Source organism: Bifidobacterium myosotis, assembly GCF_002259745.1.
GTDB classification, from domain to species: Bacteria; Actinomycetota; Actinomycetes; order Actinomycetales; family Bifidobacteriaceae; genus Bifidobacterium; species Bifidobacterium myosotis.
The window spans coordinates 115,344-224,777 of record NZ_MWWW01000005.1 but is presented as its reverse complement, the minus strand read 5'-3'; the positions used below and the strand labels follow the sequence as shown (position 1 = coordinate 224,777).

The window sequence follows — 109,434 nt, the reverse complement described above, 5'->3', positions numbered from 1 at the left end:
CAGGCCAGCGCCCTGTTCGACCCGCAGGTCGTCGGCGACCCTCTTGCACACGGGGCCCACGCTCTTCCAGTCGACGCGAGTCAGGGCCGACACGGCGCTTCTGGGCGCGTGCACGCTCAGCCACGCGACCTGCTGCTCGAAGTCATACGTGTACGCGCTCTTGCGTCTCGCCCACGGCACCATCGCGACCGTCACGCCATGCCCGGCGCAGGTCACGCGCCGAGGCGCGTACTCCAGGAAAAGCCTCGCGCAGCCGATGTCGAGATGCCGCCATCGTCGCGTGGGCAGACGGTCATACGGCCGGCCATGCCCGCCGCATTCAGCGCACCGGCCCATGACACTCGCATACGGGCGGACCGGGACGACGACGATCTCACGGCCGGCGTGATCCCGTTCGACGCGGGGCGTGCCGATCACGACGTTGGCGGGCAGATGCAGCATGCGCTTGAGCGCGCCGGCTGATATGGTGGGCATAGGCGTTCCCCTGTTCTTCGGTTCCATTTCTTGGCGGAAACAAACCTAACAGGCGAACGCCCCTTCCATACCCGCACACGAAAAAGCCCCGGCCACGACGCCAAGGCTCAACACCCCACCACACAAACTGGCGAAGGCTCATTTTTTGGCTCCCCCTGTTATGGGAACTGGCCCTCGAAGCGGGTCTGAGGGGTAGTGAATTAATAAACGAATTTCTGACGCAGGATACTAGTGATCCATCTCGTAATTATCTGAGCGGTGTTGTCTCCATCTGACAAGGGGTCAACAGGCTGCGCGAGAGCGGCGTCCATACTTGCAGGACGAGCTGGCTCGCGAAACGGGGCTGAGGGGGTAGTCAATTCGTTAACGAATTGACTACCCGGGACGCTAGACGTATGACTGTCGGATTTCGTACATATCGTGTATTTCATCCCATGGCTGTCGGATTCCAACGCATGGCTGTCGGAGCACGACGCTTGGCTGTCGGATTTCGTACACCACACGTACGAGATCCGACACCGAACCGTCGAGATACGACAGTCGACCGTCGAGATCCGACACCGAACCGTCGGGACAGTCAATCGTTGAGATTCGACAGTCATGCCGACCAATGACATGTCGGCGGCACAAGCGGATAAGGTTCGTTCCCCACATACGTGGGGTTGGTTCTTCCAGACATGTCAGCAACACACGCGTATAAGAACACGCATCCCCCAGCGTACGTTTTTCGGGGAATCATCCCATTCACCCCGAAAAACGTACGGTTAGCCGATGTCAGTGTACATATTTCGGGGGGACGCGACTCGTAACTGGGCTATAGGAACTTTCGTGGTTGAGCCGTTATTCCCTGGAACTGCTTGTGAGTATGATTGGCTCTGTTAAACCAGAATTGACATGGGTTAATCAACGAAAGTTCTGAAGGGGTTGATTCCCCTGAATGGGTTGATTCCCTAGAGAAATCAACCCACCAATTTGCCTCTTATGTCAAAGCTGGTTTAACAGAGCCATATGATTTGGTGGATGGATGGTACGCCCAAACTAACCACCGACACGCGACCGACACGCGAGGATACGACCCACGTTTTGACCCTTTACCCCTTACTCGATGGTTTTGCTAGTGAATGTGCTGGGTATATGCAGACTTTATTTCCGGAATCAAGAAACCCCGCAAGCCTGTGTTTGCAAGGCTTGCGGGGTTCCGCGCGGTGGCTCCGAACGGCGTCGATCCGTTGACCTAGCGATTTTCAGTCGCTCGCTCTACCAACTGAGCTACAGAGCCATTGAACAGATGATAGTCAGAAGACAATCAACCATTCGAGCGACCCCGGCCGGACTTGAACCGGTGACCTCCGCCGTGACAGGGCGGCGCTCTAACCAACTGAGCTACGGGGCCTCGTGTCTCACTTGCGTGAAGCAACAGATGTATATATTACTGAAATCCAGCAATCGCGCAAATCTCGGCGTGTTCCCTGTAATTTCAACGTTTTTGCCGTGGTGTATAGCATTGTGGACTGATATCGCATTGCAATCTCCGGGGCGGAGACTTGCTATGGTGGGCTGCAGTATGAGTTCGTTGATTCGACCGTTTCGGCCGTTGTGTCCAGACGTCCCCGAGCGGCCTGAGCTATGAGAGGTGTTCATTACAGTATGACTGACCTTGCATCCAATGTCGCCGTTGAATCCGACGACTTCGCGACGCATTCCGCCGAGGTGGCGGGCGCCGGGACTGTGGAGATCGTTGACGAGGCTGCGAATGCCGTCCCGGAGATGAAGCATCCGCTGCACAAGGTGCTGTCGTTCGTTCGCCGATCCGGACGTCTGGATGACCGGCTGCAGCGCGCGTGGGAACGGTACGCCGATACGTATCTGTTGGATATCGCGGCGGGTAATGGATTGTTGGATGTGCGTGAGGGTGTCAGGTTCGACCGTCCGTTCGTCGAGATGAACTGGGGCAATGGCAATCCTCTGATTGTGGAGATTGGTACGGGTCAGGGCGAGAATGTGGTGGCGGCTGCGGCCGCGCGTCCGGATATGAATTTCCTCGCCCTTGAGGTGTATGACCCGGGTGTGGCCCACACCATGTTGCTTGCCGGGAAGCATGGGCTGACGAATCTGCGTGTGGCGCAGGTGAATGCGCCGGAGCTGTTCAAGGTGGCCGATGCCGGTGTCGCGGCGGAGGTGTGGACCTTCTTCCCTGATCCGTGGCCGAAGAAGAAGCATCACAAGCGTCGTATCGTGCAACCGGGTCTTGCGGCCGATCTGCATCGCGCGCTCGCCGATGGCGGGGTATGGCGCATTGCCACTGATATCGAGGATTATGCGTTGCATGTGCATGAGGTGATGGACGGGCTTGAAGGCTGGAAGAATCTCGGTGCTCTGACGGTCAGTCTGCCGCTGGAGCATGTGGGCAAAGGCAATGCCGATCTTGCCGCGGGGATGCCGCATGCCGATTTCATGGAGTCGGAGCGTTTTGGCGGTCGCGTGCTTACCAATTTCGAGAAGAAGGGGCTCGCTGCAGGCCGAGTGATTCACGATTTCACGTATCAGGTGGTTGACTGATAACTGTGGGTTGATAGCTGTGGCCTATTGGTGATTGGGGCCGCTGGCGGGGGTTTGGTGGCCGGTCGATGACATCGGTCGGCGGAAGTTCGTTCGTCTCCTATTCGTTGTTCTTTGCGGAGGCTCTCCTTGAAATGGGGTGTCTCCGGATTGGGCGCTGGAGTGGTAGTGGGGGCGATAGGGTTTCCGGAGCTGGGCGCTCGGCGTTGTCGGTGCGGAAGGTCGTCGACGATGTGCGGCCCTGTCGCAATGAAACGACACCTGATATGGGATACGTTATGAGATACGTAATCCTTGCCCGGAGGACGATTCCTGTGGTCTTGCCGACCATGTAACTGATAGGTGGTTGAGGTTTGTCTCCATTCGACACGCCGATTTGCCGTTGATTTGCATCACGGCGTGTGCTTCATTATAGTTACACGAGTTGTCTGCCCCCATCGTCTAACGGTTAGGACACCAGACTTTCAATCTGACAACGAGAGTTCGACTCTCTCTGGGGGTACTCACCGGCTCCGGGTTCCACGAGGTATCGTGGCCCGGAGCCTTTTGTTTCCAACGGTTTCAGGCCGCCAGCTTGGCCTTCAGTTGCTCGCACAGGAAACCCGGCGGTGGCCACTGCCACCAAAGATGCACCTCCGTTACTGCTCATTCCGCGCATCATCTGCTCGTACATCGACGCATCCAGCAGGGAGAGCGGGGAGACGTTGAGGAATTCCGCCACTGCGGCGATGTCCTGGATGGTCCAGGAAGTCTTGCCGGTCATCTTCGCGGACACGGCGCCCCTCTTCAGCCCCAGTGCCGCGCAAAGTGACTGCTGGGTCATCCCGCGGCCGGTCAGCTGCATGTTGACGTTCCAGATGAATACCCTCTGCAGGTAGTCGCCGAGTCCATTGGATTCGGGCGATGGTTCGATTTTTGCCATATCAAGTCCTTTCAGATTGGAGTTGTCCAATATCGATGGACATAATCCTACAACAATGATTTGCCGCTGTGCAAGTTTCTTGCTATATTGTCTATTGTGAATGGACTGACGTCAAAAATAATGGATTCTCCGATGCGTCGCTATATGACGGCGGCGGGTCTGAGCTGCCGAGACCTCGCGAGGGAGATGGGTACGTCCAAATCCTCGGTCGCGGGAAAGGTCAACGGCTCGATACCGTGGCAGCAGTCCGACCTGATCTGGCTGGCCATTCACCGAAACCTGTCCCCTGGGTATGTGCTCGGCATCGACGCCTATCTCACGGATGGCGGGTGGAAACCCGAAACGAGAATCCCCGAACCGGCTGGAACCCGGCGCGGGGATTGAACGGCAACAACCATGGAGCCGCGGGCGCGCATATCCGCCAAGATCAGACGCCCGTCGTTCCGATTCCCCGAAGGAGGGTCATCGCCATGACCGATTCTACCAATACCGCCGGCATTCGCCCGGCATCCGTCTTCGAGCCTAATCGCCAGCGCGACGCCGCGCGGCGGACGACGCGGGCCGGCGGCAAAGTCGATCTGCGCATCGCGAAGGCGCATGTGCTGTCCATGCTCGCCCACCCGTCCCGGGGCTCGCGCCGCTGAGGCGCGCGTCCGCGGACCGTTTCCCCGATACCGGCCGAACCATGTGGTGGCTGGTCGTTGCCGCCGTGTGCGTGTCCGGCGGCGTTCTCTCGTATGCGTTGTGCCGCGCCGCCCGTCTGGGCGACGACATCGGCGCGAGGCTGCGCGAACGCCGCGAAGCGGACCCGGAGCATGACGGTGGGAAGGTCGAACGATGAGCAGCAGAGCCGAGAACTGGGCATGGGAGCGCGACGACGTCAAGGGCATCACCAAGTTCGTGCTGGTGTATCTGGCCCGCCGCGCCTACTACGACGATGGCGCCGCCGCGTGGCCGAGCGTGGAGACCATCGCGTTCAACTGCGGGTGCTGTGAGCGCACCGTGATCCGTTCGTTGCAGGAGCTGGAGCGCAAGGGCTACATCAGGCCCGGCGACCAGGAGATGTCGGCGCGCAACCCGCGCACGCGCAAGCCGATCGCCAAGGGACACCGCTCGCGCGTGTGGGACGTCGTCATGGACGGCGACCACGCCGCCGAGAACATCGAGGAGAAGCCCAGGAACCTGGACGCGCTGGCGGAAGGCGACGGCAAATCGAATCCAGACAAGGACAATTTGTCACCCGACGGATTGTCACCCGAACCGAAGGGCGTGGAGCCGAGGACAAATTGTCCCGGAATCTTGGACAGAAAGTCACCCAATAGACAAGTGATAAACAATTCTCCCCTCATCCCCTTCGGGGATGCTCCCCTCAACGCCGAACAAGCCTCCACGAAGACCGAACCCGTTCCGGCGACCGATTGGGGCAAGGCCCTGCCTCCCAGGGGCTGCAGGAACCCGCTATGGGTGCCCGAACCCGGCAAGCTGCCCGAGCCGGTCGCGGAACGCGCGGGCCAGGAGGTGCGCGTGCTCGACGGCATCCGCCGGCGCATGCTCGCCGTGGACCAGAGGTTCGACGTTCCGGCGACCATGGCCGACCGCAAAGCCGTCCACTCGCTGCTGATCGATCGTCCGTACGGCGAGATCGTCTCGACGATGGACTGGGCGTACCGCAACCGCTACTGGCTTCCTCGGCTCACCAGCGGCGCCAGGTTCGCCGCGAACTACGTGCAGCTGCGACTGGAAATGCTCACCCATCCCGATCCGACGGGCAAGCGGGCGCCAGACGCCCCGCTGCCGGTCGTCAAGGACCCCAACCGGGCGATACCGGTCAGCTCGTCGTCCGCAAGCCGCGTGCCGATCTACGGGGCGGCGCTGCTGCGCACCTCGCTGTGCCAGGAACACATCGAAGGCGCCATCTCGCAGGAGGCGTGCCCGGTATGCGCGTACGACAAACGCAACCACGCCACCCACGACGTCGCCGGGCACCGCAAGGCGAAAGCCGTTGTGCCGGAGGAGGCGGTGCGGCCATGAGCGGGGACGGGCAGCGTCTTGAGGCGTGGAAGAAGGCCGGCGAATGCCGCGACTTCCCGCAACCATGGTCCGACTACCTGTGGTCGCTGGAGTTCGAGCACCGTCCCGGCGACGCGAAGGCGTTCCACTCGGTCGCCAAGGCCGTGTGCGAACGATGCCCGGTACGCGCCGAATGCCTGGCCTACGCGGCCAGCGGCGGACTCGAATGGGGCGTGTACGGCGGCAAGGTGTGCACCGACCGGCGCAGGATCGCGCGCATGGCCGAAGCCGACGGCGTCCCCTGCCGGGACCGCGGCCTGCCGTGGCCGCAACGCTGGCGGCTGCTCACGGACTGGATACGCGCCCACCGGAACGTGTTCGACGAAGCCACCGACGAGGCCAGCGCCGAACGCCAGCAACGACGCCTGCGCGCACGGGGTAGGACGGCCGATCGCCCCGCCCCGCATGAGCCGTCAGGCAATCAAACGTTCAAACAAGCAGGAATCCAAGCAATCAGACAAGCAGACAATCAGGCGGCCGACTGATCAGGTTCGCGTGATCGCTGGCAGTCGCAAAGGAGAAGAACGAATGCGCATCGCCATAGCCAACGCCAAGGGCGGGGTCGCGAAGACCACGTCCAGCATCTACATCGCCTCGGTCATCGTTTCCAGGGGCGGCAGTGCCGTCGTGTACGACGCGGACCCGCAGTCCAGCGCGAGCCTGTGGGCCGCCGCCGCTGAACAGACCGCGGACCCGCTGACGTTCGACGTGCTTCCGGCCAACCAGGCCACGCTCCGTCAGCTCGCCTCGGGAGCGGACCCGGACGAATGGGCGATCATCGACGCTCCGCCGCAGGGGCCGACCCTGGACATGGCCATCAAGGCCGCCGATTTCGTGATCGTGCCGGCGTCGGACTCGCCCATGGACCTCCAGCAGGCATGGAGCACCCTGGACATGGCCAGGATGAGCACGCCAGCCGCGCTGCTGCTGGTCAAGGCCGAACGCAACACGAAGGCGTTCCGCGACACCATGGACGCGCTCAACGCCATGGACACTCCCCGGTTCGACACGATCGTGCCGAAGGCTCAGTCCTACAAGCGGTCGCTCGGCACCAACCCGCACCAGCTGGGCGAATACCGGGACCTCGTCACCGAACTCCAGCAGATCGCCGGAAAGCAGGAGTGAGACCATGCAGGGCAACTACCAGCCACTGGCACGGCCGGTGCCGTTCGACGACGTGCTGCGTCAGCAGAACAAGACCTCCAAGGCCACGGGCGAACCGCTGGTCATGCTCTCATTGCGCATACCCGTGTCGCTCAAGACCCGGCTCAAGACCGCGGCCGCCGCGCACGGACTGCCCATGCAGCAGCTCCTGCGCGACGCCATCGAACGCGAGCTCGACCGGCTCGACGGCGACGATGAGCCGTAACCCGTCAGACAATCCAGCAAGCAAACAAGCCAACAACCAAACATTCAGGCAGTCAAACATGCGGACGCGATCCGGCAAGCCGGCGCGTCTGCGGAAAGGAGACACTATGGATTATTCGATGGAGGTCTCCGTGCTCGGCGACCGGATCAGCATCGGAGAGGAGTCTCACGTCATCACCCTCGGCGTGAACACGGGATTCCCCGCGGGCTCCACGGCGGGACTGGCGTACACGCTCTCGCCGTTGCAGGCCCGCGTGTTCGGCGCGCAGATGCGCGCGGCCGCGGACGCCGCGGAGGGGCATCCGGGCGTGCCGTCCGACGAGGAGGTGAACGCGGCGGCGAAGGTGTTCTGCGGCGGCGTGTGGAACGGGTTCGACCCCGCCAGCATGATGCCGACCGAACAGTTCGACCGGTTCTGGGGCGACGGCGAGGGCCACCAGCTCTACCTGGCGATCGCGCGCCACGCGCTCATCGCCGCACGCATGTCCATCCTCGCCGGGCAAAACGAAAGCTGACAAGCAGACAAGCCCGCATGCAGGCAATCAAACAATCAAACTTGACTGCATGCAGTCAATCGGACATGCAAGCAATCAAGCAAGCCAACAATCGGGAAAGCAAACAATCCAACAATCAGGAACGGAGCAGAACCATGAACGACAGCCATAACGAAGACGAAGAAATCTTCGACGGCACGAGCGAGGATTCCGCGCTCGAAGACCAGATGAGCGCGCATATCGCTGCCATCGCCGCCAGCGGCGTCGCCGCCGAAGCCGAAGCCCTGGCCAACCGACAGGCCGACATGGCAGCCAAGGAACGCCGCGAAACCAAGCTCGCCATCCTTGCGTCCATTGCCATCATTGGAGCCTTCGTCGTTTATGCCATCACCCGTATCGGCCGCAGCTAGAACGAGTGCGTCATCGCATATCATGGACAAATTCCATGCTGTGCGATGACGGCCAGACATAGGTCCGCAATCACGATTCATATCCGCAAACCAGAGAGTTTTAGGGCCGCCGAATGCGTTCCTAAAGCTCTTTCTGGCGGCTGATGACCTATTGTAGTTCGCCTGCTAGGTATGGTTCCACGAATGCGAGGTTGCTGCCACGTTCGAGCGAGTGGAAGTCCTGCATGGCGTATTGCCAGGATTCCTCCCAAGTGGCCGGGTTGCCATGTATGCGTCGCAGGGATTGAAGGGTCGTCGAGAACAGGTTCGGGTTCTGCGTGAAGCGGTCGGCCAGTTTGATGGCGCCGCTCTGCTTGTGCTGCGCGTCCAGGTTGTCGGTCCTGCCGCGGAACGCGTGTTCGAGGTTGCGGCTGACATAGAACAGACGGTATGGAATCAAGACGGTGCGACAGCCCTGCTTCTTCCTGAATCCGTCGAGTTTGAGCAGGGAGTCCACGCCGTTTCGCTTGGTCGTCCGGTCTGCGATCAGAGCGTCGCGGTTCGTGGTGATGATGTCGGTCGTCGAATACAGGGTTCCTTCCGCTGACGGGTCCTCCCGCACTTGGTCGTCGGGGGTGAACGCCCCGTCGAGGTCGCAGATCTGGATGACATGGCCGAGCTGGCCCCATGTGCGATCATGGTCCTTGAGATAATACTCGACGAGTTCGCGCACCGTTTGTGAGGGTTTGTCCGCGGGATAGAACCCGTTGCGCCGGTGGAATTCCTCACGGTGATTCGGCGCGGTCAGCACGTCGCAATGGAATTCCTGACCTTGGAACAGGCGGTTCTCGATCAACGCCGAGAACGCCGGCACGAGCAGGCTGGCGTCGCTTGCGCCCTCCACGACCAGCAGGACGATCTTGCGTTTAGCCACGGTCCGCCTCCGTTCCGGCGGCGTTGAGCGCGGCCAGATCGTCGTCGATATCGTCGTCCTCGTCGGGGTGGCCGGCGGCGTAGAGGCTGTTGCCGAACATGCGCGGGATGGGCGAATCGTAGATGTCGGGACCGCTCCATCCGAGTTCGCTGGCCGTCAGGTACCGTTTGCGCTGGTTGTTCGTGGAGGACTTGCGCGGGATGGTCGCGAACCGATTCTTGGGATCGGTCACCGTCGTGCGGATGCAGCTGTTCGGCAGCACCTCCAATGCCCGCAGGTTATGGGCGGTGAACACCAGTTGCCCCGCGCACCCGTCCGCCAGCTGGCCCAGCATGTCGCCGAGCAGCAGCTCGAACACGCCGGAGTCGAACTCGTCCACGGCGACCAGTGCGTTCTCGTCGTTGTACGCGTGCTTGAGATAGCCGAGCAGCGCGGTGATGCGTATGATGCCCTCGCTCTCGCAGCGGAAGGGCACCGTGACGTCGCCGCGGCGGGAGAACAGCTCCGCGGTGACCCGGTCCTCGCCGTCCTTGCCGGAAGGCGCGGTGCCGGTCTTCAGCAGGACGTGCAGGCCGGGCACGATGGTGGGCAGGATGCGGTCGAAGGACTCCACGGTCTGCCCGAGTCGCTTCGCCTGGCCGGGGGTCAATGGATTGGGCTGCAGCAGGTCGAACGCGAACTCCGTGTTGCGACCTTCCGGGTTCTCCTCCATGATCGGGATGATCGCGAACGCGGCGTAGGAGCCGCGACGGGTGGTGGACACGAAGATGTCGTTGGTCGCGTAGCCGCACAGGGCCTCGCGCAGGCGAACGAACTCGCCGAAGCGTTCGTTGATGTACGTCAACGATCTGGCGGACACGCCGTTCGCCTCCCGCACGCGGGCCACAGCCCAGTCGATCAGGAACTCGGCGTCCGGCCGGTCGTCGAGCGTGGCGCACCGAGAGAACAGGAACGAACGCCCCTCCATGTACGCGCGGTCCGCGGTGCGCGAGATCACGGTCTTCACCGAAGCGACCGCCTCGATGGAACGCCACACGTAGACCGGGGTCGACACGAACCCGTCCGCCTCGGAATCCTCCATACGATGTCCCAACACCTCACGGCCCAAGCGCGAGGGATCGTCGCCGATACGCACCGATTCGGCGACGACGCGCGCCCGCGTCGAATCCGGGTTCGCCTTGCGCATGGACACCCTGTACTCAAGATAGTTCGGCTTCTGCTTATCGCCGACGAGGAATGTCGCCGTCACGGTCGCCGAACCGGCGCTGGCGCTGACGACATCACCGGCGGTATCCGGCAGCATATTCCCGGACAACAGCGCGCGCAGTATCCCGATGGCGTCGATGACGGTGGTCTTGCCGGACCCGTTCTGCCCGTAAATACCCGTGACGCTGCCACCGGTGGGCAGATCATCGAAATCCAGGACGCCATGCGATATGTTCCTCATGTCGTCCAGAACAAGTCTTTTCAAACGAATCATCGCATTGCCATTCTCTAAAACTCACAATAATCAATTTTTAATTGAAATACATGACTATTATACAGTGTAACCTGTGTGCATACCGCCGCGTTTCGCAATCAGATCATAACCTGAGCGACACAACAGCCCAGATCCACGATGAGGTGGTTCGACCGGGACAACGTCTGTCCGCCGCAAGACCACCTGGAGCGGGGTGATGCTGATGGTGCGTTCGGGGTCCGGCGGCCGGCCGTCGGGCTTGCGGGCGTGCTTTTCTTCCAGGGACCCGGGAGGAGGCGGGTTCTGGAGTCCCCGTCTCCTCCCTTTCCCGGAGAGGGGCTTGTGATCGCATGTGGGAAAGGATTTCGTATGAGGTTCGGGAAGAAAGGCACCGGCGCGGTGGCGTCGATCACTGCCGCCGCGGCGTTGCTGGCCTGTCTGGTTCCGGTCGCGTTGGCCGATAACGGTGGCGGTGGTTCCGGCGAGGATGGCGGCGGTTCGGGCGGTGGTCCGACGCAGACGGCCGATGTGCATTGGATCTACAAGGATTCGTGGCCGGCCACGCTGGATGGCATGAAGACGGCGTTGAGTGACGCGAAGGTGCGTCTGTCGTCCGATCTGGCGAACGGGCAGAACCAGTTCGTGAACATGAACAAGACTTTGAGCGACGCAATCGATGAGTGCCAACGCTCCTATACGGGTGAGGGGAACGCGGACTGCCGTCTGGTGGCGGTGGGCTACGTGCGCTTGGCGGATGGTTCGTTCAACGGCAGCTACGTGAGCTCGAACGCGAAGAACCGTTGGGAGGCGCAGTGGAAGGCCGAGGCGAAGGGCGACTACACGTATCAGGGCCAGAAGTACTCGACCTCGACCACATGGAAGGACAAGCTCGGCACGCGCAGCGTTGACTCGCTGGCACAGGAGTCGATCAACTCCAACCCGAACGCCTCGTTCCGCGTGATCGTGCTGGCGCAGAACCAGCCACCGGTCGATTACAAGCTGAACGTGACCACCAGCCACAAGCAGAAGACCGACATGCAGGTCGGCTCCACCGACCCGATCGGCGACGTCATCCACGCAGACAACGGCGGTTCCGCGATCAAGGAGACGTTGAACGGCACCGCGATCATCCATTACGAGAACGGCCCCTACATGCCCGCGAAGAGCGTGAGCAAGCCGATCAGCTTCTCCAGCAATGGAGACACCCAGCTCGACAATCTCGCCTCGCCGAAGGATTTCGGCATGAAATACTGGGCCGAGGGCTCGTACTGGATCGACATCCAGGTGCCCAAGCAGGGCCGCATGCAGGCGGCCGTGGACACCGCGGACCGCGATCCGGCCGAATCCTGGAAGGTGAGCCCGATGCCGCCCGAGCCCCCGGTCAAGAAGATCGAGGACGGCGTGAGCGCCGACCGGATGACGAACCGCACCACCATCACGTACGGCACCGGCCGCGGCGGCTACGAGATGCGTTTCCGCGACGTGATCGAACCCAACGGCGTCGAATACTCCGTAGACAACTACAGGCTCATCGACAGGACCGACGGCAACCGCGACGTTTCCGGCGAGTTCGAGATCAACTGGGACAAGGCGTCGAACACGGTGTCGGCCGCTCGTTCGGCGGACAACGGCGAGATGCCCATGGACCATGTCTACGAATTCAGCTTCGACGTGACCGTGTCGAAGCCCTCCGACTTCCAGCAGGTCAGGGACCATGCGTGGGGCCAGTGGAACCACGAGCCCGAGGCCGACGCCGGAACGAAACAGTTCGATACGTGGCGGCCGAATCCCGACAAGAGCTGGATCCGCCTGAACGCGAAGGGCCAGTGGGAGGCGGTCATCGACCCGAAGGAGACCAACCAGACCGGCGCCGACGATATGACGCTTCTGGACGGGGACCGGGTCGCCTCGGTGGTCAACGGCACCATCGCCAAGAACCTCATCCAAGCCCCGGAGGCTCTGACGCTCACGGACGACTGGTCGGCCGCCGACTACCTGTTCGACGCCGACGACAAGTCGAAGATCAAGGTGTACGAGGCCGATGCCGGCACCGATCGCGAGTCCAGCGTCACCGACATCGCCAACCACGGCAGGGACGTCACCGACCAGTGGGCGATCACGATGGAAGGCACCACGGTGACCGCCACCGCAGGCCAGGCCTACCGCGAGGGATTGAAGGGGCTGAAGACCGCGAAGCAGGTCACGCTGCTCATTCCCGGCAAGGCGTCCTATGCCAACGGCAAGGGCGCGGGCCAGGTGCGCGACGACTTCGGCAAGCAGTCGAGCGACGAACTGTCGTTCTGCACCACGCCGGATGGCAAGGCGCTGACGAACAAGGGATCCCAGACCGTCAACACGCACACCATCCCCACGAACGAACCGAAGATCTGCGGCTACATACCGCCCGTCGTCAAGGACGTGGTCGGCGAATCCTCGCAGGGAGGCGACCAGGCGTCCGTGGACGGCAGGGTCGTCTACCCGGGCCAGCGCGTGGAATACCGTCTGGAGACGCAGCCCCACCTGCCCGGCAATCTCGCGTACTCCGTCAGCGAGGTGGCGGTCACCGACACCTACGACGAGCATCTTGAAGTGGACAAGCAGACCCTGGAGGTCACCGACCTGTCCACCGGCAGGTTCATCCCGAAAACCGAGTACGAGACCCAGTGGAACGACTCGCAGCACGCGGTGCGCCTCGTGTTCTCCGACGGGTATGTGAAGACCAACTGGCGCAACGGCGCGAACCCGCGCATCATCGTCCGCTTCGAGGGCACGGTCGCCAAGGACGCGCCCACGGACACCAAAATCGGCAACCAGTGGGCATTGACACTGAACAACATGGTCACCCCGAGCAACAGGGTGTGGAACGAGCCTCCCGACTTCACGCCGGTGAAGAAGGACACCCAGGCCGACCCGTCCATCAGCATCGACGGCAAGACCGCCCTGCTGGGCGACCGGATCTACTACCGCGTGATTATCGACGCCAAGCAAACCAACCAGGCCTACAAGGTCTGGAGACTCGGCATGACCGACGACTGGGACGACGAATACCTCTCCCTTGACGCCAAGCGCATCGAGGTCACCGACACCGCGACCGGCAAGGACGTGACCGCGAAGTTCAACATCGCGGCGATCGACGGCGTCGCCTACGTGTACGCCAAGACCGCGGACACGAAGGTGCCGGCCACCGGCGAGACCATCAAGGGCGACCCCCAGCCCAAGAACCTCAAGGAATACGCCGAAAAGAAGGACCACGACCCGTTGAAGGAGCCAGCCATCGACCAGTCGATGCTGGGCACGAGCTACGAGGTGATCCTGCCGATGACCGTCATCAAGGTCACCGACGGACATATCGTGAAGAACAAGGCCACGCAGGTCGTCAACGACACCCGCAAGGACACCAACGAGGTCGCCAACCCCCTCAAACCCGTCAACCCGTCCAAGGACGTGGTCGTGAAGGTGGACGGCGAATCCATCGACAAGCGGAGCGTGTACCTCAACAGCCTGTTCCTCTACCGTCTCGACAGCTCCGTGCTGCCCGCGCACCGCGCCTACCAGAAGGTCACCGACTGGAGCATCACCGACCCGCTCGACACCGAGCACGACCAGTACACCGGCCAATGGGCCGTGTACGCCATGCGCGACCTGACCGAACAGGGCAAGGTGATCGCCCATAAAGGCATGAAGATCGCCGGCAGCAGCTTCGACGCCGGCGCATACGGCGGCGAACTGTTCACCCTCGCGCAGGACGACAAGGGCGTGGTCACCGTTACTGCGACCCAGCGCATGCTCGACCTCATCAGCGGCAACGACGAAAGCGAGCAGGCATGGACCGCGTTCATCCAGTGCAAGCGCGTCAAGACCGGCGAACACATCGCCAACCGGTTCGACGAAACCCTCAACGGCACCAAACGGCCTTCCAACCAGGTCGAGACGCACACGCCCGACATGACCCCGAGCCTGAAGATCGAGAAATGGGACGAGGCCTCCGGCTGGCCGGCCGGCGACCGCGACCAGGTCAAGGACGCGCTGGCCATGCAGGGCGACACGCGCATCGTGTTCACCATCACCAACACCAGCACCGCCGACCCCGACACCAAGCAGGGCGCATGGTACCGAACCAAGGACCTGAACCTCAAGGACCAACTGGTCGCCGGCGACGGCCGGGTGACCGACCTCGAATACCCCGCCGATTGGGACAGCCGCATCCTCAAGCCCGGCGAAAGCGTCGAGGTCAAGGGCGTCCTCAAGGGCGTGACCGACCATCACACCGACCGCGCCACGGTCACCGGCACGCCTCTGATCGAATGCGTCGTCTCCGACCCGGATCCGTTCGACGGCAAGGACGAGACGTCCGCACCCGATGACGCGGTCACGATCGACGGCAGGCTCGTCTGCCCCGACACCGAAGTGGTCAGCAACACCGACGACTGGAACGGCTACCGGACCGGGCTCGCCCACACCGGCGCCGCCATCCAGGGCGTGATCGCCGCGGCGATCACCCTGCTCGCCGTCGGCGTGGGACTGGTCGCCGCCCGCAGGTTCAGGCGCGGGAACAACGCCGCCGGCCGTCACTCCGGCACGATGCAACCCGTCGATGCCGAGGACGCTGACGCGGATGCCGTCGAAACCGTGGATTCGGTTCCCGGCGGGCAATCCGTGGTCTGACCGAAGCGGCAGGGACCGCTTTCTGCCGCGATGATTCTTCCGGCCGGACGACAATCCGGCCGGAACCCCGCCGGTTCTCTTCCTTCTTCTCTCCCCGGCGGGCATGGCAACGGCCCGGCGCCAACGGTTCAAACCGTTAGCGCCGGGCCGTTCCCTTGCTGCCCTGATTGCTTACTGCTTGTCGGTTTCCTCGGAGGCGAGTCGTTCTTCGAGCTGTTCGACGATGTGGTCGTGCATGTTCTCGTCGATCTTGACGGTCAGGAGGAAGACGACGAGGCTGGCGACGATGCCGGCGAGCGGCAGGTAGTAGGCGCAGGTCTTGAACGTGCGGATGTTCGCGGCGGTCATGTCGGCGGCGGTGGCGTTGCCGACCATGCCGGCGGCGACGGCCACGAAGCCCACGATGCCGTTGGACAGCGCGCCGGCGATCTTGTCGAGCATCGGGCGCACGGAGAGGGTGACGGCCTCGTTGCGCTTGCCGGTCTTGAGCTGTCCGTATTCGATGGAGTCGGTCATGCTCAGGATGGCGGTCATCTGGATGGTCTGCGCGGGCAGGTAGAAGAGGACGAGCGCGACGATGACGACGGGCAGGTTCATGGGCGCGATGATGAACAGCGTGTAGCCGGCGATCATGAACGCCATGCCGGCGGTGTACAGCCAGCGGCGCGGGATGCGGCGGTTGAGCACCGGGTAGAGGGGCGTGGTGACCAGTCCGGTGATGACCGGGATGACGCCGGCGATGGAGAAGCTGTCCGGCGCGCCGAGCACGTATTTGAACTGGTAGAAGAGCACGCCGGTGGTGGCGACGTTGGCCACGGAGTACAGCAGGTAGCTCAGGGCGACCCACAGGAGCTGGTCGTTCTGGGCGATGGCCTTGAACGCCTCGATGGGGTTGCCGTTGGCCTCGGCCTTGGCGCGCAGCTCGCCCTGGTTCTCGCGGGTGCCGAACGCGACGCTCCACGCGGTCAACAGGCCGAGCACGGCGATGATGATGGCGAACGCGGCCCAGCCGGTGCGGCCCTGCTCCCATTGGCCGGTGAACTTCCAGGTGAACCAGCTGACGACGGGCACGACGATGACGGTGACGCCGTTGTAGCCGATGGATCCGGTGAACGCGCCGAGCGCGGTGTACGTGCTGCGTTCGTGCGAGTCGGAGGAGATCGCGGGGATCATGCCCCAGTAGGAGATGTCGCGCAGCGAGTAGATCACGTCCAGCAGGATGAACACGATGACGAACAGGACCATGAACACGCCGGTGTTCACGTCCACGAGGCCGAACAGGCCGGTGAACACCATGATCAGCAGGATGCCGGGCACGAGGCCGCCGATGAACTGCCAGGGGCGGAACCGGCCCCAGCGGGTGTTCGTGTTGTCCACGAGGTTGCCGAGCAGCGGGTCGAGGAAGATCTCCGCGATGCGGATGACCACCACGAGTCCGGTGATCACCGCAATGAGGCGCGCGGCCAGCGTCTTGTCCACGTCGATGAACAGCGCGGTGGTCACGAACGTGATGAAGAACGTGCTCATCGTGTTGTAGAACGCGGCCTGTCCCAGATTGCCGAACGCGTATGCGATCTTCTGGCCCATGTTCCTCGCGGGCGCTGCCTGCGGTTGTCCGGGCGTCGCCGTGCGCTGTGTGGTGGATCCGCTCATGGTGTGGTGGCCTCCTTGCGACCTGTAAAGAATCCGTGCGCGGGAACAGCTCCGATCCCGCAAGACGCGAGTATAGAACTTTCTCAAAAAAGTAAAAAACTTTACCGCGTGTCGCAAGCAACGCCAACGAATCGCATTCGACGATTCGACGCGACGCACGGGCGAAAAGACACCGTAGCAGCCGAATTATCATTGCAATCAATGGATTTGCACAGGTTCTCGCAGTCACCATCGAGGCATGCGCAAGAAGTTGCGTAAATTAGTAAATATCTTTATCATCGTTGTGCAAGGAGTCACATTCGAGGGCTCCCGCACTGCGGCGGCAACGACGCGACGCAATCCGATGCGAAAGCGAGGACATCATGAACACAACCGACGATCAGCGGAAGAACGGCGATCCGATCGTCTCCCCGTCCATGCCGACGACGGCATGGCTCGCCGACCCGCGCGTGTACGCGGTCCACCGGCTCGACGCCCATTCCGACCATGCGTGCTGGTCGTACGCCCCCTCCGGCGGCGAGGGCACGGATCTCACGCAGAGCCTTGACGGCGAATGGCGGGTCCGCGTCGAGACGGCGCCGGCGAACAGCTTCCCCGACGGGACGAGCGACGGGCCGGATTGGATCAGCGACGTGTCGCCGCTGTTCGCCGCGCCGGGCTTCGACGACTCGTCGTTCCCCCGCGTGCGGGTGCCCTCGCATCTGGAGACCGCGGGGCTTCTTGACCCGCAGTATGTGAACGTGCAGTACCCGTGGGACGGCCACGAGGACCCGAAGGCCCCGGCCATCCCCGAGCATGGTCATGTGGCGGTCTACCGACGCAAGTTCGCCGCGGAGGGCGCGGTCGCCCAGGCCATCCGCGAGGGCCGCACGGTGACGCTCACCTTCCAGGGCGCGGCCACCGCCATCTACGTGTGGCTCAACGGCGCGTTCGTCGGCTACGCCGAGGACTCCTTCACGCCCAGCGAGTTCGACGTGACGGACGTCGTCAGGAAGGACGGCAACGTGCTGGCGGTCGCCTGCTACGAGTATTCGAGCGCGAGCTGGCTGGAGGACCAGGACTTCTGGCGGTTGCACGGCCTGTTCCGCTCCGTCGAGCTCAACGCGAGACCCGCCGCCCACGTCTCCGACATCCACGCCGAAGCCGATTGGGAGCCTGCCACGTCGATCGGATCGCTCTCGCTGGACGTGCTGATCGACGGCGCCACGAACGCCGCGACGGCCGACCTCGCGTTGCGAGACAAGAACGGCACCATCGTCTGGCGCACCGCCACGGAAGCGGCCGGAACGCTGCACGCCGAAGCCGAGATCGACGACGCCGCCCCCTGGAGCGCCGAACGCCCGGACCTGTACGAATTGTCCGTCACCCTGCTCGACGCGGACGGCACGGTTCTGGAGACCGCGCGCACCCGCATCGGCTTCCGGCATGTGGCCATCGAGGACGGCGTCCTCAAGCTCAACGGCAAGCGCCTCGTGTTCCGCGGCGTGGACCGCCACGAGTTCGACTGCCGGCGCGGCCGCGCCGTCACCGAAGAGGACATGCTGTGGGACATCCGCTTCATGAAGCGCCACAACATCAACGCGGTGCGCACCTCGCACTACCCGAACCAGTCACGCTGGTACGAGCTGTGCGACGAATACGGCATCTATCTGATCGACGAGACCAACCTGGAGACCCACGGCAGCTGGAACAGCCCCGGCGACATCCCCGTGGGCACCTCCGTCCCCGGTGACGACGAGGCCTGGCTGGGCGCATGCATCGACCGGCTGGACAGCATGATCATGCGTGACCGCAACCATCCCAGCGTACTCGTCTGGTCGCTGGGCAACGAATCCTACGCGGGCGAAGTCCTCAAGGCCATGAGCATGCACGCGCATCGGCTCGACCCGGGCCGTCCCGTCCACTACGAAGGCGTCAACTGGAACCACGCCTACGATGGGATCAGCGATTTCGAAAGCCGTATGTACGCCAAGCCGGACGAGATCCGCGACTGGCTCGAACACGGCGACGAGCGTGGCGCGGCGAACAAGCCGTTCGTCAGCTGCGAGTACATGCACGCCATGGGCAACTCGTGCGGCGGCCTGAGCGAGTTCATCGACCTCGAACAGTACGAGCGCTACTCCGGCGGGTTCATCTGGGACTACATCGACCAGGGGCTCGTCCAGCGCCTGCCCGACGGGAGCGAACGACTCAGCGTCGGCGGAGAATGGGGCGACCGGCCGACCGACTACGAATTCGTGGGCAACGGCATCGTGTTCGCCGACCGCACGCCCAGCCCCAAGGCGCAGGAGGTCAAGCAGCTGTATTCGCCGATCAAGCTCACCCCCGACGGACACGGCGTGACCATCGAGAACCGCAACCTGTTCATCGGCACCGACGATTACGTGTTCGCCGCACGGCTCCTCGAAGACGGGCGCGAGATCTGGCACGCCGACTACCGGTTCGACGTGGCCGCCGGAGACACCCAACGCCATGACATCGCCTTCCCCGACATCGACACGGACGGGAATACGCGCGAGGTCACCTACGAGGTCGATCTCCTGCTCGCCGAAGCCACTGCATGGGCGCCGGCCGGCTACGAGCTCGCGTTCGGCCAGCTTACCGGCACTCTCAACCCCGAACGGGACATCACCGAGACCGATTATGACGACGACGGCCGCGCGACGGTCACGCTCGGCCGGTGGAACGCGGGCATCCGCCGCGACGACGAGGAAATCCTCCTGTCGCGCACCCAGGGAGGCATCGTCTCCTGGACGCGGGACGGACGGGAAATGGTCATCCGTCGCCCTGAACTCGTCACCTTCCGCCCTCTGACCGACAACGACCGCGGTAACCGTTCCGGATTCGACCGTGCAGCATGGTTCGCGGCCGGCCGCTACGCCATCGTGACCGATACGAGCATCACGCAATCCGACGACGGAGGACTCACGGCCGAATACCGGTACGAGCTCGCCGACCCGGGCCACACGCCCGTGACGGTCGCCTACCGCATCACGTCCGACATGCGCATGCGATTGACCGTCGAATACCCCGGCGGTGTCACCAACGCCGCCAGCCTGCCCGCGTTCGGTGTCGAATGGGAACTGCCCGGCGAATACACGCAGCTGCGCTACTACGGACCCGGCCCCGAGGAAACCTACCGCGACCGCAAGCAGGGCGGCAAGCTCGGCATCTGGGACACCACCTCAGAGGCGAGCATGGCGCCGTATCTCATGGTGCAGGAAACCGGAAGCCACGAGGACGTCCGCTGGCTCGAAGCCACCGACATCCAAGGCCACGGATTGCGCGTCAGCCAGCGCGGCGACCGTCACTTCACGGCCAGCCTGCTGCCATGGAACACCTACATGATCGAAGCCGCGCGCCGCCATGAGGACCTGCCCGCCCCGCGCCACAACTACCTGCGTCTGCTCGCGGCGCAGATGGGCGTCGGCGGAGACGACTCCTGGGGAGCCCCCGTCCACACGGCCTACCAGCTGCCCGCAGGCAGGCCGCTCACCCTCGACGTGAACCTCGAACTCATCTGACCGGCAACGGGCGGCGGCATGCACCACCATGCCGCCGCCCGTGCATATTCCCCAAAACACACCCACAGAAAAGAGACAATCAATCATGGCTGAAGTGATCATCGTCAAGAACGAGGAGGAGGCCGGCGAGATCTACGGCCGTTGCGTGGCGGACCTCATCAAGGCCAAGCCGGACGCGGTGCTGGGACTCGCCACGGGCTCCAGCCCGCTGGCCGCCTACCAGGCCCTCGCCAAGATCGTGCATGAGGAGCACATCGACGTCTCCAAGGTGCGCGGCTTCGCGCTCGACGAGTACCTGGGCTTGCCGCTCGACCACCCGCAGTCCTACCACTCCACCATCCACCGCACGGTCGTCGAGCCCCTGGGCCTCGACCCGGCCAAGGTCCACGTGCCCGGCGACGTGCTGAACGGCGCCCCGCTCGAAGACGGCGACAAGATCGCCGCCGCCGGCCCGGCCTACGACGCGGCCATCGAGGCCGCGGGCGGCATCGACGTGCAGATCCTCGGCATCGGCACCGACGGCCACATCGGTTTCAACGAGCCCGGCTCCTCGCTCGCCTCCGGCACGCGCGTGAAGACCCTGGCCGAGCAGACGCGCATCGACAACGCCCGCTTCTTCGACGACGACATCAACCAGGTACCGACCCACTGCATCACGCAGGGCATCGGCACGGTCCTGAAGGCCCGTCACCTCGTGCTGCTTGCGTTCGGCTCGGGCAAGGCCGAGGCCATCGAGGAGACCGTCGAGGGTGGCGTGAGCGCGTTCTGCCCGGCCTCCGCGCTGCAGCTGCACCCGCACGCCACGATCATCGTGGATGAGGAGGCCGCCAGCCGCCTGCGTCACAAGGACTACTACCGCTACGCCTTCGCCCACAAGCCGGCCTGGCAGGGCATCTGACGGCAATCGAACGGTTCGGGCTCCTTCTTTCTCCGCAAAGAAGGAGCCCGAACGCATATAGGAAGGAAATCATGACACAGGACAGAAGTGAGATCGTCGCGCACGTGACGGCGGCGTTGGAGGGCGAGGCCCGTCCGGTCGCGATCCGCGGGGCTCGCAAGGTGGACGCCCGCGGCGAGCAAAGCGGATATTGGGTGGTCTCGGACGCGCGCGGCGTGATCGTGGCCACCGGTTTCGCGGCGGCGGACGGCAGCGGCGAGGAGGCGTTCGAGCACGCCTGCCGCACGGTCGGCATCGACCCGGCCGCTCCATCGGGTTCGGACGGTGCGGTTATTGATGCGGACGGCCGCATCCTCACGCCCGGCTACGTGGACATCCACGCCCATGGCGCCTGGGAGAAGAGCTTCGACGACGGCCCGAACGGCATCGACGTGGCCCGCGCTGGCCACGCGGTGCACGGCACCACCCGCCAGGTCCTCTCGCTCATCACCAACCCGATGGACGTGATCTGCCGCAACATCCGCACCGTGCGCGAGAAGATGGCCACCCGCCCCGACATCCTCGGCTGCCACCTCGAAGGCCCGTTCCTCGCCCTGAAGCGCAAGGGCGCGCACGACCCGAACTGCCTCAAGGACCCGGTGCCCGAACTCGTGGACCGCATGCTCGACGCCTCGGGCGCCGACCCCGCGGCCGGCAAGCTCGGCTGCATCCGTCAGATCACCATCGCCCCCGAACTGGAGCACGGCATCGGCGCCATCCGCCAGTTCGCTGCCGCCGGCGTGGTGCCCGCGGTCGGACACTGCGACGCCGACTACGCCACCGCCCAGGCCGGCTTCGACGCGGGCGCCGGCATCATGACCCACATGTTCAACGCGATGAACGGCCTGCACCACCGCGAACCCGGCCCCATCCCGGCCGCGGTCGAGGACCCGCGCGTCACCATCGAGCTCATCAACGACGGCTTCCACGTCCAGAACCCGATGGTCAAGCTCGGCTTCGGACTGGCGCCCCACCGCATCGCGTTCGTCACCGACGCGATGGCCGCCACCGACTGCCCCGACGGCGCGTACAAGCTCGGCGAGCTGGACGTGAACGTTGTCGACGGGCATGCGCGCCTCGTGTCCAACGGCGCCATCGCCGGCTCCACGCTCACCCTGGAGGTCGCGGTCCAGCGCGCGGTCAACGAACTCGGCTTCAGTCCCGTCGCCGCCGTCGAGGCCGCCACCCTCACCCCGGCCCGCGCCTTCGGATTCGACAAGGCCAACCCAGTTACCGGAGCCCCGCTCGGCCTCATCGCCCCCGGATACGCCGCCGACCTCAACCTCCTCGACCCCGCCGACTGGACCGCCCGGCACGTCTGGTGCGCCGGCCGCCAGGTGAAGTAAATTCCTTCCAGCAAAATCGACGCCGGTGCCGCCCGTCTTCGAGACGACGTCTTACGCCTGAGGAACGAAGCTTGCGCGCGGCACCAGCTCGGTCGTCAGCAGGATGTGACGACGCACCCGCCGCTCATGCTTCAACCCATCAATCAAGGTGGAGAACGCCATACGGGCCAACTCCCTTTGATCGATCGCATACGAACTCAGCGACGGCGACGTGTACCGGGCGATTGACTGGTTGTTCACACTCACCACGGCCAACTCGTCGGGAACTGCCACGCGCAGTGCGTTCAACGCCTGCAACGCCCCCACCGCGAGCACGTCGGCAGCCACGATCAGACCATCGGGCATGCTGCCGGCCTCACGATGATCGGCCACCAGTTGCTCCGCGAGACGATAACCGTTCTCCACGGTGAACGTGCCGGACGAATACACTAATCCGTCCGTTTCCAATCCCAAGTGCGCAGCCCACTGGCGGAACGACAGTTCGCGGATATCCTCGGGATAGTCATGCGTGCCCATGATGCTGCCCACGCCACCGAGAAACGCGATGCGTCTGCGGCCCGCCGCGATCATCGCGTCCAAGGCATCCAGCATCGTCTGCGACAGATCGGGCCGTACGGAGTCGAACAGGTGCGGTGCCGGATTCGTGTCGATGCACACGCCATGTGGGAGTGCCGCATGCAGGGCGCGCAGGTCTGTTTCGGGAAACACCGTGGCGCCCACGGTGATGAACCCATCGAACTCCGCTGCGCGTTCCGTCAGCTCGTGTATGGACCGGATGAACGTGGGCTGGTCCAATTCCATCGACCCCGCACACTCCGCAAGGACCTTCCGCAGATCGGAGAAGTATGCGTCCTGCAGCTCCTCCCCGGACGGAGGGGCGTCCAGCACAGCGATCGCGGGACGGAACACGTTGCGGTATCCCAGCTCCTCGCATACGCGCAGCACGCGCCGTCGCGTCTCCTCCTTGATGGAGAACGATGGGTCGTTCAGCAAGCGCGACACCGTGCTCTGCGACACTCCGGCCCGTTCCGCGACCTCCTTGAGCGTGGCCATGACATCCTCCCCGCAAACTTTAGTAAAGAGTTTTACTACAGCATAACCCGGGAAGGCATGGTTAGCGGCATTGGCGGCGTGGAAGTTTACCCATGACTGGTAGACTGCACATGTCCCGACAAAGGGGCAATGCATAGGATGGCGGGTATATCTCAGCTGACATGCCCGCCATTCTGAAGATTCTTCCGCTGCGGATTCCTTTTCTGACTTTTTCAGATCTGCAAATATGTAACGGCAAGTACAGATGCTTCAGTGCTGCTGCACATATGCCGATGACGGCTCGACCAACTTCGCACTCCGGTCTGATTCCGCTGAGTGTGGCGCTATGAATCGAAGAGGCGAGTTTTTGCTTGTTCCTTCCCTTTTCACTGCCCAGACTGGGAAACAGTCTTCCTATACCTATGCGGGGCAACGAGGTTCCTCTGTCCGCCGCTATCCTGCTGGTTTTCCCTGACGATGAGGTCAACGGAGGCCGTTGCCTATCGGGCTCCTTGATCGTCGTCAGAGGAGGCCGTCGTGGATTTGTTGAATCAGGTGCTTCAGTTGTTCGTCAGGTTCGCCACTATCGGTGGTGGCTTGTGGCTGGTGTGGGGCGCCGTTACCTTCGGTGGCGGTCTGAAGGATCATAACGGGCCGCAGACGCAATCGGGACTGTGGCAGATCGTGGGTGGAGGCATGATCATCGCGGCTGCGCAGATTTTCAACGCGGTGGCTCTGGGCTGAGCTGATTCGGGGCCTGCCGTGGAGGACTTCATCGTAGCCATGCTCAACATGATCGGCGGCGGAGGCGCCGGTTCGATCACAGCCGGGCTGTTATCTCAGGCGCCGGAGACGTGGAATCCCGCTCTTTACCAGTTGGCGGTGAACGTGCATGGAGTCGCCGTCAAGCCTCTGACATCGGTGGTGCTCGCGGTCATGTTCACGTTGGAGCTGGCGCGTAACTCGACGCGCATCGAGTCGGACCGTGATCTAGGTGTGAAGATCGTTGCCGGCACCATGTTCAAGATCGCGTTGGTGTTCATCGCCGTGCAGAACGCCAGTCTATTCATTCGGATGTTCAATCAGGTCACGCAGTTCCTCATGCAGGGAGTGTCTTCTCAGATGTCGTATGAGGCGACGGGCGACGGCGGTCAGCTGGGCGATCTGATGCGTGACCAGATTCGCGATGCCGGGGTGATGGGGCAGGCGGCGTTGTTCTTTCTGCTGGTGATCCCGTGGCTGTTGTCCCAGTTGGCGTCGGTGGTGTTCACGGTGGTGCTGTATGTGCGGTTCATCGAATTGTATGCGTTGACGGCGTTCCAGTCGTTGCCATTCGCGTTTCTGGTGCATGAGGACACCAAGCCGATCGGCGTGGGTTTCTTCAAGTCGTATGCGCGCACGTCGGTGAATGCGGTGTGCGTGTTCATCTGTCTGGTGTTCTATCAGCGGGTCGTGGTCGATGCCGTGAAGATCCCGGATTCCGCGGACAAGGGCATGGTGGCGTGGGTGACGGGCAACTTCGGCAATCTCATGATGGCGGGCATCCTGCTGTTCTTCGTGATCGCGGTGAGTCAGCGTGTCAGCCGGGCCATAGCCGGCGGCGAGTAGCCGCCTACCACAACCGGGGCCAATCAGGGAAAGGATTCTTTCATGTTGCAGATGCGCGTATATAAGGAGATCGCCAATGTCGAGGCGAAGGTGATGTGGGGGCTGAGCTGGCGCCAACTGGCGGCCGCCGCATGCATGCTCGTCCTGGGCGGAGGTGAGGCGGCGTTGTTCTGGTCGTTGGGCTTGTCCGATCTGGGGTCGTATCTGCTGTTTGCGGTTTGCCTGCCGTTCGCGCTGTGGGGTTGGTGGCGTCCGAAAGGGCTGAAGCCTGAACGGTATCTGGGATACATGCTGCGCCAGCGTTTCGGTCCGAAGGTCTACCTGCTCGAACCCTATGTTCCCGCGAGGTTTCCCGGCAAACCGTCGTTGAAAGAGAAGGCCCGTAGACGAATCAGGGGAAGGCAGGTACGTCGTCATGTCTGACATCAGTGGCAGCAAGGCGGTCAAAGGCAACGGTAAGCGACATGGAAAGGTCGGGAACAGGCGGTCCGGGAATCGTCGCATGCCTCGTTCGTCGAAGGAGTTGCTTGGCTATGATTCGATGCTGTCCAATGGCATCGTGTTCCTTGGCGGCGACCGGTGGAGCGTGTCGCTGCGGATCAGCGACATCAATTATCAGGTCGCGACCCAGGATCAGCAGCTGGATGTCGTGGACCGGTGGGGTCGTTTCCTGAATTCGATCGGCGAGAACATGGGAGTCCAGATCACGGTCGCCACGCGCATGCTGGATCCCGAGGAGGTGACGCGCAGTATCGCCATGTCGCTTCGGAGCGATGCGTTGGATGGATTGCGCGGGGACTTCAACCGCAATGTGCGTCGGCGTCTCGCCGGGCGTTCGCAGGGCGCGGTGACGGACAAGTATCTGACGTTGACGTTGCGTGAGCGGGACGGGGAACGGGCGGTCACGCTGCTGAACCGTGCCGCGTTGCGTGCCACGGCGCAACTGCGGTCGGTGGGCGGCTGCGTCGGCGTCCGCTTGAACCGGCAGTCGCGTCTGGCGGTATTGCACGGGATGCTGCGGCACGGTGTCCGGTTCTCGTTCACCGAGGATGGCTTCCTGAAATCGCATGGCATGTCCACGAAGGATTATGTGGCCCCGTTCGCCGTGGATGTGTCGGATCGCCGTCGGCTCCGGTTGAGCTCGGGCACTGCGGAGGTGTGGCATCAGTGTCTGTTGGTGCGTGACTTCCCGGATTATCTGAGCGATCAACTAGTGTCGTCCATCACGGACATCAAGGCGGATATCACGGTCGGCATCCATCTGTCCCCGCGGGGCAAGGCCGAGGGGTTGAAGCTCGTGAACCGGACGATCGCCGAAATGGATATGCAGGCCATCGACGAGCGGCGCAAGAACCGCAAACAGCATCTGCCCGAGGACATGCTGCCTCATGATCTTCAGGAATCCATGACTCAGGCGGGTGAGCTGCGTGATGATCTGGAGCATAACGGCGACCGTCTGGTGGATTCCCTCATGATCGTGGACGTGTCGGCGGGCAGTCGCGAGCAACTGGACCAGACGGTTCGTGACGTGACGGCCGCAATCGATGGGCAGTCGTGTGTGGCCGAGACCTTGGCCTACATGCAGGTGGAGGGGCTGAACGCCGTACTGCCGTTGGGGAATCCCCTGCCGCCGATGCGTCGCACGCTGACCACGTCGAGCGCGGCGATTCTGGTGCCGTTCACGTCGCAGGAGCTGTTCGAGCCGGGCGGGGTGTTCCATGGGGCGAACGCCCGCACCGGCAATCCCGTGGTCATCGACCGTACGAAAGGCATGAACGGCAACGGATTCGTTCTGGGTACGACCGGGTCGGGCAAGAGCCAGGCGGCGAAGAACGAGATCACCCAGATCTATCTGACCCGTCCGGACGATGATCTGATCGTCATCGACCCGGAACGTGAGTTCACGCCGTTGTGCACCGGTCTTGGCGGCGAGCGAGTCGAGATCGGGGAATCGTCGCGCGCGCATATCAACGCTTTGGATATCGAGTATGAGGATGATTCCGAGGGTGATCCGATACGGTCGAAATGTGCGAGCGTGCTGAACATGCTCGGCGTGCTGATCGGCGGACAGGACGGCATCGACCGCATGCAGCGCAGTCTGATCGACCGTACGGTCATCGGCATGTATCGCGAGGTGCGGGAGCATCCAGAACTGGGCATGCCAACGCTCGTCACCCTGCATGACCGTCTCACGGCTTTGAATGAGCCAGGTGCCCATGATGCCGCGCGAGCATTGGAGATCTACGCGACCGGCAGTCTGAACGCCTTCGCCCATGCCACTGATGTGAATACGTCCAGCCGGTTCCTGGTCTATGACGTTTCCGGTCTGGGAGCGGAGTTGCGCACATTCGGTATGCTCGTCGTCCTGGATCAGATATGGAACCGGGTCGTCAGGAATCGCCGTCTCGGCCGGCGCACCTGGCTGTGGGTGGACGAGTTCCATCTGCTGTTCTCGAACCGGTATGCGGCCGAATACTTCCTGCGCCTGTACAAGCGCGCCCGTAAATGGGGTTTGTGCCCCACCGGCATCACGCAGAACATCGAGGAGCTGCTGGCCAACCAGGATGCGCGTCTGATGCTCGCGAACAGCGACTTCCTGTTGCTGCTGAACCAGACCGCCACGGATGCCGACGCCTTGTGCGAGCTGCTGAAGCTGTCCGATGAACAGCGGGCGTTCTTCACCGGGGTGCAGCCCGGTCAGGGCATGGCTAAGAGCGGCACTGCGTTCATACCGTTCGATGGGCGTATCGATGCCGATAGTCTGCTTTATCGGTTGTATACCACGAAATTCGAGGATCGGAAACCCGAATGAGACCCGTCACCTCCGACTCATTCCACGCCACACGCAATCTCGTTCGACCGAACGGCACGATTCATGGCTTGAAAGTCCGTCATGTCAGCGGACTCTCCCATGGGCCCGTGCTGGCCGGGCTAAAACAGCCACAAACTATCATCAGGAACAGTGAATCCGAAGCATCGCACCCGATCGGCACAACAACCGTCAGCGCTTTGAACCGTGGTGTGAAAGCGACACGATCCGTGCTTGAATCGCAATCGACACAGACGGAGACCAGCGAGGACGACAACCCATTATCACCAATGGCCCCCGTAAGCCGGATATGCGACGGCGTGACCGGTATTATTCGCACAAGACATGCGGCAAGAGGTTCGACGGCACGTGCCGCGGCAGGAAGAACGGCTTCGGCTCGTGTCAGACGTGCGAGGCGCTCCGGCAAGACCGTACGATCGGGCGTCCAAGGGGCCAAATCCGCTGCCAGAGCCTCGACGCAGATTGCGAGACAAGTCACGCAGACGGTTTCTCGGGCCGTAACGGCGGTGAAAGCCGGGATCGCAGCATCGGCATCAGCTGCGGTCGGTGTCCCGTTTCTGCTGGGCGCGGTGGCGGTGCTGATGGTCTTCAGTCTGCTGTTGTGGTTCATCCCCACCGTTGCCGTTGGAGATGACGGCGGTTGTGAAGCCAGTGTGATCGAGGTCCCGGACGAGGCGAAACCATGGGTGAGCGAGGCGGCTCGATCGAGCGGATTGAGCGCGGATTTCATCGCGGCGATCATGAAGCAGGAATCCGGTTTCCGACCGGATGCATATGCCGACGACAGCAACGGAGGAACCTGGGGATTGCTGCAGATGAACAGGAGCGTATGGCGCGGCGTGCACCCCGAAGGCGCCGACCAGACACCACCTGAAGGCATCACCGAGCCCATGGTCCACGCCCATTACGGCGGCATGTATCTGAAAAACCGCTTGGAAGGCGTCAAACAACTCAAGGCCAAGCACCCGGGCATGCCGTTCGCCGAGCTTGACGACCTGACGGCTTTGGTCATCGCCCATAACGCGGGCGAAGGCAACCTCATGAGGTACCCGGATATTCCCAACATCACCAAACGGTATCTCGACAACGTGAAGCCGGCGATTGATGCGGGAGGCGGCTGTTCGGCCACGGCAGGACGAACCATCGGCAAGCTCACGCCACCGTTGGTCATGCAGTCTGGCACTCTGAACGTGGATGTGGCGGCGACCGGCACGCCCGTGGGCAAGATCACCACCTATGAAACCGGCCAATGCACATGGTGGGCGGCCGCCCGCCGATTGCAGATCGGCAAACCTGTGGACGGTTACATGGGCGACGGCTGGATGTGGGCGTCAAGCGCCAGAAAATTCGGATACCCGACGGGCGGCGGCATACAGCTCGGCGACGTGGCGAGCTTCGCCAAAGGCTATCTCGGCGCAAGCGCCGATTACGGACACGTCGCCATCGTCGAGGAAATCAAGGACGACGGCAGCATCGTCGTCAGCGAATCCGGCGGCGGCCTTCCATACGCATGGCTCAGGACCCTTACCAAGGAGCAGGCCAACAATCCCAGCATCACTTACATCCACTAATCCCGAGGGAAGGAAGGAAGCATGCGCCGCATCAATCCCAAGCTTGACCCTTGCGAGCTTTCCGATCTTATGAGCGATTCCGCCAACTGGGATCTCCTCATGCAAATCCGCAATCATCCCAGTACATGGCCGGAACTCGACCAGTGGGCTGCGCATGCCATTGCAGACCCTGAAACCGCTGGGGCTCCACCGGAACCGTTGACAGACGGAAAACCCAAGCACCGGCTGCTTCCCATCACACCCATCATCGATGATGAGCTGCCTCGCGATGCACGGAACAACAGCACTCCCGTATCCAAGCTTGACAAACAGAAGGGAACGACGATAGACACACCAATGGGGGTAGGGGAACATGCCAAGGATGATGTGTCCTTGGCAGAAGATTCATCGGCTGACAGCACGGATGAGGTGGCCGTCCATCGGCATATCCCTTTTACCCACATCGCCGGCATCATGCTCGTTCTGGTCATCGCAGCAGGATCAGCCGCAGGCCTTGTCATGGCGAAGAAGAACTACGACCATCAGGCGGCGCTCACGTCATGCAATCACGCAATCAAGCAATCTGACATAGTGCGGATTGAATGGAACAAGGCATTGAAACAGGCGGAACCATATGCGAAGTTCCAGGATAAAGACGTGCGGGATCCCAAGTCTTTGGAACTGCTTGGCAAAATCATGCAATATCAACCATCGATCTCAACAGAAAAATGCAATCCGAGTCTGACGGCCGACCGTCTCGATCGCACTCGTGCAGAAATAGGGAGAGCGAATAACCAGCTCAGAACCCAGATCAGGAACCTGCATGACACAGTTGACACGGTCAAGGCATCACAGGAACAACAACAGATCGACAACGCACAGAACGCACTGAGCCAAACCATTGAAGACGCCGATAGGTTCTACAAAGAATCCGCGAACAAGGTCAGAGACGACAACACCCGCGCACGACTCAATGAGCAGATCACCCATGCACGACTCATGATGCGCGACCATCAGGATCTTGATGTCTATAACAGAACCATCCAGGACCTCAACGAAGTCATGCAAATCGTCCGGGATTCCATGACGGCTGTAGTAGAGAACGAGGAAATATCCGAGGCGGGCCGTTCGGATGGTTCCACGCATCCAGGATCGGATTCCCAATCATCGAACCGACAACCCGCACCATCAGCGGAAGGTTTATCCCAGCCAGTCACGCGAGGCAATCCCACTTGGGACGTACCTGGGCAATCGGCAACCCCCTCATTCCCCGACCGGCTGGGATAGTACTGCTCATCCGAGTTTGCCGTCGGTCATGGTGTAGAGGTGGTCGGCGATTTGGTTGAGTTCATCGCTGTGGTGGGAGGCGATGATGGCGGTCCGTCCCATGTCGCGCTGACGTTTCATCTCATTGAGGAAGATATCCACGGAGTGTTCGTCAAGGCCGTTGGTGGGCTCGTCGAGCAGGATGAGATGCTGATGCTCCATGAGGGCCTGGACGATGGCGAGCTTCTGGCGCATGCCCAGGGAGAACGACTTGACCTTCTCGTGCCTGTGGTCGTTCAGTCCGAACAACGTCAGCAGCCGTGTGGTCTCCCGCTCGTCGTAGGTATGGTTGATGCCGGCGAGATAGCGCAGGTTGGCGTCTGCGGTTTCGGAGGGCATGAATCCGGGGTTCTCGATAATCACACCGACCATGTCGGGGAGCTTGCGGTTGAATTCGACCGTTTTGCCGTTGATGGTCACGGTCCCGCGGTCGGGACGGATGAATCCGCATACGGCCCGCAACAGCATGGTCTTGCCGGAGCCGTTGGCGCCGACCACGCCGTATATCCGTCCCCGTTCGAAGTCGGCGTTCACGTCTTTGAGGACGGTCCTGCCCTTGAGCGTCTTGGTGAGGTTCCTGACCTGCACGTACATGATGTTCCCCTTTCGCTGGTAACAAAGTGGTTGGTTTTCCGATTGGCGACGTCATCCCGACCTCTTCAGAGAATCTGCATCCGATTGAACGCGATCAGGTTCGCCGCGGCGCATATGAGGATCGTCAGGATGGCCGCGGGCATCCAGTTCGGTACGTGAAGCGGACCGACGGCGAGCAGCCACTGCTGCGGTTCCGAGAACGACATGAGCAGTCCCAGCAGTACGACCACGACGAAGTAGCCAGCGATGCGCGACCCCGACAAGTAGCCAAGGTTCGCGGTCAGCATCGCAGCCAGCAGCACGCACGCCGCGCACACGGCCGAACCTGCGAACGCGACCGGGTCTTCGTCCGGGAACATGATCCGCTGGGCCACGGCTTGGATCAGGGTGTAGACGACGCAGTACACGGTGATCATGAGCAGGTAGGCGAGGAACCGTCCCGGTCCCCGGCCGCGTCTGACGTACACCATGCACTCGGGCACGGCGAGCCATTCCGAGAACTGCTCCAACGGGATCGCCATACCGAACAAAGCGTACACCAGTGCATACATGTTGTACGCCAGCCCCGGAGTGAACGGCGAATCCGACGAGCGGAACATGCCGATGAACACGCCCGGATCCATACCGCTGATCAGGAACCGGTACACGACCACCGCGTAGATGACGAGCAGCATCGCGCGCAACCCGTTGCGCCGATGTAGCGACTGCAGGAACCGGGCCATCTGCCACTTCATCCGACCACTATCGTTCATGTCACGCCTCCAACCTGTCCATGTGTCCAAAGGCGACGACGTTCGCGACGACGAGCAGCAGACACCAGCCGACGAACGGCGCCACCTGCCCGACGAGCACATCCGACCAATAAGGACTGATCGGATACCAGAAGTAGTACACGTACCGGGTCACCTCGCCCGTCAACGGCAGCAGCATCCAATTCGCCAACAGCAGGATGGCAATCAGCACCGGCAGCGTCCGCGAGAACGGCAGCCCGCAGTTCGCCAGCAGCAGCACCAGCAGCGACACGGCCACGCACATCATCACCGTCTGCACCGTCAGCATCGCCGTCAGCGACAGCGAGCCCGGCTCGAACGGCCGGCCGAGCAGGACGAACTCGGTCAGTGCGAACACCACACCCGAGCACGCCCCTGTCAACAGGCCCATCAGAGTCAGCCACGCGAGGTTGTGCCGCAACTCGTTCCTCGGATCGCGGCGCACCCGTTCGAACGCGCCATACCTCGCACTGCCCGCGCCCACCGCGATCAGACACGGCGGCAACGAGCACAAAGTGGCGCCCACACGCATGAACCCGATGTAATCGTCGTGCAGGGATGGGGCCAAGCCCCCGTATAGCAGACTCACGGCGCATACGGCGCCGATCAGGGACACCAGCCCCACTGCGATACGCATCACCCGTGGCGCGGTCCGGAACGGATGGAACAGATCAGAGCACATCGCGGGCCTCCTTCACCCGCGCGAGCACCAGCGAGCAGACCGTCATCCCGACCGTCATCAGGAGCATCCCCAAGTAATTGCGCCACGCGGTGCCAGGCGCATCCCAATGCGAGAAATTCAGGAAGATGATCTGGCTCCACTCGTCGGGAACCAGGCCACCGGTCAGCGCGGGCAGCATCCACCACACCAGACTCGCCACGAACGGGACCAGCAGCTCCACATGCCTGCGACGGATGAACAGGGACGAGCCCAACGCCAACAGGGCGAACGCACCCGACAAGACAAACACCAACAACAGGATCACCGCAATCAGCAACGGCTGACTCATCCTGTACAACGGATACGCCCACGACGACGAATCAATCAGTACATATTTAGGCAGCATCATGCCATTCTCATCCGCCGATGTACCTTCGATGAACGACAACTGTGGTGTCCGAACAGCCGAAACCAACAGGTTGACGATCAACGGCAACACCCCACCCAAGCCACCCAGCACAAAACCGGACAGCATGCTTGTATGCAAAAGCGCGGAACGTCCCTCGCGCGGAAGCATGTTCAGCAGGCGACCGCTACGCTCCTCCACCGCCCACACGCTCCCACCCATCAGGGCCGCGAAGAACGGCAGCAAATACAGATACAATGTGGATGCCGAACCATACTGGTTGAATAGCATCACATCCTTCAGGAGCGATGGCGCACTTTCCCTGATTCGATACCCCGCGTGGTACGTGGTCCAATACTGCACCGCCATCAGCATTACAGACATAGCCACGACAACCAGCAAACGAACACTGCACACGTTTCGCGCCAACTGCCGACGGAATACAAATCTATTCATGCTTTACTCCCTACTCCCATATCGTTCTAATGACGATGTGGGTGACGCCGAATATGTGGCACCACCCACATCGTTATTAGTCGTTATCAGTTAGAGTCCGGACTCCAGACACCATACGCAGACGTTGCAGAGATGTAGTTCTCTACATTCTGCATACGCAACTGAATTTGCTTGGGGCCGTTCTTGAAAGCGTTATTTGATACAAGAGCACTCTTATTGCTGCGCAGGAATTCAACGCTGGATGACACGTCATCATTGCTGTATCCAAGGGCCCATACCCTAATGGTACGATTCCCAGATACATTATCAGCTCGCACGAAGGAAGCTGAGCTATTCTGCTTCTGCCGGTTAGGGGTATCGAAGGTAGACCAGTTCTTGGCATATCCGCTCCAGCTGCTGCTGCTCACGTTGCCGGCGATTGCCGGTGTTGCGAAGCAGGCCATAGCCAGCATCGGTATGAAAACGCCAAGAAGCTTGCGCTTGACGGTGTTCATGATGACTCTTTCTCTTTTAAGGGTGTACGTCCGACGAGGCTTCACCAGACGCTGAGGATTCATCAACGTCTTTGTGATGAACCTCACATTTATACTGGCACTTTATTCAAAACGCTGCCTGTGAAAAGAGGGGTTTGTCATCTATAGATGACAAACCTTATTGCTAAGGAACGGCGGTATGCCTCTGAGTAGGTAGATGCACTGGTTGGCAGGTATGCGTCCGAGTTCGTCCGGGGTGAGGAGTTTTCGGGCGTTCTTACGGGTGCTGCGCGTCCAGCTGCCGTTGAGGCCTTTGGTTTCGCTGGTTTCGATGACGTCGATGGTCTGGTCTCCGAGTCGGTCGCTGATGTATTTGGTGGTGCTGGGTTCGTTGCCGCCGAGGAAGAGCTGGCTGTCGCAGTTGCCGGCAATGGTTTCCCAGTCATCCCGATAGAGGCTCTTGCCTTGGCTGACGGTCTGGAGGATGATGCTGCAGCTGATGCGTCGGCTTCGTATGGTGGCGATGAGCCTTACGAAGTTGGGGATTTTGCCGATGTTGGCGAATTCGTCGAGCATGCAGTGCACGTCGCGGTCGAGCACGCCGTCGGGTTTGGCGTCGGCTTTGCGCACGAGTGTTTCGAAGAGGCATTGGTAGAAGACGCTGGCGATGAAGGAGAACGTGGCGTTGGTGTCGGGCAGTTCGAGGTAGATGATGCGTTTGCCTTGGTCGAGGGTTTCGAGCCGGATGTCGTCGCCGTCGAGGATCCGGCGTACCTCGCGCACTTGGAGAGGTGAAAGGTGGACGCCGGTGGTGATGATGATGCTTTTCTTGGTTTCGCCGGCGCCTTTGAGGAACGTGTTGTATTGGGCGCATGCGAACGCGAGCCCGTCGAGCATGCTCCGGGTCTCCTCATCGTAGTCGTCGGGGTGTTCGCGCATGCGGTGGATTTCGGTTTGGGCTTCGGCAAAGAGCGCATCGATGATGTATTCCTTGTCTTCGTCCTGTTCGCTGGCTCCCATTCGGTCGAGTGTGTCGGTGACTTGGTTGAGGGTGGGGTTGTTTTCGGTGTAGTAGGTCCATGCGATGAGGGCGCATAGGAGTGCTTTTTCGGCGTCCTGCCAGAAGCTGTCTCCGGTTTTGCGGTCTCCGTTGGCGTTGGTGACGAGGTTGTCGGTCAGACGCAGGATCGCGGATTGGGGTTCTTCGGGGTCGATGTAGCGCATGGGGTTGAACCGGTCGGACCGGTCGAGGTGGATGAGGTCGAGCGTGTTGACTTGGTATCCGCGATCGCGCATGGCGTGTTCCGTGTCACGTTTGAGTTCGCCTTTGGGGTCGGTGACGGCCCAGTTCATGTCCACGGACAATAGGTTGGGTTTGACGTAGTAGCGGGTTTTGCCGGAGCCTGATGAGCCGAGCAGGAGCGCGTTGAGGTTGCGCAGGGTGCGTCGCGTGTCTATGGAGAGCCGTTCGGTCGCGGTGAATCGAATGTTGCGGGATTCCACGGGGTCGATGAACGGTTTGATGTCCTTCGGAGTGCCCCAGTGGGCGGAACCGTGTTCCTCGCCGCTGCGCAGGTTCAGGCGCGCCGTGTACTTGTATGCCCAAATCAGCAGGCCGACTCCCATTGCGGCGAGTCCGCACAGCAAATCGGTATGGTTCGTGGATAGGTGGAATGGATGGTACAGGTCGAGCCAGAATCTGTTCATCAGGTCGATCACGCTCGTGCCTTCATCCAGGTCGGTGCGTATCTGGTAGCCGATCTTGTCGCCCAGCCAGAACAGTGTGAGCAGTCCCATGGCCGCGGGCAGTATGGCCTGTAGGCGTTTCATTGGTTTCCCTTGTCTCCTCCCACGCTGACGCGGTGCTGCGTCATGGTTCTTCGTATGTCATCTCCAACGAATGCTTCGGCCGCTTGCGAAATCCGACTGTTGATGCGGTGTTCGGCGCGGACGCGGATGTTCGTGAGCGTCTGTTCCCTAGTCCATGGCGGATCGTCGGCCGCGGGCTGCATGACGGCGGTGTCCGCTTGCAAAGGCTTATCGCGTCCGAGTGCCGGCTGTCTGTTTCCCGCGTCGGCGGCGCTGGTGATGCGCGTGAGACCTTGGCGGTTCTCGATGGTGTCGCCTCCGTCGCACATCGCGGCAAGGATGCGTCCCACGGGTGTTTCCGCATCGTAGATGGCCGAGTTCCCGCGTGTGATTGGAGTGCCAACGGTTTCCTCGCCTGCATCGATGATCGTGATTGTTCGCGCCGTGTTCACGGGAGTGTGTCCTTGACGCTGGTGTGCAGGGCCATCTCGTCGGCCAGGATGTACACTTCGTCGGCGTTTTCCTCTTCGTGGATGATGCCGTGGACGATGAGTCGTCGTCCCTGCAGTGCGCTCTGTTCGCGCAGGTATGTCGCATGGTCTCCGGCCGCGTGCACGCGGATGATGAGCGGCGTGTCCATGGTGCCGGCGTTCACGGTCAGGGTTGCCGTCGTCCTGCCGTCGCCGTCGGTGTGGAATCTGGCGTCATCGGTGAGGATGCCGCGCGCATAGGCCTGCGGATGTCGGGCGTCGATCATCGGCTCGGCCTGCGTTTTCTGATGGGTTTGTCGATGTTCGGGGCTTTGCCTTGGACGGCGTTGATGGCGTCTCGACCGATGGCGCGGGCGTCGCGGCCGCCTCCGGTGAGCGCGTCGGATTCGGCGCGGGCCTTGGACACCCGAACGTGTTTGGAGGCGAGCGTGTCGAGGGCCTGTTCCCGTGCGGCCATGACCCGGATGCTCCACGGGTCCCGGTAGTCGTCGATCGGCTGGCTGATGCGGGTGCGGTCGGGCAGTTCGTTGCGTCGGGTCTTGCGGTCCACCGGGTAGGAGCGGCATGCGGGGTTCGCGGATTGGATGTAGTGGATTGCGGTGGCGAGGTCGGCGATGCGTTCCTCCGCCGTTTTGTCCATGTCGATGAGCACGCGGCCTTGCACGTGTTGTTCGTCGCATACGGTGCGCGTCCATGTTTCGTAGTCGCGCACGTCAATGGTGTCCCGTTGTTCGCTGTCGTGCTGGTATCGCGTGGCGTCGAACCGGTAGGTGATGTCGTGCGGGTGCACGTCGGCCGACCATTCGGGCAACGGTTCGATGGGGATCTCGCGCAGGGTGACGAGCCGGTACGGTGGTTCGATGTCCCCGTAGGAGCCTTGGGGCTGGAGGATGCCGAAGCCTTCCATGCGCAGCTCGTAGCCGAGGCGTTTGAGTTCGTCCTGCAGTTGCCGGTAGGCGGTGTCCATGGTGGTCATGCTGGTCTCCTCGGCGGCTTATCGGTTGCGGGTCTTCGTCCGGTCCGGTGTGGACGGATGGGCTGTGGGGTCGTCGGCGCGCTGGCTGGCCCGTTGGCGTATGCCGTCGAGCACCGTGTCCCTGCCTTTCGACGTGTTCGGCTCTTCCTCTTTCGCCGATTTGGGGTTGAAGGAGGTGATGGGTGCGGGCAGCGCGTATCCCTGGTCGATCGGGGTGATGCCGTCGGCGGGGTCGAGTTCGCCGGCGGGCTTGGCGCCCATGGTTTCGGCGAGTATCGAGGCGGCGTCGCCGCGCCCGGTCCGGTCGGCGATGATGCGTTGGAGGGTGTCCTCCAATCCGGCGCTGATGTCGGTGGAATCGGCGGGCATGATGCACTGGTAGACGGGTGCTCCCCAGTTCGTCGCCGTGCCGGCGAGCGTGTATTCCATGATGCGTTCGCTGGGTTCGAGCAGTGATTCGAGCCGGAACGGTTCCCGTGCCGGCATCTGGTCGGGATTGGCGTGTTCTGCTGCGTGTTCGGCGACGAGTCGGGCGAACGTGGCCGAGCCTGAGGGCATGTCGCCGTCCAGCTGGTCGGCCACCGGTTTGACGAGGCCTTGGACCTGTCGGCGCAGGGTGTCGCCATCGGTGTCGTTGGCCTGCATGATGCGTTCGGTGATGCGCTCCGTGCCGTCCGATCGCATCACGTTGTCGTGCGTGTCTCCCCAGCGCTCGATCATCCGCATTGCGTCGGGGGTCGACTGCGTCGTGGCGTCGAGGCCGGGCTCGTCGTCGGTGTAGGCGTCGATGATCTGCTTGAGTTCCGTGCCGGAATACCGTTTGGTGTCGGGGATGGTGGCGTCGATCAGGAACCCGTGGTCGGCGAGGGTGACGTTGTCGTTGATGGCGGCGTCGCGCCCGTATTTCGCCACGTCGAAGTACATGCCGTATGGTCCGTCAAGGAGTTTCGCGAGTTCCGTGCTTTGGTTGACGCAATGCCAGCCGTACATCTCGTCCAGGTCGGGCGTGTTCTCCTGCGTGATGCCTTGCGGCGGGTCGTAGGTCATGTATTCGATGTCCTCGGATTGGACGAGCAGGTTCGCCAGTCCGATCGGGTCGTGCACGCCGTTCATATCGGCCGCCAGCCGTACCGCCTCCAATGCTTCGGGCTGGTCTTGCGTGAAGATCCGGGCGGCTTGCGCGAGCGTGTTCAGGGAGTGGAGGTCTTCGTATTCGCCGGGCCGGTAGTCGAGTGCGGCGAGCAGGCCCGTGTATTCGTGGTCGAAGATGCCGTATTCCTCATAGGTGACGCCTCCTTGGCGTCCGATCTCATAGGCTTGCTGCGCGTCGAGCGTCAGTCCGACCTGTTCGGTGAGGAACCGGTTGATCCGCTGCTCGTCCGTGGGCAGGCGCAGCCATCCGCCGATGAGCGTGCCCTCGTTGTATCGTCCGAGGTTGCCCACCCATACGTTGATTGTCAGATCGTCTTCGGCCATCATCGGCTCCTTGTCTGTGATATCTGTGATTGCGTCTGCGTTCTTGTCGGCGTGGTGGACGGCGTTTGCGTGCGGCGTTCGGCTCTATCCCTGATGGCGTCGAGCGTCCGGCTCTTGCCGATGGTCCGGGATTGCGAGGCCGTCTGTTCGGGGGTCTCCGGCCCGGAGGCTTCCACGGGTGTTTCCTCGCCGGTCCGGGTGCCGGGGGTGGCGGTGACCGGTTTGTTTTCGGCGCGTTGCCTCGCGTAGGCCAAGCGTTGCGCTTTGACCGCCCGGCATAGCTGCCATGCGTCGTCGATGCGCATGGTCTCGCGCTGTTCGCCTTTGCCCCGCCAAAGTTCCACTGGTTCTCCGGGTTTGAAGCTGACGGTCACGTCGCGTCCGTTCAGTTTGGCGTCCCGTGCATGGTCGGTCAGGAAGCGGTCGAGCTGCCATCCGGTCAGGTCCACGCCGCGGATGCTGGTGCCCTGCGGTATCGCCACGCGCATCTTGTCGAACATGCGCCCGTCCTTGGAGGTCATCCGGTACAGGTGCACGTAGCTGTTGGGGAAGTTCACGCGCGGCCATATCTCCCTTGCGTTTTCCCCGACTGCGGGTTTCGCCGGCGTATCTCCGCCGGGCCGGCCGACAGATGTTGCGTTCCGCCGCGGCTCCGGGGCCGGCGCCTGCGCGTTCATGGAGTGATCGGGCTGCCATTGCGCCGGCGTCTGCATGACGTCGGGAGTGTTCCATGATCGTGCGGCCTGTGTTCGGATGCGTTGGCCGATCTCGTCGGAGGCCTGGGCGAGATCCGTTCCGGGGAAGCTGATTGCGGCGTCGGGCCATGCCTGGTTGTGGCGTCGGATTGCGTCGTCGATGACAATGCGGGAGACTTGACCCAGCCGATTGTCCTGCGGCATGCCGGCGGCCGCGTATTGCTCGCCGCGCCGTGCGATGTCCACCAAGGCTTGCCGGTCGTTGTCGATGAGGTTGTCCATGAGCCAACGCGCGTTGGCTGAAAGCTCGGGCATGGCGATGTTCCTTTCCGGTCATGGTCGTCGCGCATCCGTTCACCGGGTACGGACGCGTTGCTTCGAGGGTGTGGCGCGGCGTTGGCCTTCGATGCGTTTGCCGGCCCGCAGATGGATGTCGTTCAGGGTCTGCTGTTTGGTTTTGGGGCGGCGCACGCCGCCGTCCGGGGCGGGGATGTCCATGCGGTTCCAGTCCAGGCCCCGTGAGCGTGCGGTCAGGGTTTCGATAGTGTCGGCGATCCGTCTGGCCTGGCCGGCCGGATAGGTGAAGCGCACCGTGTCGTCGGCGACCCGTTGCGTGTGGTGGGGTATGTGGAGCCGGTCGAGCTGGTCGGTGATGATCGCGGCGTCGCGGTCCCAGGGCACCGTGCGGAAGTCGAAACGGCCGTTCGATGGTGATTCGGCGTCGAAGGCGAGGCGCAGCGCGTCGTCGGATGGTTCGAGGAACGGGTTCGACTCCTCCCGGTCCGGCGTCGTCTCCGTGGGCGGCCGCACTGGGTCGGTGTCGCCGGGTTCGTGGATCGTGGCGGTCTCCTGCCGGGCGAGCTCTCGGTTGAGACGTTCGACGATGCGTGAGACGACGTGGTTGACCTCGTCGGCGTCCCTGCCTTGGAAGTGGAGGAAGGTGCGGCCGGTGTCGCGGTCGTGTTCGATATGGAAGGTGATGCCGGCCTTTTTCAGGTCGTGTTCGAGCTGTCGGGCGTATCGTCCGGTGACTTCCTGCACGTTGATCGGCTCGCCGGTGCGGTGCAGGGTTTTGCTGTCCACCTTGCCGGTGGTCCTGATACGCCGCAGCGTCTCGCCGGTGGCGTGCACGCCGATGCCGAGCAGGTGCAGCGCCTTGTCGAGCCCGTATTTGGTCACGTCGATGATGACGCGCGTGCCTTGCTCGCTGACGCGCATCATGAGTTCCTGTGCCTGGTCCTCGGCCGCCATGGGGTTCTCCCGTCATCCGTCGTGGTTCGTTGCGTTCCAGCTTCCGCCGGCTCACCGGTTCCTGCGGCGGACACGATGCCCGTCATCGCGGCGCTGTGTGCGCCGTGTGTTGTCGGAGCGTTCGCTTGTCGGCGTGGTGCGTGCGATGAGTCGTCGCAGGGCGAGGGCGTCGGATGCCAGATCGCGGGTCTCCCGTTCCTCGATGGCGAGCTGCGCCTCCAATCCCGCGACGTCGGCTCCCCGATCGTGGTTGTCGGCGATGAGCGCGATCAGGGCGCGCATGTGCTTCGCGTTGAGTTCGACGGAGTCGGTGAGTCGGCCGAGCGTCGCCAGTCGGCCGTCGCCTTCGTCGATGACCTGGGCGAGTACCTTGAGTTCGCGCAGGCTGTCGGCGAGTCGGTCGCAGGCGATTGCCTGACGCAGCGCGCGTCCGTTCACGCCGGTCAGGTCCCGGCCGTCGAACCGTTGACGGCAGTAGTCCTCCAGTCGCAGCGTGGGCCGTGCGAACCATGCGTACAGGCCCTCGCAGTCCGTCGATCGCACATAGCCGCCGTTCCCGTCGGTGAGCACTTGTCTGACGTCGTCGGACAGGTAGGCGTGCCAGATCCTTCCGTCACGCACGAGCCGGTCGCACGGTATGGACAGGCGCAGGCGTCCGTGCGTGCCGGGCACTCGAACGGTCACCGCCGTATCCGTCCGACGGGCGATCATGGCCTCGTGGAAGGTGATCTCGCTGAGTGTGCGCCGGTGGATCTTGCCCATGATGGCGAGCATGTTGTATGCCACGCCCAGTCGCCGGTCTCGGATTCCGCGTGTCTGCCCGCGTGGCGTGTAGGTGATGCGTCCGCCGCGCACGGTCGCGTTGACGCCGAGCGTCGCGAGTTCGCGGCGGAAGCCCGCGAAGTCATGGGCGTTCATGCAGGCCGTGTCGATGCTGGTGCGCAACCGGTCCTTGAGGTTGCCGCCTCTGGCGCTCAGATGGAGTTCCCCGATCGACGGGGCCACGCGCCCGGACTGTTCCGGCATGAGGGTGTGCAGGCCGTATTCGCGGCATAGCCGGTCGCTGATCTTCCGCCATTCGCCCAGGGTTCCTTTCCTCAGACGCAGGGCCTTGCCTGTGATCCGGTCTGCCGGGCAGATGAGGATGTGGTTGTGCATGTGGGATCTGTCGGTGTGGGTGGCAATCACGTAGTCGTGCGTGCCTCCGGTGATCTCCCGGACGAACCGTTCCCCGATCAGATGCGCCAATCGGGGCGTGACCTGGTCGGTGGGATCGAACGATTGGATCACGTGCAGCGCCAACACGGCCCCCTGCCGGCGTGAGCCGCCTTTCGTGGCGTCCAACGCACATTCGAAGCCTCGGGCGATGGACTCGGCGTCCGTGATGTCATCGCCGACGGTGGTCGAGGCCCACCGGTAGCCGTCGGTCTTGGCCGGGTTCGTCACGTAGGTGATGCTGCGGGCAAGCGTGCTTTTGATCTTGCCGATCTTGACTACAGCCATTCGGGCACCCCTTTGGGGTCAACGTCGGTCTCCACCCGGATGCGCAGGCCCGCGACCAGCCGTTCCGCCTGGCGCAGCTCGTCGAACACGCGCGAGAGCATGGCCAGGTCCGTCTCCCGCGTGGTGTTCGCGTGACGGGCGATCTGGTTGACGTTGTTGCCGATCCTCGCCAGTTGGGCGCTCACGTCATGCAGGTTCGCGGGCACGGTGATGTTGACGCGGTGGGCGCATCTGATCCTGTTGCGGGCGAACGCCATCCATCCCACGGGCCTGAGCCCGGCCTGGATGCGCTGACGGTTCTCCACTTTGAGCGAGTCCGCCACCCACCGCCATTCCTCCTCGCTGAACGTGACCGCCTTGCGGATCGTCCTGGAACGGTTGCCTTTCCAACCCATCGGCGCCTCCTCATATCGGGTTCCACGGGTGTCCCGCGATCGGCCCCGAGCCTCGCGGGGCCGCGCCGGTGTACGTACACCGGCGATGCTTGCTACACACCAACCGCCCCTCCGGGGAGGGGATGGTTGCGCACCGGTCAGTTTCGCCTTGGCGCCACGCCATGCGCGGCGGACTTCAGGTCACGTTTCGCATGCCGACGCCGGTTCCGTTTCGTGTCCGCCGGCATCATTGCCGGCGTCGTTCTACGATGCGGGGCAGTGAAGAACAATCACCGTGAGGAGACCGTCATGGCGAAGCCGAGGGAACGCAACCGGGCGATGCGCGCCATCGCCGACAACGCATTGGATGCCGAGTTGGAGGCGCTTCGGCGCAAACGCGGCGAACTGTCGCGTTTGGGTATCCTGCTGGACGATATGCGCTGGGCCGCGGAACGATTCCGTGACGCCGCCCAATCGTTCTGCGACGACCATCACATGCCTCGTGCCCAGCTCGTGCGCACGCTCAGGATGGAGCCAAGGGAGACGGGCATGGCGTTCCATGCCGTCACGCCCGACTACGGGCAGGCCAATCCCGCCGATAGTCACGGCGAAATCCATGATGGCGAGGATTTGTCCCTCGAATCCGACGGCCGACCGGCATCCGCCGTCGATACGCCGGAGATTGCCCTGACGGAAGACAACGCCGCAACGGCGAATGCGGCCGATGCCGGTGATGCCGGAGAATCCGGTTCGATTGGATTGGACCCGGAGGGATTGCGATTCGGTTTCCCGCGTCCTGGCGGCTACGCTGGATGACATTGGCTACATACGGGAGGTGGCGGCGATGCCGATGCTGCTGGTGATGCTTGGCCTGTCGCTGGCGACGGGCGTGATACGCATGCTGATGCGTGGCGTGGCCTCGTGCCTTGCCCTGTTCGCGCACCCGTTGCGGCTCGTGGTGTTCCTCGTGAACTCCGTGTTCACGGCGTTCGCCATGCTGTCGGGATTGCTCATGCTGGCGTTCCTGCTCATGCATTTCCTCGCCGGCTCGGACGCTCCGGCATTGGACGGCTCGTTCGCGTTGATCGTCGCCACGTTTCTCACGGCCGTGCTTGCGAGCATGCTCATGGATTGGTGCGACGCGCGGCTCCGACGACGCTCCTCCCGCCACGGCTGAACGTCACCCGCCGCCGCTTGGCTCCGGAAGGCGCGGGCGCGCATGCGCCGTCACGTTTCGCCATTCGCGCCCGGACGGGGGCGGAACCCGTATTCCGGTTCCGCCCCGTCCGTCGCTTATTCGGCGTCGTCCGGCTCGCCGGATGCGTCGTCGGCTTGCGACGCCCCATCGTCGTCCGGTTCGCTGTCCTGCCCTATGCCGGTATCCTCGCCATTGTCGTCGTCATCGATTGGTACGAGGGAGCCGTTGAGGGCTTCGGCTTCCGTGTCCGAGGTGCGGTAGCCGAGTGTTTCCAACGCCTCGTACAACGGTGCGGCGTGTTCCGCGATGGTCGCCGCGTCACGCCACGTTTCCCAGCTGACGCGCTCTTCGGCCAAGGCGTAGAGCAGTCCGAACGCGGCCCGTTGCGGGTCGCCGGCAATCATCGCGGTGACGGACTCGCGTAACGGGTCTTCGGCCTCGTCCTCCGGCTTTGCATCATCGGCGTCGTCGCCCGCCGTGCCGATGCCGGTGATTTGCTCCCAGACGTCCTCGGCATGACTGTTCCATTGGTCGAATCCCTCGGTGAGCGTATCGAGCGCGAATCTCGCGGACAGCAGGGCGACGGCTTTGCCGATGCCCTTCGGCTGGGATTTCAGTTCCATGAGATGCGTCACGAACGCGATGCGCAAATCACGGCTTGCCCGCGCGAACTCCTTGGCCGGTGCCGTCTCGCGTTCCTCGCGTTCCCGTTCCTCGCGCCAACGCGCCTCACGCGCCTCGCGGGCCGCGGTCTCGGCCTCCTCGTCCACGGTTTCGTACAGGGCGATGCCGCGCGCCCATGACGCGCCTTCGGCCCGCACTCCAACGACGGGCGTGGCTCCGTCATGGGAGTCGCGCCATGCGTCGATGGCCTTGGCGATGTCGCCCGTGGTCAGCATCGTGGTGCGACGCAATCCCTTTGGCGAGTCATACCAGTTGTCCGTGTTCGGCTGTTCGTCGGCCGCGTCGATGCCCATGCGTTCCAATTCGGCTCGCGCCGTGTCGAGCCATTCGCGCCATGTTCGCTCCTGCCGGGCGTGCTTGACGGCCATGTTCCAGTTCTTGCCGCCTGCCGCCTCGGCGAGCCGTTCCTGAAGGTCTGGATGCCGGTCGAAGTCGGCGATGGTCTCCCAGTCGTCGATGCTCAGCTGGGCCGTTCCGGCCTTGCTTCGCGCGTTCTCGCCGATGGCGGCTATCTTCAGGCGTCGGCGCACCAATGACGTGGAACGGCCGGTGCGTTGCGCTGCCTCGTCCACGCCCACGCCCAAATCGAGAAGCCCCTGATAGCCGTCGGCCTCCTCGATGACGGTCAGGTCGGCGCGCTGGCTGTTCTCCACGAGCATGAGCTCGCGTTGCTCCCGTTCCGACAAATCGGCCACCACGGCGGGTACCCGGCTCAATCCGGCGAGTTTGGCGGCGGCGAGGCGGCGATGCCCGATGACGAGCAGGTAGCGTCCCTGCGGCGTGGGAGTGACGAGCAGGTTTTGCCGGATGCCCTGCGCGCGTATCGAATCCGCGAGTTCCGACACATCGCCCACGTCGCGGCGCGGGTTCGCGGGGTTCGGATCGATAAGTCCCACGTCCAGCATGACGATGTTCGATTCCTCCATGCCTTCGTCGGCCGATACGGGACGTTCGATGATTGCGGTTTCCATGATTGTCTCCTTGAAAAAACAGATGATTGGGGATTGGCTGGGGCTTCCGGAATCGGAAGCCCCAGCCAGATGAATCCACGGCCGACGCTCAGTGGCGGCGGCGTTCCGTCCACGCGGGGCGGATGCCGTGTTCGCTGGCCGCGAGCACGAGGGATGCCAACGAGCAGTCGTCGTCCAAGGCCAAGGCCTTGAGCGCGCGCACCGCGGCGGCGGTCGAACGGTCGGCCATCCACAGCAGGTACGCGCACGACGCCATCGGCTGTGCCTTGTATCCGTCCGGGGCGTCGGCCGTCACCGATTCCAGCAACGCCGTCGCGCGTTCCCCGCGTCTCGTGTCCGGCTGGTAGGCGGCGTCCTTGAACGCCCGTGACAGTTCGCGCATGACCACGGCCGCCGACTCCATCGAATGCGGCTGGGCGTACAGCATGTGCAGTTCGCCGCCGCCCATCTCGCGCAAAGATGCGAGTATCAGCGCGTCCCGCATGCTCAGGCACTCGGTCATCAGCACCGCCAGCGTGACGCGCTCCTCATGGGAGAAGCCTCCCTCGTCGCGCGACAGCAGGCCGTTCCACCTGTCCATCAGGGGTGCGAACCACTTGTCGGCCGCTTCCGCCGGCCCAAGTTCACGCCGGTCCTGAAGGAACCCGTCGCGTACGCGCTTCGCCAGTCCGGTTCCCGTCGTGCGGGTGTCCACCATGTCGTTCATGTCCATCGGTCCTTTCCGTGTGGTTTCCATTTCGGACACCACCCGCCTGCCATGCGCGCAGGCGGAGAGACCGGAGGCGTGGACCGCGACGATCCGGGCAGTAGCGAAGACGGCATGCTGGTCCGCCGTCGCAGCGCAGGCACGGGAGCGGCGCGGGACACGGCGCAGGGAACGCAGACGGAGCGCATGGCATGCTGGTGGTGGCCGCAAACCCCTCGTCAGATTCCGCGCGGCCCACCGCCGCGAGCATGCGAGCGGCCAGACAGCACGGTCATGCGCGCAGCGCATGGACCGGGGCCGCGTTCCCGCGCCGATTGCGGAGAGTATGTCGAACAGCCCCGCCTGGAGCATTCTCTCCGCAAGCGGAGAGGGAAGTCCGCGATAAGTTACTGTCATCCGTAGATGTCAAACAGGAGCCCAGTCATGGACATGCGAGCCTCAAATCGTAGATAATGGGAAAGCTGTATTCTCGGACAACGAAGAAGGCGTAAGGTGCAGGTTGCGAGGAACCATCTCATTATGGGCTCACGCCGGGGTAAGTCATCAGATGGGAGACAAACGTTAGCCGTCACCCCGCGGGATCGATTGATCCTATGGCTTCGTCAGCTCAAAGGGGAACGCCTGCTTCGTTTCACGACGACTCTGATCTGCATCGTTGGCACGATGGGCGTGCTGATCCGCGATTATGTGAAAGAGCGGATGGCAATCGGCACAGGATATTCGTTTATCCGGTTCCTCAACGAGGGAGCGGGAATATGGTACTTCCTTATACTGCTAGTTTTGGGAGCCATAAACGTGACGTTAAGGTCCAGAAGCCCCGTGGCGTTGCTGGCCTTGGAATTCATTGAGCTCTCTCTGGGCGTCCTGTTCGGCGTTGGTCTGCACTCATACACGCAGGTCGCGCTTATCTTGGTGCTTTATCTGTGCATTCGGCTTCCTTTGTATGTTCAGGCCATGTGCGATCTGGCCATGATCTGCATGATCGCAATGCAATACATCTATCCCTCCTATCTGCAGCCTCAATATTTGGCGTTACTGTACTCCGTCGCTTTGGCCGGCATCGCATCCTCACTGTTGTCCATAGCGTGGGAACGGCGAACGTCGAATAGGCTGCTGTCCGAGGCACGGCGAAAGACCGCAATGCTGGCGGAGGAAAAGAATCGTACGGAACGGCGCCTTCGCATGGCCAACGAGCTGCATGACAGTGTCGGTCATGGATTGACCTCGATTATCGCGTTATCGCAGGGAGGTGAGGACTGCATAAGGAATGGCGGCTATTCCGCTTCGCAACTGGCTGATGTCTTAGCAGAGATCACATCGATTGCGAAGGACAGTCTGACCGATACGCGCCGTATACTAAAGGTCTTCAATGAAGAGGAATCGCAGCCGTCTTTGGAACAGGTCGGTCTTGACCCAGTGAATCAGGATGACATCCTGCGTTTACGGGATTGGGACGATATCAGACCCGTACTGGAACACATACGCTCAACCGGAATCATCGTCGTGTTCACCGAAACGGGAAGACGCGTCGAGGACCCCCGCCGTTCGGATTTATGCTTCGCCGTCACTCGCGAGGCACTGACCAATGCCCTTCGGCACGGCGCGGGACTGACCCGCATTGCCGTCTCCTGGAATCATTACCGTGATGGCGGAACAGCAATCACGATCCGCAACGATGGACACGTCTCCGGACACGACACCACCGGCGAGGCATCCGGTCAAAGCAGGAAGCCGACAGGTGGAACCGGACTGCAACGGCTCTCCCAACGCCTTGCGAAAATGGGCGGCACCCTGTCCTATGGGCCATACGGCAATGGCTGGGCGGTCAAGGCACTAATCCCCTGAAAGAAACGGAAGAACCATGAAGGATGCAAGAGACGACATCATCAAGGTCATGCTGGTCGATGACATGCGAGGGGCGCGCACCGGCTTCATGATGATGCTGAACAACGATCCGAACATCATCGTCAGCTCCCAGGCCGTGGACGGCGCCCAAGCAATCGAGTTCCTACGGCAATCACCGCAGCAACTGCCTGACGTGATTCTGATGGACGTGCGCATGCCCGTCATGGACGGCATAGAGGCGACGGGCATCATCAAGGAGCAATTCCCCCAAATCCAGATACTGATCCTGACCACATACGATGAGGACGATTACGCCTTCGACGGATTGGCGCGAGGGGCATCCGGATTCCTGCTCAAGGATGCGACCCCCAAACAGCTACGTGACGCCGTACACGCCGTGCATAACGGAGATGCGGTATTGACACCGAGAATCACCGGTGAAGTACTCAATCGCGGGGTTCGGCCCATATCGGACAACACCCGCATCAAGCTGCTACGAAGCCTATTCGACGGACTTTCCAAGCGGGAACATGAAGTCGCGGAACTCGTGGCGGCAGGCTTGTCCAATCAGGAAATCGCGGAGCGCCTATTCATCGAAACGACATCGGTACGACGCACGGTAAGCCGCATATTGGCCAGAATGCACATGCGGGACCGAGTCCAAATCGCCATAGCTTGGTATCAATCGGGGCTGGACCAAATAACAGGCAGCAAACCAGCATAAAAATCACGATATTCATCTCAACGATTGTGGTGTTTGTCATCTTCAGATGACAAACACCACAATCCTTTTATTGGAGAATAGAGCAAACTGGTTAACTGTCTATGTCCGTCGCTCAAGCGAACGGAACAAACCTAGCATATATCACGTCACTTTTGCCATCCCCTAAGATAGGTCAGTATCCAAAAACCGTTAGGGGGGGGGGACTTCGATTATTGCGGCTCGGGTCAATCGAAGAAAGGAAAACGATGTGCCAGCTGCCCGATTCGGCTTCACCCATCATTGCGTTTGAGAACGTCTCATTCAATCATGCCGGTCGCGAATTGCATGGGATCACATTTGCCGCCTATGCAGGTCGAGTCACCGTTCTGATGGGGCCACATGACGCCGGCAAAACAACTGTTCTCCGGATGCTGTTGGGACTGGATATCCCGGATTCCGGATGCATATACACCTGTGGCAAACCCTGTGGCACATCCCGTATACCCAAAAACGTTGTGAATGCAATGCCCGAAGCCATTTCACTATCCCCGTATTACTCGGTCGGAACCTATCTTCGTTGGAAGGCGTTCTGGGCCGGAACGTCTGATTCGCTTCTTGACGGGATTATTCACATGACCGAACTGCAGAATCTTCTCACCGTCAAGCTCCACGATCTCGCTCCAATCGATGTCCTCAAAATGCGATTCGCCATAGCTCTGCTTCCCAATCCCAAAGCCCTGATCGTAGATGAACCGCTCCAGGCACTCGATCAATCGGGCACGAATTGGATCTGCGAGCAGATACGGAAGCAGACAAATCGTGGCGTTGCGGTGCTCATCGCATCCGAACCGGACGGCAAGCTGAAGCCGATTACCGATGATGTTGTGGTACTGGATAAAGGCACCGTGGTAAAAGAGGGTTCCCGCGGCCAACTCTGGAAGGAAGACTGAAAAACGCCAGCAGATCGTCCGATTCCCCATAGATCCATGTGTTTGGTGTTTGTCATCCGAAGATGACAAACACCAAACACATTCTTGGATGTACTATCCAAATCATGTTAACTGGAATGGCATGCACCGACATGCAATCCGGTTCCATATCCAGAACACGAGGAGAACGAAGATGAAGGATTATGTGCCTCCTGCCGTTGAGGTCATCGCATCATTCAAGGAAGCAACCAATGGCGTATGGTTCGGCAACTATGTCGATGTTGGCGGCGCCAAGGCCCCGTTCCCTTGGGGATCGAACTGACCGAAACCCTGCATATATTGATGATCCCTAGCTGTATCAGGATAGGGAAACGTGATGCCGTTTACGTATAAGAACCCAAACCGTACCGTGATTGTCCGCGGCGGGAAGCCAACGGACTGTTCGAAGCTTCCCGCCTCCATCAGCATCAATGACGAGGGAACATGCGTCCAAGTTCCTCTGCTGAGTGGCGATCGCATGTTCTGGATCGTCTCCGAAGATGAAGTGCTCCTGTCGGACAGCGCCTCCCGACTTGCAAGCATCACGAACGCCGATCTTGACCTAGAACGCATTGTCATGGATCTGCTGCCTTCGCTCCCTGACAGCCTACGAGGGGACAAATCCCCATGGAGGAACGTACATTCCATACCTGTCGCAACCATACTGCACCTCGACAAATCCAATAGGCCGCGATATACGAGAGCGGAACCTTCACCCATAAAACATGTTTCAAACGGCGCAATTCTGGCATCGCTAAGGAGCAGTTTCCTGACGATCGCGGATGAGTGGCGCAATGAGGCACTACTATCCGCCGATGTGTCCGGAGGAGTGGATTCCGCCGCCATCACATACATCTTCGCCAGCGAGGGGGTTCGTATGCCCCTGTATCATGAAACACCCGACGATCCAATGAATCAGGATTCCCAATGGGCCGAGCGAATCTCCGAGGACGTTCGGATGCCACTCATCAAAGTCGGCCGAGTCGTGGATGGAAACAGATCATTCGAACCCGCAGCCGAATACCCCAACAACGAGATACCTGAAGAACCGATCTACTGGAGTGATATCGAAGGCTATCTCAGCCGAATCTCCGAAATGGAGGCAGGCACAAGCCGTATCCATGTCACAGGTTTCGGAGGAGACGAGCTGTTCGCATCTATGCCATCCTCATCTTGGAGCTGCCTGCGGGAACACCCACTGCGACTACGAGACATCCGAAGACAATACAGCGCCGATTACCGAATCCCACCCCATCAGGCAATTCTCGATCTGACCGATAACACCGATCTGTATGAGGAATTACGGTCATCGTTCCTGGACGCGGAACAAGGTCATAACCATCGCTCCTCGCCTTGTGGATGGCACGATGTCATACTCATTCCCGAATTCCTGACCACAAAAGCCAGGGATATCCTATATAGCGCTATTGAATCACAATTCAAACACGCCGACATTCGGCCATTGAGCCCCGACCGAAGCCGTCATCAGGCGCTCTATTCTCTGTCAATGCAGGCACGAATGCTCAATCAGGTTAATCGGACGTTCGCCTCTGACGACATAACGTTCCGCTCCCCCTACCTGGACCATGGGATCGCGGACTATGCGCTATGCGCCCCAATCAGTGCACGCACCGAAGGAAATCTACACAAAGCCGTATTGTACCGGGCACTCAAAGGCATAGTCCCCGAAACGATATTCCGGCGTCCCGTCAAAGGCGATCACTCATATTCACTGTATCTGGCCTGGCAACGCTCGAAGGACTCGCTGCTCAACTCAATCACCGGTGGAGAGCTGGACGAAGAAGGATTGATCGATATGCCAGCCATACGGCGTCGAGCTTCCATGCCGATGCCTGACATCACGTTTCTGTTCGAAATGCAACGAGTCGCGGCAGTGGAAAGGTGGCTAAGACATGCAAACCGATGACACGATGGCGAACACCAGCCTGAAGGACCAGATATCTCTGTATCCCAAAGAGGGAGGGGCAATCGTATTCGTCAACGACACCGGCGAATACCTGCAGATCAACGAAATAGGCCGAATCATCCTCGACGGTCTGATGCACGGCAAAACCGTCGAGGATTGCACGAATGAAATCGCCGAAGAATATCGGGCTGACAGACAAATCATCGTCCGGGATACGGAACGATTTCTCGCCGATATGGGGAAGCACGTGCGTTTATGAGCATCCCTCTACAGCCGGAAGCAATCACACGAGTCAACTTTCACGACCGCCTGGTGGCGCTGATTGCCATCATTATCGGAAGACAGATGGAACGACAACGAATCGGAGAGTTTTGCCGTCAGCTTGAAACGTGGTCCGAACGGTATCCGCCAGCCGATGCCGACATGGCGAAGCGTTACCGCAACGCCGTATGTGCGGTAAGCCGCAGATGCCGCAGCCAGCAGGGTTGTCTGCTTCGGTCTCTCTCCACAGCGGCGGCATGCCGCATATCTCACCGATCCGTCACATGGTGCACCGGATTCACCGATCGTCCCTTTCGCGCACACGCCTGGGTCGAAGTCAACGGCACACCCATCGGCGAACCTGATGCCATCGGACAATACATCATCACCAGATCTAGCTCTGCACGAAAGAATCAATGACGCAACAACTAGGACACCGACCCTCGCATAAAGAATTTCCATGCACAAGATGAAGTTGTGGCTGCCATTTGTCATCTCAAGATAGCGAGATTGGGGGCTTCATGTCATCTCCAGATGTCAACGAGCTTGCTCGTCATTGCCCGTCGCATTCTCGCTTAGGACAATAGTTCTTACGGAGTCGAAAAGAATTCGGCCTACTATAGAAAGGGTCAAAGATGACCGATAAACATCGACGTGTCAAAGCAATGGCTGCTATCGTTCTAGCGGCAGGACTATCTCTGGGAGCCACCGGGACAGCAATGGCGGCTGTCGTACCTGCCGGTGGTGGAACTTGGAACTACGGAATCATGGATTTCGGTGAAGGCTATAACTGGTCAAACTATCGTCATCCATCTGCTCTTCACGGTTCCAGTGTAACCGGTGATGTCGGACTTGTCCGGTCAGAATGCGCAGTGAAGAAGCAGTGGTCTACCGCGACTGCTTATGACAGCAATCCCCTTCGAATCGATCAGGCATATTGGAGATATTGCTAATCGAGAATTGATTAGGTGATGCCGCAAAACGGCATCACCTTTAATGAGTTTGAGGAGGGTGCCATGCGCAGCGGGTCCATTCGTCTGGCGGTGTGGATTGCGGCGTTTGCCGCAATGTTGGGTTCGTTTCTGCTGTTGAACGCGCTGGATCTGTCGGGGCCTCTTATGGTACGGGCCACTGTGCAGGTATCGGGGCCGTCACCGCAGGTCAGGAGCGAGGCGACGGTCGGTGTGATATCCGAGGTGGCGCTGGCGGACAGGGTCAATATCGTCAAAAGCGTCGCCGATGTGCGGGATCCCGGTGGTGCTAGACACTTGTATGTCGCGGTCGGCAATCCTGCCGGTGACGCCGCTTCGTGGATCGGGCACGGGTATCCGTCGTTCAACGTCTCGATGCGGACTGTAGTCGGCCGGATGGATGAGTTGGCCACTTCCGATCCGCGGGGAACGTATTACGTGTTCGACGGGCCCGCCGCTTCGGCCGTCGACCTGCAGCAGAAACTGCAGTCCCAGGGGTACCGGGTCCTTGTCAAGACGAGTTTCGTCGGTTCGTATGCGCAATGGGTCATGTCGAGGCCCGTCGGGGTGGGACTGGTCGTCGTGCTGCTGTTGTGTGCGACGTTGGCGGGCGGTTTCTCCCTGATGAACGCGAAGGGATACGCGGTGCAGCGGCTTCAAGGTTCAGGCCCGTTGATGATGGTGGCCCGGGATGTCAAGGCCAATGCGGTTTCCTGCATGTTGGGGGCATGCGTTATCAGCATTGTGGCTTGCTCTCTGGTGGCAGCGCACAACCATGGGGCCCAGTGGGGCCTGTTCGGCATGCTCTCGGCCGCGATCTTCCTAACCATATGCGTGGGTCTGGCAATCGCCTATGGAGTGGGATTCATAATCGCGGCCGCGCAGCCCCTGTTGTCCGCGGTCAAGGGGCGGCTACCCCGCAGACTGCCTTCCATCGCGGTGTACTGCGTGCGCATTCCGGCGATATTCATCACCATATGGTCGGTGACGTTGTTGTTCACCGCCGTGGGGAATATGCGCAACCAGTGGCAGGCCCAGGAGGCGTGGCGGGGCGCCGGCGATGTGGCGCAGGTGCATCTCAATCCGAACATGTCGACGGACGAGCAGGACGCGTACAGTCGCAGGACCGGCGAATGGCTGGAACACGCCGAAGACGAGGGGCGGATGATTCTGGCCCATGAGGACGACCTGCGGTTCATGGCGCCCACTGAGGGCGACGGGGAGACAGCGTCCAGCACGGTGCTGCTGGTCAATGGCAACTATCTGCGACACCAGACGGTCAGGGATGACAAGGGGCGTCGCCTGACATCCGGCTCCAAGGCGGTGAAGGTGGTGATCCCGTATGATGCGGACGCGGCGGCCGTGAAAGCGTACGAGAAAGCGATCGACAGCTGGGCGCGATCCCATGCGTCGGCCTACGGCGTTCCGGTTCCCGAGATCGACTATGTGCGCGGCGAGCGGGGCCAGCGGCTATTCGGCTACGGGTCAGCCCTGCCCGACACGCCCACCTTGTTCGATGACGCGCTGATTGTTGTGGTCGACAACGGCAGCGGACTGTTGTCCTTCGACGATTACGCGGCGTATGCCAGCCAGGGCGATGCACTGCTGGATGACGCGCAGTACGCGATCACGTCCTCAAGGCAGGCGGGTCTGGAGGACTTCATCCTTGCCGTAAGCGATGCCGGGCAGAATGCCGCGACGCATTACGCGCAGCTCAGATCGGATCTGGTCGTCCACGGGTACAACGTCATGATGTCGGCCGTCGTCCTCATCGCCTCGGCCGTGGCCATCGCCCGAATCAGGGTCCGCGAGCGAGCCCAGACCATCTTCGCCCGGTACATCCACGGATGGTCCTTCGCGAGAACCCATCTGAGCCTAGTCATCGTCGAATCGATACTGGCGATCATTCCGTCCATATGGTTCGTGTCGCAGGCCGTTCTGGCCGCGCGCCGGTCCACCGTCTCGTACGCTCAGAACAATCCGCTGCTGCTCGACGGGTATCAGCCGCTCATCGCCGTCCTGATCGCCATGACAAGTCTCGCGGTCTGCCTGCTGTCCACCGCCGCATACGTGCGCGGCAACGTCCGAAACCATGCTAGGGAGGAGTAAACGATGACCACCGCATTATCCGGCCACATGCCCGATCGCACGCCGGTGAGCACACGGCTTGACGTCCGGGGCCTGTCCAAATCCTTCGGCGATCACCTGCTGTGGAAGGACCTCGGATTCTCGGCCCATTCGGGACAGATGATCGCTCTCACCGGACCATCCGGATCCGGCAAGAGCACACTGCTGAACTGCATCGGCCTCTTGGAGAAGCCGGACGGCGGCGCGATAGAAGTGAACGGGAGAGACATCACCCGATACCACGCGCACGGCGCGCGAATGTTCCGCAAACACACCCTGGGCTATCTGTTCCAGGACTACGCGCTCATCGACAACGCCACCATCGAGGAAAACCTGAACGTCGCCCTGCCACACCTCCCGTCACGGGTAAGGAAGACCACCATCTCCCACGCCCTGCAACGGGTCGGTCTGGCCGACCGCCAAAGGGAGCTGGTCTACCAGCTCTCCGGCGGTGAACAACAACGCGTCGCACTGGCGCGCCTCATCGTCAAACAACCTGAAGTCATTCTCGCCGACGAACCTACCGGTGCTCTCGACCACGACAACGCCGACATGGTCATCCACACCCTGCGCGACATGGCCGGCAACGGCGGCATCGTCATCATCGCCACCCACTCCGACCACGTAGTCGAATCATGCGACTGGAGCATCCAACTTTAGTATTCCTCCCGTTATAATAACGGGAGGAATACTAAACGAACAAGATAAGTCATAGCCAGCGCTATAGCTATCTCCTGAAATCAGGGAATCAAATCAATGGATGATGAAACCTTGATCTTCGGCGTAGAGTTTCAGCGCCTTTTGCCACTTGTCAGCGGCAGCCTTGAAAGTCTCCTTGCCGGAGAAGAATGATCCCATATTGTCGTTGTAGATGGAGCGGGCATAGGGTTCGAAGGGCAGGAACTCCCATTTGCCGGTGACGTCCTTGGCGGCCTGGGAGAAGACCTCGTTGTATTTCTGGCCGCCGAAGAACTCGTTGTCGCTGCCGTCGGCGTTTCTGAGCGTGGTCTTGGCGAGGAAGTCCTTCTGGTTGAGGGTCTTGGTGGTGGCGGGGAAGCTGCCGTTGGATACGCGGGCGTCGATGCCTTCGTCGTTGGTGGTGACGTATTCGACGAACTTTTTGGCGGCGTCGAGTTTGCCGTCGGGGATCTTCTTGGTGATGGCCAGTCCGCTGCCGCCGTATTCGCCGTTGATGGGCGTGCCGTCGATGGTGGGCAGGAGGGCTACGCGGAATTTGCCGGTGGCTTGGGGCACGCCCTGCAGGAGGTTGTTGGCCATCCATGCGCCGCTGATGAGGCTGGCGATGGAGCTGTCGCCCAGTGACTTCATCCAGTCGTCGGTCCAGGTCTTCGTGTGGACGTCGATCAGGTCCTCGTCACGCATCTTCTGCCAGAGGTCCATGAACCGCTGGGCGCCCTTGTCCTTGGTGATATTGATGGTCAGTTTTTCGTCGTTGAGTTTGTAGGCGTGGCCGCCCATGGCCCACATCATCGCGTTGAACAGGCCCGCGTCGCCGGAGTCGGAGGTGATGTAGGAGCCGGTGGCGCGGATCTTCTTCGCGTCCTCGTAGAACTCGTCCCAGGTGGTCGGCGGTTCGCTGATGCCGGCCTTGTCGAACACGTCCTTGTCGTAGAAGTAGGCCATCGGGCCCGAGTCGGCGGGCATCGCGTACAGGCCGCCGTTGATGTTCACGGAGCTCCAGGTGCCGGGGGTGAACGTGTCCTTGAGCTTGACGGTGTCGTAGATCTTGCTCAGGTCCATGAGCGTGCCGGAGTGCACGAACTGCGGGATGGCGAGGTATTCGATCAGGGTGACGTCGGGCAGGCCGTTGCCGGCCTGGGCCGCGTTGTTGAGCGCGGTGTAGGTCTCCTCGGTGCTGCCGACGTTGCTCACCTTCACCGTGATGTCGGGGTTGGCCTTCATGAAGTTTTTGGCGGCGCGATCGATGCTGGCGTCCCATGACCATACCGTCAGTTCGGTCTTGCCCGAGCTTGTGGTCGTGTTGCCGCATCCCGCGAGCGGGATGAGCAGGGCTCCGATGGCGGCCGTGGCTATGGCTGCGCGTGTGGTGTTGTTCATGTTGGTCTTCTTTCCGTGCTTGACCGTCTTTGGCCGTATGTCGCAACTATTTTGTTTGGATGTCGAACATGATTATGTACAGAGATGGGAAACTTGTCAAAGTGCCGGGGTTTTCATATTGTCAGTCCCCTGATGGGTGTTATTCTGAAAGCCGTTCGAGGATGACGCCGGGATGTCCGTCCCGATAATGTGATTCCGCATTTCCGCAATCGTCTCACCCGAGGAGGGCTCCCATGTACGCTAAATCCAATCCCAGCGACGCAAGGGCCAACAACCGTAGACTGTTGTTCCGGCTGCTGTTCCCCGACCGGCAACTGTCGCGCGCCGACCTATGCAAGGAGACGGGGCTCTCGCGCGCCACCGCCACGGATGTGACCGGCGAGATGATCGACGACGGCCTGCTACGTGAACTGGGGTCGGGGAAACGGGATGGCCGCGGCAAGCCGGGCACCTTGCTGGCCATCGATACGGACGTGCTTCGTCTGGTGTGCATCGATCTGTCGCGCCCGTATGTGATGACCGGCGCCGTGATGGATCTGCGGGCCAGAATCGTGGAGCGTCGCGAACGTGTGCTTGATGATGGCGATCGGGTCGATCTCGACGACGTGCTTTCGCTTGTCGGTCAGATGATCCGGCTTGCCGGTTCGGGGCTTGTCGGCATCGGCGTCGCAGTCCCCGGCGTGGTCTCCGGTGCGGGGAGGGTGATATCCAGTTCCAATCTCGGCTGGGACGACGTGGAGCTTCGCGACATGCTCGAAGGCGAGTTCTCGTTGCCGGTCCGAGTGGACAACGACGCGAACGCCGCACTGCTCGCCGACCGCTTCCTCGAGCACGGCAATCCCAACTGCCTGCTCGTGCAGATCACCCGGGACATCGGTGCGTCGGTGCTGCTGAACGACGAGTTCGTGGATGGCGACGACCATGCGGCCGGTGAGATCGGCCATGTTGTGATCGACCCGAATGGTCCGGCATGCACCTGCGGCAAGCGCGGCTGCCTGGAGACCTACGTCTCCGCCATCGCGTTGCGCGACCGCATTCGCCAGGACCCGAATCGGCGCGCGGACATCCTGGCCGAAGCTGGTGCGAGGCTCGGCGGAGCTCTGGCCATGCCGGCGAGCCTGTTGAATCTTCATGACATCGCCGTCTACGGACCTCCCGACATCGTCGGCGAGACGCTGCTCAATGCATGCGACGAGACCGTCAACTCCTTGTCGCGGAACGACTACCAGAGCAGTATGCGGGTGCGTCGGTGTGAGCTCGGTGACGACGCCACTCTGCGGGGGCAGGCGGTCTCCGTGCTGCGCGAGATCGTGGGCAGGCGCGGGCTGTCCGCGGCGGCCTCGTCCTGACGCCACGTGCGTCCCGCCGCCAAGCGCGCGTGGCGTGGTGTATCATCGCTTCCCGAATCCAATATGTAAGGATTCCGAACATAATGGCGGGCGGACGAAACAGGAGTCCGCCCTCGGGAACGGAGATCGTCATGACGATGAATGCCAGTGGTACGCCGGAAACAGAGAACCTGCGCGTCGGCGTGGATGTCGGCGGAACGAAGATCGAGGCGGTGCTGACCGATGCGGCCGGCACGGTTCTCGCATCCGCGCGCAAGGCAGCCCGGAAAGGCGGTGACGAGGTCGTGGAGGATGCGGTAGCCATCGTGCGGCAGGTGGCCGGAATGCGGTTCGATGAGGTGAGATCGGTGGGCATCGGCATCCCCGGGCTGGTGCACCGCGACACCGGGCGCGTGGAGAACGTGGTCAATCTCGGAATTGAGAACCTGGAGCTGGGAGGTCGCGCATCCGGCATGCTCGGCCTTCCCGTGTGGGTGGACAACGATGTGAACGCCGCGGCGCTGGGAGCCTATGGAACGCTACCCGACCGGCTCAAGCACGGCAGGATGGCGTTCGTCAACCTAGGGACGGGGCTGGCGGCCGGCTTCGTTCGCGCCGGTCTCGTCGAACGCGGCGACACCGGCGCCCTCGGGGAGATCGGCCACCTGCCGGTGGACCCCAACCGCATGGCGTGCAAATGCGGTCAGCGCGGATGCCTGGAGACCGCATGCTCGGGAGGGGGCCTGCGGCGCATGTGGCCCGTCGCGGATCCTCCGCTGCCCGACATCCTCGCGAGGGCCGACGGCGGCGATGGCGAAGCGGAACGGGTTCTTGGCATCGCGCTGCATGCCCTCGCCGACGTCGTGCAGATCGTCGCCCAGGCCGCGGATCCTTCGGTCATCGTCATCGGAGGCGGTGTTTCCCGCGCCGGGTCCCCGTTGCTTGATGCGCTGCGCGGGGAACTGCGCAACAGGGAGGCCTCCAGCGGATTCATCGCGGGTCTGCGGCTGACGGAACGCCTGCGGCTCGCCGATGCGTCGATTCCGATCGGCGCGCTCGGAGCGTCCCTCATCGCCTGCTGACCAGACCCCGGTGCCGACGGACCATCGGCGCGCCGAAACCAGATTCCCCAATCTCCAACAGACGGGGTGCACCACATCCATTATTTTGTTCGACTGACTTGCAAAAAGGTTAAGGCGTCATATCCTTGGCTCTCAAGGAGGTTGAAACCAACTACAGGAATTACGCAAGGCTTGCTAACAAAATATCCGGTCTTGCTGCGGCGCGATGCCCAGAAGTGGTGTGGCGTCATGTTCCTCGGTATCGCTACGGACGTCGGCAACGGCGTCCGTAGCGGCATCGCCCGCGCACGGCAGCGCGGGCGGATACGGACCCGGGACCGTCGTGCGCAGCGGCACGTCGCGCCATTCCTCCGAACGACGGCGTCGGGCAGGCATTCCAGGAAAAGGAAACCATCATGAGAACGAAGAGGATTTCAGCGGCCATCGCCTTGGCGGCCGCGTCGGCGCTCACCCTGTCGGGATGCTCGATGGGAGCCCCGTCCGGCGGCTCACAGCAGGATGCATCCGCAGGCGGCAAGCTGACGGTGTGGATCATGCAGGGCGACCAGAGCGAGGACACCATCAAGGCGATCAACGAGCGGTTCACCAAGGAGACGGGCGTCAAGGTCGATGTGCAGACCCAGGTGTGGGCCGACATCAACACGAAGGTGACGACCGCGCTGTCCACGGACACGCCGCCGGACGTGATCGATCTGGGCAACACGCAGGTCGCAGGGTTCGCCGTGAGCGGCGGCCTTCTGGATCTGACGGACAAGGCCGACGACATGAGGCAGGGGCACACCTGGCTGTCCGGCCTTGAGGAGCCCGCCACCATCGACGGCAGACTGTACGGCATCCCCGCGCTGGGAGCCGCCGGCGCCGTGATCTACAACAAGAAGATGTGGTCCGCGGCCGGAATCGACAATCCTCCGAGCACGTACGAGGAGCTTGAGACCGATCTCCAGAAGCTCCGGGACGCGAACACCGACAAGGACTTCTCCCCGTTCTATATGCCGGGGCGTGACTGGAAGTCGGCGGCACGGTGGATCTGGGATGCCGGCGGCGACTTCGCCGAACAGCAGTCGGACGGAACCTGGAAGAGCACCCTGTCGAGCGACAAGTCACTCAAGGGCATCGACCAATGGCTGGAATTCCAGCACAAGTGGTCCTCCGAGGCATCCCGCTCGCTGGACACCGGCAACCCCGACTTCAGCCAGCTGCTGGCCGAAGGCAAGACCAGTGCGATCCTGAACAACAGCGCCGGCATCCGCACCATCCAGCAGTACAACCCCGACCTCACGACCGACGATCTGGGATCGTTCCCCATGCCCGGCGCCAGCGGCAAGCTCCAGCCGGCGATGATGGCCGGTTCGGTGTGGGGCGTTGCGCAGAAGAGCAAGCGTCAGGAGCTGGCGCTCAAGTGGATCAAGATCGCCGCGAGCCCCGAGATCCAGAAGGACTACGTGTTCGCCAAGGACGGATGGATGCCCAACTACGTCGAAGGCCTCGACGAGGTCATGAAGTCCGCGGACTTCCCGTCCTACCTGACCGGCTTCTTCGAATCGGCGAAGGACACCAAAGCCACACCGGCGTCCCCGCAATGGCTGACCATCGAGAACGACAGCTCCCTGAACTGCTTCGGCGACATCGCCACCGGAGCGACCACGGCCAAGGCCGCCGCCAAGTCGTTCGACGAGCATGCGGACTCCCTGTACGCGAAGAAGTAGGGGAAGCGTGATGAGCAATGCGCAATCGACGGCTGCCGCCGTCCCCGTAGTGAAACGGCGTCGCAATCTGACGCCCCTGTGGCTGCTGACTCCCGCCGGCGTGATCATCGTCGCGCTGGTCGTGGTGCCGTTGGTCTTCCTGGTCTTCACGTCGTTCACGGACTTCAACCAGAAGACCCTGTTCACAGGCTCGTTCAACATCGTCGGGTTCGACCAGTACGAGAACGTGCTGGCCGACCCGGAGTTCTACAAGTCGCTGGCCCGCACGTTCGGGTTCGCGGCCGCCCTCGTGGCCGGCAGCGTGCTGATCGGCATGGGCGTGGCCCAGCTGATGACCAAACTGGGGCCGGTGATGCGCTGGCTGGTCACATTCGTGCTGATCTTCGCATGGGCCATGCCGAACGTCGCCTCGTCGGTGGTGTGGAAGTGGCTGTTCCAGCCGGGGTACGGCGTGATCAACTGGCTGCTGACCCAGACCCGCCTGTTCGGCGACGTGACGAACCTGTCGTGGACCGACAACACGTGGCTCGCGTTCCTGGAGATCTGGCTGCTGGTCGTCTGGCAGGCCGTCCCGTACATCGCGATCAACCTGTACGCGGCGACCACGCAGGTGGACAAGTCCTGCCTTGAGGCGGCCCAATTGGACGGCTGCTCGAAGCTGCGCTGCTACTGGCAGATCACCGTGCCGCTGATCAAACCGAGCCTGATGGTCATCACGATGCTGTCGGTGATCTGGGACTTCAACGTGTTCAACCAGATCTGGCTCGTCTCCCAGGGAGGACCCCGCGAGACGACCGCGACGATCGGCATCTTCACCTACAAGAAAGCGTTCGTGTCCTTCGACATCGGCACCGGCGCCGCCGCGAGCGTGCTGGTCACGCTCATCCTGCTCGCCCTGACGAGCGTGTACATCCGATACCTGCTCAAATCCGGGGAGGACCTGTGACCATGAATATGGCAACCGCAAACCACGGCATCGCGCCGCGCGCCAAGCGCAGCGCATCGGCCGAGCTGCGCCGCATCGGCACGATCGTATTGGCCGTCGCGTTCTGCATCGTGTGGATCTTCCCGGTCTACTGGATGTTCGTCACGTCGATCAAGCCGCGCAACCAGATCATGACCGCAACGCCCGTGTTCTGGCCCACGAAACTGTCGATCGACAACTTCATGGTGGCCGTCACCCAGACCTCGTTTCTGACGAACCTGAAGAACAGCGTGATCGTGACCGCCGTGTCGATCGTCCTGTCGATCGTCCTCGCGTTCTTCGCGTGCGCGGCCCTGACCCTCTACCGGTTCCGCGGCCGCAAGGCGATCATGGTGTTCGTGCTGGCCATCCAGATGACCTCGGGCGGCATCATCCCGCAGTTCATCATCTTCAACCAGTTCGGCCTGCTCAACAAGTACAGCGGCCTGATCCTCGCGTACATCGCCATGGTCCTGCCGTTCGCGATCTGGAACATGCGCGGCTTCTTCCTGAACATCCCGAAGGACATCTTCGAGTCCGCGGCCGTCGAGGGAGCCAACGACTGGCAGATCCTGTGGAAGATCACCTTCCCCCTGGCCGCGCCCGGCATCGTGTCCACGTCCGTGTTCGCGTTCATCAACGCCTGGAACGACTACATGACCGCCTACACGTTCATGAAGGACCAGTCCAAGTACACGCTGCCCGTATGGCTCTCCTCGTTCTCCACGCCCACCATGGGCACCGACTTCGGCGGACAGATGGCCGCATCCGTCATCTTCTCCCTGCCCGTCGTGATCTTCTTCATGATCATTCAACGCAACATCATGAAGGGCGTCACCACTGGAGCCGTCAAATAACACAAACGGAGCGATGAACAATGCGTGCGGCGCCGGGACCATTTCCGCGAGTGGTTCCGGCGCCGCGCGTCATCTCGGAACCCAAAACGCAATATACCGCAATCAAAGGTGAACCACTGAGAAAGGACTTCCATGAGCGATCAAGCAACCCTGAAGGGATGGACCATCATTCCCACGCCGCAGACCGTACAACACAAGGCGGGCGTCTCACTGCTGCCGATGTGCGGCCGAGTCAACGAGCCACGTGCGTTCGGAGACGAACGGCAGGTACTCGCAACACAACTTGCCGACGACATCCGTGCGGTTACGGGATTGGAATGGGACATCGCCACGGGTGACCGTTGGCCTGGATTCATCACATTGACGACACTGGACGATCTCCATGCGCGTCCGTCCGGCGCGTACACGCTCGACATCACCAAGGACGGCGTGGCCGTCAGGGGTGCGGACTTCGAGGGCGTGCGCAACGGCGTGCAGACCCTGCGCCAGCTCATCCGCCAATGCGGCGCCGCCCTGCCCTGCCTGCACATCGAGGACCAGCCCGCCTTCGAAACGCGCGGCTACTACCTCGACGTCACCCGCGGGCGCGTCCCCACCCTCGACTGGCTCAAGACCTGGGCCGACAAACTCTGCCTCTACAAGTACAACCAGCTCCAGCTCTACGTCGAACACACCTTCGCCTTCGACGGGATGAGCGAGACCTGGCGCGGCTCCAGCCCGCTCACCCCGCGCGACATCCTCGAATTCGACGACTACTGCACCGAGCGAGGCATCGAGCTCGTGCCGTCCGTCTCCACGTTCGGCCACCTCTACATGGCCCTGCGCACGCAAAGCCTGCGCGACCTCGGCGAATTCCCCGAGAGCGCCGACGAGCCGTTCGGGTTCATCGACCGCATGCGCCACCACACGTTGAACATCAGCGACGACCGCGCCTTCACCCTGTCCACGAAGCTCATCGACGACTACCTGCAATTGTTCCGCTCCGACAAATTCAACATCTGCGCCGACGAGACCTTCGACCTCGGCAAAGGCCGCTCCAAACCCCTCGCCGAGAAGGTCGGCGTCGCCGCCATGTACGCCGACTACGTCACCCGCCTGTGCCGCCACCTCGAAACCCAGGGCAAAAAGCCGATGATGTGGGGCGACATCACCCTCGAACACCCCGAAATCCTGAAAAGACTCCCCGAAACCGTCACCCTGCTCAACTGGCAGTACGACCCGCAAGTCACCGACGAGAAGATCCGCACCGTCGCCCGATCCGGCGCCACGCAGATCGTATGCCCCGCCGTATGGTGCTGGAACGCGCTCCTGCCGCGCATCGACGACGCCTGGAACAACATCACCCGCATGGCCCGCTACGGCACGCAATACGGCGCGCAGGGCATGCTCGTCACCGACTGGGGCGACCTCGGCCACGTCAACGACCCGCGCATGGCCATCCCCGGAATGATCATCGGCGCGCAGGAGGCATGGAACCCCGGACGCATCCCCGACGAGGCCGACATGCTCCGCCGCATCTCCCGACTCGAATACCGCGACGCCAGCGGCGAACTGCTTGATATCCTCACCCATGCCAGTCATGCGGCCAGCTTCGAATGGAACCATCTGATCACATGGCTGGAACTTGATGACGGACGGGGCGGCGTCAACACCGGGGTCCTGCAAACCATCCCAGGACTGCTGCCGGAAGACGAACGACCGGACGACGTGGTCCGCGCCCTTCAGGACGGAAGCCGGGCACCGTCACTTGCGGAATCCCGACGGATGCTGTTCCGCTATCTGAAACATCACGTCACGCTCGGCGAAACCGCAGATCACCTTCTACAGACCAGTGCCCGTCGAATCTCCGCAATCGCCGCGACCTCAGGACCTTGGACCAACGGGGATGCCGCTGCATTTCGCGTAGCCATCGAGGGGCAGCGACTTCTGAACCGAGTTGGCCTCCGACTCGCGTCCGAGACCGGGGTCATTGGCACTGTGCAATCGGGTGAGGCGATTCAGCATGACGACGCGGTGAACCTTGCCGAAGCATTGGAGATCTGGATGGAGGCGTATGCGGCGCAATGGCGTACTCTCAGCCGAGACTCCGAACTCCGTCGGCTGCAAGATACGGTGTGGGAGTTAACGGACTATCTGCGCTTCCAATCCGTCTGATGCTGCGATTGTGAGACTTCGACCAGTCAGATACCGAAATGCCGTGAGGGACCAGATTCAGATCCCTCACGGCATTTCCTATACGAAGGTGAGTCACGTATCGCGATGGTGCATCACTTTGGTCTAGAATTCACGCCGCTGGATACCGCTCATAAATGATTCGGCAAGCTCGTCAACCACTTGACTCTGATGTGAGGCGACGGTGAGCTGGTAGTACCGGATGGCAACCTTCTCACTGACGTGTCCCAATTGATTCATGACTTCCCGCAACGTTCCACCCTGAATCATGAGTAATGTTGCATGGCTGGCTCGTAATGCTTGGAATGTCAGATCAGGGCGTCCTGCTTTCAACCGGGCTTTGGCGAACTGGCCGTCCAGCGTTGTCTGGGACATGATTCTTGCACGTTTGGGCACGAACACCGGCGAATCCGGTCGGGTCAGATCGCAGTAATCAGAAAGGTGCTGTCGAATAAGAGAAATCAGCGTATCCGGGATGTGTACGTTCCTGATGCTGGATTCCGTTTTCGTCTTACCGAATTGGAGATCCCCTCTGTCAGCGTCACCGCGATTCACGGAATGCCGGACGTGAAGTATCTGCCTGTTCAGATCGATGTCTTGCACCTGCAGCCCACATAGTTCGCCACATCGCAGACCACCCACTAAAGTCGAGAGGAATACGGACAGTCTGGTGTAATCGGGCATGGCATTCGCCAGCAGGATCAATTCGGAAGGAGTCACCGGCGGCACGTTGATGCGGGCGGGCTGTGGCGCTGGCGGAATATGGAATATGAAGGGATTGAAGGACAGCAATGGCTCCGAACCATCCAATCCGCCACGGGTGGCTGACTCAAGTACCGCCTTCAGCCGCATGCATGAGCGTCGGAATGCCCACCGGCCTTCCGGGTGAGGCGCATCATACCAAGCCTTGATGATGGACGGAGTGATCTCGTTAAGCGGCAGGTCTCCAAGACTTGGCAGAAAATGGCCAATGTCCAGATAAAGATTGCGACGCGTGCCACCGGCGATGCCATTGCCGTCGGGCAGCCGGTATTCCTCGGCCCATCGCATCACATAGTCGCGGAACAACATATTGCGTTGTGTCTGGCTCTTTTCCACGACGGCTTTTCGTCGGCTTCGTTCTGTTGGATGAACCCATTCGGCGATGCCGTTACGATGGAGGCTGACAAGGTACTTTTCGGCTTCCAGCCATCTACGGGCTTCGAGCTCCTGATCCGGCTTGAACTGGCGTTGGACGCGTTTGCCGGGTTCTAATGGATTCGGATATCGAACCTGCCATGCGATTAGCATGCCGGTTCTGTCATAACGGGCCAGCACGGTTCCCCACTTGCTTCGCGGCGGCTTCTGCGGATGGTTTCCATGGGAATGCCTGATTTTCGGCATATTGATCTCCCTCGATCGCGAAAAGGCGCACCCTGCGTGCGCCTTGTGGGGAGATTGAAACCAAGGAACAGTGTAAGTGAATATGCTGAAAGAGCCGTTGTTTGTTTTTGTCATCTTGAGATGACAAAAACAAACATAATCAGTATTAGGTTGGCTATAGAAGCAGCTAGTTGTAGCTTTCCCCTTCTCCGATTGACGTATTGCGAGTCATCTCTAGATGTCAATAACTCCTTCTCTGATTGTTTCTATCTCGCTGGGGTAGAAGACTGGATCTTGCAAGACGAAGCCATAAGACTTCGGCATCTAGCAGAAAGGAAAGTAATTATCATCTAGTTTTTTTACGCATGTCTTTACACATTCCAAATTTCCAACAAAGGAGTAATCATGATTGTTCGAAAGAAATTTACGGCAATTGTCCTTGCGGCAATTCTGGGTATCGCTGGCATCGCATTGCCTTCTACCGCTTTTGCCGGCGGTCCGAATTATGGACGCACATGGGAAAGCAGCATTGGCGGCATCAAGGTGAATGGCTACGTACAGATTCAGGCTTCCTATAATGATGGCGGGCGTCACGCGCGTCGCGGATATCAGCGTTTCACCCGACAGGCCGGCCCCAGCTTGGATACCGGACGACTGTATACATCAGCCGCTTCCTATTCAGGAGACACTCAGGTTCGAAGCAGGACGGACTCCGTCTGGGATTCCGTATTGTGGGGCGATAAGTACGTCACGCACTATTACTGGGGTGTTGAATACTTCTGACGCATTTCTTATTGCACCCATCTAGAAATACCGTGATTGGAAAGATACGGAATGCTAAAAATTACCCGTCATCTAAAGTTTTTTTCTACATCCATTTGCGCAATATCGTTGCTGTTGGGGATGTTGTCTTCGTTTCTTGCCTGGGCGGTGTACTGGAGCGTTCTTGATTGGCGTGGATCGCAATGGGGCATGTTCGACGCGAAGACGCAACTGGTGCTGACCGCGTCGGCGGATGCCGGGCACGACGACGGAAAGAATCTTGAGGCGACGCGTGATCTGGCCGAGTATCTTTCCGGTCACGGTATTTCCCTGTTGGAGGGTTCCGTGGGGGACGGTTGGCCGGCGATCGTGTTCCAGTCGTCGGGGGCCTCCATCGGATGGGCCGATGCGCTTCCGCAAGAATGCCGGAACATGAACAGTCGCGTGGCCTGTGTGATCGAGTCGTCGTTCTCGGCCGGGCAATGGCGTGAGCATGGGGATGCACCGCTATTGCCCGCCGGGTTTTCCGTCGGCGGTGTCGTCAGGGTTCCGGGGGCGAACGTCGGCGGCAACCTGCAGTATGTGCTCCCGTTGGGGGCGGTTCCCTTGTTTCCCGGCAGCGTGTATGTGAACACGAGCGACCCGCAGCGGCTCCGGGAGATCTCGGACCTGTTCGCGCGCTGCGGCATGGACGTGACCCAACCGCAGGCGCAGTCGTTGTGGTCGTCCCTTGCCGGTGATTCCTTCGTGGGTATCACCTTGCTGTTTCTGGTACTGGCGTTGGTCTGCGCCTGCGTGTGCGTCATGACGATGGAGACGGCGAGGAAGGCCGACCTGCATGTCAGACGGCTGTTCGGCGCCACTGGCAGGCAGGTGTGGGCGGGCCGGGTGCGTGAGGCCGTTGTCCCGATCGTGGCCGGCGTGCTGGCAGGAACGGTGTTGAGCGCCGTGCTCATCACCGTGGTGTCGGGCAGGACCGGCATCGGCCCGGCGGCCGCGTTCGCCGCAGCTTTTATCAGCGGCACGGTCCTGACGGCGCTTGTGACGGCGTTGGCTGAATGGCTCGGCATACGATCGAATGACGAGGTGGAACGATGATCCATGAACTGATGACCGGCGTCCGCATGGGATTGAGGCGATGGGGATCGATTCTCGGCATCACGCTGCTCGTCGTCTTCGCGGGAAGCGTGTTCACGATGACGCTCAGCGATGTGCTGACCGAATCCAGCGTGATCAGCGGCGAGGCTCGTCTGCGGGCCGTCGACGCGGTCACGTTCTCCCCGCAATACCTCCTGCAGTCCCCGAGCAAGACGGACCCCAAGGTGACGGATAGTTTGCGGGACATGCTGGAGCAGGGCAGGGCGTACACCGCGATCGTCAACAACGTCGAGATCGACGATCCCGATTTCGCCAACGGCATACCGGCCATCGTCCTGATGGGCAACGTCGATGACGTGTTCCCCCGTCTGGGCCTGTGCTCCCACGCGCCCTGCGCGTCCATCGGCTACCGGGTGGACCGGGCGCAGGCGCCCGACAGTGTGCATATCGCCGGCACCGACGTCAGGGTAACCGGCACGCTGCCGGCCTCGGCGGCCATATTCGACCCGAACACCGCCGGCATCAACCTGGACCGGACCATCGTCATCCGACTCAACCCGAGTTCGCTGAACCGGCTCAACGACATCGAACTCGAAGAGGCGGTGACCAAAACGGTCATGTTCAACCCATCCCGAACCCAGCTCGACGGTTTCATCACGGGAAGCCGCGACGCCGGCCTGATACTCGTGCCGCACCGGCTGAACACGGAGCAGCCCCAACGCGACAGGGATCTCATCGTGCGCGCGCTGATGTACCTGCTCGGACTGTCCGCCTTCCTCGCGCTCACCGTCATCGTGATCATCCAATCATTGTCCGTGACCCTCGCACGGGAGCGGCCGGCGATGCTCGTCCGCCGGCTCTACGGCGCCACCGCCGCGGACGAGGCGATCCGCGTCGCCGGACTCATCCTCATCATGCTGCTGCCCGCCGCCGTGGTGCTGGCATGCTTCCAGCTGATAGGGGAACCGGTGGCCACCGCATCCCGGACGATGATCGCCGTCATCCTCGCCATGGCGGCCCTGGTCTGGACGATCGCCGTACGACGCGCAACCACACACATTCAATGAAAGAAGCACCGACCATGCCACAGACGACCATAGACGCCCGAAACCTGACCAAACGATACACGGACGGGCAGGCGCAGCTCCTCGCCGTGCGCGACGTATCCCTGCACGCCTCGGCCGGGGAGTCGATCGCCATCATGGGACCGTCCGGATGCGGCAAATCCACCCTGCTGCGCATGATCGGACTGTCCATGCAACCCACCTCCGGCTCCCTGCTCCTGCAAGGACGCCCGACGCCGGAAAACGACAAGGACCGGTCCGCATGGCGCAACCGCATGTTCGGCTTCATCCCGCAGGACTACGCGATCCTCGAAGACGAGCCCGCATGGGCCAATGTCGCCATCCCCATGGAATACGCGAAACCCAAGATCAAGCGCGCCGAACGCCGGCAACGCGCCACAGCCGCTTTGGAACAAGTCGGGCTCGCCGGCAAGGCGCGACGCATGCCCGGGCAACTGTCCGGCGGCGAAAGGCAACGCATCGCCATCGCCAGGGCGACCGTGATGCACCCCGCCATCATCATCGCCGACGAACCCACCGCGGCACTCGACACGCACACCGCCGACACCATCATGACCATGCTCCTCGCGCAATGCAGGCAAGGCGCCACGCTCATCCTCGCCACCCACGACCCACGCGTCGCAGCCCAATGCGACACCACCCTCACCATGCGAGACGGCGCATTCATCTGAAGGTTTTCGCAAGGTACAACTGGATCTGCAAGAAAAGGAATTGCCGACAATTACCATGTGGAGAGCGTTTCAATAGTGTCGAGCCCGTCTTGACGGTGTGATTCATCGAGGTTGTCCCAGTACGGGGAATCCTCGATGAGCTTGTCGTGCAGGAGTCTGATGCGTTTGCGGTCGGTGCCGCTGTGCAAGCGTGCGAGCTCCGCATCGGGATCCGGGATGAGGGATGCGAGCATGGCTGCATCATAGAGGTGACGGTCACCGTAGCCGGCGTGGTCGGCGCTGTAGGCCGCGCTCTTGAGTATCAGCGCGCCGAGCAGGTCCGGGATGCGAACCACGACTTCGGCGCCGTCCTTGTCATCGATGAGTTGGACCTGCATGCTGCGTTCCACTGCCTGCGCGCCGCCCGGCATGGATAGCACCGGTGTGCCGGCGATGGTCGCGTCAGCCCCAAGGAACTTGGGAAGGTGATCGGCGACCAGCAGGTCCACGACGTCGCCGTTCGGCGCGATCATGCGGGTCGTGTATCCGGTCAGCGTGCCCGGCTGCGTCTCGAACCCGCGAGAGGTGAGAATGCCGCGCAGTCTGGCGATGCCGCGTCGATCCGCCATGAGGTCGGCGAGCAGGTCGGCGTCGGTGGTGGGTCGTGCTGTCAATCCGCCCATGATGGCGTGCAGCTGGACCATGAGCCCGCCCGTAAGCAGCCATGATTCCGGGATGTTCGCCGCGGCGACCGCGTACACGGTATTCCACGGATGGCCCGTGTTGGGGATGCGGATTGTCGGAATCATGCCTGATGCTCCTTGCGATGATATTCGTCGATCAGCTGTTGAAGGGTTTCCATGCCGGCGCGGCGTTCTCTCGGGTCGTTGGATTCGGCCAGGTCGGCCGCACGTACGCCGAGAGGCATAGGGCCCTCACCGGCGGGAAGATCGTCGGTGACATGGAGCCGTACCCGGACCGGAGTCGCGCCTTGCTTCAACCGGCATTGCCGAATGGCGTCGTTCAGAGCATCGGCGGTGACGTAGCCTTCCACCACGTCTGTGGCGGTCAATTGGAACGAGGCGGCCAATGCTCCGGTGGCGGCGGAGGGACGGATGAGGGTTTCGACCTTGTCGAGGTTGGAGTCCCTGCACCAGTATTCGACCGTCGTCGCACGCCTGCGCGCGAGACGGGTCAGATTCTCCGCATCCATCTGCCTCAGGTATCCCCTGAGCCGGTATCGCTGCTGCCGGCCCAGCCATGGCGCGTCGAGCCCGCTGAGCATGTATAGCGCCCCGAACGCCATGTCTGGTGAATAAGGACGCCCATCCGCACCCTGCCACTGTGCTTGGCGACGTACGGAATCCTCCGTAATCAGCGAGCCGCCTCCCACGGAAAGAGATTCAAGCCGGCCAGCAGCGCGAAGCGCGCTGACCCGTCGCTCGCTCACTCCGAGCCTACGGGCGACTTCCCGCCGTGTGAGCAGCGTCCGATTCGTTCTGATAGCCATATTCCTATTGTATACAGAACTATTCCAGATTGGGAATAGTTCTGTATACACCGGGCAACAGGGCGTCTCAATCCGTATTCGTCTGCATGTGGTCATTGCGCTGCTTTGATGAAGTCTTCGGCGAGTTGGTTGACGATCTGGTTGCGGTGTCGGGCGACGATGCGCTGGTAGTGCTTGATGGCGACCTTCTCGCTGACGTGGCCGAGTTCGTCCATGACTTCCCGCAGAGTGCCGCCCTTGAGCATGAGCAGGGTCGCGTGGCTCGCTCGCAGGGATTGGAAGGTCAGGTCGGGGCGGCCGGCTTTCTCCCTGGCTTTGCGGAACTGGGCCTCCAGGGTGGTCTGGCTCATCACCGAGGCTCGTCTGGGGCGGAAGACCATGGCTTCCGGGTCCGTCCATTCGCAGTGCCTGAGCAGGTGGTCGTGAATCAGGGGAACGAGTCCGTCGGGGATGGGCACGGTGCGCCGGCTGGAGTCGGTCTTGGTCCTGGCGATGCGTGTCGAACCGCGATCCGCATAGCCCCTGTTGACGGAATGTCGCACGGTCAGGCGTTTGGCCTTCAGGTCGATGTCCTTGATCTGCAGGCCGCACAGCTCGCCGCAACGGAGGCCTCCGACGAGCGTGGCGAGTATCACCGCCAGTCTCGTGTAGTCGGGCATGTTCTCCGCGATCAGCTTGAGTTCCAGCGGCGTGACCGGTGGAACGTCCTCCCTGGCGGATCGTGGCGCGGGTGGTATGGGCAGGATGAACGGGTTGTCGCGGATCAGCGGCGGGGAGCCGTCCATACTCATCTTCGTGGCGCTGGCGAACGCCGCCTTCAGGCGCATGCATGAGCGGCGGAACGCCCATTGCCCCTCAGGGTGCGGCGCGTCGTACCAGCGTTTGATGTCCTTCGGCGTGATCTCGGTCAGGAGCTTGCCCTTGAAGCCCGGCATGAAGTGCGCGATGTCGAGATACAGGTTCCGGCGCGTGCCGCCGGCTATCCTCTCGCCGTTCGGCAGCCGGTATCCTTCCGCCCACCGGGTCACGTAATCCTCGAACGAGATCAGGTTCGCGCGCTTCCTGCGGCGGCGTTCTGACGGATGGACCCATTCCTGGATGTTCTTGCGATCCAGTTCCACCAGATGCCGTTCCTCTTCGAGCCACTGGTGCGCCTCGTGCTCCATGTCCGGCTTGAACTGACGCTGGACCTTCTTGCCCGGTCGTTTCGGGTCCGGGTACCGCACCTGCCAGGCGACGAGATTGCCTGCGGTATCGTAGCGCGGCGTCACGGTGCCGAACCTGCTCCGCCGTCCCGGCGACGGCCCCATACTGTCCTTCTTCGTCCTCGCGGACATGATGATGCTCCTTGTGCTGAATCCAAGATCGATGGCATGGCATAACGGCCTCGGAAAAATGCCACCAAAAATGCCACCAAGTGGCCGAATACGCTCTCAGTGAGCCATTGCACCTAAAAATGCACCTCTAGTGCCTTAGGCCTTGCAATCATTGAGGTTTAGGCTGATTCGATCACTCGTCACAGGTCGTTTCGACCATCAGCCGCATGAAGATGACGATAAGGAGCAACACTGCTTGCGTGTCTATTGGAAGAAAGCGGGAACCGTTGCTATGATTGATTTTGTAAGTAATGAAGGTAAATTTATTTGCCCCCGGAGTGGTGGAGATGGACCTGTACGACGCTGGGCCGTATCCCCCTCTCTGGGGGTACCACTGGCGACTGCCACGAAAGGCGTTGGAATCCTTGGGTTCCGGCGCTTTTCTGTTTTCCGGCGAAAGCCGTTTTGGTACTTGTTTGGTACAGATTTGGTACACGACCGCAATCCTGGAATCGTCGGGGACTTCCCCTATCGGATTTTCTTCGCCTCCGCGTCGATAAGTTCACCGTATAGGGGGTATCTCGGTTGTGAGGGGTACTTTGTCGCGTGTGCGGTTATGTATCTGCTTTGCGAGGGGTGCCTGAATGTCGGAACTGCGACTATGAGGGTTGAAATTGCAAGGTCGATACTTGGGGTATCGCTGTTTAGGTACCCCTTGCAAGGCAGATACATAACCGCAGATGGTCTGATGTACCCCTTGCAAAGCAGATAGCACAATTCGACCGGTTCTGGAACGACGGCAAAGGCCGTCAGCTTTACCGGTCGATCGCACGCTACGCGCTCGTCGCCACCCGCATGTCTATCCTCGCGGGGCAAACCGAAAGCTGGCAAGCCAGCAAGCCTGCCGGCAGGCAGTCAGGCAATCAAACAATCAAGCTTGGCGGCATGCAGGCGAGCAGACGCGCAAGCAATCAAACAAGCCAGCAAGCATAAAGCAAGCAATCCAGCAATCAGGAACGGAGCAGGACCATGAACGACAACCACGACGAAACCGAATAGTCCTTCGGTGGCATCGAGGATGATTCCTCGCTTGAGAATCAGATGAGCGTGCATTCGCGGCCATCGCCGCCGAAGCCGAAGCCCTAGCCAACCGACAGGCCGACATGTCGGCCAAGGAACGCCATGAAACCAGACTTGCAATCCTCGTTTCCGTCATCGTCATCGCAGGTCTTATGGTCTACGCAATCACTCACATCGTCCAATAAAGACGATTCCTCATCTCTTGTCTTTTCAAGGGTGGGCAATTCCTTGAATCCACGTCTCTGAAAAGACAGGCGTTTTCCGTTTATACAATTAAGGTGCCCCCGTCAATGAACTGAGCCATCGACTCGCCACAGTGGCGACATTCTCCATCCGTCAGGGAATCCCATGTCAGACTTCGGAATCTGAGGGTACCTATCCATGAGGGAGATGAATTTCTCCGTCCATGCGGGTCCGTCGATCCGGGACGTCAGGTAGTTCTCCATGGTGAGGAACACGGCGGGGCCGGAAGACCTGCGGAAAATATCCCAATCGTTGCCCCACCAATCCTTTGCATGGGATCCGCTGCGATGCTTCGGCAGTTTCGGCGCGATACGGGTGCTGGTTTCGTTCCAGAAGCGATCGTGATGCGCGGTCATGTTCCGAGCCTGCCGGATAGTCTCAAGCCAATTGGAGAGGATTTTGGCGTCGCCGCGCACGGCGAGATTCGGGTTGGGATTGAAGATGTGCAGCCTGGTGGCCAGCTTTCTCTTAATATGGGCTGGTGCGCCTTGGTAAAAGTTCTCCTTGAGCGTTCCGTAGCTCAGACATCCGACGATCATCCAGTACGGAGGCAGCGGATCGCTGTAGGTGTTCCGGAAATGCCTGAGGTACGGAAGATTCGATTTGGTGAACGCCGAACGTAACGAGGAAAGGCAGGACAAGTGGTCGCATAGCTCAACCCCGGGAGTCCTTCCCGTGTCATGTAGCCGAATTCGCCGCCGAATACCGATAGCTCATGGGCGAGGAAGCTCTTGAGGTATATCTCGATGGTGACGATACCGTCGAATACCAGCATCCGCAGTTCCTGATCAAACAAGTATCTATCCCAGATATCCTGAAATTGCGTACCTTGCCGGAATGGCAACGAACGCTTTGCCGGTTGCTCCAATACAGGGGTGAGGAACGGATACCAGTAGCCTTTCAGTCGGAAGTAACCGGCCTGCTCGATTCGACGCTTAAGCAGTTCCTGGCTCACTCCGGACAAGCCGTTGTCGATAAGCTTAGCTGATAAGACGTCCAATGATTTCGTCGGATGCTGCGGATAGGGGCGGAGCTTCGGAGTATCGTTTTCGTTCATCATCCCCTCTGATAAGAAAAATGCCACCCTAGTGTGCTTCAAAGAGAGGCAGTGGTGGCTTTTAACATCAATAATTATAGCGAACATGTCACCGCTCGTAAAGGTACAGGACACTCCGCACATCTAGTATCCGCAGCAGAACAATGTGCTAAATATAGTGTCTGCGTCATGTTCAACGAATTATAGACGCGGGATACCAGTCACGTCGCCGCGGCATCCGCAGCAGCGCGTAATGCGTGTCGGATACAGTTAATACATGGAATTCTCGGCAATGTCCCAGCTGTTCGGGTCCCGTGTGTTTGAGCGGGGCGAATCGTATTGGCGTGATGGCCGTGTCGAAGGTGTTACGCAGATCGCTCCCGGCATCTTTCACGGAGAGGTAAGGGGTGGTTCTCTGTATGACGTCACCATACGCGTGCATGGCCGTGGCGATGTCCAGTCCGATGCGACGGTCGTTGACTTGGCATCGTTGAGCCCGTCTGCCGGCTTGTCGACTGCGGACTGGACCATCCAATCCTGCTCATGCACCTGTCCGTCGGCTGTCTCCGGCCATTACTGTAAGCATTGTGCGGCGGTGCTGCTCGCCATCGTGCATGGCGCGTCAGACGAACAGGCTCACCATCCCGACGGTGCCGTTCCGTCGGGGCGGGAGATGGGTGCCGGCGGAACGGTCTCGGATTCGTCGTCGGCGTTGTCGGCGTCACCGGCTCGGATGCCGACAATGACGCCGACCACGATGCCGACCGACGACCCCGGGCCTATTCCTCATGACACCTATCAGACGGTTCGGTCCTATTGCTCCTCATGGTACGGCGATCATGGCCCGTTGTTGGTCTGGGATCCTCGGGTGATCGACGAATGCGAGGCAATGCGGCGAATGAGCTTTCCCTGTCTGAGTCTTCAACAAGCCGGTCGCATGACGGAAAGCGCCGTGCAGTCGTATCTTGACTTCCGCGACGATGACGACGAGTGGGATGACGATAGATGGGACGACGACGAATTCGATGAGAGCGATTGGCCCGACGGCGACGGCGTGACGGCTGCGTTCACTGGTGCGAATGATGTACTGGACAATGCGCTCGCTACGGATGACTATGAGGCCGCCATGCGCAACGCGGTCGCCGTGATGAACATCGCCGACAAGTCGCTGGAATATCTCGATTCATCGGGAGATGCGGATGAGTGCATCGAGCAGCTGGTCTGGAAGATTCGGCTGCTTATGGAAAAAGCCACGCGGGATGCGGATATCGATGCAGCGGTGCTGAAGGCGATGGCCGATATGCTTGTCGATGCCGTGCACGACCGAATTCAGGTGAGCTGGAGTGCCTCTCGAGACGGCATGGCGGCGGCGTTATTGTCACTCTCCTCGAACCCGCGTGTGCGTCACATTGCGGATCAGGCACTGTCCAATCTGGAGCACGACGCTGATTTGCCGATCATTTCGCCGTTCGCTTCGACATCGGCCGACTCGACGGTGACTGATTCGACTGCAGTTGACTCGGTCGCCGAGCTGGAGGAGGAATCGCAACAATGGCGATCGACACTGTGCGCCCTTCGGCATGATGATCTAGTGCTTGCCGGCGAATTCGACAGGGCAGAGCGATATGAGCTGGAGCATATCGAGGACGGCGCGATGGCCACATTCGCCGTCTCCCGTGCGGTGCTTGCGGACGATTTCGGGCGCGTCCGCGAACTGGCGATGCGGCATATGCGAGCGGTGCCTGAAACATCCGTATGGCGAGCTTCGGAAACGCTTCCGGAAACGACGTTCCCCTATGGATGGATAACGGTTCTGGTCGCGTCAGCCCAACGACTGGCTGACAGGGCGGAATTGGAGCACTTGTACAGGAGAATCATCGCGCACGGTGGCAAGACCATCCCATGGTATGACGATGCGACCTTGGAGGATGGCAGAGCCTGTGTGGATGGGCTGAGGAAGCTGGTCGGCGGCCGCCAGTGGCGTGAGCGCACATTGCCGGCCATCATCGAGGAATGCGAGACGCGGGATGGTGAGAATCGTATATGCGAGAACCGAATATATGAGTATCTGTTGCAATCGGAACATTTGGATGAGCAGACACTGGAATACTGTTCCCGTGTTCCGGGCGCGATCGATCGCCTGTATGATTCCGTCGCCGCATCGCAGCCGGTCCGGGCGACGGCACTGCTCTTGGAACCCTATGCGGGGGATCGTGCGTTCGTGGGTACTGTATCTCGCGCGGAATACCGCAAAGTCGCCGACCGGTTGCGCCGGGCGATTCCCTTCATGGGAGCGGCATGGGTTGCGGCGTATGCGCGCTCGCTATCGGCGAAGTATCCCCGCCGGGTCAATCTCAAAGCGGCATTGAAAGGTCTGATGTGACCGAAATATATCTTTCCGAACAGGCCCGTTCCCTATGGGGCAAAACCGATCGTCTCGATGGTGACTGGTGGCTGCCGTTGTACGTGCACATGGCCGATTCAATCGCCATGGCGGAACGCATCTGGGATCACTGGGTGCCGGATGGCGTGAAACGGGTAATCGCCCGCGACACGAACGGTAAGACAGACGGCAGGGACTATGCCCGCAGCGTGTATACGCTGCTCGCCGGTGCGCATGACATCGGCAAGGCCACACCGGTGTTCCAATCCAAGCCCATACGCTTCGATCCTTCGGATGACGGTTCCTCATCGTCGCTGGCGTGGCTGCCCGAACATGCCGGGCTGCCGGTCAGGAGCGGCCTGTCCAATCCCAACAGGCCCACGCATCCGATAGCCGGGCAAGTGATCTTCGAGCGGCACATGTGCGGCGCGTACGGGTGGGGCGGAAGCGTCGCACGATCCTACGCGAGCGTGATCGGCGGACATCACGGCACCCCATCCGAGGACCATAAGATAAGAGAGGCCTGTCTCGGCGAACCGATACGCATGGGATGGGACGCGGCGTCGAAGGGCCGTTGGATGCCCGTGCAGGACGAGTTGCTGGAGTTCGTCATCCGCCGCGCCGGATTGTCTTCGCGGGATGTCGCGACGCTTGGCATACGGCGGCTGAGCGCCGAAAGCGAATCGCTGATGACCGGATTGGTCATCATGGCCGACTGGATGGCCAGCAACAGCGACGAAAGCCTGTTTCCGCTGGTCCCCGTCCCCGGTACTCTGGCTGCATTGGGCGGTGACGTTTCCATTGATGATCGCGGTGCAGATACGGCCGTCGGTCCTGATGTGGACTCTTGGGAGGGGTTGGATGCCCGCGCCGATCGTGCCTGGCGCAATCTGCATATGTGCGAGCCATGGAAGTCGTCCTCCATTGAACCGGACATGGATGCTGCCGTCGTGGAATCATGGTTCCAGAGCAGATTCAAGCTCCCTCCGAACGCCCATCCCCGCCCGATACAACGTGAGGCGGTTCGTTTGGCCGGAACGGTGGACCAGCCTGGTCTGATGATCATCGAAGCGCCGATGGGCGAGGGCAAGACCGAAGCCGCTCTCGCCGCAGCCGAACTGCTCGCCCATCGTACCGGGCGCGGTGGCGTATGTGTGGCTCTTCCGACGATGGCGACCACCGATGCCATGTTCGGCAGAGTCCATGCATGGCTCGATGCTTTGCCGACGCAAAAGGACGAGAATGACAGGACGATTTGGCTCGCTCACGGTAAGGCGCAACTCAACGAGGATTTTCGCGGTATCATCGCGGCTTCGCGCCGCGCCATATCGTCGATTGATGCTGATGGCGATCGTTCTGAGACATCGGTACGCAAAAAAGGTAGCCCAGAGACCATGGTGTCCGAATGGATGTGGGGGCGAAAGAAAGGCGCACTGGCCAACTTCCTGGTCTGTACGGTGGATCAGGTGCTCATGGGCGCCCTGCAGATGAAGCATGTGGTGCTCAGGCAGTTGGCGCTCGCCAACAAGGTGGTCGTTATCGACGAGTGCCACGCCTACGACGCCTATATGCAGGAGTATCTGAAGCGCATTCTTGAATGGCTGGGAGGCTTTCACACACCGGTGGTGCTGTTGTCCGCCACCTTGCCCGAACGCCAACGCAAGGAGATGGCGGAAGCATATTTGCGCGGATGGTCCGCGGGGGAGCTCAATGACCACAATCGGACTGCGGATGTTTCTTCTACGGCGGATGGTCTGCCGGTTCATCCCGGACGACGTCGGCGTCGTACGGCTTCCGAGGCTTCGGAACGTATGGGACTGAATGGTCGGTCGCCGGTCGGGGCGTCGATGGGGAGCCTGTCCCAGTCCGAGACCGAGGCGTATCCGATGATTACCTATTCCTCCGGTGCGCGACTCCATACGATGCCCGTTGCGTCGTCCGGACGTGCCATGCAGGTGGCGTGCAGGATGTTGGCGGACGATGACGAATCGCTGATCGCCTTGCTTGACGGCCTTCTGCAAGATGGCGGTTGCATTGGTGTGATATGCGACACCGTGGACCGTGCGCAGCATGCGGCGCAATTGCTGGCCGGACGATATGGCGGCGACACGGTCCGGTTGACGCATTCCCGGTTCGTGGATCTGGACCGCATGGATAACGAACGCGAGCTGCGTGAACTGCTCGGGCCTCGGAGCACGAAGGCGAACGGCAGGCGTCCTGAGCGGCTGATCGTCGTGGGAACGCAGGTGTTGGAGCAGTCGCTGGATATCGATTTCGATGCCTTGATTACGGATATCGCGCCGGTGGATTTGCTGATGCAGCGTCTTGGCCGTGTGCACCGTCATAATCGCGGTGAAGCGCAGCTGGACCGGCCTCCGCGCTTGCGGGAGGCCGTCTGCTATATCCGTGGGATTGCCGAGTGGGAGGGGATTCCGCGGTTCGATGCGGCGGTGCGAGCCGTGTATGCGGAGGCGTCGCTATTGGAGACGTTGGGTGTGATGGCGCTGACGGAACCATCATCGGTGACGCTTGCACGTCTGCCCGAGGATATCGCGACCGTTGTGCGTCGCGCATATGGCGAACATGCGATTGGGGGGATTCCTGAACAGTGGCGGGAAACGTACGAGAAGGCGATTGTGCAACGCTCGGCCGAATGGGACAGGAAGCGGTCGCATGCACGGTCCTACCTGTTGAAATCGCTGTACGACATGGATGCCAATGGAAACACCCTGACGGACTGGTTCAAAAACAGCCCGCTGGACGATGGGGATGATGATAAGGGACAGCGCGCGGTTCGTGATACGCAGGAAACGGTCGAAGTCCTGCTGCTGAGGCGGCAGGAAGGCGCCATTCGTCTGCTGCCGTGGATTAGCGACCCTTCCCACGGTATCGAACCGGGTGCCGAAGTGCCGACGGATTCGGTTCCTGACGATCGTCTGGCACTGCTGGTGTCGCAGTGCGCCGTTCGTTTGCCGGCGGCGATGGGCAGGTACGACGCGATTGATGCGCTGATTCATGAGTTGGAGGAGAGGTGTGGTGAGGAGACGTTGCTGTGGACGGAATCGCCTTGGCTCGCCGGGAAGCTGACCGTATTCCTCGAGGACGATGGTGATGGCGCGTTGCATGCCACGATCAACGGTTTCGATGTGGGGTATGACCGTGGCTCCGGGCTGGTCGTGTCCAAGACGGGGTGAGGCGTCGGGGCTTGCGGTCATGATGAAAAAGTCCCTTATTGGAGGGATGACCCAGTGAAAAGGGTAAGACATGGAGTGTTCCCCGTATGCGCGGGGTTGAGTGTATTGATGCCATGCCTTACCCTTTTCTCGTTGACAATTTTTTGCTCACATGCTATCGTAAAGTCATCGGATCAACCAATGCCGTCATGGAAGACGGTGGAAAGGGCCGGTGGTGGCAATGGGTGGTGCCACTCCAGTACGGCGGTTCAATCTTCTTGACGAACCATGGATACCATGCATACTCTCCGACGGGCGCCTCCGGGAGCTGTCCCTGTGCGAGGTCTTTCGCGAGGCGCCGCGCATCCGTTCGATTTCCGGCGATCTGCCGCAACAGAACATGCCTCTGATGCGTTTGTTGCTTGCGATTCTGTATTGCGCGTACTGCGACACGGAGGCTTCCCGGTCCGATGCCTTGAATCTGTGGAACTACCTGTGGAGGCGGGGATCTTTTGACGCGGATGTGCTCGACGGGTACTTCGACGAATTCCATGACCGGTTCTATCTGCTGGATCCGGAACGCCCGTTCTATCAGGTACCCGGTCTGGCATATGTGGGTGACAAGGAATACGATCCGGTCGGGGAGATGATCGCGGATGTGCCCAAACCGGACAAATTCCTGTTCTCCATGCGTTCGCCGAACGCCTTGGAATCCATCGATTTCGCTCAGGCGACCCGTTGGCTGGTGTTCCTGCAGGCGTATGACACGGCCGGTATCAAGTCTCCCGTGATCGGCAACACCCATATCAACAAAGGAAAGGTGTACGCGCCCAAGGGATTGTCTGGCACCGGATGGTTGGGCGTCATAGGGCCGATCATGGTCGAGGGCGAATCCCTGTTCCGCACACTGCTATTGAACTGGTGCCTGTATGACCCCGCCGATGACGGCGTGCGTTTGTTTGGCAACAAAGACGACGTACCTCCTTGGGAATCAGATGATTTCCCCGGTCCTGACCTGACTGTACGCACCGCGTTCACAGGTCCGGTGGATGCCCTGACATTCCAATCCCGTCGTCTACGTTTGGTTCCGAATGACGATGGCACCCGCATCGTCGGCATGGTGAACTGTTACGGCGACGTCATCGCAGCCTATGACACCGATGCATGCGAGAAAATGACGGCATGGCGTGTCAGCGAGACCCAACGGAAGAAGCTGGGACTGCCCGCGCCCCCGCTAATGCCTGTCACCCACGATGCCGGAAAAGCGTTGTGGCGCGGGTTGGGGCCGATACTCGCGGTCGCCGATCGGGACCTGCGCCCGGGGGTGCTCCGGTGGGTCGAAGAGTTGCAGACAAACGGATGTTTGGACTCGCAGGAGCACGTCCTTGCCGTGTTCTCGATCCATACGCAGGGCATGACCTATGGAACCCAAAGCAGCGTGTATGAGACCGGCATCGATGACGTGTTGACGTTGCCGTTATCCTTCTCGCGTAGGGACTATCCCGCCATTAATACCGTGGTGGACATCATCGATAAAACGAGCATGTCCGTCGATCTTGTGCTTTCGAACTATGTGCGCAATCTTTGCATCGCCGCTGGTGACCATGCCGCGGGAGGCAGGGCCCAGGCCGCTGCCGATCATGTCCGTGAAGACGCCTATGCGCGTCTTGACGTCTTGTTCCGCGACCGGTTGGCTGGATTCACTGCGGACAAGGATTATGAATCCTACGGGAACGCTTGGCGTGATGACATCCATCGCGTGCTCGTTACCATCGGCGGGGAGTATCGGTCCGACGCTAATGCGCCGATGTTCGTCGAGCGTGATTCCGGCAGGATGGGACTGATGAGCGTCGCTCGCGCCACGCAACTGTTTCTGGGCGGATTGAACAAATATCTGGGCACAATTGCGAACGACAGGAAAGGGGTGTGACTATGCGGCGATATTTCTCCAGCGACACTGCGAAGGAAGTGGGTCTCTTCGTCAACGGAAAGGTGTTCCGGCTGCAGAACGAATACACCAAGCGGGATGGTGGGACGCCATATTCCCGGGCGGCGTTGGCCCGGCTGCGACGCGATCTTGACGGCAGCGCGCCGTCGTGGATGCTGATCGGCGGGGACCTGTTCGGGGAGTGGCCGCAGAGTCTGCCCTCTCCGGAGGAGGATCCGGCGGTGCTTCGCGCAGTGAAGGCCACATTGGAGTTGTACGCACTTCATCAGCAGTCACGGCGCCATGGGGTCGCCCAAAGCGTTGAGAGCGCCCGTACGAAACGGATGACCTTCGGCCGCGCATGCCGGCTGATTCAACCTGATCCGGAACATGACGACGGAGTAAGACGCAGGTTGGCCTCCGCCGAAGCCGCTCCGGATTTCAATGGTGTGATACGCAGCGTACGCGCGCTGATTCTGCTGATGCGAGGGACCGGCGATGGTTCGATCACGCTGGATTACCGCTCCTTGGCCCAAGATCTCTATCAGGTTCAGTTCCCGGACTCTCGTGCGGAGGTCTTCCAGCGGTGGAGCATGGATTACCATGTCGGGTCCACCGTCTCCCAATAACCGGTAACGTTGCCGTCTGCCGCGAACGAAGTAACAACATTCGAAAGGAAAGCATCATGTTCATTGATCTGTATGGTTTGCAAAACGTGCCGCCGAGCAATATCAACCGCGATGATACCGGTAGCCCGAAAGTCGCATATTATGGCGGCGTGCTGCGCTCCCGGGTCTCCTCCCAAGCTTGGAAGCGGGCCATGCGGGAGATGTTCCCCTCGCTGCTGGAGTCTAGCCGTCTGGGCGTGCGTACGAAAAATGCGGTCGCCTTGATTCGGGATGCGATCGTTGCCAAACGTCCTGAACTGGCCGAGGAAGCGGAGTCTATGGCACAATTCGCGCTGTCGGCCACCGGCGTCAAGGTCAAGGAATCGGATCGTGCCGGCAAAGACAAGGGATCATTGGCCACGGAATACCTGATTTTCATTGCATACCGGGAAATCGGGCAGCTCGCGGACATTGCTATTGCATGGCATGATGCCGGCATCGATGCGGCTTCCAAGCCGACGGCGGCGATGAAGAAGGAGATTGATGCGGTGTTCCATGGGGTCCAAGCTGTGGATATCGCCTTGTTCGGTCGCATGCTGGCCGATGCGCCCGATCTCAACACCGACGCCTCGGCGCAGGTTGCGCATGCGATTTCTGTGGATCGGGTCACACCCGAGTATGACTACTTCACCGCCGTTGACGACTGCGCTTCGGAAGATAACGCCGGAGCCGCCATGCTGGACACCGTCGGATTCAATTCGTCCACCTTGTACAGGTATGCGACATTGAACGTCGATGCATTGCAGGACCAGTTGCGGGATGCGACCGCCACAGTCGAAGGTGTGGCGGCGTTTGTCGAGGCGTTCATCAGGTCAATGCCGACCGGCAAGCAGAACACGTTTGCAAACCGTACTTTGCCCGCTGCGTGTGTGGTGATTATCCGCGACGATCAGCCGATTAACGTGGTCGGTGCTTTTGAAGATCCCGTGCGGCCGGCGGAAGGCGCGTCGATTTCACGTCAGGCGGCCGTGCGTTTGGGACGTAAGCTGGCTTATGTTCATGCGGCTTACGGGGAGACTCCGCGAAAGGCATGGAACATCACCGCGGATGAATCCGTACCTGAACTGGACGCTGTGAGCAAGCATGTGTCGTTCCCGGAGATGAAGGCCGAGTTGAAGGCCGCTCTTACGCAGGCGCTGTCCGAGGAGTAGACATGGTTGTATTGCTACTGCAGCTTGCGGGGCCAATGCAATCATGGGGTGATTCGTCGCGTTTTGTGCGTCGTGAGACACGCACCGAACCGACGAAAAGCGCGGTGATCGGGTTGCTCGCCTCCGCTCAGGGCCGCACGCGGGAGGATGCGATAGAGGATTTGCTGGGTCTGCGGTTCGGCGTGCGCGTAGAGCAGAGAGGACGAATCATACAGGATTTCCAGACTGAAAAATCTCTGGCCCGCAAGCGAAACTCGCGTGATTTCGACAAGGTGATGCCGTTGACGTATCGCTATTATCTGGCCGACGCCCGTTTTTTGGTCGCGCTGGAAGCGGAAAGGGCCGTCTTGGACGGGCTGGATCATGCTCTGCGACAGCCTCGATGGCCGCTATATCTGGGCCGTCGATCCTGTCCGCCGGAATTTCCGGTCACGTTGGGCGTCCATGACGAGTATGTCGATGTGCGTGAGGCGTTGGAACGGGAGCCGTGGCATGCGTCGCGATGGTATATGCGGCGATATCCGGAACAGCAGTTGGAGATCGTCTGCGATGCCGTGGACGACGAACCGTTCCTGACACAGCCTGATCTGCCGGTGACCTTCAGTCAGAAGGATCGTCGATATGCAGATCGGGCGGTTCGCCGGTACCGCATCGACAATCCCGGCATCGATAATGCCGCATCCCGTAATGCTGGGGGCGGCGCGCCGCCGTCATTCGCATCTACCGGCGATGCCGACCCCATGAGCTTTGCCTAGGAGATGTAATCATGTTCATTTCTCGAGTGCCGCTCAATGCGGCCAGATTCAGTGCCCGGCAGCTGATGGCGTCGCCGTATCGCATGCATGCCGCGGTGGAGAGCGCGTTTCCGCCCGGCAGCGTTCGTGAAAGCGACGAAGGCCGTATCCTGTGGCGTCTGGATGTGCTGGCGCAGGATCATAGTGTTTGGTTGTATGTCGTGAGCCCGGAGGCGCCTGATTTTTCGCATATCATCGAGCAGGCGGGATGGCCCACGCGGATGGAATGGGAGAGCAGGGATTACTCGCCGTTGCTTTCCCGTATCGGGATTGGGCAGCAATGGCAATTTCGCCTGAGGGCAAATCCGGTGCGCAAAGCCAAAATCGATAAAGGGCTGCGTCCCAAGGCGGACGGCGAGAGTGTAGTGGGCAAGATTCAAGGGCATGTGACGGCTGCGCAACAGTGTGACTGGTTGGTCGCGCGGGCCGCCGGCCATGGGTTCGAGATTCTTCCCGACGATTATGATGAGCCGTCGGTGACGGTCAGCCAGAGACATCAGGAGCGGTTCGGACGTGACGGTAAAACCGTGACCCTGACCACTGCGGTATTCGATGGTCGCCTGCGAGTGACGGATGCTGATTTGTTCCGACAAGCGCTGTGCCATGGCATTGGCCGGGCAAAAGGCTTCGGATGCGGGTTGTTGACTGTAGCTCCCATTCGAGAACCGCAGTCATGAAAAACAGGAACCGCGTACCGGGGACTCCTCCGCCCGAACTCGATGAACTGGTCCGAGCGGAGGATCGCATGTCGTTTGCCTATTTCGAGCATTGCGTAATCAACCGTTCCGACAATGCCATCACGGTCGCTGATGCTGTAGGAACGGTGCATGTTCCTGCAGCCGCATTAAGCGTGCTGATGCTTGGTCCCGGGACTTCCGTCACGCATCAGGCCATGACGGTGATAGGGGATAATGGTGCCACGGTGATTTGGGTGGGGGAACGCGGCGTTCGCATGTACGCGTTCGGCAAGCCATTGACGCATTCGTCGGCGCTGCTGCAGGCACAGGCTCGTCTGGTCTCCAACACGCGGACGAGACTGGCCGTGGCACGGGCGATGTATCAGATGCGTTTCCCCGATGAGGACGTTAGCGGTCTGACCATGCAGCAGTTGCGCGGGCGTGAAGGCGCACGCGTACGTCGTGTGTATAGGGAGTGTTCGGCGCGCACCGGCGTCGCGTGGGATAAAAGAACATACGACCATGACGATTTTGAGGCCGGCAATGAGATCAATAAAGCCCTGTCGGCCGCGCACACATGCCTATACGGCTTGGCGCATTCGGCGATTGTGGCGCTTGGCTGTTCTCCGGGATTGGGATTCGTCCATGTCGGTCATGAACGTTCCTTCGTCTATGACATTGCGGATTTGTACAAGGCTGAATTATCCATTCCGGTGGCGTTTGAGATTGCGGCGCAACAACCTGCCGATATTGGGTCCGCTACGCGGCATCGAATGCGTGAGGTGGTATACGATCTGTCCATCATGAAAAGGATGGTGCGGGATATTCGCAGCCTATTGGGAAACACTGAGCCGACGGATGATGCTGAGACGGATCACGTTGGGTTATGGGATGACAGACTCGGGGAAGTCGCTGCCGGCGTCTCCTATGGCGAGGATTTCGATGAGGATGTTGGCGGTGATTTCAGGGAATGACGGTTCCGACGGTTCTGCTGATTTCGGATGGTAGGAGGGGCATGCCGATATGGTCGTAATAGTGCTGACTGCTTGCCCTTTGGGACTTCGCGGAGACCTTACTCGTTGGTTGCTTGAGATTTCGGCTGGTGTGTTCGTCGGACACGTCAGTGCCAAAGTGCGTGACCGTCTTTGGGAGCGCATTGTGGATTTGGTCCGTGACGGACGGGCGATTATGGTGTATTCGGCTCGTAACGAGCAACATCTTGGTTTCCGGGTGCATCATGCTGATTGGACGCCGGTGGATTGTGACGGGTTGGAACTTGTGCAACGTCCCAACAGCATGTCCAAGAGTAAAACGCAAACTGAATCGCAATCTCGACGTCCCGACTGGAGTAATGCCAGCAAATGGCGGGCTGCACGTAGATATCAATAACAACTTCCATGCTGGTGCCGAAGTCGATAGCAAAGATGTTATTTCCGCCGTACCCAGTTGGGGCCGATGGCGAAGTCTGTTGGAGAGGACTGCCGTAGAGGACTGTCGTAGAGGACCTGCGATGTGTTGTAGCTCAGCAGCGGCTTGCATATTGTCCGGTATCTTGCATATTGTCCGGAATCCTTGCACTTTGTGATGGAAATCCGCTGGTGAATTCGCTGTAGGGGAGTGGCTGATGTAGGCGACTCCGCAAATAGTGCGGAGAACGAAAGTGAAGGAAACAGATGACGACGCATCCATATATCCCTTGAAATTGCTACACTTTGCAAGTGTGTTCCCCGCGCATGCGGGGATGATCCCCCGTTGAAGGCGTTGGTGATGCCTTCGGCGGCGTGTTCCCCGCGCATGCGGGGATGATCCCCGGATACGCGAACGATACCTTGCCGCCGCGCGGTGTTCCCCGCGCATGCGGGGATGATCCCGCCAGCAAACTCAACGCCCCCACCGTCAACGGGTGTTCCCCGCGCATGCGGGGATGATCCCATCGAAGACCACATCCCCCCAAGGACGTTCACGTGTTCCCCGCGCATGCGGGGATGATCCCATTTTTCAATTATCAATCTGCATGTCCACCTGGTGTTCCCCGCGCATGCGGGGATGATCCCCGTCTGCGCGGCGCGTTCCAAAACGCGACGGCGTGTTCCCCGCGCATGCGGGGATGATCCCACGCAACCGGAGCCATGTACTTGCGACATGATGTGTTCCCCGCGCATGCGGGGATGATCCCGTCATGTTTTCAATCGGACGGCGACCATTCTCGTGTTCCCCGCGCATGCGGGGATGATCCCGCGAACGACGGTGACGCCATGCGTGCGGCGACGTGTTCCCCGCGCATGCGGGGATGATCCCCGTCAATTAGGACGCCTGTTCACTCAAGGGCGGTGTTCCCCGCGCATGCGGGGATGATCCCGAGGCGACGGTGCTGCCGGTGTTGAGGGTGCGGTGTTCCCCGCGCATGCGGGGATGATCCCTGCAATCACCAGTGCGGACAGAATGTTCGTCAGTGTTCCCCGCGCATGCGGGGATGATCCCCGAGAATGCCCAGTGGCACGCAATATCTCACGGTGTTCCCCGCGCATGCGGGGATGATCCTCATGGTCGGAACGGGATATCACGGGCTGATGAGTGTTCCCCGCGCATACGGGGATGATCCCAACAGGTCATGGCACTCGCTTTGGCTAAGGCCGTGTTCCCCGCGCATGCGGGGATGATCCTCAATCAGGTAGGCTCAATTCTACCAATCGCAAGTGTTCCCCGCGCATGCGGGGATGATCCCCTCGCGGATATCGAGACAGTGGCCGAACTCGCGTGTTCCCCGCGCATGCGGGGATGATCCCGGGCACGGCACCCAAGTGAACGACGACATCCAGTGTTCCCCGCGCATGCGGGGATGATTCCGTGGTCGCCGGGACGCTGGAACCCTACCGTGTGTGTTCCCCGTATATGCGGGGATGATTCTGATTCACCCCATGTCGTCCCGTCCAGTCATGGAGTGTTCTTCTACAGCGCCGAGGAACTCAACATCGAACTCGGATTATGGCTAGTGGGCCGGAACCTGACTGAGCAGGTGAAGGCCTAGTGATGACGGATGGATACAGTTAGCATAGTTTTTCAAGTCGCGAAAAGGAAGCTCATGCATGGACCAAATATAGTCATTAATACTGGTCCTCGAATACCCAGCCGAAGATCTCCGAAGAATGAGCTATCCAAGCCTGCATGATGTGGCGTAATGCTGAACGTGAAGTTCCGCATGTCGGAGAAGCGGGACGATTATATGGTGGGAATGGGCGGGAACTGTGGCTGGCTGAGCTCACCATCCGGGGCGCAGACCGGACCGACGCTTCTCGTCTTTTTCCTATCGTCGTAATACCGTAATTCGTTATCACCATGTCAGAGCTACTCCGACAGAGCTCCGACAGAGCTCCGACATACTCCGACATCCTGTCTATATCTTGTCGTGGCAGACTCAGTCCTCCGAGCAGTACTGCTTGGAATCGTGCGGATTTAAACCATGCCAGAGCAGCAGCGCAAGAAACCAGAATCCGCACGACTAGCACAGCCCCGACTGCCGGGGCCCGCCAAACATGGTAAATGGGTATCTCGGTTGTGAGGGGTACTTTGTCGCGTGTGCGGTTATGTATCTGCTTTGCGAGGGGTACATGAATGTCGGGACGGCGACTATAAAGGTTGAAATTGCAAGGGTGATACTTGGGGTATTGCTGGTGGGGTACCCCTTGCAAGGCAGATACATAACCGCAGATGGTCTGATGTACCCCTTGCAAAGCAGATAGCACAAAGCGGCGATGCCGCTGGTGTCCCGCATCAACAATACATTGATGAATTCACTACCTCTCAGACCCACTTCACTGCCGGCCAGCTCGTCCTGCAATTTCAGACGCACTCCGTGCGCAGCTGATTGGCTCGCCTGTCGGCTTGAACGTTGCCCTACATGCAGTTTTGCTGTCTGCTTCACGGCAACGTCCTGACAAGGGGAGCCAAAATGGCGTTCATCCCGCGAATGTGGATGCGGCCGACTGGTTCGTCTGTCGGCTTGCGCGTTGACTGCATGCAGCTTCTGTGTTTTGCTTCACGGCAACGTTATAATCACGAACTTCTGACACAGACCGTTAGTATCCCGCGTCATTAATTCGTTGATTATATTTGGCTCCCCTTGTTAGGACGTTGCCGTGAAGCAGACAGCGGAGCTGTTTGCAGGCAACGTGCGAGCCGACAGGCGAGCCAGCAGAACACGCGCGAAGCGCGTCCTTAATTGCAGGACGAGCTGGCCGGCGAAGCGGGGTCTGAGGGGTAGTGAATTTGCTAACGAATAATAATGCAGACCACTAGCTGCGTGGCTCCACTCTCCGTGCCGACGCATTCCGCCGCACGACGAATACGCAAACCAGCAGCACCGCGGCGAAGACGGAGCCAAACAGCAGCCCGGTCTGGAGACTGTCGCCGTGGGCGGAGGCGATGAATCCGACCACGGCGGGGCCTCCTGCACAGCCCAGATCGCCGGCGACGGCGAGCAGTGCGAACATGAGCGTGCCGCCGCCGGGCATGGCGTCCGCGGCCATCGAGAATGTGCCGGGCCACATGATGCCCACCGAGAATCCCGTAATGGCGCAGGCCGCCAATCCCAAAACCGGCGAAGGCGAGAGCGCTGCGGTCAGGTACATGGCCACGCACAGCACCGAGCTACCGGCGATGAACACGGTGAGGTTGAGACGGTGGCCGAGCACGCCGTAGATGGTGCGCGCCAGCCCCATCATCAGCGCGAACGCGGCGGGGCCGGCCAGATCGCCCACCACCTTGGTCACGCCTAGGCCCGATTCCGCGAAAGTGCTGGCCCACTGGCTCATACCTTGTTCGGCGGCGCCCGCGCAGAGCATCATGAGGAACATGAGATAAAACACTGGGCGGCGGGCCAGATCGACGAACCTCATGGTCGCGGTGCCTTCGGGTACGATGCGCGGCATCGGGGCACCGGCGAACATCACGATGCCGGCGATTGGCACCACGCCCCACAGGCACGCCAGCACCGGCCACGAACCGGTGCCGAAAGCGAACAGGAACAGCGTGGAAATCACGACGGTGCCGAGCTGCCCCCAGCAGTAGAATGAATGCAGCAGACTCATCGCCTTGGCCTTGTGTTCGCTTGGGCATGCCTCGACGATGGGGGAGACCATCACCTCGATCAGTCCGCCGCCCAGCGCATACAGGATGATGGCGGCGAGGATCGCGGGATACGGGTCCGACACGTGGGGCGGCACGAGACCCAGCACCAGCAGGCCAGCCAATGCGGCAACGTGGGCGGCGATGATGCAGGGCTTGTATCCGATGCGGTCCACGAATCGTCCGGCAAGCACATCCACGATGAGCTGGGTGATGAAATTGACGGTGATGAGCGCCGAAAGCCGCGCCATGCTGATGCCGAACGTCGCTGCGAAGGTGACGAACAGCAACGGCATGAAGTTATTGATGACCGCCTGCGTTACGTATCCGATGAAACAGGCGACGACGGTGCGGTCGTAGTTCGCCGCGCTGTTCGGGGTGCTGACCGTGCTGGTGATGCTGCTCATAGCTGCAAGTATCGCAAACCAAAAGCAGTGACGCGGCCATGCGGCGACATTATTGTGTACGAATGTACGTAAGTCCCCATAGGTCCCCAATACATCCGAATTCATACGAAAAGGCACTCGCGGGAGATGCCCGATACGACGACGGGTGGCGGGCGCACCGTTCGTGACCGTTGCCTCGGCCGTATGGCCGTGACTATGTCACATACGGTGCGCCCGCCACCCGTCGTCGGGAGGGCTTCGATTGTCTTGTCCTTGATTGCGGTCCTTGATTGAGGTCGGAGATTGCGGTCAGCGCAATCCCCGACCCGAGGCCCGGTCAGTTGGCGCTCACGCCTTCCACCACGGGCGCAACGGATACCACTTGCCATCCGGGTGACCGACGCGGTCGGGGCGCACAGCGAGGAACTGATGAATCTGGATGCCGTCGAGCTCGAAGTTCAGCGCGCATGCGGCCATATACAGGCCCCACACCTTGGCGCGTTCGAATCCCACCTGCTTGACCGCGTCATCCCAGTGTTCCGCCAGATTCGCGTTCCAGTGGTGCAGGGTCAGCGCATAGTGCTGGCGCAGATTCTCCTGATGCACCACGTTGAAACCGGCGTCGTGGATGCAGGTCTCGATGAATCCGGGCGTGCCGAGGTCGCCGTCCGGGAAGATGTAGCGGTCGAGGAACTCGTCGGTGCCGGGCTTCCCGTTGGGCTTGTCGTGGCTGATGGTGATCTGGTGGTTGAGCAGGCGTCCCATCGGCTTCAGAAGGCGGAACATCTCCTCGAAGTAGCTCTGGTAGTTCTTCACGCCCACATGCTCCATCATGCCGATCGAGCAGATGCCGTCGAAGTCGTGCTCCGGCACCTCGCGGTAGTCCTGCACGCGCACTTCGGCGAGGTCCTGCAGACCCTCGCGCGCGATCCATTCGTTTGCGTACTCGGCCTGCTCCTTGGAGAGCGTGACGCCGAGCGCCTTGATGCCGCGGCGGGCGGCGGTGATGACCATCGAACCCCAGCCGCAGCCGATGTCGAGCAGACGCTCGCCGGGCTTGAGTCCGAGCTTGTCGAGAATCAGCCTCAGCTTGTTGGCCTGCGCATCCTCAAGGCTCATGTTCTCGTTGTCGAACACCGCGCAGGTGTAGGTCATCGAGGGGCCGAGGAAGTCTGCATAGAATTCGTTCGACATGTCGTAGTGGAAGCTCACCGTCTCGGAATCGGCCTTCTCGGTGTGGGGGAGCAGGCCGCGCTTGATGCGGTCGAACTTGCTCGGGCCTTCGGTGGCGGGGACCGGCGGCTTGCGGAATCCGTGGCTCAGGATGCCGGCGGATACGCGGGCCACCGCCACCGGCGTGATGGGCTTGACGTACTTGGCCAGGGAGATCAGCTTGCGCAGCGCCGGGTACGGGTCGGCGTAATCGATGCCGACCACGTCGAAGTCGCCGAGCACGTAGGCGCGCACGATGCCGATTTCGTTCGGGTGCGTCAGCAGCTGATACATGCAGTTCGGGCTAGTGATCCTGACGTTGAGATCGGCGCTTGCCGGACCGAAGTGCGATCCGTCGAACGCGTCCACGCGCACCGGCGTCGCGGGGTCCAGGAACAGCGACACCATTTCCGCGACCGTCATAGCCTTGCCATTTGCCATGTCCACCTCATTCTCTGATATGTTCCAACTGGTGTTCCACAATGCCCCCAACTGCGAGGTATTGTAATCCTTCCGCGGCATGGGACGCGGTGGCATGCCGGCTTATGGCGCCGCTGTTCGCCTTTGGCGGACAATGCGACGTATCCCCGGCGAATGTCCAGCGTGTCTTCGGGAAGTACTCGGGACGCAGGGTAGACTGGGGAACCGTGAGACCGGTCAACGAACGAACGGTCGACAAAACATCAGCTCAAAAGGAGAGCCCTTATGGTCTATCGCATGATTTTCAACCAGACCGCATACTTCGGCCGTGGCGCCATCAAGGAGATTCCGGCCGTTGCTAAGCAGCATGGATTCACCAAGGCCTTCATCGTGACCGATCCGGTCCTGCTCGAGACCGGCACCGCCGAGAAGGTCACCAAGGTTCTGGACGAGGCAGGCCTGCCCTACGAGGTCTTCTCCAACGTCAAGCCGAACCCGCCGGTCGAGTGCATCAAGGACGGCGTGGCCAAGTTCGCCGAGTCCGGCGCCGACTTCCTGATCGGTCTGGGCGGCGGCTCCCCGCAGGACACCTGCAAGGGCATCGGCATCATCACCGCGAACCCGGAATTCGCCGACGTGCTCTCGCTTGAGGGCGTGGCCGACACCAAGAACCCGTCCGTGCCGATCTTCGGCGTGCCGACCACCGCTGGCACCGCCTCCGAGACCACCATCAACTACGTGATCACCGACACCGAGAACAAGCGCAAGTTCGTGGCCGTCGACCCGCACGACATCCCGATCGTCGCCTTCGTGGACCCGGACCTGACCGACTCCATGCCGCGCGGCCTCAAGGTGGCCACCGGCCTCGACGCCCTGACCCACGCCATCGAGGGATACATCACGCCGGGCGCGTGGAGCCTGTCCGACTGCCTGTCGATGCAGACCATCCGCATGATCGCCAAGAACCTGGCCAAGTCCGCCGACGGCGACGTGCCGGCCGGCGAGCAGATGGCCTACGCCTCCTACATCACCGGCATGGCCTACTCCAACGTCGGTCTCGGCCTGGTGCACGGCATGGCCCACCCGCTGGGCGGCCGTCTGGGCGTGGCCCACGGCGTGGCCAACGGCATCCTGCTGGCCCCGGTCATGGAATACAACAAGGACTTCACCGGTGAGAAGTACCGCGATATCGCGGACGCCTTCGGTGTGGCCGACGCCTACACCGGCGACCTCGAGACCGTGCGCGAGGAGGCCGTGCAGGCCGTGCATAAGCTGACCGTGGACCTCAAGAACCCGACCACAATCTCCGAAGTGGGCGCCACCGAGGCCGATCTGGCCCCGCTCGCCCACGACGCCTTCAACGACGTGTGCACGCCGGGCAACCCGCGCAAGGCCACCGAAGAGGACATCCTCGCCATCTACAAGTCGCTGATGTGATGATCGGGCCGCACAGGCGATGATTCCCAGATCAGCTGGGCTGGTCGGGTATCGTCTGCGGCGGTGTTCGATGTGATGATTGGCTCCTCTCCCGTACATCCCGTACAGGAGAGGAGCCAATGTCATGTGAGGGGTTGATTGAGGGGCGAGGTGATAAGAGCTTGGCCAGCAGATTCCCGGTGCCACGAATTGTCGTCGCCGCAATCCTCAGACGTCGCGACTCATCTAGCAGCCTATTCGCCTCTAGCGTCCTGCTCGCCGTGCTTCTCGTCGTATTCCTCGTCGGTGGGGGTTTCGTCGTAGAGCTGCTTGCCCTGCGACTCGGCGAGCTCCATTTGCTCGTTGATCCATGCCGCCTCGGCGGGGTTGATGTCCGCAGTGCTCAGCACCTTCTGCCATACGGGGTAGAAGAGATGCATGGCCGGATACATGGCGGTGAACAGCAGCTCCGGCTTGTGCTTGCGCCAATGCTGCGGATGCGCGTCGAACGTGTTCTTGAATCGACGCATGTAATTGAGGAACGAGCTGAGCGACGTATCCATGCGCCGGGCGCTCATCGCCGCGATCATCCGGGGCGAGTAGACGGTCTTGAGTCCCTTGCCCAGCAGGTGCAGGGAGATGTCGATATCCTCGTGCATCACATCGGCCTTGTCTCGGCACACCTCGCCGGCGATCTCGCGCCACGCGGAGGCACGCAGCGCCATGTTCGAGCCGAACAGCAGCGGCTGGCCGCCGTCCGCGCGGTAGATGCGCTTGCGCAGCGAGTTGTCGCCCTTTAGCCCGAAATGACGGGACGGCATGTCGTAGTACATCACCGGTCCGGTGGCGCCCATCGCCGCCGGGTCCTCGGTGAAGATGCCGGAGACCACCTCCACCCAATCCGGGCGGATCATGCAGTCGGCGTCGAAACGGCCCAGCACATCGCCCGTGGCGGCGTTCAGGCCGAAGTTGCGGGTGGGGATGAGTCCCTGCTCGTCGTTCTGGTGCAGCAGCTTCACCGGGGCATCCGGGTGCTCCTCGATGAACCGCTCCACGATTGCGCACGTCTCATCGGTCGAGCGGTTGTCCACCACCAGCACTTCGTAAGGCATGACGGTCTGACGGGTGGCGTTGAGCAGACAGTCGCGAATGCGTTCGGCTTCGTTCCACGCGGGGATGACAATCGAAACGTTGAGCATACTGCCAAGGATAGGGAAGCGGGTGTACGCACGGGACGCTTTTCCGGTTTCCCGCCCTGCGGTTAATCGACAATTCGGCAAGCCGGTGTCTGACGTTCGCCTATGCCGAGATGCCTCTGTTCTGTCTCCGCTCTTCGGGGCGCTCGCTACAATGGGGAGCCATGAGCGAACGCGCGCGCAACCTGAACGACACCCTTAAACCGGATACGAACGGCACAACGAACACCGGACAGACGGGGCATTCGGCCCCCGACGGCGACGAGAACCGCATCGACTTCGGTACATTGTTCCCGGCCAAGGGTGACCCACGTCGTCCTCCGGAATGGTTCAGCCGCGCGTTGCTGTATGTGGCCATCGCCATCGTGGTGTTCATGTTCTGCTGGCGCAGTTGGGGCGACATCTCCTACCTCGTGCTGGACATCATCATCTCGCTGTTCCTTGCGCTCGCTGTCGAGCCATTGGTGGTCACGATGGTGGCGCACGGCTGGAAGCGTGGTGCCGCATCGGCGATTTCGCTGGTGGGGCTCGCCGTGATCATCGTGACGTTGTTCACGCTGTTCGGCAACATGTTCGTCCAGCAGATGATCGCCATGGTGCGCGGACTGCCTGCCATGTACGAGCGGATTCGCGACTGGGTGGACCAGTACGCCACGTTCAAGCTGCCGGAGATCAACAGCCTCGGCTCCGAAATCCTCAACAACATCCAGACCTCCTGGGTCACGGACTTCGCCGGCACCGCGATGAGCACGGTGGGTGGGTTGTTCGCGTTCCTGCTCAACCTCATGACCGTGGTCATGACCACGTACTACATCTCCGCCGCCGGCCCCAAGCTGCGCCGCTCGTTCTGCCAGTGGCTGGCACCCGCCACACAGCGTCGGTTCCTGCTGGTGTGGACCGTGGTGCAGGGCCAGATCTCGTCGTTCCTGTTTTCGCGTTCGATTCTGGCGCTCATCAACGCCGCATGCACCGCCATCTTCCTCGAGGTGCTGCAGATTCCCTATTGGATGCCGCTGGCCCTGTTCTGCGGCGTGGTCTCCCAGTTCATCCCCACGGTCGGTACCTACATCGGCGGCGCGCTGCCGGTGCTCTTCGCCTTCGTCAACCGCGGATGGCCGTACGCCGTGGCCGTGCTGGTGTTCATCATCGTCTACCAGCAGATCGAGAACCTGATTCTCTCGCCGAAGATCTCGCAGCGCACGATGGACATCAACGCCGCCGTCGCCTTCCTGGCCGTGCTGGCATTCGGCTCGCTGTTCGGCGCGCTCGGCGCCTTCCTCGCGCTGCCGGTCACCGCCTCCATCCAGGCGATCTTCCGTGTGTACACGAAGCGGTACGACCTGGTCGACTCCCCGTTGATGAACGACCCGACCGGCAAGAAGTCCAAGATCATCGCCGCATCCGAGGCGTTCGGCGAGCATGTGCTGCAGCCGATTGGCGAGCACATGCCGCGCGCCGCCAAGGGCACGAGCAGCCGGGTGCCGATGAACGAGGAGCTACGTCTTCTGCAGGAGCAGATCTACGCCATCCCCGAACACGCGACCGACGAGTCGGGTGCGGACGATTCCGCCACCGTGGCCATCCCGAAGAACGTGCTTTCGGCCAACGCGCGCAAGGGTCTGGGCCTGCGCGGCACCGGCGAGGCCGACGCTGCCGGTGACGGCGACGTGCCCGACACCGAAGGCATCCCGCAGTCGATGCATCTGCATGGAGGTTCGTCCGGCAGGAACGACGATGCCGCGAATGCCGTGGACGCTCCGGGTGCCGATGATTCCGATGATTCTTCGGATTCCAATGAGTCCAGTGAGCCCAATGATTCCAGTGGCTCCGGCGCTCGCAGCTCGTCCGACGGACGTGGCACGGCGACCCTTGGCAATCCGCGAGCGGGGTGGCGCTGATGACACTGCTGACCGTACTTGACGTCCTGCTGATGATCGTGGGCGGTGCCGGCGTGGTCTACCAGGCCGTCTGCATCGTCATGTCGCTGTTCGCGAAGCCCGTGCGCTTCCCCGAGGCGCCGATGACCACGCGGTACGCCGTGCTCATCTCCGCGCGAAACGAGGAGAACGTGATCGGCAACCTCATCGACTCCATCCGGGCGCAGACCTATCCGTCCGAACTCATCGACATCTGGCTCGTGGCGGACAACTGCACCGACCACACCGCCGATGTGGTGCGCGCCCGCGGATGCCATGTGGTCGAACGCCACAATCTCGAACAGATCGGCAAAGGCTATGCGTTGAGCTACCTGCTCACCCACATGCTCGACACCGGCGTGGCCGATGACTACGACGCCTACTTCGTCTTCGACGCCGACAACAAACTCGACAAGCACTACTTCGAGGAGATGAACAAGGCCTTCTGCGCCGGCTTCAAGATCCTGACCAGCTACCGCAACTCGGTGAACCTCGCCGACAACTGGGTCTCCTCCGGCTCGGCCCTGTGGTTCATCCGCGAATCCCGTTTCCTGTCCAACTCGCGTATGATTCTCGGCTCCTCCTGCCATGTGGGCGGCACCGGCTTCATGTTCTCCCGCGAGATCATGAAGCGCAACAAGGGCTGGAAGTTCCATCTGCTCACCGAGGACCTCGAATTCACGATGGACTCCATTCTGCATGGCGACCGCGTGGGCTACTGCGGCACCGCGATCCTCTATGACGAGCAGCCGGTCACCTTCGCGCAGAGCTGGCGTCAGCGACTGCGCTGGAGCAAGGGATTCCTGCAGGTCTTCCGCTACTATGGGCCGGCGCTGCTCAAGCGTGCGGTGCGCGAGCGTGACTTCTCCTGTATCGACTTCACGCTGATGCTCTGCCCGTTCACCGTGCTCGGCGTGATTCGCATGCTCATGGGAGTGCTGTTCGCCGCGTTCGGGTTCGTCAGCTGGGCCAGCCAGCTCCAGTCGCTTGCCGGATGGTCGAACGGCATCGTGACGTCGATTCTGGGTCTGATGGCTCTGGCCGCGCTCACCATCATCGTGGAGCGCGACCAGATCGGTGCCACCAACAAGGAGCTGCTGGCCTACGTGCTGAGCTTCCCGATCTACATGCTGAGCTACGTGCCCATCTCCTTCCAGGCCATCTTCGCCAAGGCCCAGTGGAAGCCCATCACGCACAAGGGCTGAGCACCAAGAATTCACTTGGGAATGCTACGGGATTCGGTCCGGGCGGACTATTGTGAAATCATGAGACTAGACAATAGCCTTGGGAATGTCGATTTCCAGCGGACTCCAGCGCAGGAGATGCCGCAACCGCACTCCGTCCAGCCGAATCCGATGCCGTCAGTGCCGACTGCGCAGCCGCAGTATGTGGCGGCAGGACAGGCTGTGCAGCCGGGACAGCCTATGCCGGCAGGTCCAACTGCGCAGCCGCAGGTTCAGCCGCAGTACGCACCCGCCGCACAGGCTTGGCCGCCCAATCCGACCGCTGCGGTGTCCATCCGCGGCCTGTTCAAGCGTTTCGACCGCAAGGTCGCCGTCAACGGCCTTGCCCTTGACATCCCGGTCGGCTCGTTCTACGGGCTCGTCGGCCCCAATGGCGCGGGCAAGACGACCACGCTCAACATGGTCACCGGACTTCTGGTGCCGGACGCCGGCACTGCGATGATTCTGGGCCGCAACGTGTGGAGCGACGTGAACGCGGTCAAACGCATGATCGGCGTGATGCCCCAACCCGACCAGATCTTCGACCGGCTCACCGGCATGCAGCTGCTCGTCTATTCGGGCATGCTGCGTGGCATGCCGCGCGCCGAGGCCGCTTCCCGCGCCAAGGACCTGCTGGGCGCCTTCGATCTTGCCCAGGCCGCCAACACGATGGTCACCGATTATTCGGCCGGTATGACCAAGAAGATCTGTCTGGCCTCGGCGATGATCCACAGTCCGCGCATTCTGGTGCTCGATGAGCCGTTCGAGTCCGTGGACCCGGTCTCCAGCGCGAATCTCAAGGACATCCTCATCGAATACGCCAAGACCGGCGGCACGGTGATCATCTCCTCGCATGTCATGGCCTTGGTCGAGCGGATGTGCACGCATGTGGCCGTGGTCAACAACGGTCAGGTGTGCGCGGCCGGTACGGTCGAGCAGGTGGCGGCCGGAGAGGACCTTGAGGACCGGTTCCTCCAATTGGTCGGCGGCCGCCATGAAGCCGCCCACCTCGCCTGGCTCGACGGCGGTGCCCGCGATTCCGTTGGCGCTCCCGCTGGCGCACCTGTCGGTGCTCCTGTTGGCAACGCCTACGCCGGCATCGCCCCCGACGGTCGCGGCGCTGCTGGCGCGACGGCCTCGGCCCCTGCGGCTGCGCAGCCTGGGCCGGGCGCACCATCGGGCGCGCCATCGAACGAATCGGGTGCGCGATGATCGCCACCGCGCGCACGTTGGTCCGTCTGCGTTGGGCCCTGACCTGGGCCGCGCTCAGGAAGTCCGTATGGCAGACCGTGGGCTACATCATGGCCATGATGCTGGGGCTCGTCGCAATAGCCAGCACGGCGGTGGTCGCCTTGGCGGTAGGTCTGCTGCCTCCATCCGCACAACTCCGTCCGGGCGAGCCTCCCATCAATATCTTCGGCCCCTCCGGCGTCGTCAACATCGCGGTGGTGTTCCTCGGCGCAAGCCTGACGCTGATGGTCGGCGTGGTCCAGCTCATGCTGCTGGGCGAAGGCTCCACGATGAACCCTCAGAAATTCGCGCTCTATGGCATACCCGACCGCGAGCTCCAGTTCGGATTGCTCGCGTCGGGACTGTCCGGCGTGCCGGCCATCACCGGTCTCATCTGCTTCATGGTATGGGCGTTCGCCTACCGTGCGATGGGTCCCGCCGCGGTGGTCGCCGCCCTGATCGCAGCGCCGCTGACCGTGATCACGATGATGAGCCTATCCAAGCTGCTGCTCGCGCTGTCCACCACGCTCATCACGTCCAAACGCGGCAAAGGCGTGTTCTACATCGTCGTGATCCTGTTGTTCATCACCGCATGCCAGATTCCCAATATTCTGGTCAGCAACGGAGGCGTCAGCGACTTCGATCCCGAGTCCTTGAAGCCTGTCATGCAGGTCATGGCCTGGACGCCGCTCGCCGCCGCCTTCCAGATTCCCTTCGACGCGGCGTCCGGTAGCCCGCTCGTCCTGCTGGGCCGTGTGGCGGTGCTCGTCGCGACATGGGTGGTCTGCTTCGCCGGCTGCACCTGGTGTCTGCGCCATGAACGGCTGACCACCGGCGCCGCGACCCGCACCGTCACCGCCAAGGGCATCGGCGCGTTCGGCTGGATGCCCGATTCGGTGTCCGGCGCCGTCTCCGCGCGCTTGGTCACCTATCTCAGGCGCGACCCGCGTCAGGCCATGCTGTTCGCGATGCCGGTGTTCTTCGCGGTCATCTTCGGCCTGCAATCGCGGGGCGAAAGCATGATGGTCTGGCAGGCGCTCATCTGGTCCGGGTGGATGCTGTCCATTGCGGAGAGCAACGGCCTGTCCTACGACGGCCGCGGTTTCACGATGCAGGTCATTGCCGGGGTGCGAGGCATTGACGACCGGCGCGGGCGAGCCCGGGTCTATGTGCTCATTGCCACGGTCTACCTCACGGTCCTCGCCATCGCCATCGCCGTGTTCACAGGGGACTGGTCCGACCCCGAGCACAGGCTCATCGGCGTCCTGTTCTGGGCTATTGGCCTTGCCGAGGCCTTCTGCGGTCTGGGAATGGCCGAGGTCACCTCATGCGTGCTGATGTATCCGGTTCCTTCCATGGACAAGCCGTTCTCCTCACCGCAGGGGCGTGCCGTGGCCCAGGGGTTCTTCCCGTTCGCCTATCTGTTCGGCTCGCTGTTGCTGTTGCTGCCCACCGGCATCGTGGCGATCGTGCTCGTCGCCATCGGCGAGATATCGTTCTCGTATTGGGTGCTCATACCGGTCGCGCTGGCCAATGGCGTCGTCATGCTCGTGCTTGGGACGTGGATCGGCGGTAAGCTGTTGGATGCGCGAATGCTCTCGATCGTCTCCACGCTCGACTCGTTCGCCTCACTGCAACATTGACGGTCCCGTGCCGTCCGGCCCGACCCATGGCGGTCCGCAGAAGCCGGCCGGTTTCGCGGCCCGGCGAGTCGACCATGAAGGAGCATGATGGTATCCACAGCGGTGTCACGTCGTCAGCGGCGAGAAACCCAGCGTTCCGTCCGGTATTCTCATCGTCTGCAGCTCACCGTCGCCATCTCCTCGCTGGTCACCATCGCCCTGTTCGCCGGCTACTGCGTCGCCGATGTCACGGACGTTCTCCCCGGTCCGCTCACGCTGACGAATGTGAGCGAACCGGCGTTCGCCAATCCGGCCACGGCGAAGGCCGGTACGACCATCGCCGGCGATTTTGATGCGACCAAGCCCATCGATGCGACGGCCGCCGCCCGACTCGTGGATGAACTGCTTGCGGCCGAAGGCGTCGGATCGGACGTCTCGGTGATCATCGAGGACGCCCAAGGCACCGTGGACGCGGAACATGAGGCCGGCACCGCGCGCGAGCCCGCCTCCACGATGAAGACGCTCACCGCGCTCGCCGCCTCGTCCACGCTCAACATGGCCTCCACGTTGGACACCCAGGTGTTCCTGACCCAGACCGACGGCGGGAACACCCTGACGCTCAAGGGCAACGGTGACATGCTGCTGGGGGCGGGCACATCCGACCCCGACCATATCAACGGACGCGCGGGACTCGCCACACTCGCCGGGTCAGTGGCGTTGGCCCTTACACAACGCGGCATCGACACCGTGCGGCTCGACTATGACGACTCCCTGTTCGGCGAGGAGCGCGTGCCGGCGGGGCTCAGGGCGTCCGATGGCGCCGGGGACGTGACCTCGGGCGATTACACGATGTACTACACGCCGGTCTCGTCGATGGCCATCGACGGAGGACGCCAATATACGGACGCCCTGCCCGCGCCCGCCAATCCGGATGATTCGGGCGGATACCCGGAGCTTTCGCAGCACACGGCCGCCGACGTGGCCGAGCGGTTCGCCGCGTTGCTCGCCGAACAGGGCATCACCGTCGACGGCGCGCCGACGGAGGGCTCCACGCCCGCCGGCGTCAGTCCGATTGCCTCAGTGAGCTCCGCCACGCTCGCCGAGATTCTGGCTTTCACGCTGCGGCATTCCGACAACACGCTCGCCGAGGAGTTCGGCCGGCTCACCGCACTGGCCACCGGCGCGCAGAACACTCCCGCCGGCGGCACCAAGGCCGTCCACGACGTACTGGACGGGCTCGGCATCGACACATCGGGTCTCACCATGGCCGACTGCTCCGGCCTGTCACCCGACTCCGAACTCACCGTGCGCACGCTGGCCGCCGTGCAGCAGCGGAACCTGACGGCCGGAGGCGCGGCGGCCGCGGCCGAGGGACTGTCCATCGCCGGACTGGTGGGCACCGCGCAATACCGCTACGACGACGAGTCGGTGGCCGGGCTGTTGCGCGTCAAAACCGGCAGCCTCGCAAGCGTCACCTCGATGGCTGGCAATGTGTCTCGCACGAATGGGGGAGCGCTCGCCTTCGCCGTGGTGGTGAACAATCCGGAGGACATGGATGCGGCCCGCAGCGCCATCGACGCCTTCATCACCAAGCTGGCGGGGTTGTAGACATGCCGTACACTGCACGACTGCGCAAGGCGGTGGGCCTGTTGCGCGCCGCGCTGGCCGAGGCCGGACTGGAACGGCAGTCGCCCGAGTTCGCCCGTCATGGCGAGCATGCGGCGGCCGAGGATGCGCCGCTGGTGCTGGTGGCCTGCTCAGGAGGCCGTGATTCGATGGCGTTGGCGGCGGTCGCCCGTATCGTCTGCGCCTCGTTGGGGCTGCGTTGTGGCGCGGTGATCGTCGATCATGGAATGCAGGACGGTTCGGACCGGATCGCCGAAGCAGCGGCTTCGCGTTGCCGGACGCTCGGCCTTGCCCCGGTCCTCGTTCGCCCGATTGCCGTGCGCGAGAGCGGCGAGGGGCCTGAGGCGGCGGCCCGCGAGGCCCGGTACCGTGAACTCGTGGCCGTGGCGTACGAAAGCCGTGCCGTCGCGTTGCTGCTGGCCCACACCATGGACGATCAGGCGGAGACGATGCTCATCGGACTGCTGCGCAATCGCGGCACCGATGCGCTCGCCGGCATGCCGGCCTCCTTCACGCGTGGCGGGGTCGCGTTCCTCCGTCCGTGGCTCGCACTCGCGCGCGCCGACACCACCGGCATCTGCGCGGATCTCGACCTTGAATATTGGGATGACCCGACCAACGGCGAGTCGGTCGTCGGCGAATTGCCGCGCGACTACCCGCTGCGCTCGCGCGTCCGGCATGATCTGCTGCCCGCCATCGCGCGGTTCGCCGGCGGCGACATGACCCGTCATCTCGCCGAAAGCGCGGAGCTCGCCCGGCGGGACAAGGATTATCTGGACGAATGCGCGGACCGCGTGATGGCGCGCGCGGTCACGTTCGCCGGCGAATCGGCCGCCTCTCCTGTGATCGACGGCGGTATGGCGAGGATTATTGATGGGGCTACGGTGCTGACGATCGACGCCCGCACGCTGGAGGCCGAGCATCCGGCGATCAGGGCTCGGGTGATCGCCCACGCGTTGGAACGGGCGGGGATTGCCGCCGGGGCCGCGCAGGTGGACGCCATCGGCCGGCTCGTCACCGATTGGCACGGTCAGGGTGCCGTGCGTCTTCCCAGAGGTTATTCAGCGAATCGCAAGAAACACGTCATTCGCGTGTGCCAAGATGGAGCGCATGCGAATCGCTGACGTTAGTGAAGATATTGACCACGAGCTGGTCAGCCGTGAACAGATCGATGCCAAAATCCGCGAGGTCGCCGCTCGGGCGAGCGAGGATTACCGAGGCAAGAACCCCCTGCTGGTGGCGGTGCTCAAGGGTGCCGTGAACACGATGGTGGAGTTCTCCCAGGCCATGAGCATCCCCGTGCAGATTGATTTCATGAGCCTTTCGAGCTATGGCTCGGGTACCGTGTCCAGCGGTCAGGTGACGGTTCGTCAGGATCTGTCCGTCGATGTTCGCGGCCGGCACATTCTCATCGTGGAGGATATCATCGATTCAGGAAACACGCTCGCCTGGCTGGTCGGGGAGCTCAAGCGCCGCGGCGCCGCCTCCGTGGAGGTGTTCGCGCTGCTGAGCAAGCCCTCCCGCCGCGAGGTGGACGTGGACGTGAAGTACGCCGGTTTTGAGATCCCCGACGAATTCGTGGTGGGCTTCGGTCTCGATTACGACGAGCGCTACCGCAATCTCGAATCCATCGCGATCCTCAAGCCGTCCGTGTACCAAGGAGAATAACGTATGAGCTTCCCCCAGGGTCCTGGGCCGGGCAACGGGAACAACCCGAACCCGAACAACCGCAATAACGGCAACCCGTTCACCAACCCCTTCAACCGGGGCGGCGGCAACGGCAAGGGCGGCAACGGCAACAACGACGACCGCCCGTTCTGGCAGTCACCATGGCTGTGGGGCGCGGTGCTGGTGGTCATGTGCGTGCTGATGTTCCAGATGTTCGCCGGTGCGGGCACCAAGACCATCGACACGAAGGACGGCTTCGCACTGCTCAACCAGGGCAAGGCCACCTATGCCGAGATCACCGACAACAAGCAGGTGGTCCGTCTCGAGCTCAAGGACGACTTCACCAAGAAGAACCCGGACACCGGCAAGACCACCAACTACGGCAAGGACGTGCAGTTCTACTACACCTTCGCGCAGGGCGCGCAGGTGGCCAAGGCCGTCGAGAACGGCGACCTTTCCAAGGGCTGGACCTCCAATATCCAGCAGACGAGCATGCTGAGCTACCTGCTCACCTCCATCCTGCCGTTCATCATCTTCTTTGCCCTGTTCTGGTGGCTTATGAGCCGTATGGGCGGCGCGTCCGGCATGATGGGCATGGGGCGCAAGAACAACGGCAAGCTGCTCGAAGGCCAGACGCCAACCACCAAGTTCTCCGATGTGGCCGGTGAGGACGAGGCGCTCGCCGAGGTCGAGGAGATCAAGGACTTCCTCAAGGACCCGTCCAAGTACAAGGCCCTCGGCGCCCGCATTCCGCGCGGCGTGCTGCTCTACGGTCCCCCTGGAACCGGTAAGACCCTGCTCGCGCGTGCCATCGCCGGTGAGGCCGGAGTGCCGTTCTACGCGATGGCCGGCTCCGACTTCGTCGAGATGTTCGTCGGCCTTGGCGCCTCCCGTGTGCGCGACCTGTTCGACGAGGCCAAGAAGAACGCGCCCGCCATCATCTTCATCGACGAGATCGATGCCGTGGGCCGCAAGCGCGGCTCCGGCATGGGCGGTGGCCACGACGAGCGCGAACAGACCCTGAACCAGCTGCTCGTGGAGATGGACGGCTTCGACAACGACACCAACCTCATCATCATCGCAGCCACCAACCGTCCCGATGTGCTTGACCCCGCCTTGCTGCGCCCGGGCCGTTTCGATCGTCAGGTGGGCGTGGCCGCGCCGGACCTCGAAGGCCGCGAGGCGATCCTCAAGGTGCACGCCAAGGGCAAGCCGTTCGTGCCGGACGTGGACCTGCACATGGTGGCCGTGCGTACGCCGGGCTTCACCGGCGCGGACCTCGCCAACGTGCTCAATGAGGCAGCGCTGCTGTGCGCCCGAGCCGGCGCCCAGCTTATCGACAACCGCGCCATCGACGAGGCCATCGACCGCGTGCAGGCCGGCCCGCGCCGCAAGTCCAAGGGCATGGCCCTCGACGAGCTGCGCAACACCGCATACCACGAGGGTGGCCATGCGCTGGTCGCCGCCGCGCTGCACGACACTGACCCGGTGACCAAGGTGACCATCCTGCCGCGAGGCCGCGCGCTCGGCTACACCGCCGTGATGCCCACCTCCGACCGATACTCGCAGTCGCGCAACCAGCTGCTCGACCAGATGGCCTACGCAATGGGCGGCCGCACCGCCGAGGAGATCGTGTTCCACGACCCGACCACCGGCGCGTCGAACGACATCGAGAAGGCCACGAAGATCGCCCGCACGATGATCACGCAGTATGGCTTCTCCACCAAGCTCGGCGCCATCAAGTGGGCGGACGATGACGAACAGAGCTCCGACTTCGACGGTCTGGGCCCGCACAAGTACTCCGAGCGCACCGCCGAGACCATCGATGCGGAAGTGCTGCAGCTTGTGGAGACCGCGCACACCGAGGCGTGGAACATCATCAACGACAACCGCGATATCCTCGACGAACTCGTGCGCCAGCTGCTCGTCAAGGAGACGCTGAACGAGAAGGAGCTCGCCGAGATCTTCGCGCCGATCAAGAAGGCGCCGGTTCGTCCGGTGTGGCTTTCCAACGACCGCCGCCCCGATTCGGACAGGCCGCCGGTGGAGATTCCGGAGAGCCTCAAGCGTTCGGTCGGTATGAAGACCGGGGAGTGACGTCGCCCCGCGAGGGAACAATGCGTCGAAACACGGGCCCGCAAGTCTGACTTGTATCATGCAAACAGACTGCGGGCCCGCGCGTTTGGTCGTCAGCGGCCGCCGAGACCATCGTGGCTGTCACGGATGGCTGGCGCGTTTGGCCAGCGCGGCCACCGCAACCGGGCGCCGGAGTGTGGTCCGGTCCACGACCGATACGGGCTGGCGTTCGGTCGCTGCACCCGTATGGCGGCGTATCGGTGGCATAGTGGATGGATAAGCGGAAATGGAGAGAAGATGAGCGAGATCACGAATGAGCCGAACTCCGAGGAGTCCTTGGAGTCTCTGGAGTCCCGCAACCACCGGGAATCCCACTACGACGAGGACGGCGTGCGCGAGGCCGTACGCCTGTTCCTGAAGTCCATCGGCGAGGACCCCGATCGCGAGGGACTCAGGGAGACCCCGGACCGCATCGCGCGCGCCGGCCGCGAGTTGTTTGCGGGACTCGGCGCGTCCCCGGCCGATGTGCTGGAGAAGCATTTCGACGTGGACACCGACGAATTGGTGCTCGTCAAGGACATCGAACTGTATTCGGTATGCGAGCATCACCTGCTGCCGTTCCATGGCGTGGCCCATGTGGGCTACATCCCCGCCAAGGACGGCGTGATGGGACTGAGCAAACTCGCCCGTCTGGTGGAGGTGTACGCGCGCCGGCCGCAGGTGCAGGAGCGCCTCACCCAGCAGATCGCCGATGCGCTGGTCGAATACGCCGGTGCGCGCGGCGTGATCGTGGTGACCGAATGCGAACACCTGTGCATGTCGATGCGCGGCGTCAGGAAGTCCTCTGCGCGCACGGTCACCTCGGCGGTGCGCGGTCTGCTGCGCAACCCCGCCACCCGCGCCGAGGCCATGAGCCTGATACTTGACCGGTGACCGCGTGCCGGCCGATGCGTAAGCGGGCATGAACGGGTGTAAACGCGTGAACACAGGAGGGAAAACCATGACTGATGTGAATCTGCAGGCATTGCACGACGTCGAGCACACCCTGGTGATGGGCGTGCTCAACATCACCGAGGACTCGTTCTCGGATGGTGGGCTGTGGCTCGACCCGGACAAGGCCGCCCAGCACGGGCGCGACATGATGGCCGCCGGAGCGGACATCATCGATATCGGCGCCGAATCCACCCGGCCCGGCGCCAAGCGCGTCTCCGAGGAGGATGAGCACCGGCGCATCACCGGCGCCGTCGAGGCGCTGATCCCCGCCGGCGCGGTGCTGTCCATCGACACCACCCGCGCTTCGGTGGCGGCCGCCGCGCTGGAACGCGGCGCCCAGATCATCAACGACGTCTCAGGTGGCACGCTCGACGCCGAGCTGCCGCATGTGGTGGCCGACCACGACTGCCTGTACATCGTGCAGCATTGGCGCGGCTGGCTCGCCGGCTCCAAGGGCGCCAACCCGGATCAGGACACCTCGGTGTACGAGCACGGCGTGCTGCGGGACGTCCACGACGAACTCATGCGTCAGGTGGATGGCGTGCTGGCCGCGGGCGTGCGGCCGGAACGCATCATCATCGATCCCGGTCTGGGATTCTCGAAGCCGGGCATCGGCCACAATCTGCCCCTGCTGACCGGGCTCGAGACCTTCCGCGCCACTGGATACCCGGTGCTCATCGGACAGTCCCGCAAGCGCTTCATCTCCGCCATGCTGGCCGAGGCGGGCGTGGACGAGCCCACGATGGCCGACCGTGACGGGGTGACGGCCGGCCTGTCCGCGATGTGC

Annotated in this window: 94 protein-coding genes, 3 tRNA genes, 1 pseudogene and 1 CRISPR repeat array (1 of these 99 cut by a window edge); of the genes and pseudogenes, 63 read left to right on the top strand and 35 right to left on the bottom strand. The window is 61.7% G+C overall.

Going from position 1 to position 109,434, the window contains the following annotated elements; translation table 11 throughout:
- From BMYO_RS03740 to BMYO_RS03730, 3 genes are all read right to left on the bottom strand, one after another.
- The coding region (locus BMYO_RS03740) for a helix-turn-helix domain-containing protein (protein ID WP_211276818.1) at positions 1-474 on the bottom strand (474 nt) is incomplete at its 3' end.
- 1,206 nt (positions 475-1,680) lie between these two features.
- Positions 1,681-1,753: transfer RNA gene (locus tag BMYO_RS03735), tRNA-Phe, on the bottom strand.
- Positions 1,754-1,793: 40 nt separating this feature from the next.
- Positions 1,794-1,867: transfer RNA gene (locus tag BMYO_RS03730), tRNA-Asp, on the bottom strand.
- A gap of 254 nt (positions 1,868-2,121) precedes the next feature.
- On the opposite strand from BMYO_RS03730, the gene trmB reads away from it, so the two are divergent.
- Positions 2,122-3,033 carry a tRNA (guanosine(46)-N7)-methyltransferase TrmB gene (gene trmB / locus BMYO_RS03725; RefSeq protein WP_169834035.1) on the top strand — a complete coding sequence of 304 codons (912 nt, stop codon included), beginning with the start codon at positions 2,122-2,124 and terminating at the stop codon, positions 3,031-3,033.
- Positions 3,034-3,463: 430 nt separating this feature from the next.
- A tRNA-Glu gene (locus tag BMYO_RS03720) sits at positions 3,464-3,535 on the top strand.
- Positions 3,536-3,682: 147 nt separating this feature from the next.
- On the opposite strand, the pseudogene BMYO_RS12555 reads toward BMYO_RS03720, so the two are convergent.
- Positions 3,683-3,955, bottom strand: a pseudogene (locus tag BMYO_RS12555) (helix-turn-helix domain-containing protein); the annotation flags it as partial.
- 186 nt (positions 3,956-4,141) lie between these two features.
- On the opposite strand from BMYO_RS12555, the gene BMYO_RS03710 reads away from it, so the two are divergent.
- The 9 genes from BMYO_RS03710 (at position 4,142) to BMYO_RS03685 (ending at position 8,297) form a co-directional block, all read left to right on the top strand.
- Positions 4,142-4,339, top strand: coding sequence for a helix-turn-helix domain-containing protein (locus BMYO_RS03710; RefSeq protein ID WP_233428120.1), 198 nt, complete (start codon positions 4,142-4,144; stop codon positions 4,337-4,339).
- 86 nt (positions 4,340-4,425) lie between these two features.
- A complete protein-coding gene (locus BMYO_RS11755; RefSeq protein ID WP_165775776.1) occupies positions 4,426-4,599 on the top strand; it encodes a hypothetical protein in 174 nt (57 codons plus the stop codon).
- Positions 4,600-4,640: 41 nt separating this feature from the next.
- The gene (locus tag BMYO_RS11750; RefSeq protein ID WP_164514792.1) at positions 4,641-4,796 is read left to right on the top strand and encodes a hypothetical protein; all 156 of its coding nucleotides are present in this window, start codon (positions 4,641-4,643) and stop codon (positions 4,794-4,796) included.
- Complete coding sequence (locus BMYO_RS03705) at positions 4,793-5,986, top strand: helix-turn-helix domain-containing protein (protein WP_094667184.1); 1,194 nt, start codon at positions 4,793-4,795, stop codon at positions 5,984-5,986. Before BMYO_RS11750 ends, BMYO_RS03705 begins: the two co-directional genes overlap by 4 nt.
- On the top strand, positions 5,983-6,510 hold the full coding sequence (locus BMYO_RS03700) for a WhiB family transcriptional regulator (RefSeq protein WP_094667183.1): 528 nt from the start codon (positions 5,983-5,985) through the stop codon (positions 6,508-6,510). Before BMYO_RS03705 ends, BMYO_RS03700 begins: the two co-directional genes overlap by 4 nt.
- Before the next feature lie 43 nt (positions 6,511-6,553).
- Positions 6,554-7,150, top strand: coding sequence for a ParA family protein (locus BMYO_RS03695; RefSeq protein ID WP_165784787.1), 597 nt, complete (start codon positions 6,554-6,556; stop codon positions 7,148-7,150).
- Between the two features lie 4 nt (positions 7,151-7,154).
- Positions 7,155-7,394: a hypothetical protein gene (locus BMYO_RS12040; protein WP_165784786.1), complete on the top strand. Its 240-nt coding sequence runs from the start codon at positions 7,155-7,157 to the stop codon at positions 7,392-7,394.
- A 106-nt stretch (positions 7,395-7,500) separates the two neighbouring features.
- Positions 7,501-7,908, top strand: a complete 408-nt coding sequence (locus tag BMYO_RS03690) for a transcriptional regulator (protein ID WP_094667182.1) — start codon at positions 7,501-7,503, stop codon at positions 7,906-7,908.
- Positions 7,909-7,925: 17 nt separating this feature from the next.
- Positions 7,926-8,297, top strand: a complete 372-nt coding sequence (locus BMYO_RS03685) for a hypothetical protein (RefSeq protein ID WP_233428118.1) — start codon at positions 7,926-7,928, stop codon at positions 8,295-8,297.
- A gap of 148 nt (positions 8,298-8,445) precedes the next feature.
- On the opposite strand, the gene BMYO_RS03680 is transcribed toward BMYO_RS03685, so the two are convergent.
- Together BMYO_RS03680 and BMYO_RS03675 are read right to left on the bottom strand one after the other, a co-directional pair.
- A complete protein-coding gene (locus tag BMYO_RS03680; RefSeq protein ID WP_094667180.1) occupies positions 8,446-9,210 on the bottom strand; it encodes a hypothetical protein in 765 nt (254 codons plus the stop codon).
- Entirely contained in the window at positions 9,203-10,690 is a 1,488-nt protein-coding gene (locus tag BMYO_RS03675; protein ID WP_094667179.1) for an AAA family ATPase, read from the bottom strand. The genes BMYO_RS03680 and BMYO_RS03675 overlap by 8 nt, the downstream gene beginning before the upstream one ends.
- A 348-nt stretch (positions 10,691-11,038) precedes the next feature.
- On the opposite strand from BMYO_RS03675, the gene BMYO_RS03670 reads away from it, so the two are divergent.
- Positions 11,039-15,334, top strand: coding sequence for an LPXTG cell wall anchor domain-containing protein (locus tag BMYO_RS03670; protein WP_094667178.1), 4,296 nt, complete (start codon positions 11,039-11,041; stop codon positions 15,332-15,334).
- A 171-nt stretch (positions 15,335-15,505) separates the two neighbouring features.
- On the opposite strand, the gene BMYO_RS03665 is transcribed toward BMYO_RS03670, so the two are convergent.
- Positions 15,506-16,987 carry a glycoside-pentoside-hexuronide (GPH):cation symporter gene (locus BMYO_RS03665; RefSeq protein WP_043164844.1) on the bottom strand — a complete coding sequence of 494 codons (1,482 nt, stop codon included), beginning with the start codon at positions 16,985-16,987 and terminating at the stop codon, positions 15,506-15,508.
- 362 nt (positions 16,988-17,349) lie between these two features.
- Between BMYO_RS03665 and lacZ the strand changes: the two genes are divergently transcribed.
- The 3 genes from lacZ (at position 17,350) to nagA (ending at position 22,794) form a co-directional block, all read left to right on the top strand.
- Positions 17,350-20,511, top strand: coding sequence for a beta-galactosidase, LacZ type (lacZ, locus tag BMYO_RS03660; RefSeq protein WP_055427682.1), 3,162 nt, complete (start codon positions 17,350-17,352; stop codon positions 20,509-20,511).
- Between the two features lie 85 nt (positions 20,512-20,596).
- Positions 20,597-21,409 carry a glucosamine-6-phosphate deaminase gene (gene nagB, locus BMYO_RS03655; RefSeq protein WP_055427681.1) on the top strand — a complete coding sequence of 271 codons (813 nt, stop codon included), beginning with the start codon at positions 20,597-20,599 and terminating at the stop codon, positions 21,407-21,409.
- 71 nt (positions 21,410-21,480) lie between these two features.
- Positions 21,481-22,794 carry an N-acetylglucosamine-6-phosphate deacetylase gene (nagA, locus tag BMYO_RS03650; RefSeq protein ID WP_055427680.1) on the top strand — a complete coding sequence of 438 codons (1,314 nt, stop codon included), beginning with the start codon at positions 21,481-21,483 and terminating at the stop codon, positions 22,792-22,794.
- A 51-nt stretch (positions 22,795-22,845) separates the two neighbouring features.
- Here the strand turns inward: nagA and BMYO_RS03645 are convergent, their stop codons facing one another.
- Positions 22,846-23,847 (bottom strand): LacI family DNA-binding transcriptional regulator, encoded by a 1,002-nt coding sequence (locus BMYO_RS03645; RefSeq protein ID WP_055427679.1) that lies wholly within the window; start codon positions 23,845-23,847, stop codon positions 22,846-22,848.
- A 516-nt stretch (positions 23,848-24,363) separates the two neighbouring features.
- On the opposite strand from BMYO_RS03645, the gene BMYO_RS03640 reads away from it, so the two are divergent.
- The 6 genes from BMYO_RS03640 (at position 24,364) to BMYO_RS03615 (ending at position 31,101) form a co-directional block, all read left to right on the top strand.
- Positions 24,364-24,570 carry a hypothetical protein gene (locus BMYO_RS03640; protein ID WP_025263185.1) on the top strand — a complete coding sequence of 69 codons (207 nt, stop codon included), beginning with the start codon at positions 24,364-24,366 and terminating at the stop codon, positions 24,568-24,570.
- 18 nt (positions 24,571-24,588) lie between these two features.
- Complete coding sequence (locus tag BMYO_RS03635) at positions 24,589-25,434, top strand: VirB6/TrbL-like conjugal transfer protein, CD1112 family (RefSeq protein ID WP_055427678.1); 846 nt, start codon at positions 24,589-24,591, stop codon at positions 25,432-25,434.
- Positions 25,435-25,476: 42 nt separating this feature from the next.
- On the top strand, positions 25,477-25,857 hold the full coding sequence (locus BMYO_RS03630) for a PrgI family protein (RefSeq protein ID WP_055427677.1): 381 nt from the start codon (positions 25,477-25,479) through the stop codon (positions 25,855-25,857).
- Positions 25,858-25,936: 79 nt separating this feature from the next.
- Positions 25,937-28,246 carry a VirB4-like conjugal transfer ATPase, CD1110 family gene (locus tag BMYO_RS03625; RefSeq protein WP_233428114.1) on the top strand — a complete coding sequence of 770 codons (2,310 nt, stop codon included), beginning with the start codon at positions 25,937-25,939 and terminating at the stop codon, positions 28,244-28,246.
- The gene (locus tag BMYO_RS03620) at positions 28,243-29,835 is read left to right on the top strand and encodes a CHAP domain-containing protein (RefSeq protein ID WP_094667177.1); all 1,593 of its coding nucleotides are present in this window, start codon (positions 28,243-28,245) and stop codon (positions 29,833-29,835) included. The genes BMYO_RS03625 and BMYO_RS03620 overlap by 4 nt, the downstream gene beginning before the upstream one ends.
- Before the next feature lie 21 nt (positions 29,836-29,856).
- Complete coding sequence (locus BMYO_RS03615) at positions 29,857-31,101, top strand: hypothetical protein (protein ID WP_233428112.1); 1,245 nt, start codon at positions 29,857-29,859, stop codon at positions 31,099-31,101.
- Positions 31,102-31,107: 6 nt separating this feature from the next.
- On the opposite strand, the gene BMYO_RS03610 is transcribed toward BMYO_RS03615, so the two are convergent.
- From BMYO_RS03610 to BMYO_RS03545, 14 genes are all read right to left on the bottom strand, one after another.
- Positions 31,108-31,734 (bottom strand): ABC transporter ATP-binding protein, encoded by a 627-nt coding sequence (locus BMYO_RS03610; protein ID WP_055427673.1) that lies wholly within the window; start codon positions 31,732-31,734, stop codon positions 31,108-31,110.
- A 65-nt stretch (positions 31,735-31,799) separates the two neighbouring features.
- Positions 31,800-32,486: a hypothetical protein gene (locus BMYO_RS03605; RefSeq protein WP_094729292.1), complete on the bottom strand. Its 687-nt coding sequence runs from the start codon at positions 32,484-32,486 to the stop codon at positions 31,800-31,802.
- Position 32,487: 1 nt separating this feature from the next.
- A complete protein-coding gene (locus BMYO_RS03600; protein WP_055427671.1) occupies positions 32,488-33,186 on the bottom strand; it encodes a hypothetical protein in 699 nt (232 codons plus the stop codon).
- On the bottom strand, positions 33,176-33,862 hold the full coding sequence (locus BMYO_RS03595) for an ABC transporter permease (protein ID WP_100495486.1): 687 nt from the start codon (positions 33,860-33,862) through the stop codon (positions 33,176-33,178). Before BMYO_RS03595 ends, BMYO_RS03600 begins: the two co-directional genes overlap by 11 nt.
- Before the next feature lie 251 nt (positions 33,863-34,113).
- Positions 34,114-34,521, bottom strand: coding sequence for a hypothetical protein (locus tag BMYO_RS03590; protein ID WP_211276817.1), 408 nt, complete (start codon positions 34,519-34,521; stop codon positions 34,114-34,116).
- Between the two features lie 141 nt (positions 34,522-34,662).
- Positions 34,663-36,330 carry a VirD4-like conjugal transfer protein, CD1115 family gene (locus tag BMYO_RS03585; protein WP_094667175.1) on the bottom strand — a complete coding sequence of 556 codons (1,668 nt, stop codon included), beginning with the start codon at positions 36,328-36,330 and terminating at the stop codon, positions 34,663-34,665.
- Positions 36,327-36,761 carry a hypothetical protein gene (locus BMYO_RS03580; RefSeq protein ID WP_055427659.1) on the bottom strand — a complete coding sequence of 145 codons (435 nt, stop codon included), beginning with the start codon at positions 36,759-36,761 and terminating at the stop codon, positions 36,327-36,329. Before BMYO_RS03580 ends, BMYO_RS03585 begins: the two co-directional genes overlap by 4 nt.
- The gene (locus BMYO_RS03575) at positions 36,758-37,066 is read right to left on the bottom strand and encodes a hypothetical protein (RefSeq protein ID WP_055427658.1); all 309 of its coding nucleotides are present in this window, start codon (positions 37,064-37,066) and stop codon (positions 36,758-36,760) included. The genes BMYO_RS03580 and BMYO_RS03575 overlap by 4 nt, the downstream gene beginning before the upstream one ends.
- A complete protein-coding gene (locus BMYO_RS03570) occupies positions 37,063-37,776 on the bottom strand; it encodes a hypothetical protein (RefSeq protein ID WP_094667174.1) in 714 nt (237 codons plus the stop codon). Before BMYO_RS03570 ends, BMYO_RS03575 begins: the two co-directional genes overlap by 4 nt.
- An 18-nt stretch (positions 37,777-37,794) precedes the next feature.
- Positions 37,795-39,252: an antirestriction protein ArdA gene (locus BMYO_RS03565; protein ID WP_055427656.1), complete on the bottom strand. Its 1,458-nt coding sequence runs from the start codon at positions 39,250-39,252 to the stop codon at positions 37,795-37,797.
- A complete protein-coding gene (locus BMYO_RS12035) occupies positions 39,252-40,262 on the bottom strand; it encodes a hypothetical protein (RefSeq protein ID WP_233428110.1) in 1,011 nt (336 codons plus the stop codon). Before BMYO_RS12035 ends, BMYO_RS03565 begins: the two co-directional genes overlap by 1 nt.
- Before the next feature lie 39 nt (positions 40,263-40,301).
- Positions 40,302-41,198 carry a PcfB family protein gene (locus BMYO_RS03555; RefSeq protein WP_094667173.1) on the bottom strand — a complete coding sequence of 299 codons (897 nt, stop codon included), beginning with the start codon at positions 41,196-41,198 and terminating at the stop codon, positions 40,302-40,304.
- Between the two features lie 51 nt (positions 41,199-41,249).
- Entirely contained in the window at positions 41,250-42,701 is a 1,452-nt protein-coding gene (locus tag BMYO_RS03550; protein WP_094667172.1) for a relaxase/mobilization nuclease domain-containing protein, read from the bottom strand.
- Positions 42,692-43,096, bottom strand: a complete 405-nt coding sequence (locus BMYO_RS03545) for a MobC family plasmid mobilization relaxosome protein (protein WP_055427653.1) — start codon at positions 43,094-43,096, stop codon at positions 42,692-42,694. The genes BMYO_RS03550 and BMYO_RS03545 overlap by 10 nt, the downstream gene beginning before the upstream one ends.
- A gap of 288 nt (positions 43,097-43,384) precedes the next feature.
- Here BMYO_RS03545 and BMYO_RS03540 point away from each other — a divergent pair, with 288 nt between their 5' ends.
- Positions 43,385-43,891, top strand: a complete 507-nt coding sequence (locus BMYO_RS03540; RefSeq protein WP_055427652.1) for a hypothetical protein — start codon at positions 43,385-43,387, stop codon at positions 43,889-43,891.
- A 28-nt stretch (positions 43,892-43,919) separates the two neighbouring features.
- Positions 43,920-44,252 (top strand): hypothetical protein, encoded by a 333-nt coding sequence (locus BMYO_RS03535; RefSeq protein WP_055427651.1) that lies wholly within the window; start codon positions 43,920-43,922, stop codon positions 44,250-44,252.
- Between the two features lie 116 nt (positions 44,253-44,368).
- On the opposite strand, the gene BMYO_RS03530 is transcribed toward BMYO_RS03535, so the two are convergent.
- Both BMYO_RS03530 and BMYO_RS03525 read right to left on the bottom strand, forming a co-directional pair.
- Complete coding sequence (locus BMYO_RS03530; RefSeq protein WP_055427650.1) at positions 44,369-45,928, bottom strand: ParB/RepB/Spo0J family partition protein; 1,560 nt, start codon at positions 45,926-45,928, stop codon at positions 44,369-44,371.
- An 88-nt stretch (positions 45,929-46,016) separates the two neighbouring features.
- Positions 46,017-46,634: a DUF4192 family protein gene (locus BMYO_RS03525; protein ID WP_143249101.1), complete on the bottom strand. Its 618-nt coding sequence runs from the start codon at positions 46,632-46,634 to the stop codon at positions 46,017-46,019.
- Positions 46,635-47,297: 663 nt separating this feature from the next.
- On the opposite strand from BMYO_RS03525, the gene BMYO_RS03520 reads away from it, so the two are divergent.
- From BMYO_RS03520 to BMYO_RS03480, 10 genes are all read left to right on the top strand, one after another.
- Positions 47,298-48,479, top strand: coding sequence for a sensor histidine kinase (locus BMYO_RS03520; protein WP_223847560.1), 1,182 nt, complete (start codon positions 47,298-47,300; stop codon positions 48,477-48,479).
- 16 nt (positions 48,480-48,495) lie between these two features.
- On the top strand, positions 48,496-49,203 hold the full coding sequence (locus BMYO_RS03515) for a response regulator transcription factor (protein WP_055427648.1): 708 nt from the start codon (positions 48,496-48,498) through the stop codon (positions 49,201-49,203).
- A gap of 245 nt (positions 49,204-49,448) precedes the next feature.
- On the top strand, positions 49,449-50,132 hold the full coding sequence (locus BMYO_RS03510; protein WP_055427647.1) for an ATP-binding cassette domain-containing protein: 684 nt from the start codon (positions 49,449-49,451) through the stop codon (positions 50,130-50,132).
- A 172-nt stretch (positions 50,133-50,304) separates the two neighbouring features.
- Complete coding sequence (locus BMYO_RS11440) at positions 50,305-50,433, top strand: lasso RiPP family leader peptide-containing protein (protein WP_014484606.1); 129 nt, start codon at positions 50,305-50,307, stop codon at positions 50,431-50,433.
- Positions 50,434-50,628: 195 nt separating this feature from the next.
- Positions 50,629-52,077 (top strand): asparagine synthase-related protein, encoded by a 1,449-nt coding sequence (locus tag BMYO_RS03505; protein WP_233428108.1) that lies wholly within the window; start codon positions 50,629-50,631, stop codon positions 52,075-52,077.
- Positions 52,064-52,336 carry a PqqD family protein gene (locus BMYO_RS03500; RefSeq protein WP_055427646.1) on the top strand — a complete coding sequence of 91 codons (273 nt, stop codon included), beginning with the start codon at positions 52,064-52,066 and terminating at the stop codon, positions 52,334-52,336. The genes BMYO_RS03505 and BMYO_RS03500 overlap by 14 nt, the downstream gene beginning before the upstream one ends.
- A complete protein-coding gene (locus BMYO_RS12550; protein ID WP_082440438.1) occupies positions 52,333-52,758 on the top strand; it encodes a lasso peptide biosynthesis B2 protein in 426 nt (141 codons plus the stop codon). The genes BMYO_RS03500 and BMYO_RS12550 overlap by 4 nt, the downstream gene beginning before the upstream one ends.
- A gap of 215 nt (positions 52,759-52,973) precedes the next feature.
- Positions 52,974-53,291: a lactococcin 972 family bacteriocin gene (locus BMYO_RS03490; protein WP_082440437.1), complete on the top strand. Its 318-nt coding sequence runs from the start codon at positions 52,974-52,976 to the stop codon at positions 53,289-53,291.
- A gap of 63 nt (positions 53,292-53,354) precedes the next feature.
- Positions 53,355-55,418, top strand: a complete 2,064-nt coding sequence (locus tag BMYO_RS03485; RefSeq protein ID WP_143249100.1) for a hypothetical protein — start codon at positions 53,355-53,357, stop codon at positions 55,416-55,418.
- 3 nt (positions 55,419-55,421) lie between these two features.
- Positions 55,422-56,096, top strand: a complete 675-nt coding sequence (locus BMYO_RS03480; RefSeq protein ID WP_201780449.1) for an ATP-binding cassette domain-containing protein — start codon at positions 55,422-55,424, stop codon at positions 56,094-56,096.
- A 93-nt stretch (positions 56,097-56,189) separates the two neighbouring features.
- Here BMYO_RS03480 and BMYO_RS03475 read toward each other — a convergent pair whose 3' ends face one another.
- A complete protein-coding gene (locus BMYO_RS03475; protein ID WP_055427644.1) occupies positions 56,190-57,515 on the bottom strand; it encodes an ABC transporter substrate-binding protein in 1,326 nt (441 codons plus the stop codon).
- Between the two features lie 233 nt (positions 57,516-57,748).
- On the opposite strand from BMYO_RS03475, the gene BMYO_RS03470 reads away from it, so the two are divergent.
- From BMYO_RS03470 to BMYO_RS03445, 6 genes are all read left to right on the top strand, one after another.
- Entirely contained in the window at positions 57,749-58,864 is a 1,116-nt protein-coding gene (locus BMYO_RS03470) for an ROK family protein (protein ID WP_094667171.1), read from the top strand.
- 131 nt (positions 58,865-58,995) lie between these two features.
- Complete coding sequence (locus BMYO_RS03465) at positions 58,996-59,925, top strand: ROK family protein (RefSeq protein WP_094667170.1); 930 nt, start codon at positions 58,996-58,998, stop codon at positions 59,923-59,925.
- 395 nt (positions 59,926-60,320) lie between these two features.
- Positions 60,321-61,631 carry a sugar ABC transporter substrate-binding protein gene (locus BMYO_RS03460; RefSeq protein WP_206603768.1) on the top strand — a complete coding sequence of 437 codons (1,311 nt, stop codon included), beginning with the start codon at positions 60,321-60,323 and terminating at the stop codon, positions 61,629-61,631.
- 10 nt (positions 61,632-61,641) lie between these two features.
- On the top strand, positions 61,642-62,577 hold the full coding sequence (locus BMYO_RS03455) for a carbohydrate ABC transporter permease (protein WP_169713154.1): 936 nt from the start codon (positions 61,642-61,644) through the stop codon (positions 62,575-62,577).
- Positions 62,578-62,585: 8 nt separating this feature from the next.
- Positions 62,586-63,452, top strand: coding sequence for a carbohydrate ABC transporter permease (locus tag BMYO_RS03450; protein WP_094667200.1), 867 nt, complete (start codon positions 62,586-62,588; stop codon positions 63,450-63,452).
- Positions 63,453-63,584: 132 nt separating this feature from the next.
- Positions 63,585-65,606: a beta-N-acetylhexosaminidase gene (locus BMYO_RS03445; protein WP_094667169.1), complete on the top strand. Its 2,022-nt coding sequence runs from the start codon at positions 63,585-63,587 to the stop codon at positions 65,604-65,606.
- Positions 65,607-65,729: 123 nt separating this feature from the next.
- Here the strand turns inward: BMYO_RS03445 and BMYO_RS03440 are convergent, their stop codons facing one another.
- Positions 65,730-67,007 carry a tyrosine-type recombinase/integrase gene (locus BMYO_RS03440; protein ID WP_094667168.1) on the bottom strand — a complete coding sequence of 426 codons (1,278 nt, stop codon included), beginning with the start codon at positions 67,005-67,007 and terminating at the stop codon, positions 65,730-65,732.
- 384 nt (positions 67,008-67,391) lie between these two features.
- Between BMYO_RS03440 and BMYO_RS03435 the strand changes: the two genes are divergently transcribed.
- The 4 genes from BMYO_RS03435 (at position 67,392) to BMYO_RS03420 (ending at position 70,602) form a co-directional block, all read left to right on the top strand.
- Entirely contained in the window at positions 67,392-67,769 is a 378-nt protein-coding gene (locus BMYO_RS03435; RefSeq protein ID WP_094667167.1) for a hypothetical protein, read from the top strand.
- 189 nt (positions 67,770-67,958) lie between these two features.
- Entirely contained in the window at positions 67,959-68,846 is an 888-nt protein-coding gene (locus BMYO_RS03430; protein ID WP_094667166.1) for an FtsX-like permease family protein, read from the top strand.
- Entirely contained in the window at positions 68,843-69,913 is a 1,071-nt protein-coding gene (locus BMYO_RS03425; RefSeq protein WP_094667165.1) for a hypothetical protein, read from the top strand. Before BMYO_RS03430 ends, BMYO_RS03425 begins: the two co-directional genes overlap by 4 nt.
- Before the next feature lie 14 nt (positions 69,914-69,927).
- Positions 69,928-70,602, top strand: a complete 675-nt coding sequence (locus BMYO_RS03420) for an ABC transporter ATP-binding protein (RefSeq protein ID WP_052382033.1) — start codon at positions 69,928-69,930, stop codon at positions 70,600-70,602.
- A 50-nt stretch (positions 70,603-70,652) separates the two neighbouring features.
- Here BMYO_RS03420 and BMYO_RS12030 read toward each other — a convergent pair whose 3' ends face one another.
- The 6 genes from BMYO_RS12030 to BMYO_RS12300 form a co-directional block, all read right to left on the bottom strand.
- On the bottom strand, positions 70,653-71,390 hold the full coding sequence (locus BMYO_RS12030; protein ID WP_223847562.1) for a hypothetical protein: 738 nt from the start codon (positions 71,388-71,390) through the stop codon (positions 70,653-70,655).
- Complete coding sequence (locus BMYO_RS03410; protein WP_233428107.1) at positions 71,387-71,866, bottom strand: hypothetical protein; 480 nt, start codon at positions 71,864-71,866, stop codon at positions 71,387-71,389. The genes BMYO_RS12030 and BMYO_RS03410 overlap by 4 nt, the downstream gene beginning before the upstream one ends.
- A gap of 317 nt (positions 71,867-72,183) precedes the next feature.
- Complete coding sequence (locus tag BMYO_RS03405) at positions 72,184-73,428, bottom strand: tyrosine-type recombinase/integrase (RefSeq protein WP_094667163.1); 1,245 nt, start codon at positions 73,426-73,428, stop codon at positions 72,184-72,186.
- Positions 73,429-74,322: 894 nt separating this feature from the next.
- Positions 74,323-74,520, bottom strand: coding sequence for a hypothetical protein (locus BMYO_RS11665; protein ID WP_158216939.1), 198 nt, complete (start codon positions 74,518-74,520; stop codon positions 74,323-74,325).
- A gap of 254 nt (positions 74,521-74,774) precedes the next feature.
- Positions 74,775-75,371 (bottom strand): Abi family protein, encoded by a 597-nt coding sequence (locus tag BMYO_RS12305; protein ID WP_158216938.1) that lies wholly within the window; start codon positions 75,369-75,371, stop codon positions 74,775-74,777.
- Positions 75,266-75,787, bottom strand: a complete 522-nt coding sequence (locus BMYO_RS12300; RefSeq protein ID WP_158216937.1) for an Abi family protein — start codon at positions 75,785-75,787, stop codon at positions 75,266-75,268. Before BMYO_RS12300 ends, BMYO_RS12305 begins: the two co-directional genes overlap by 106 nt.
- Before the next feature lie 271 nt (positions 75,788-76,058).
- Between BMYO_RS12300 and BMYO_RS03380 the strand changes: the two genes are divergently transcribed.
- The 9 genes from BMYO_RS03380 to cas2e all read left to right on the top strand — a co-directional run bounded on the left by BMYO_RS03380 (position 76,059) and on the right by cas2e (position 87,928).
- A complete protein-coding gene (locus tag BMYO_RS03380) occupies positions 76,059-78,149 on the top strand; it encodes an SWIM zinc finger family protein (protein ID WP_094667160.1) in 2,091 nt (696 codons plus the stop codon).
- On the top strand, positions 78,146-81,343 hold the full coding sequence (locus BMYO_RS03375; RefSeq protein WP_233428106.1) for a CRISPR-associated endonuclease Cas3'': 3,198 nt from the start codon (positions 78,146-78,148) through the stop codon (positions 81,341-81,343). Before BMYO_RS03380 ends, BMYO_RS03375 begins: the two co-directional genes overlap by 4 nt.
- A 220-nt stretch (positions 81,344-81,563) precedes the next feature.
- Positions 81,564-83,252: a type I-E CRISPR-associated protein Cse1/CasA gene (casA, locus tag BMYO_RS03370; RefSeq protein ID WP_094667159.1), complete on the top strand. Its 1,689-nt coding sequence runs from the start codon at positions 81,564-81,566 to the stop codon at positions 83,250-83,252.
- A gap of 38 nt (positions 83,253-83,290) precedes the next feature.
- Positions 83,291-83,878, top strand: a complete 588-nt coding sequence (casB, locus tag BMYO_RS03365) for a type I-E CRISPR-associated protein Cse2/CasB (RefSeq protein ID WP_233428103.1) — start codon at positions 83,291-83,293, stop codon at positions 83,876-83,878.
- Between the two features lie 56 nt (positions 83,879-83,934).
- A complete protein-coding gene (cas7e, locus tag BMYO_RS03360; RefSeq protein ID WP_094667157.1) occupies positions 83,935-85,068 on the top strand; it encodes a type I-E CRISPR-associated protein Cas7/Cse4/CasC in 1,134 nt (377 codons plus the stop codon).
- 2 nt (positions 85,069-85,070) lie between these two features.
- The gene (gene cas5e, locus BMYO_RS03355; RefSeq protein WP_094667156.1) at positions 85,071-85,823 is read left to right on the top strand and encodes a type I-E CRISPR-associated protein Cas5/CasD; all 753 of its coding nucleotides are present in this window, start codon (positions 85,071-85,073) and stop codon (positions 85,821-85,823) included.
- A gap of 11 nt (positions 85,824-85,834) precedes the next feature.
- On the top strand, positions 85,835-86,539 hold the full coding sequence (gene cas6e / locus BMYO_RS03350) for a type I-E CRISPR-associated protein Cas6/Cse3/CasE (protein WP_094667155.1): 705 nt from the start codon (positions 85,835-85,837) through the stop codon (positions 86,537-86,539).
- Positions 86,536-87,513: a type I-E CRISPR-associated endonuclease Cas1e gene (gene cas1e, locus BMYO_RS03345; protein WP_094667154.1), complete on the top strand. Its 978-nt coding sequence runs from the start codon at positions 86,536-86,538 to the stop codon at positions 87,511-87,513. The genes cas6e and cas1e overlap by 4 nt, the downstream gene beginning before the upstream one ends.
- A 49-nt stretch (positions 87,514-87,562) precedes the next feature.
- On the top strand, positions 87,563-87,928 hold the full coding sequence (gene cas2e / locus BMYO_RS03340; protein WP_094667153.1) for a type I-E CRISPR-associated endoribonuclease Cas2e: 366 nt from the start codon (positions 87,563-87,565) through the stop codon (positions 87,926-87,928).
- Between the two features lie 331 nt (positions 87,929-88,259).
- Positions 88,260-89,447: a CRISPR direct-repeat array (repeat unit 29 nt; unit sequence GTGTTCCCCGCGCATGCGGGGATGATCCC).
- 1,384 nt (positions 89,448-90,831) lie between these two features.
- Here the strand turns inward: cas2e and BMYO_RS03335 are convergent.
- Positions 90,832-92,070 carry an MFS transporter gene (locus BMYO_RS03335; RefSeq protein WP_094667152.1) on the bottom strand — a complete coding sequence of 413 codons (1,239 nt, stop codon included), beginning with the start codon at positions 92,068-92,070 and terminating at the stop codon, positions 90,832-90,834.
- A gap of 327 nt (positions 92,071-92,397) precedes the next feature.
- Positions 92,398-93,702, bottom strand: coding sequence for a class I SAM-dependent methyltransferase (locus BMYO_RS03330; RefSeq protein ID WP_094667151.1), 1,305 nt, complete (start codon positions 93,700-93,702; stop codon positions 92,398-92,400).
- Positions 93,703-93,966: 264 nt separating this feature from the next.
- On the opposite strand from BMYO_RS03330, the gene fucO reads away from it, so the two are divergent.
- Positions 93,967-95,118 carry a lactaldehyde reductase gene (gene fucO / locus BMYO_RS03325; protein WP_094667150.1) on the top strand — a complete coding sequence of 384 codons (1,152 nt, stop codon included), beginning with the start codon at positions 93,967-93,969 and terminating at the stop codon, positions 95,116-95,118.
- Positions 95,119-95,351: 233 nt separating this feature from the next.
- Here fucO and BMYO_RS03320 read toward each other — a convergent pair whose 3' ends face one another.
- The gene (locus BMYO_RS03320; protein WP_094667149.1) at positions 95,352-96,296 is read right to left on the bottom strand and encodes a glycosyltransferase family 2 protein; all 945 of its coding nucleotides are present in this window, start codon (positions 96,294-96,296) and stop codon (positions 95,352-95,354) included.
- A 161-nt stretch (positions 96,297-96,457) separates the two neighbouring features.
- Here BMYO_RS03320 and BMYO_RS03315 point away from each other — a divergent pair, with 161 nt between their 5' ends.
- The 10 genes from BMYO_RS03315 to folP all read left to right on the top strand — a co-directional run.
- On the top strand, positions 96,458-98,191 hold the full coding sequence (locus BMYO_RS03315) for an AI-2E family transporter (RefSeq protein WP_094667148.1): 1,734 nt from the start codon (positions 96,458-96,460) through the stop codon (positions 98,189-98,191).
- Positions 98,191-99,414: a glycosyltransferase family 2 protein gene (locus BMYO_RS03310; protein ID WP_094667147.1), complete on the top strand. Its 1,224-nt coding sequence runs from the start codon at positions 98,191-98,193 to the stop codon at positions 99,412-99,414. Before BMYO_RS03315 ends, BMYO_RS03310 begins: the two co-directional genes overlap by 1 nt.
- A gap of 219 nt (positions 99,415-99,633) precedes the next feature.
- Positions 99,634-100,644: an ABC transporter ATP-binding protein gene (locus BMYO_RS03305; RefSeq protein ID WP_233428101.1), complete on the top strand. Its 1,011-nt coding sequence runs from the start codon at positions 99,634-99,636 to the stop codon at positions 100,642-100,644.
- Positions 100,641-102,305 carry an ABC transporter permease gene (locus BMYO_RS03300; RefSeq protein WP_094667146.1) on the top strand — a complete coding sequence of 555 codons (1,665 nt, stop codon included), beginning with the start codon at positions 100,641-100,643 and terminating at the stop codon, positions 102,303-102,305. Before BMYO_RS03305 ends, BMYO_RS03300 begins: the two co-directional genes overlap by 4 nt.
- 87 nt (positions 102,306-102,392) lie before the next feature.
- Positions 102,393-103,892, top strand: a complete 1,500-nt coding sequence (locus tag BMYO_RS03295) for a D-alanyl-D-alanine carboxypeptidase/D-alanyl-D-alanine-endopeptidase (RefSeq protein WP_094667145.1) — start codon at positions 102,393-102,395, stop codon at positions 103,890-103,892.
- 2 nt (positions 103,893-103,894) lie between these two features.
- Positions 103,895-105,034, top strand: a complete 1,140-nt coding sequence (tilS, locus tag BMYO_RS03290) for a tRNA lysidine(34) synthetase TilS (protein ID WP_094667144.1) — start codon at positions 103,895-103,897, stop codon at positions 105,032-105,034.
- Positions 105,021-105,578 (top strand): hypoxanthine phosphoribosyltransferase, encoded by a 558-nt coding sequence (hpt, locus tag BMYO_RS03285; RefSeq protein ID WP_094667198.1) that lies wholly within the window; start codon positions 105,021-105,023, stop codon positions 105,576-105,578. Before tilS ends, hpt begins: the two co-directional genes overlap by 14 nt.
- A gap of 3 nt (positions 105,579-105,581) precedes the next feature.
- Complete coding sequence (gene ftsH, locus BMYO_RS03280) at positions 105,582-107,675, top strand: ATP-dependent zinc metalloprotease FtsH (RefSeq protein WP_094667143.1); 2,094 nt, start codon at positions 105,582-105,584, stop codon at positions 107,673-107,675.
- Positions 107,676-107,951: 276 nt separating this feature from the next.
- Positions 107,952-108,587: a GTP cyclohydrolase I FolE gene (folE, locus tag BMYO_RS03275; RefSeq protein ID WP_233428099.1), complete on the top strand. Its 636-nt coding sequence runs from the start codon at positions 107,952-107,954 to the stop codon at positions 108,585-108,587.
- Between the two features lie 67 nt (positions 108,588-108,654).
- Positions 108,655-109,434, top strand: partial view of a dihydropteroate synthase gene (gene folP, locus BMYO_RS03270; protein WP_094667142.1) — the 5' portion only. The gene runs 105 nt beyond the window's last position; only the first 780 of its 885 coding nucleotides appear in the window; it begins with the start codon at positions 108,655-108,657; its stop codon lies beyond the right edge, outside the window.

What these genes read in the sequence shown, in the direction of transcription:
- trmB (WP_169834035.1), top strand. Translation starts at nt 2,122, where the DNA reads ATGACTGACCTTGCATCCAATGTCGCCGTTGAATCCGACGACTTCGCG.
- BMYO_RS03710 (WP_233428120.1), top strand. Translation starts at nt 4,142, where the DNA reads ATGGGTACGTCCAAATCCTCGGTCGCGGGAAAGGTCAACGGCTCGATA.
- BMYO_RS11755 (WP_165775776.1), top strand. Translation starts at nt 4,426, where the DNA reads ATGACCGATTCTACCAATACCGCCGGCATTCGCCCGGCATCCGTCTTC.
- BMYO_RS11750 (WP_164514792.1), top strand. Translation starts at nt 4,641, where the DNA reads ATGTGGTGGCTGGTCGTTGCCGCCGTGTGCGTGTCCGGCGGCGTTCTC.
- BMYO_RS03705 (WP_094667184.1), top strand. Translation starts at nt 4,793, where the DNA reads ATGAGCAGCAGAGCCGAGAACTGGGCATGGGAGCGCGACGACGTCAAG.
- BMYO_RS03700 (WP_094667183.1), top strand. Translation starts at nt 5,983, where the DNA reads ATGAGCGGGGACGGGCAGCGTCTTGAGGCGTGGAAGAAGGCCGGCGAA.
- BMYO_RS03695 (WP_165784787.1), top strand. Translation starts at nt 6,554, where the DNA reads ATGCGCATCGCCATAGCCAACGCCAAGGGCGGGGTCGCGAAGACCACG.
- BMYO_RS12040 (WP_165784786.1), top strand. Translation starts at nt 7,155, where the DNA reads ATGCAGGGCAACTACCAGCCACTGGCACGGCCGGTGCCGTTCGACGAC.
- BMYO_RS03690 (WP_094667182.1), top strand. Translation starts at nt 7,501, where the DNA reads ATGGATTATTCGATGGAGGTCTCCGTGCTCGGCGACCGGATCAGCATC.
- BMYO_RS03685 (WP_233428118.1), top strand. Translation starts at nt 7,926, where the DNA reads ATGCAGGCAATCAAACAATCAAACTTGACTGCATGCAGTCAATCGGAC.
- BMYO_RS03675 (WP_094667179.1), bottom strand. Translation starts at nt 10,690, where the DNA reads ATGATTCGTTTGAAAAGACTTGTTCTGGACGACATGAGGAACATATCG.
- BMYO_RS03670 (WP_094667178.1), top strand. Translation starts at nt 11,039, where the DNA reads ATGAGGTTCGGGAAGAAAGGCACCGGCGCGGTGGCGTCGATCACTGCC.
- BMYO_RS03665 (WP_043164844.1), bottom strand. Translation starts at nt 16,987, where the DNA reads ATGAGCGGATCCACCACACAGCGCACGGCGACGCCCGGACAACCGCAG.
- lacZ (WP_055427682.1), top strand. Translation starts at nt 17,350, where the DNA reads ATGAACACAACCGACGATCAGCGGAAGAACGGCGATCCGATCGTCTCC.
- nagB (WP_055427681.1), top strand. Translation starts at nt 20,597, where the DNA reads ATGGCTGAAGTGATCATCGTCAAGAACGAGGAGGAGGCCGGCGAGATC.
- nagA (WP_055427680.1), top strand. Translation starts at nt 21,481, where the DNA reads ATGACACAGGACAGAAGTGAGATCGTCGCGCACGTGACGGCGGCGTTG.
- BMYO_RS03645 (WP_055427679.1), bottom strand. Translation starts at nt 23,847, where the DNA reads ATGGCCACGCTCAAGGAGGTCGCGGAACGGGCCGGAGTGTCGCAGAGC.
- BMYO_RS03630 (WP_055427677.1), top strand. Translation starts at nt 25,477, where the DNA reads ATGTTGCAGATGCGCGTATATAAGGAGATCGCCAATGTCGAGGCGAAG.
- BMYO_RS03625 (WP_233428114.1), top strand. Translation starts at nt 25,937, where the DNA reads ATGCCTCGTTCGTCGAAGGAGTTGCTTGGCTATGATTCGATGCTGTCC.
- BMYO_RS03620 (WP_094667177.1), top strand. Translation starts at nt 28,243, where the DNA reads ATGAGACCCGTCACCTCCGACTCATTCCACGCCACACGCAATCTCGTT.
- BMYO_RS03615 (WP_233428112.1), top strand. Translation starts at nt 29,857, where the DNA reads ATGCGCCGCATCAATCCCAAGCTTGACCCTTGCGAGCTTTCCGATCTT.
- BMYO_RS03610 (WP_055427673.1), bottom strand. Translation starts at nt 31,734, where the DNA reads ATGTACGTGCAGGTCAGGAACCTCACCAAGACGCTCAAGGGCAGGACC.
- BMYO_RS03605 (WP_094729292.1), bottom strand. Translation starts at nt 32,486, where the DNA reads ATGAACGATAGTGGTCGGATGAAGTGGCAGATGGCCCGGTTCCTGCAG.
- BMYO_RS03600 (WP_055427671.1), bottom strand. Translation starts at nt 33,186, where the DNA reads ATGTGCTCTGATCTGTTCCATCCGTTCCGGACCGCGCCACGGGTGATG.
- BMYO_RS03595 (WP_100495486.1), bottom strand. Translation starts at nt 33,862, where the DNA reads ATGCTATTCAACCAGTATGGTTCGGCATCCACATTGTATCTGTATTTG.
- BMYO_RS03590 (WP_211276817.1), bottom strand. Translation starts at nt 34,521, where the DNA reads ATGAACACCGTCAAGCGCAAGCTTCTTGGCGTTTTCATACCGATGCTG.
- BMYO_RS03585 (WP_094667175.1), bottom strand. Translation starts at nt 36,330, where the DNA reads ATGAAACGCCTACAGGCCATACTGCCCGCGGCCATGGGACTGCTCACA.
- BMYO_RS03575 (WP_055427658.1), bottom strand. Translation starts at nt 37,066, where the DNA reads ATGATCGACGCCCGACATCCGCAGGCCTATGCGCGCGGCATCCTCACC.
- BMYO_RS03570 (WP_094667174.1), bottom strand. Translation starts at nt 37,776, where the DNA reads ATGACCACCATGGACACCGCCTACCGGCAACTGCAGGACGAACTCAAA.
- BMYO_RS03565 (WP_055427656.1), bottom strand. Translation starts at nt 39,252, where the DNA reads ATGGCCGAAGACGATCTGACAATCAACGTATGGGTGGGCAACCTCGGA.
- BMYO_RS12035 (WP_233428110.1), bottom strand. Translation starts at nt 40,262, where the DNA reads ATGCCCGAGCTTTCAGCCAACGCGCGTTGGCTCATGGACAACCTCATC.
- BMYO_RS03555 (WP_094667173.1), bottom strand. Translation starts at nt 41,198, where the DNA reads ATGGCGGCCGAGGACCAGGCACAGGAACTCATGATGCGCGTCAGCGAG.
- BMYO_RS03550 (WP_094667172.1), bottom strand. Translation starts at nt 42,701, where the DNA reads ATGGCTGTAGTCAAGATCGGCAAGATCAAAAGCACGCTTGCCCGCAGC.
- BMYO_RS03545 (WP_055427653.1), bottom strand. Translation starts at nt 43,096, where the DNA reads ATGGGTTGGAAAGGCAACCGTTCCAGGACGATCCGCAAGGCGGTCACG.
- BMYO_RS03540 (WP_055427652.1), top strand. Translation starts at nt 43,385, where the DNA reads ATGGCGAAGCCGAGGGAACGCAACCGGGCGATGCGCGCCATCGCCGAC.
- BMYO_RS03535 (WP_055427651.1), top strand. Translation starts at nt 43,920, where the DNA reads ATGCCGATGCTGCTGGTGATGCTTGGCCTGTCGCTGGCGACGGGCGTG.
- BMYO_RS03530 (WP_055427650.1), bottom strand. Translation starts at nt 45,928, where the DNA reads ATGGAAACCGCAATCATCGAACGTCCCGTATCGGCCGACGAAGGCATG.
- BMYO_RS03525 (WP_143249101.1), bottom strand. Translation starts at nt 46,634, where the DNA reads ATGAACGACATGGTGGACACCCGCACGACGGGAACCGGACTGGCGAAG.
- BMYO_RS03520 (WP_223847560.1), top strand. Translation starts at nt 47,298, where the DNA reads ATGGGCGTGCTGATCCGCGATTATGTGAAAGAGCGGATGGCAATCGGC.
- BMYO_RS03515 (WP_055427648.1), top strand. Translation starts at nt 48,496, where the DNA reads ATGAAGGATGCAAGAGACGACATCATCAAGGTCATGCTGGTCGATGAC.
- BMYO_RS03510 (WP_055427647.1), top strand. Translation starts at nt 49,449, where the DNA reads ATGTGCCAGCTGCCCGATTCGGCTTCACCCATCATTGCGTTTGAGAAC.
- BMYO_RS11440 (WP_014484606.1), top strand. Translation starts at nt 50,305, where the DNA reads ATGAAGGATTATGTGCCTCCTGCCGTTGAGGTCATCGCATCATTCAAG.
- BMYO_RS03505 (WP_233428108.1), top strand. Translation starts at nt 50,629, where the DNA reads ATGTTCTGGATCGTCTCCGAAGATGAAGTGCTCCTGTCGGACAGCGCC.
- BMYO_RS03500 (WP_055427646.1), top strand. Translation starts at nt 52,064, where the DNA reads ATGCAAACCGATGACACGATGGCGAACACCAGCCTGAAGGACCAGATA.
- BMYO_RS12550 (WP_082440438.1), top strand. Translation starts at nt 52,333, where the DNA reads ATGAGCATCCCTCTACAGCCGGAAGCAATCACACGAGTCAACTTTCAC.
- BMYO_RS03490 (WP_082440437.1), top strand. Translation starts at nt 52,974, where the DNA reads ATGACCGATAAACATCGACGTGTCAAAGCAATGGCTGCTATCGTTCTA.
- BMYO_RS03485 (WP_143249100.1), top strand. Translation starts at nt 53,355, where the DNA reads ATGCGCAGCGGGTCCATTCGTCTGGCGGTGTGGATTGCGGCGTTTGCC.
- BMYO_RS03480 (WP_201780449.1), top strand. Translation starts at nt 55,422, where the DNA reads ATGACCACCGCATTATCCGGCCACATGCCCGATCGCACGCCGGTGAGC.
- BMYO_RS03475 (WP_055427644.1), bottom strand. Translation starts at nt 57,515, where the DNA reads ATGAACAACACCACACGCGCAGCCATAGCCACGGCCGCCATCGGAGCC.
- BMYO_RS03470 (WP_094667171.1), top strand. Translation starts at nt 57,749, where the DNA reads ATGTACGCTAAATCCAATCCCAGCGACGCAAGGGCCAACAACCGTAGA.
- BMYO_RS03465 (WP_094667170.1), top strand. Translation starts at nt 58,996, where the DNA reads ATGACGATGAATGCCAGTGGTACGCCGGAAACAGAGAACCTGCGCGTC.
- BMYO_RS03460 (WP_206603768.1), top strand. Translation starts at nt 60,321, where the DNA reads ATGAGAACGAAGAGGATTTCAGCGGCCATCGCCTTGGCGGCCGCGTCG.
- BMYO_RS03455 (WP_169713154.1), top strand. Translation starts at nt 61,642, where the DNA reads ATGAGCAATGCGCAATCGACGGCTGCCGCCGTCCCCGTAGTGAAACGG.
- BMYO_RS03450 (WP_094667200.1), top strand. Translation starts at nt 62,586, where the DNA reads ATGGCAACCGCAAACCACGGCATCGCGCCGCGCGCCAAGCGCAGCGCA.
- BMYO_RS03445 (WP_094667169.1), top strand. Translation starts at nt 63,585, where the DNA reads ATGAGCGATCAAGCAACCCTGAAGGGATGGACCATCATTCCCACGCCG.
- BMYO_RS03440 (WP_094667168.1), bottom strand. Translation starts at nt 67,007, where the DNA reads ATGCCGAAAATCAGGCATTCCCATGGAAACCATCCGCAGAAGCCGCCG.
- BMYO_RS03435 (WP_094667167.1), top strand. Translation starts at nt 67,392, where the DNA reads ATGATTGTTCGAAAGAAATTTACGGCAATTGTCCTTGCGGCAATTCTG.
- BMYO_RS03430 (WP_094667166.1), top strand. Translation starts at nt 67,959, where the DNA reads ATGTTCGACGCGAAGACGCAACTGGTGCTGACCGCGTCGGCGGATGCC.
- BMYO_RS03425 (WP_094667165.1), top strand. Translation starts at nt 68,843, where the DNA reads ATGATCCATGAACTGATGACCGGCGTCCGCATGGGATTGAGGCGATGG.
- BMYO_RS03420 (WP_052382033.1), top strand. Translation starts at nt 69,928, where the DNA reads ATGCCACAGACGACCATAGACGCCCGAAACCTGACCAAACGATACACG.
- BMYO_RS12030 (WP_223847562.1), bottom strand. Translation starts at nt 71,390, where the DNA reads ATGATTCCGACAATCCGCATCCCCAACACGGGCCATCCGTGGAATACC.
- BMYO_RS03410 (WP_233428107.1), bottom strand. Translation starts at nt 71,866, where the DNA reads ATGCTCAGCGGGCTCGACGCGCCATGGCTGGGCCGGCAGCAGCGATAC.
- BMYO_RS03405 (WP_094667163.1), bottom strand. Translation starts at nt 73,428, where the DNA reads ATGTCCGCGAGGACGAAGAAGGACAGTATGGGGCCGTCGCCGGGACGG.
- BMYO_RS11665 (WP_158216939.1), bottom strand. Translation starts at nt 74,520, where the DNA reads ATGCACGCTCATCTGATTCTCAAGCGAGGAATCATCCTCGATGCCACC.
- BMYO_RS12300 (WP_158216937.1), bottom strand. Translation starts at nt 75,787, where the DNA reads ATGAACGAAAACGATACTCCGAAGCTCCGCCCCTATCCGCAGCATCCG.
- BMYO_RS03380 (WP_094667160.1), top strand. Translation starts at nt 76,059, where the DNA reads ATGTCCCAGCTGTTCGGGTCCCGTGTGTTTGAGCGGGGCGAATCGTAT.
- casA (WP_094667159.1), top strand. Translation starts at nt 81,564, where the DNA reads ATGGGTGGTGCCACTCCAGTACGGCGGTTCAATCTTCTTGACGAACCA.
- cas7e (WP_094667157.1), top strand. Translation starts at nt 83,935, where the DNA reads ATGTTCATTGATCTGTATGGTTTGCAAAACGTGCCGCCGAGCAATATC.
- cas5e (WP_094667156.1), top strand. Translation starts at nt 85,071, where the DNA reads ATGGTTGTATTGCTACTGCAGCTTGCGGGGCCAATGCAATCATGGGGT.
- cas6e (WP_094667155.1), top strand. Translation starts at nt 85,835, where the DNA reads ATGTTCATTTCTCGAGTGCCGCTCAATGCGGCCAGATTCAGTGCCCGG.
- cas1e (WP_094667154.1), top strand. Translation starts at nt 86,536, where the DNA reads ATGAAAAACAGGAACCGCGTACCGGGGACTCCTCCGCCCGAACTCGAT.
- cas2e (WP_094667153.1), top strand. Translation starts at nt 87,563, where the DNA reads ATGGTCGTAATAGTGCTGACTGCTTGCCCTTTGGGACTTCGCGGAGAC.
- BMYO_RS03335 (WP_094667152.1), bottom strand. Translation starts at nt 92,070, where the DNA reads ATGAGCAGCATCACCAGCACGGTCAGCACCCCGAACAGCGCGGCGAAC.
- BMYO_RS03330 (WP_094667151.1), bottom strand. Translation starts at nt 93,702, where the DNA reads ATGGCAAATGGCAAGGCTATGACGGTCGCGGAAATGGTGTCGCTGTTC.
- fucO (WP_094667150.1), top strand. Translation starts at nt 93,967, where the DNA reads ATGGTCTATCGCATGATTTTCAACCAGACCGCATACTTCGGCCGTGGC.
- BMYO_RS03320 (WP_094667149.1), bottom strand. Translation starts at nt 96,296, where the DNA reads ATGCTCAACGTTTCGATTGTCATCCCCGCGTGGAACGAAGCCGAACGC.
- BMYO_RS03315 (WP_094667148.1), top strand. Translation starts at nt 96,458, where the DNA reads ATGAGCGAACGCGCGCGCAACCTGAACGACACCCTTAAACCGGATACG.
- BMYO_RS03310 (WP_094667147.1), top strand. Translation starts at nt 98,191, where the DNA reads ATGACACTGCTGACCGTACTTGACGTCCTGCTGATGATCGTGGGCGGT.
- BMYO_RS03305 (WP_233428101.1), top strand. Translation starts at nt 99,634, where the DNA reads ATGCCGGCAGGTCCAACTGCGCAGCCGCAGGTTCAGCCGCAGTACGCA.
- BMYO_RS03300 (WP_094667146.1), top strand. Translation starts at nt 100,641, where the DNA reads ATGATCGCCACCGCGCGCACGTTGGTCCGTCTGCGTTGGGCCCTGACC.
- BMYO_RS03295 (WP_094667145.1), top strand. Translation starts at nt 102,393, where the DNA reads ATGGTATCCACAGCGGTGTCACGTCGTCAGCGGCGAGAAACCCAGCGT.
- tilS (WP_094667144.1), top strand. Translation starts at nt 103,895, where the DNA reads ATGCCGTACACTGCACGACTGCGCAAGGCGGTGGGCCTGTTGCGCGCC.
- hpt (WP_094667198.1), top strand. Translation starts at nt 105,021, where the DNA reads ATGCGAATCGCTGACGTTAGTGAAGATATTGACCACGAGCTGGTCAGC.
- ftsH (WP_094667143.1), top strand. Translation starts at nt 105,582, where the DNA reads ATGAGCTTCCCCCAGGGTCCTGGGCCGGGCAACGGGAACAACCCGAAC.
- folE (WP_233428099.1), top strand. Translation starts at nt 107,952, where the DNA reads ATGAGCGAGATCACGAATGAGCCGAACTCCGAGGAGTCCTTGGAGTCT.